Annotated in this window: 81 protein-coding genes, 1 rRNA gene and 1 pseudogene (1 of these 83 cut by a window edge); 55 read left to right on the top strand and 28 right to left on the bottom strand. The window is 36.6% G+C overall.

What is annotated here, in order from left to right; all coding sequences use genetic code 11:
- A 5S ribosomal RNA gene (rrf, locus tag ACQKMV_RS15775) occupies positions 1-95 on the top strand; the annotation flags it as partial.
- A 218-nt stretch (positions 96-313) separates the two neighbouring features.
- On the opposite strand, the gene ACQKMV_RS15770 is transcribed toward rrf, so the two are convergent.
- Positions 314-985: a LytTR family DNA-binding domain-containing protein gene (locus ACQKMV_RS15770; protein WP_427505093.1), complete on the bottom strand. Its 672-nt coding sequence runs from the start codon at positions 983-985 to the stop codon at positions 314-316.
- Between the two features lie 214 nt (positions 986-1,199).
- Between ACQKMV_RS15770 and aceA the strand changes: the two genes are divergently transcribed.
- The 3 genes from aceA (at position 1,200) to ACQKMV_RS15755 (ending at position 5,683) form a co-directional block, all read left to right on the top strand.
- Positions 1,200-2,483, top strand: a complete 1,284-nt coding sequence (gene aceA / locus ACQKMV_RS15765) for an isocitrate lyase (RefSeq protein ID WP_427505092.1) — start codon at positions 1,200-1,202, stop codon at positions 2,481-2,483.
- A gap of 109 nt (positions 2,484-2,592) precedes the next feature.
- Entirely contained in the window at positions 2,593-4,191 is a 1,599-nt protein-coding gene (gene aceB, locus ACQKMV_RS15760) for a malate synthase A (protein WP_427505091.1), read from the top strand.
- 322 nt (positions 4,192-4,513) lie between these two features.
- Complete coding sequence (locus ACQKMV_RS15755; protein WP_427505089.1) at positions 4,514-5,683, top strand: pyridoxal-phosphate-dependent aminotransferase family protein; 1,170 nt, start codon at positions 4,514-4,516, stop codon at positions 5,681-5,683.
- A gap of 52 nt (positions 5,684-5,735) precedes the next feature.
- On the opposite strand, the gene ACQKMV_RS15750 is transcribed toward ACQKMV_RS15755, so the two are convergent.
- Positions 5,736-6,401 (bottom strand): O-methyltransferase, encoded by a 666-nt coding sequence (locus ACQKMV_RS15750; RefSeq protein ID WP_427505088.1) that lies wholly within the window; start codon positions 6,399-6,401, stop codon positions 5,736-5,738.
- Positions 6,402-6,528: 127 nt separating this feature from the next.
- Here ACQKMV_RS15750 and ACQKMV_RS15745 point away from each other — a divergent pair, with 127 nt between their 5' ends.
- The 6 genes from ACQKMV_RS15745 (at position 6,529) to ACQKMV_RS15720 (ending at position 11,584) form a co-directional block, all read left to right on the top strand.
- Positions 6,529-7,416 carry a LysR family transcriptional regulator gene (locus tag ACQKMV_RS15745; protein ID WP_427505086.1) on the top strand — a complete coding sequence of 296 codons (888 nt, stop codon included), beginning with the start codon at positions 6,529-6,531 and terminating at the stop codon, positions 7,414-7,416.
- A gap of 78 nt (positions 7,417-7,494) precedes the next feature.
- Positions 7,495-7,890 carry a GntR family transcriptional regulator gene (locus ACQKMV_RS15740; protein ID WP_427505085.1) on the top strand — a complete coding sequence of 132 codons (396 nt, stop codon included), beginning with the start codon at positions 7,495-7,497 and terminating at the stop codon, positions 7,888-7,890.
- A gap of 3 nt (positions 7,891-7,893) precedes the next feature.
- A complete protein-coding gene (locus ACQKMV_RS15735; protein ID WP_427505084.1) occupies positions 7,894-8,991 on the top strand; it encodes a DUF1648 domain-containing protein in 1,098 nt (365 codons plus the stop codon).
- A gap of 70 nt (positions 8,992-9,061) precedes the next feature.
- Complete coding sequence (locus ACQKMV_RS15730) at positions 9,062-9,733, top strand: response regulator transcription factor (RefSeq protein ID WP_427505083.1); 672 nt, start codon at positions 9,062-9,064, stop codon at positions 9,731-9,733.
- Positions 9,733-11,103, top strand: a complete 1,371-nt coding sequence (locus ACQKMV_RS15725) for an ATP-binding protein (protein ID WP_427505099.1) — start codon at positions 9,733-9,735, stop codon at positions 11,101-11,103. The genes ACQKMV_RS15730 and ACQKMV_RS15725 overlap by 1 nt, the downstream gene beginning before the upstream one ends.
- Positions 11,104-11,179: 76 nt before the next feature.
- Complete coding sequence (locus tag ACQKMV_RS15720) at positions 11,180-11,584, top strand: hypothetical protein (RefSeq protein WP_427505082.1); 405 nt, start codon at positions 11,180-11,182, stop codon at positions 11,582-11,584.
- Between the two features lie 411 nt (positions 11,585-11,995).
- On the opposite strand, the gene ACQKMV_RS15715 is transcribed toward ACQKMV_RS15720, so the two are convergent.
- Complete coding sequence (locus ACQKMV_RS15715; protein ID WP_427505081.1) at positions 11,996-13,933, bottom strand: SEL1-like repeat protein; 1,938 nt, start codon at positions 13,931-13,933, stop codon at positions 11,996-11,998.
- Between the two features lie 227 nt (positions 13,934-14,160).
- Here ACQKMV_RS15715 and ACQKMV_RS15710 point away from each other — a divergent pair, with 227 nt between their 5' ends.
- From ACQKMV_RS15710 to ACQKMV_RS15695, 4 genes are all read left to right on the top strand, one after another.
- A complete protein-coding gene (locus ACQKMV_RS15710; RefSeq protein ID WP_427505080.1) occupies positions 14,161-14,877 on the top strand; it encodes a glycosyltransferase family 2 protein in 717 nt (238 codons plus the stop codon).
- A gap of 115 nt (positions 14,878-14,992) precedes the next feature.
- Positions 14,993-15,253 carry a metal-sensitive transcriptional regulator gene (locus ACQKMV_RS15705; RefSeq protein ID WP_427426228.1) on the top strand — a complete coding sequence of 87 codons (261 nt, stop codon included), beginning with the start codon at positions 14,993-14,995 and terminating at the stop codon, positions 15,251-15,253.
- Between the two features lie 255 nt (positions 15,254-15,508).
- A complete protein-coding gene (locus ACQKMV_RS15700; RefSeq protein ID WP_427505079.1) occupies positions 15,509-16,663 on the top strand; it encodes a transglutaminase domain-containing protein in 1,155 nt (384 codons plus the stop codon).
- Between the two features lie 114 nt (positions 16,664-16,777).
- Positions 16,778-18,073, top strand: coding sequence for a transglutaminase domain-containing protein (locus ACQKMV_RS15695; protein WP_427505077.1), 1,296 nt, complete (start codon positions 16,778-16,780; stop codon positions 18,071-18,073).
- Positions 18,074-18,528: 455 nt separating this feature from the next.
- Here ACQKMV_RS15695 and ACQKMV_RS15690 read toward each other — a convergent pair whose 3' ends face one another.
- From ACQKMV_RS15690 to ACQKMV_RS15670, 5 genes are all read right to left on the bottom strand, one after another.
- Positions 18,529-19,476 (bottom strand): N-acetylglucosamine kinase, encoded by a 948-nt coding sequence (locus ACQKMV_RS15690; protein WP_427505076.1) that lies wholly within the window; start codon positions 19,474-19,476, stop codon positions 18,529-18,531.
- On the bottom strand, positions 19,473-20,987 hold the full coding sequence (gene argH / locus ACQKMV_RS15685) for an argininosuccinate lyase (RefSeq protein WP_427505075.1): 1,515 nt from the start codon (positions 20,985-20,987) through the stop codon (positions 19,473-19,475). Before argH ends, ACQKMV_RS15690 begins: the two co-directional genes overlap by 4 nt.
- 27 nt (positions 20,988-21,014) lie before the next feature.
- Entirely contained in the window at positions 21,015-22,736 is a 1,722-nt protein-coding gene (locus ACQKMV_RS15680) for an ABC transporter permease (RefSeq protein WP_427505073.1), read from the bottom strand.
- Positions 22,737-22,748: 12 nt separating this feature from the next.
- Entirely contained in the window at positions 22,749-23,819 is a 1,071-nt protein-coding gene (locus tag ACQKMV_RS15675; RefSeq protein ID WP_427505071.1) for an ABC transporter ATP-binding protein, read from the bottom strand.
- 407 nt (positions 23,820-24,226) lie between these two features.
- Positions 24,227-25,330 carry an extracellular solute-binding protein gene (locus ACQKMV_RS15670; RefSeq protein WP_427505070.1) on the bottom strand — a complete coding sequence of 368 codons (1,104 nt, stop codon included), beginning with the start codon at positions 25,328-25,330 and terminating at the stop codon, positions 24,227-24,229.
- A 327-nt stretch (positions 25,331-25,657) separates the two neighbouring features.
- Here ACQKMV_RS15670 and ACQKMV_RS15665 point away from each other — a divergent pair, with 327 nt between their 5' ends.
- The 5 genes and pseudogenes from ACQKMV_RS15665 (at position 25,658) to ACQKMV_RS15645 (ending at position 30,415) form a co-directional block, all read left to right on the top strand.
- Positions 25,658-26,059: a lactococcin 972 family bacteriocin gene (locus tag ACQKMV_RS15665; RefSeq protein ID WP_427505069.1), complete on the top strand. Its 402-nt coding sequence runs from the start codon at positions 25,658-25,660 to the stop codon at positions 26,057-26,059.
- 65 nt (positions 26,060-26,124) lie between these two features.
- Entirely contained in the window at positions 26,125-28,305 is a 2,181-nt protein-coding gene (locus ACQKMV_RS15660) for a DUF1430 domain-containing protein (RefSeq protein WP_427505068.1), read from the top strand.
- 7 nt (positions 28,306-28,312) lie between these two features.
- Positions 28,313-28,946 (top strand): annotated as a pseudogene (locus ACQKMV_RS15655) (putative bacteriocin export ABC transporter).
- Positions 28,947-29,024: 78 nt separating this feature from the next.
- Positions 29,025-29,138: a bacteriocin-like WGxF protein gene (locus ACQKMV_RS15650; protein ID WP_427505067.1), complete on the top strand. Its 114-nt coding sequence runs from the start codon at positions 29,025-29,027 to the stop codon at positions 29,136-29,138.
- 1,022 nt (positions 29,139-30,160) lie between these two features.
- On the top strand, positions 30,161-30,415 hold the full coding sequence (locus tag ACQKMV_RS15645) for an S-layer homology domain-containing protein (RefSeq protein WP_427505097.1): 255 nt from the start codon (positions 30,161-30,163) through the stop codon (positions 30,413-30,415).
- A 343-nt stretch (positions 30,416-30,758) separates the two neighbouring features.
- Here ACQKMV_RS15645 and ACQKMV_RS15640 read toward each other — a convergent pair whose 3' ends face one another.
- The 3 genes from ACQKMV_RS15640 to ACQKMV_RS15630 all read right to left on the bottom strand — a co-directional run bounded on the left by ACQKMV_RS15640 (position 30,759) and on the right by ACQKMV_RS15630 (position 31,738).
- Entirely contained in the window at positions 30,759-30,995 is a 237-nt protein-coding gene (locus tag ACQKMV_RS15640) for a hypothetical protein (RefSeq protein ID WP_427505066.1), read from the bottom strand.
- A complete protein-coding gene (locus tag ACQKMV_RS15635; protein WP_427505064.1) occupies positions 30,985-31,167 on the bottom strand; it encodes a hypothetical protein in 183 nt (60 codons plus the stop codon). Before ACQKMV_RS15635 ends, ACQKMV_RS15640 begins: the two co-directional genes overlap by 11 nt.
- A gap of 106 nt (positions 31,168-31,273) precedes the next feature.
- Complete coding sequence (locus ACQKMV_RS15630) at positions 31,274-31,738, bottom strand: hypothetical protein (protein WP_427505063.1); 465 nt, start codon at positions 31,736-31,738, stop codon at positions 31,274-31,276.
- Positions 31,739-32,434: 696 nt separating this feature from the next.
- On the opposite strand from ACQKMV_RS15630, the gene ACQKMV_RS15625 reads away from it, so the two are divergent.
- The 3 genes from ACQKMV_RS15625 (at position 32,435) to ACQKMV_RS15615 (ending at position 33,905) form a co-directional block, all read left to right on the top strand.
- Entirely contained in the window at positions 32,435-32,983 is a 549-nt protein-coding gene (locus tag ACQKMV_RS15625; RefSeq protein WP_427505062.1) for a hypothetical protein, read from the top strand.
- Between the two features lie 373 nt (positions 32,984-33,356).
- Positions 33,357-33,554 carry a helix-turn-helix transcriptional regulator gene (locus ACQKMV_RS15620; RefSeq protein ID WP_427505060.1) on the top strand — a complete coding sequence of 66 codons (198 nt, stop codon included), beginning with the start codon at positions 33,357-33,359 and terminating at the stop codon, positions 33,552-33,554.
- 3 nt (positions 33,555-33,557) lie between these two features.
- Entirely contained in the window at positions 33,558-33,905 is a 348-nt protein-coding gene (locus ACQKMV_RS15615; RefSeq protein WP_427505059.1) for a hypothetical protein, read from the top strand.
- 146 nt (positions 33,906-34,051) lie between these two features.
- Here the strand turns inward: ACQKMV_RS15615 and ACQKMV_RS15610 are convergent, their stop codons facing one another.
- The 4 genes from ACQKMV_RS15610 to ACQKMV_RS15595 form a co-directional block, all read right to left on the bottom strand.
- The gene (locus ACQKMV_RS15610) at positions 34,052-34,330 is read right to left on the bottom strand and encodes a hypothetical protein (protein WP_427505058.1); all 279 of its coding nucleotides are present in this window, start codon (positions 34,328-34,330) and stop codon (positions 34,052-34,054) included.
- Between the two features lie 415 nt (positions 34,331-34,745).
- Positions 34,746-36,197, bottom strand: a complete 1,452-nt coding sequence (locus tag ACQKMV_RS15605) for a hypothetical protein (RefSeq protein ID WP_427505056.1) — start codon at positions 36,195-36,197, stop codon at positions 34,746-34,748.
- Complete coding sequence (locus ACQKMV_RS15600) at positions 36,175-36,942, bottom strand: ATP-binding cassette domain-containing protein (protein ID WP_427505055.1); 768 nt, start codon at positions 36,940-36,942, stop codon at positions 36,175-36,177. Before ACQKMV_RS15600 ends, ACQKMV_RS15605 begins: the two co-directional genes overlap by 23 nt.
- Positions 36,943-37,011: 69 nt before the next feature.
- Entirely contained in the window at positions 37,012-37,245 is a 234-nt protein-coding gene (locus ACQKMV_RS15595; protein WP_427505054.1) for a hypothetical protein, read from the bottom strand.
- Between the two features lie 729 nt (positions 37,246-37,974).
- Here ACQKMV_RS15595 and ACQKMV_RS15590 point away from each other — a divergent pair.
- Positions 37,975-38,100: a hypothetical protein gene (locus tag ACQKMV_RS15590; RefSeq protein WP_427505053.1), complete on the top strand. Its 126-nt coding sequence runs from the start codon at positions 37,975-37,977 to the stop codon at positions 38,098-38,100.
- 136 nt (positions 38,101-38,236) lie between these two features.
- Here the strand turns inward: ACQKMV_RS15590 and ACQKMV_RS15585 are convergent, their stop codons facing one another.
- The gene (locus ACQKMV_RS15585) at positions 38,237-39,136 is read right to left on the bottom strand and encodes an EamA family transporter (protein WP_427505052.1); all 900 of its coding nucleotides are present in this window, start codon (positions 39,134-39,136) and stop codon (positions 38,237-38,239) included.
- A gap of 18 nt (positions 39,137-39,154) precedes the next feature.
- Positions 39,155-39,718 (bottom strand): GNAT family N-acetyltransferase, encoded by a 564-nt coding sequence (locus ACQKMV_RS15580; protein ID WP_427505050.1) that lies wholly within the window; start codon positions 39,716-39,718, stop codon positions 39,155-39,157.
- A 385-nt stretch (positions 39,719-40,103) separates the two neighbouring features.
- On the opposite strand from ACQKMV_RS15580, the gene ACQKMV_RS15575 reads away from it, so the two are divergent.
- The 6 genes from ACQKMV_RS15575 to ACQKMV_RS15550 all read left to right on the top strand — a co-directional run bounded on the left by ACQKMV_RS15575 (position 40,104) and on the right by ACQKMV_RS15550 (position 44,841).
- Positions 40,104-41,051 (top strand): carbohydrate kinase family protein, encoded by a 948-nt coding sequence (locus tag ACQKMV_RS15575; protein WP_427505049.1) that lies wholly within the window; start codon positions 40,104-40,106, stop codon positions 41,049-41,051.
- Between the two features lie 20 nt (positions 41,052-41,071).
- Complete coding sequence (locus tag ACQKMV_RS15570) at positions 41,072-41,503, top strand: protein-tyrosine phosphatase family protein (RefSeq protein WP_427505048.1); 432 nt, start codon at positions 41,072-41,074, stop codon at positions 41,501-41,503.
- A 395-nt stretch (positions 41,504-41,898) separates the two neighbouring features.
- Positions 41,899-42,102, top strand: coding sequence for a PLDc N-terminal domain-containing protein (locus tag ACQKMV_RS15565; RefSeq protein ID WP_049663636.1), 204 nt, complete (start codon positions 41,899-41,901; stop codon positions 42,100-42,102).
- Entirely contained in the window at positions 42,099-42,992 is an 894-nt protein-coding gene (locus ACQKMV_RS15560; RefSeq protein ID WP_427505046.1) for an ATP-binding cassette domain-containing protein, read from the top strand. Before ACQKMV_RS15565 ends, ACQKMV_RS15560 begins: the two co-directional genes overlap by 4 nt.
- Positions 42,989-43,771: an ABC transporter permease gene (locus ACQKMV_RS15555; RefSeq protein WP_427505045.1), complete on the top strand. Its 783-nt coding sequence runs from the start codon at positions 42,989-42,991 to the stop codon at positions 43,769-43,771. Before ACQKMV_RS15560 ends, ACQKMV_RS15555 begins: the two co-directional genes overlap by 4 nt.
- A gap of 365 nt (positions 43,772-44,136) precedes the next feature.
- Positions 44,137-44,841: a CBS domain-containing protein gene (locus tag ACQKMV_RS15550; protein WP_427505043.1), complete on the top strand. Its 705-nt coding sequence runs from the start codon at positions 44,137-44,139 to the stop codon at positions 44,839-44,841.
- Positions 44,842-44,859: 18 nt separating this feature from the next.
- On the opposite strand, the gene ACQKMV_RS15545 is transcribed toward ACQKMV_RS15550, so the two are convergent.
- Positions 44,860-45,585: a DUF421 domain-containing protein gene (locus ACQKMV_RS15545; protein WP_427426195.1), complete on the bottom strand. Its 726-nt coding sequence runs from the start codon at positions 45,583-45,585 to the stop codon at positions 44,860-44,862.
- 164 nt (positions 45,586-45,749) lie between these two features.
- Between ACQKMV_RS15545 and ACQKMV_RS15540 the strand changes: the two genes are divergently transcribed.
- Positions 45,750-46,910, top strand: a complete 1,161-nt coding sequence (locus tag ACQKMV_RS15540; RefSeq protein ID WP_427505042.1) for an MFS transporter — start codon at positions 45,750-45,752, stop codon at positions 46,908-46,910.
- Between the two features lie 308 nt (positions 46,911-47,218).
- Here the strand turns inward: ACQKMV_RS15540 and ACQKMV_RS15535 are convergent, their stop codons facing one another.
- On the bottom strand, positions 47,219-47,905 hold the full coding sequence (locus ACQKMV_RS15535) for a histidine kinase (protein ID WP_427505096.1): 687 nt from the start codon (positions 47,903-47,905) through the stop codon (positions 47,219-47,221).
- Between the two features lie 794 nt (positions 47,906-48,699).
- Between ACQKMV_RS15535 and ACQKMV_RS15530 the strand changes: the two genes are divergently transcribed.
- From ACQKMV_RS15530 to ACQKMV_RS15480, 11 genes are all read left to right on the top strand, one after another.
- Positions 48,700-51,114 (top strand): Na+/H+ antiporter subunit A, encoded by a 2,415-nt coding sequence (locus ACQKMV_RS15530; RefSeq protein ID WP_427505040.1) that lies wholly within the window; start codon positions 48,700-48,702, stop codon positions 51,112-51,114.
- Positions 51,101-51,523, top strand: a complete 423-nt coding sequence (locus ACQKMV_RS15525; RefSeq protein WP_049663623.1) for a Na(+)/H(+) antiporter subunit B — start codon at positions 51,101-51,103, stop codon at positions 51,521-51,523. The genes ACQKMV_RS15530 and ACQKMV_RS15525 overlap by 14 nt, the downstream gene beginning before the upstream one ends.
- 3 nt (positions 51,524-51,526) lie before the next feature.
- Entirely contained in the window at positions 51,527-51,865 is a 339-nt protein-coding gene (locus tag ACQKMV_RS15520; protein ID WP_427505038.1) for a Na(+)/H(+) antiporter subunit C, read from the top strand.
- Complete coding sequence (locus ACQKMV_RS15515) at positions 51,858-53,363, top strand: Na+/H+ antiporter subunit D (RefSeq protein WP_427505036.1); 1,506 nt, start codon at positions 51,858-51,860, stop codon at positions 53,361-53,363. The genes ACQKMV_RS15520 and ACQKMV_RS15515 overlap by 8 nt, the downstream gene beginning before the upstream one ends.
- A complete protein-coding gene (locus tag ACQKMV_RS15510) occupies positions 53,363-53,845 on the top strand; it encodes a Na+/H+ antiporter subunit E (RefSeq protein ID WP_427426189.1) in 483 nt (160 codons plus the stop codon). The genes ACQKMV_RS15515 and ACQKMV_RS15510 overlap by 1 nt, the downstream gene beginning before the upstream one ends.
- Positions 53,845-54,129 (top strand): Na(+)/H(+) antiporter subunit F1, encoded by a 285-nt coding sequence (locus tag ACQKMV_RS15505; RefSeq protein WP_249076134.1) that lies wholly within the window; start codon positions 53,845-53,847, stop codon positions 54,127-54,129. Before ACQKMV_RS15510 ends, ACQKMV_RS15505 begins: the two co-directional genes overlap by 1 nt.
- Complete coding sequence (locus ACQKMV_RS15500; protein WP_370045418.1) at positions 54,107-54,466, top strand: Na+/H+ antiporter subunit G; 360 nt, start codon at positions 54,107-54,109, stop codon at positions 54,464-54,466. Before ACQKMV_RS15505 ends, ACQKMV_RS15500 begins: the two co-directional genes overlap by 23 nt.
- Positions 54,467-54,922: 456 nt before the next feature.
- On the top strand, positions 54,923-55,717 hold the full coding sequence (locus tag ACQKMV_RS15495; RefSeq protein WP_427505035.1) for a transporter substrate-binding domain-containing protein: 795 nt from the start codon (positions 54,923-54,925) through the stop codon (positions 55,715-55,717).
- An 85-nt stretch (positions 55,718-55,802) separates the two neighbouring features.
- On the top strand, positions 55,803-56,462 hold the full coding sequence (locus ACQKMV_RS15490; RefSeq protein ID WP_427505033.1) for an amino acid ABC transporter permease: 660 nt from the start codon (positions 55,803-55,805) through the stop codon (positions 56,460-56,462).
- Positions 56,455-57,177, top strand: a complete 723-nt coding sequence (locus tag ACQKMV_RS15485) for an amino acid ABC transporter ATP-binding protein (RefSeq protein ID WP_427505032.1) — start codon at positions 56,455-56,457, stop codon at positions 57,175-57,177. The genes ACQKMV_RS15490 and ACQKMV_RS15485 overlap by 8 nt, the downstream gene beginning before the upstream one ends.
- 286 nt (positions 57,178-57,463) lie before the next feature.
- Positions 57,464-58,279 carry a metallophosphoesterase gene (locus tag ACQKMV_RS15480; RefSeq protein WP_427505030.1) on the top strand — a complete coding sequence of 272 codons (816 nt, stop codon included), beginning with the start codon at positions 57,464-57,466 and terminating at the stop codon, positions 58,277-58,279.
- A 14-nt stretch (positions 58,280-58,293) separates the two neighbouring features.
- Here the strand turns inward: ACQKMV_RS15480 and tatC are convergent, their stop codons facing one another.
- From tatC to ACQKMV_RS15455, 5 genes are all read right to left on the bottom strand, one after another.
- Entirely contained in the window at positions 58,294-59,139 is an 846-nt protein-coding gene (tatC, locus tag ACQKMV_RS15475) for a twin-arginine translocase subunit TatC (RefSeq protein WP_427505029.1), read from the bottom strand.
- Positions 59,140-59,150: 11 nt separating this feature from the next.
- On the bottom strand, positions 59,151-59,354 hold the full coding sequence (gene tatA / locus ACQKMV_RS15470; RefSeq protein WP_427426182.1) for a twin-arginine translocase TatA/TatE family subunit: 204 nt from the start codon (positions 59,352-59,354) through the stop codon (positions 59,151-59,153).
- 35 nt (positions 59,355-59,389) lie between these two features.
- Positions 59,390-61,102, bottom strand: coding sequence for a GMC family oxidoreductase (locus ACQKMV_RS15465; RefSeq protein ID WP_427505028.1), 1,713 nt, complete (start codon positions 61,100-61,102; stop codon positions 59,390-59,392).
- A 17-nt stretch (positions 61,103-61,119) separates the two neighbouring features.
- A complete protein-coding gene (locus ACQKMV_RS15460; RefSeq protein ID WP_427505027.1) occupies positions 61,120-61,866 on the bottom strand; it encodes a gluconate 2-dehydrogenase subunit 3 family protein in 747 nt (248 codons plus the stop codon).
- A 355-nt stretch (positions 61,867-62,221) separates the two neighbouring features.
- Entirely contained in the window at positions 62,222-63,406 is a 1,185-nt protein-coding gene (locus ACQKMV_RS15455) for an alanyl-tRNA editing protein (RefSeq protein WP_427505026.1), read from the bottom strand.
- 169 nt (positions 63,407-63,575) lie between these two features.
- Between ACQKMV_RS15455 and ACQKMV_RS15450 the strand changes: the two genes are divergently transcribed.
- The 8 genes from ACQKMV_RS15450 to ACQKMV_RS15415 all read left to right on the top strand — a co-directional run bounded on the left by ACQKMV_RS15450 (position 63,576) and on the right by ACQKMV_RS15415 (position 71,373).
- Positions 63,576-63,863, top strand: coding sequence for a DUF6509 family protein (locus tag ACQKMV_RS15450; protein WP_427505025.1), 288 nt, complete (start codon positions 63,576-63,578; stop codon positions 63,861-63,863).
- 751 nt (positions 63,864-64,614) lie between these two features.
- Positions 64,615-65,184 carry a VanZ family protein gene (locus ACQKMV_RS15445; protein ID WP_427505024.1) on the top strand — a complete coding sequence of 190 codons (570 nt, stop codon included), beginning with the start codon at positions 64,615-64,617 and terminating at the stop codon, positions 65,182-65,184.
- Between the two features lie 199 nt (positions 65,185-65,383).
- Complete coding sequence (locus tag ACQKMV_RS15440; protein ID WP_427505022.1) at positions 65,384-65,893, top strand: hypothetical protein; 510 nt, start codon at positions 65,384-65,386, stop codon at positions 65,891-65,893.
- Between the two features lie 13 nt (positions 65,894-65,906).
- A complete protein-coding gene (locus ACQKMV_RS15435; RefSeq protein ID WP_427505021.1) occupies positions 65,907-67,241 on the top strand; it encodes an FAD-dependent oxidoreductase in 1,335 nt (444 codons plus the stop codon).
- Positions 67,242-67,258: 17 nt separating this feature from the next.
- The gene (locus ACQKMV_RS15430) at positions 67,259-67,732 is read left to right on the top strand and encodes a glutathione peroxidase (protein ID WP_427505019.1); all 474 of its coding nucleotides are present in this window, start codon (positions 67,259-67,261) and stop codon (positions 67,730-67,732) included.
- A gap of 654 nt (positions 67,733-68,386) precedes the next feature.
- Positions 68,387-69,154 (top strand): ABC transporter ATP-binding protein, encoded by a 768-nt coding sequence (locus ACQKMV_RS15425; protein WP_376074376.1) that lies wholly within the window; start codon positions 68,387-68,389, stop codon positions 69,152-69,154.
- The gene (locus ACQKMV_RS15420; protein ID WP_427505018.1) at positions 69,141-71,009 is read left to right on the top strand and encodes an FtsX-like permease family protein; all 1,869 of its coding nucleotides are present in this window, start codon (positions 69,141-69,143) and stop codon (positions 71,007-71,009) included. Before ACQKMV_RS15425 ends, ACQKMV_RS15420 begins: the two co-directional genes overlap by 14 nt.
- Before the next feature lies 1 nt (position 71,010).
- On the top strand, positions 71,011-71,373 hold the full coding sequence (locus ACQKMV_RS15415) for a YxeA family protein (RefSeq protein WP_427505017.1): 363 nt from the start codon (positions 71,011-71,013) through the stop codon (positions 71,371-71,373).
- 16 nt (positions 71,374-71,389) lie between these two features.
- Here ACQKMV_RS15415 and ACQKMV_RS15410 read toward each other — a convergent pair whose 3' ends face one another.
- Both ACQKMV_RS15410 and ACQKMV_RS15405 read right to left on the bottom strand, forming a co-directional pair.
- Entirely contained in the window at positions 71,390-72,793 is a 1,404-nt protein-coding gene (locus tag ACQKMV_RS15410; RefSeq protein WP_427505016.1) for a sensor histidine kinase, read from the bottom strand.
- Complete coding sequence (locus ACQKMV_RS15405) at positions 72,790-73,512, bottom strand: response regulator transcription factor (RefSeq protein WP_427505014.1); 723 nt, start codon at positions 73,510-73,512, stop codon at positions 72,790-72,792. The genes ACQKMV_RS15410 and ACQKMV_RS15405 overlap by 4 nt, the downstream gene beginning before the upstream one ends.
- A 364-nt stretch (positions 73,513-73,876) precedes the next feature.
- On the opposite strand from ACQKMV_RS15405, the gene ACQKMV_RS15400 reads away from it, so the two are divergent.
- From ACQKMV_RS15400 to ACQKMV_RS15385, 4 genes are all read left to right on the top strand, one after another.
- Entirely contained in the window at positions 73,877-74,200 is a 324-nt protein-coding gene (locus ACQKMV_RS15400) for a helix-turn-helix domain-containing protein (RefSeq protein WP_427505013.1), read from the top strand.
- Between the two features lie 647 nt (positions 74,201-74,847).
- On the top strand, positions 74,848-76,203 hold the full coding sequence (locus ACQKMV_RS15395) for an acetamidase/formamidase family protein (protein WP_427505011.1): 1,356 nt from the start codon (positions 74,848-74,850) through the stop codon (positions 76,201-76,203).
- A gap of 246 nt (positions 76,204-76,449) precedes the next feature.
- A complete protein-coding gene (locus tag ACQKMV_RS15390) occupies positions 76,450-77,004 on the top strand; it encodes an HPP family protein (protein ID WP_427505009.1) in 555 nt (184 codons plus the stop codon).
- A gap of 739 nt (positions 77,005-77,743) precedes the next feature.
- Complete coding sequence (locus ACQKMV_RS15385; protein WP_427505008.1) at positions 77,744-79,219, top strand: hypothetical protein; 1,476 nt, start codon at positions 77,744-77,746, stop codon at positions 79,217-79,219.
- 125 nt (positions 79,220-79,344) lie between these two features.
- Here the strand turns inward: ACQKMV_RS15385 and ACQKMV_RS15380 are convergent, their stop codons facing one another.
- Positions 79,345-80,529 carry a CaiB/BaiF CoA transferase family protein gene (locus ACQKMV_RS15380; RefSeq protein ID WP_427505007.1) on the bottom strand — a complete coding sequence of 395 codons (1,185 nt, stop codon included), beginning with the start codon at positions 80,527-80,529 and terminating at the stop codon, positions 79,345-79,347.
- Between the two features lie 463 nt (positions 80,530-80,992).
- A complete protein-coding gene (locus ACQKMV_RS15375) occupies positions 80,993-81,901 on the bottom strand; it encodes a CAP-associated domain-containing protein (protein WP_427505006.1) in 909 nt (302 codons plus the stop codon).
- 550 nt (positions 81,902-82,451) lie between these two features.
- Between ACQKMV_RS15375 and ACQKMV_RS15370 the strand changes: the two genes are divergently transcribed.
- Together ACQKMV_RS15370 and ACQKMV_RS15365 are read left to right on the top strand one after the other, a co-directional pair.
- A complete protein-coding gene (locus tag ACQKMV_RS15370; protein WP_427505005.1) occupies positions 82,452-84,020 on the top strand; it encodes a sensor domain-containing diguanylate cyclase in 1,569 nt (522 codons plus the stop codon).
- A gap of 582 nt (positions 84,021-84,602) precedes the next feature.
- On the top strand, positions 84,603-86,340 hold the 5' portion of the coding sequence (locus ACQKMV_RS15365) for an S-layer homology domain-containing protein (RefSeq protein WP_427505004.1). The gene runs 2,621 nt beyond the window's last position; the window shows 1,738 of its 4,359 coding nt (coding positions 1-1,738); the start codon lies at positions 84,603-84,605; the stop codon falls past the right edge of the window.

Below are 86,340 nucleotides of genomic sequence, written 5' to 3'. Positions count from 1 at the left end.
GTCACACCCGTTCCCATACCGAACACGGAAGTTAAGCTCTTTAGCGCCGATGGTAGTTGGGGGCTTCCCCCTGTGAGAGTAGGACGTCGCTAGGCAATCTAAAGTCTGAGAATTTTTTCTCAGGCTTTTTTATTTTTTAGGCTGTCTTATACAATCGATGTATAGGACAGCCTTTTATCTTCAATGAGTAAATGTTTTTGTAGCGAAAGCATAGCGACAGCAACAAATATTTTCTGTGCGAAAGCGAAGCGACAGCAACAAATGTTTTCTGTGCGAAAGCGAAGCGACAGCAACAAGTACGCCAAGGTGAAATCTAAAATTCAAGGGCGTTTCGAAGATTATTTAAATAAGACTGACTAACCGGTAGCTCACTTCCATCCTTTAGAGTGACAATAAAATTGGAAGTAAGATCGCGAGCCATTTTTTTTATGAAATGAATATTAACAATATAAGATCTATGGATGCGAATAAAAGATGAAGGTAGACGCATTTGAAGTTCTTTAAGTGTAATGCTTGTTTTAAATTGTTCTCCCTCCACATAAAACCACGTTTTTTTCTGCAGACTTTCAATATGAGAGATTTTTTCAATCGCAACAGGATTCCATTCCTCTTCTTGTTTTCCAGTTAAAAATTGAAAGGGCTCTAATTTCTTTTCGGTAAAGGTTGAAGGTAATACTACAACAAGTGCTGCAGGCACATCTAAAATGTTTATAGGATAACCTATCCCATAATAGGGCGTTCCGAATAAGGAATTATCTAAAATGGCGTCTGTCCGTTTCCTTGTGCGTAGTACTTGCTCTGCAATGCTGCCAGATTGTACTTGCTGGCCTACTTCTAAATTAATGTTTTGATGTTCAGAATGAAAATAAATATAGGAGTTTTCTGCAGCAATTGCAATGGATGAATTGGCTGGAACCCAGTCTTTTAACATTGAAATAAACTGTTGTGAAATATCTTTTGGCAAAGAATTAAACTCATTATTCATTGTGAATATCCCCCTTGTTTGTAAACAGTTTACCAAATTTCGTCGCCAAAAAAAGCAGTTTCATCATTAAAATTTGGCATTTTATCTAAAAATAATGAAAATTCAGATGTTCTGTTATATATTAATTTACAACAAATAATCCTGTTATGGAACAGCAAACTAAAAGTTTTTTAACAGAGTATATTGTATACAAAGGGGAAGGTGGAATTTCAATATGTCAACACGTCAAGAAAAAATCCAAGCATTAGAAAAACAATGGGTAGAGAACCCTCGATGGGCAGGTATTGAACGCGGATATTCAGCTGAAGAGGTTATTAAGTTACAGGGCTCTGTTGTACTTGAACAAACTTTAGCAACTAAAGGTGCGGCTCGACTTTGGAAGTCTTTAAAAGAAGAACCATTCATTAATGCATTAGGTGCATTAACTGGTAATCAAGCTGTACAACAAGTAAAAGCGGGATTAAAAGCAATCTACTTATCAGGCTGGCAAGTTGCTGCTGATGCTAACCTTTCTGGTCAAATGTACCCTGACCAATCCTTATATCCAGCAAACTCTGTACCAGCAGTAGTTAAGCGTATCAACCAAGCTTTACAACGTGCAGACCAAATCGATCATGCTGAAGGACGTGTAGATCAATTTGATTGGTTCGCTCCAATCGTAGCGGATGCTGAGGCTGGCTTCGGTGGTCCTCTAAACGTATTTGAGCTTGTAAAAGGAATGATTGAAGCTGGAGCTGCTGGTGTTCATTTAGAAGACCAATTAGCTTCTGAGAAAAAGTGTGGTCACTTAGGTGGTAAAGTTTTACTTCCAACACAAAATGCTGTTCGTAACTTAATTGCTGCTCGTCTTGCAACAGATGTAATGGGTGTTGATACAATTTTAATTGCTCGTACAGATGCTGATGCTGCTGATATGGTAACATCTGATATCGACCCGCGTGATGCAGAGTTTATTACTGGTGAACGTACTCCAGAAGGCTTCTTCCGTACAAAACCGGGCATCAAACAAGCGATTGCTCGTGGTTTAGCTTATGCGCCATATGCAGATTTAATTTGGTGTGAAACTTCTAAGCCATCTCTTGAGGAAGCTCGTGAATTTGCTACAGCTATTCATGCTGAATTCCCAGGTAAATTGCTAGCATACAACTGTTCACCTTCATTCAACTGGAAAGCAAATTTATCAGAAGAAGAAATTGCAGAATATCAACGTGAGCTAGGTAAATTAGGATATAAATTCCAATTTGTAACATTAGCTGGTTTCCACGCATTAAACCACTCTATGTTTGAGCTTGCGCATGATTATAAAGATAATGGTATGGCTGCATACTCTAAGCTACAACAAGCTGAGTTTGCATCAGAATCAAAAGGTTACACAGCTACGCGCCATCAACGTGAAGTAGGTACTGGTTACTTTGATGAAGTATCTCAAGTTATCTCTGGTGGTACTTCTTCTACAACAGCAATGGCTGGCTCTACAGAAACAGAACAATTCGTATAAGTTTCATAAAGTACGCGTATTCCTAAATTCATAATCATAGATTAGTATCCTCCGCTCCTCCTAAAGTGGGGGATACTACTTAAAATCGCAAAGGTGGGGGAAACAACTGATGGAACAAGCAACAACAGGTAAGCTTAAAATTGTTGGGGAGCAAAACGAGCAAACAAAAGAAATTTTAACACCAGAAGCCCTTGAGTTTGTTCTTGCCCTGCACGAAAAATTTGATGCTCGTCGAAAAGAGCTATTAGAGGCTCGTCAAGAACGTCAAAAGCGTCTTGATGCAGGTGAGAAACTCGACTTCTTACCAGAAACAAAGCAAATCCGTGAGGGAGATTGGACAATTGCACCTCTTCCAGCAGATTTGCAAGACCGTCGAGTAGAAATTACAGGACCTGTTGACCGTAAAATGGTAATTAATGCTTTAAACTCTGGTGCAAGAATGTTTATGGCTTGCTTTGAGGATGCCTCTGCTCCGACATGGGAAAACATGATTGGCGGTCAAATTAATATGCGTGATGCTATTAATAAGACAATTGAATTTACACAAGCATCTAATGGTAAAACATATAAATTAAACGAAGAAACAGCTGTATTATTAGTTCGTCCACGTGGTCTGCATTTACTTGAAAAGCATGTACTAGTGGATGGTCAACCGATCTCTGGAAGTTTCTTTGATTTCGGGCTGTATTTATTCCACAATGCTAAAAACGCATTGGCACAAGGTACAGGACCTTATTTCTACCTACCGAAGCTTGAAAGCCATTTAGAGGCTCGCTTATGGAATGATGTCTTTGTGTTTGCACAAGATTATATCGGAATTCCTCAAGGGACAATTAAAGCTACTGTATTAATCGAAACAATTTTAGCAGCATTTGAAATGGATGAAATTTTATATGAACTACGTGAACATTCAGCTGGTCTGAATTGTGGACGTTGGGATTACATTTTCAGCTATATCAAACGTCTGCGCAATCAACCTGATGTAATTTTACCGGACCGTGGACAAGTAACAATGACTGTACCATTCATGAAGGCATATACGTCTCTATGTATTCAAACATGTCATAAACGTAATGCTCCTGCGATGGGCGGTATGGCAGCACAAATCCCTGTAAAAGGGGATGACGAGGCGAATGCTGTAGCGTTTGCAAAGGTTGCAGAAGATAAACGTCGTGAGGCAACAGATGGCCACGATGGAACTTGGGTAGCGCATCCAGGTATGGTTGCAACGGCAATGGAACAGTTTGATGCGATTATGACGACACCAAATCAAATCCATAAAAAGCGTGAGGATGTAAATGTTAAAGCAGAAGATTTAGTAGCTGTTCCAGAGGGGACAATTACATTAGAGGGTCTTCGTATTAACTGTAGTGTAGGGCTTCAGTACATTGCTTCTTGGCTACGAGGCAACGGAGCTGCACCGATTAACAACTTAATGGAGGATGCTGCAACAGCAGAAATCTCTCGTACACAAGTATGGCAATGGATTCGTCATCCAAAAGGTATCTTGGATGATGGTCGTGGGATTACATTGGCCTTTGTACTAGATATCTTGGATGAAGAGCTTGTGAAAATTAAAGAGGCTGTTGGGGAACAAGTCTATAACGGTGGCCGCTATGATGAAGCTGCAGAGCTGTTTAAATCTTTAATTGAACAAGATGAATTTGCGGAATTCTTGACGCTTCCAGGTTACGAAAAATTAGCTTAACTTACTTTCAGCAATCGCTGGAAGAAGTAAAACCTCCAGCCGATTCCGGACGGTTATAATTGATTTGAGATACGAATCTACTAAACGAACATATCCAAACTTTCCTAAATTGTTGTGGACTAAACTCGAATGGCGTCCACCTTATTCCACTATTGTAACGAATGGGGTCTGTTCCCCCGTTCCTTACTGAAAATTGAACACGGTTACAAAAAAGGGGTCTATATTAAGAGATTTAAAAGGGGTGAAGGATGTCTTACGAGCTTAGATGGGGGCTTGTAAGGCATTTTTTTTATCTTCTATAACATTGTAAGGGGGACATGAAATGCGAAATAACGAAATATTATTGGTTCCTGGACCGACACCGGTAGTTGATGAAATTTATGATGCATTAGCCAGTGAAACGAGGGGGCATACAGATCCACGTTTTGTTTCAATCTATAGAAATGCCATAGAACAAACAAAGAAATTATTTCAAACAGACGGCGAAGTTTTTGTAATAGCCGGATCTGGCACACTTGCTATGGAAATGGCTATTGTCAATACAGTTGGCAAAGGAGAAAAGATCCTCGTTATAAGTCATGGTTATTTTGGTGACCGATTTATACCATTAGCGAAAGCTTATGATATTAATGTAGAGGTACTACAGGCTGAATGGGGTAAACAAGTTGAAATATCTGCGGTTGAAGAAAAATTGGCAGAGGGGAATTTTAAAGCTGTAACTATTACACATGCAGATACATCTACAGGTGTAGTATCCAATTTGGATGCATTAGTACCAATCGTTAAGAAAGCTGGGGCACTTGTTATTTTAGATGGAGTTGTAGCGACAGCTGCTCTTGATGAAAATATGAGCAAGGAATATGGCCGTCCTGACTATAAATTGGATATTGTTTTAACAGGGTCACAGAAGGCAATTGGTGTACCACCAGGTTTAGCAATTATCGCCTTCAATCAATCTGCTTTAAAGGCACGTGAGGCATTAGGTTCGATTCCGGCCTATTATAGCGATATTAAAAATTGGATTCCGGTAATGAATGATCCAGGGAAATACTTTGCAACTCCTCCTGTAAATTTAATTTATGCATATGATGTAGCGATGAACATTGTACTAGAAGAAGGAATTCTAACACGAGAGGCACGGCATGTTGCATATGGTTGTGCAATAAGAGCTGCCTTATCTACATATGGTATGGTAGCATTGGCAAAAGAAGAAGTTGCTGCACCGACACTTAGCTGTTTACTTTATCCTGAAGGGGTAGAGGATGCAAAGTTCCGTACAAAACTAGCAGGAAAAGGTGTGATAGTAGCTGGTGCACTAGCGCATTTAGCAGGAAAAGCCTTCCGTATAGGGCATATGGGCAATACAACTCCTACAATGCTTGAAGAGGCAGTAAGATTAATAGGGGAATCATTAAATGATTTAGGATGTACAGTTGATATAGAACAAGCTGTTGCATGTTTACAAGAAAAATTAGCAATTGTTGCGAAATAGCTACTGTTGAAAAGAGATGTCTCACGATGTAATTGAGACATCTCTTTGTCGATTAATTAACTACAGCGAGCACAAAGCCGTCATAGCCTTTATTGCCAACGGTTTGTATAGCTGTTGATTCAATTCGAGATTCTTCTTGCAATAAGTCTATAAACTGTCGCACACCTTGTACTCGTTCGTCTTCACTTTTTTCATCAACAACAGCGCCATCGCGCACTACATTATCAGCAATGATTACAGCCCCTGAATTAGCCAATTCTAATGCCCACTTCAAATAGTGTGGATTATTAGGTTTATCCGCATCAATAAATATTAAATCGAAAGGTGGAGCTATTTTTTTTAAGGTAGGTAACGTTTCTAATGCGTCTCCAACTATAATTTCAACTTTATTTTCACAGCCAGCATTTTTAATATTTTGCTTAGCTACAGAGGCATACTCTGAATCAATTTCAAGTGTGTATATTTTACCTTCGTTAGGGAGAGCACGTGCCATCCAAATACTACTATAACCACCAAGTGTTCCGATTTCTAAAATGTTTTTTGCACCTTTTATTTTCGCTAGTAAATGTAATAGCCTGCCTTGAGTTGGTGATACATCAATCTCCGGAATGCCTGCTGCTTTATTAGCTTGTAATACTGCTTCAAGTTCTGTGTCCGCCGGTATTAGTTTTTCCATAAAGTACTCATCTACATTATTCCAAACATTAAAATTAGTCATCAAACAGTCCCCGTTTCCGTATTTTTTCGTGCAAGCTTGTATGTAAAGCGTATGATAGAATGAATCATAATAAAAATATATTATTATTATTAATTCATAACTATAGGTTATGGTATGAGGTGGAATCGTGAATATTCATGGATTAAAATTGTTTTATCAAGTTGCTACAACAGGTAGTTTCACGAAAGCGGCAGAATTACTTCATATTAGTCAGCCGGCAGTTTCAAGCCAAATAAAAAAATTTGAGCATGAGATTGGCGTTCAATTATTCAAGCCGCAAGGACGGGGCGTAGTATTAACTGAATTCGGAGAGGCTTTAGCAGAAAAAGCAAAAAAACTTGTTATGCTTGAAGAACATATTGAATCATTCATTGAAGATTATCGTCTTGCTAAAGCAGGAACAATACATATAGTTGCTACATACTTACCAGCTAACTTTCTAATTCCTAAGTGGGCCGCTGCTTTTAAAGGGGCAAATGAAGATGTTAATTTAGTCATTACGACAACTAATACCCAAGATGCCTTCAAGCAGTTAATACAGTATAAAGCTGATATTGCTATTTATGGTGGTGGTATCTTAGAAAGACCGGAAGAAGTAGCCTGGGAGGAGCTTTTTGAGGATGAATTATGGTTTGTAGTCGCACCTGATCATCCTTATGCAAATCTATCCATTTCACTTGCTGACATGATGAGAGAGCCTTTTATTATGCGAGAGGAAGGAAGTTCAATGAGAGAGCATCTTTTTTCTTTATGTCAAACGTATCAAGTCAAGCCACCTAAAATCGCACTACAATTTAATGGAATCAATGAAACGATTCGTTCAGTAATGGCGGGCTATGGTGCAAATTTTATTTCGTCACTAGCTGTGCGAGAGTATGTTGATAGTGGGCAATTGGCAAGGGTTTATGTAAAGGATGCTCACATTAAACATAAAATTGCAATTTGTACAAGAAAGAATGAAAGGCATAGCTTACTTGTGCAAAAGTTTATAGAAACTGTTAAGAACTCTCTATAATTGTAATATCCCTTTCTTTATGCACAAAAAATGATTATTTGTTATATTAATTATATAACAAATATGGAGATGATATTAATGTTTATTCAAATAGAACCACAATCTGATGTACCAATTTATGAACAGGTAACTCGGCAAATTATTGAGGGAATTGTAAGAGGGGATATGAAACCCGGAGATACTCTGCCATCTGTCCGTAATTTAGCGGCTGATCTGGGTGTGAATATGCACACAGTAAATAAAAGCTATCATGAGCTAGAGGAAAAGGGCATCATTACAATTAGAGCCAAATCGGGTGCTATTATTCGTTCAACAGAGGAGCGAGCGTTAACTCCTGAACAATTACAAAAAATAGAAAAAAACTTAAAGCCTGTTGTGGTAGAAGGAATGGTGCTCGGCGCAACAGTTGAGCAAATAGAGCACATGATAAAAAAAGTATTTGCTGATTTGGAAATGCCAGCAGAAGGAGTGTAGCAAATGCTACTTGCCATTTTTTCAACTATCTACATCATAACATTAGTTCTACAAGTGTTTGTTCCGTTTATAGTACGAGAGACAATCGTTTTTGGCGTTACTGTACCTGAACAAAATGTAAAACATCCCACGTTACGTAATATGAAAAAGCATTATGCTCAAATCGTTGGAATTTCTGGTGTCATGTTTTTAATGTTGATGATTGTCAGCTATTATTACTTTGCATCATCTGAGTTCATGCAAAGTATTTTACTGCTCGGATGTTTATTTGCAATGCTTGCAGTCAGTATGACATTATATTGGATAAACCATCAAAAAGTTATAAAGCTTAAAAAGGAAGAGCACTGGGGCTTGAACATCAAACAAGTTCGTGCTGTTGATTTAACGGCACGCAGTCGAGATGAAATGCTACCGTGGCCATTTTATATAGTGCCATTTGGTATTACGGTGTTTTTAATTATTTTCACATTCCTCCATTATGACCAAATACCGGATCATATTGCTGTTCACTGGGGACCAAGCGGTGAAGCGGATTCTTGGAGAAGCAAAACATATTTTACTGCGCTTTCACTGCCGCTTGTTATGCTGATGTTGCAATGTATGATGTGGGGAATTGTAGATTCCATAAAGCGTTCAGCAATCAAGTTGGCTGTTAATCGTAAAGAAGAATCATTGGAAGATCAGCTAAAAAGTCGAAAGTATATGAGTTGGAACATTATGTTATTAAGCTATGCCTTTACAATATTATTTACAGTATTACAGCTCAGCAATATCTATCCTTCGATGACTACAGGAAGTAGACTATTACCGGTATTTATGTTGTTCTTATTGCTTGTTCTTGGCTCAGTCCTTGTTTATGCATGGAAAAAACGTAAGCTTAGGGTGAACTACGGGGACAATGTCGTTTCAGAAGTAATGGATGTTGATGAGGATCGGTACTGGAAGGGCGGATTAATTTATGTGAATCGCCAAGATTCTTCCGTTTTTGTAGAGAAACGCTTTGGGGTCGGTTGGACGATGAATTTTGCAAATCCACGTGGTTATATCGTAATAGGTTTGCCGTTATTTATATTGCTGTTGATTTCTTTCTTTTCGTTATAATATAAAAAAATGGAGCGGATTTTTTGTTAGAATAATGTACCGGAAACAAGTTGGATGGAGGTAGACATGAGTGAAAATTCTCGTTGTAGATGATGATGTACATATTTTACAGCTAGTGAATATTTATCTGACAAGAGAGGGCTATCAGGTGATACAGGCGGAAAACGGACAACAGGCACTTAAATTACTTGAAGGAAACTTGCCTGATTTGGCTATTGTAGATGTTATGATGCCGGGAATGGATGGTTTTACATTAACCGAGACATTGAGCCAAGATTACGATATCCCTGTATTGTTATTAACAGCAAAAGGTGAGCTTGAGGACAAGGAACGCGGGTTTTCGGCAGGCTCAGATGACTATGTTGTAAAGCCTTTTGAACCTAAAGAATTGCTGTTTCGCATAGCCGCGATATTGCGTAGATTAGATAAGAAAAATGAGGTAACCATCCATGTGGGCAGGCTAGTTATTGATCGTCGAAGCTTTGAGGTTGTCATTGGGGAAGATACACTTGTTCTGCCTTTAAAGGAATTTGAATTATTGGCATTACTAGCTTCTCGCCCGAATCAGGTGTTTACACGTAGTTTTATTATGGAGCAAGTGTGGGGCTATGACTACGATGGAGATGAGCAAACTTTAAATACGCATGTGAAGCGGATTCGTGAGCGTCTGCATCGTTATGAAACAGGTGTTGAGATTACTACAGTACGTGGTGTTGGCTATAAGCTTGAGGTTATTGCATGATGAAAACGTTATATAGTAAATTTGTTGTCACGACTATGCTTGTTATGGTCGGCAGCTTGTGTATCGGCTTTTTAGCGACAAATACTTTTTATCATCAAGTTGTGAAGGAAAAAAACGATGCTAAAAATGTGAAAATTGCGCAGGATATTGCGAAATACATTGAGTCGTCAAAGCCTAACGATTTAGATAATTATTTAACGACTCTTGGTGAAATAGGTTATCAAATCTATGCAACAACCGGTGAAGAAGGACATTTCTTCGGCGGTAAGTACCGTGATAAAACACTACCATCTAATACAGTCGAGCGTGTTTTAAACGGAGAAGTTTATCATGGTATGCGTGATTTTCCAAAAGAGACTTTTGTGACAGGCTTTTTTGCGAATGAGTTAATTAATACGATAGGTGTGCCATTTACTTATGAAAATAAGAAGTATGCACTGTTCGTTAGACCTGATATTCGCTTGTTGTTCTCTGAGGTGCATACGATACTTGGTGGACTTATTCTTACGATGACAGTACTTAGTCTATTGGCAATGCTACTTTTTGCTAAGGCACTAATTCGCCCTATTACACAATTAACAGAGGCAACACATCAGCTTGCACATGAAAAATTCGATACGCTCCTGGATATAGATCGAGCAGATGAGATTGGACAATTAGCAGATAGCTTTAATGTCATGACCGGAAAATTACAAGAAAATGATCGAATACGTAAAGAGTTTATCAGTAATGTGTCCCATGATTTTCAGTCACCATTGTTGAATATTCAAGGCTATGTAGATTTACTAAAGAATCCCTTGCTGACCGACCAGGAAAGACAGGAATATACAACGATTATTGAGCTAGAGACGAAACGCCTATCGACATTAACTAAGCAGTTACTTTTACTAACATCACTCGATCAATCTACAAGGATGCTAAAGCGTGAAACTTATCGTTTAGATGAGCAATTAAAGGAAACAGTAAGAAAATATCGCTGGAAGCTTGAAGAAGCAAATGTACAATTATCGTATCAGCTTGAACCAATAACATATGATGGTGATGCTGGACTATTACAAAATGTTTGGGATAATTTATTGACGAATGCTATTAAATATAATGTCGAAGGTGGAGAAATTCATATTCACTTGCAAGAATCCCTAACTTCAGTTGAAGTAATCGTCGAGGATAGTGGTATAGGGATGACTGCTGATCAATTACAAAAGGTATATGATCGCTTTTATCGCGCGGATGCTTCCAGAACAAAGCAAGGTACTGGGCTTGGACTAGCTATCGTGAAGCAAATTGCTGAGCTACATGGAGGAACGGTTCATATGGAAAGTGTTATGAACTCTGGCACAAAGGTCCATGTTCACTTACCAAAATTGTAATGATGAGTTCATGTAAAGTTCATGTTCACGAGATAAACTGCTACTAAGTTAAAAAAAGCTTAGGGGGAGTTATCGTATGGAACAAAAATGGAGTATACGCCTTATTCGTCTTGCTGCGATTTTTGCCTTATTGGGAACGTATCTAGGCTCACATATGTCCGGTTCAGGTAGTTATCAATATAGACCAATACATGCACATATTCTGCTTGTAGGTTGGTTAAGTATGTTTGCATGGGGTATTTTCTATCGTGCCTTCAAAGTGAAATCACAAAAGTTAGTGACAGCACATGGTTGGACAGCTATTCTCGGCGTTTTTGGTTTAACACTGGGTATGTGGTTCTACAATATAAATCCATTTAATTTTAGCAGTACATTTACATTGATTTTCTTTATCGTAGGTGGGACAACACTATTAATTAGCTTTGCGTTATTCATCGTTGTAACATTTATGATAAATCAAAAAGAAGAAATGAAAAACTAGAAAATACCGTGTCACTGTCTTAGTTAGGCAGTGACACGGTATTCTTTATGAAGAACAGCTTTATTCGGTTCATTACTAAAAGTTAGGGATGATTTTTGTTAAAACATATGTCATACATATAAGTTGATTGGAGTGGAGGCTGGGCGACTCCTTGGGGATCACAGCGTCGCAGATGAGACCCTGGAGCGAGCAGACAGAGGAACGAAGGCTAAAAGCATCACGTCCTGTGATAACGCCTTCGTGATCAACATCGTGTTGCCCCAAGCGGCTCATCGGACGCCCCCAGGAAGCTCTGCTCTGCGCGAAAGCGAAGCGTCAGCGGCAAATGTTTTATCTGTGCGAAAGCGAAGCGTCAGCGGCAAAGCGCCCAGCCGGAACGGAAATCAACCTCACGTTATGCTTATAATCCCTTTATTTCATATTTTCGAGAGACTTCTTAAGCCATTTTGTTGCTTCGGTATAATCCTGTGCAACACCATGTCCTTTTTTGTAAAGCATACCAAGCTGGAATTGTGCTTTTTGATGCCCTTGATTGGCAGCTAGTCGATACAGTTGGGCTGCTTTCGCAAAATCCTTCGGTACCCCTTGTCCATGACTGTGCATTTGAGCTAATTGAAATTGTGCTTTGGCATGTCCCTTATCGGCAGCTTGTTCAATCCATTTCGCGGCCTCTGTATAATCCTGTTCGACACCTTTTCCCTTATCAAATAAATTACCGAGCTGATACTGGGCACCTGAATGTCCTTGAATGGCCGCTAGCCGATAGCAGCGTCGTGCTTCTTCTAAGTCCTGTTCAATCCCCAATCCGTGCTCAAATAATACCCCTAATTGATATTCAGCCTGAATATGGGACTGATCAGTAGCAGCTCTCCACCATTTTACTGCTTCAACATAATTCAATTCGGCTTCATATAATAATCCAAGCTCGTACTGAGCATCAGCATATCCCTTTTCAGCAGCCGCTTTGAAGTAAGGGAGAGCTTTCTCTGGTTGCTGAAGTTGGTAAACATAAATACGTCCTAGCTCAAAGCCTGCACTTATATGTCCATTATTAGCGGCTAACTGTAACCATTTTTCAGCTAAAGTTATATCGTTTTCTTTGACATAGAGCACACCGAGACAGAATTGAGCATTTAAGTGTCCTTTATGTGCTGCGAGCTTAAACCATTTTATAGCCTCTATGCGATTCTGAGGAATACCTTGACCAGTGTTATATAGCATTGCCAATTGAAATTCTGCATTTGTATGGTCTTGAAGTGCAGCTAAATGGAACCATCTCGCAGCTTCTTCAAAATTTTGCGAGATGCCACGACCTTTAAGATACATATAGCCAAGATTATACTGAGCACTTGCATCACCAGCTAATGCAGCCATTTCAAAATAGGCTATGGCTTCCTCATAGCTTTGCTCGACACCAGTTCCATTGTGATAGAGGAATCCAAGGTTATTTTGAGCACTTGTATTCCCTTGATTAGCTGCTAGCATGTACCATTTTGCTGCCTCGGCAAAGTTTAGCGGCATACCAAGTCCTTGATTGTATAAAACACCCAGATTGTACTGTGCATCTGCGTTCTCTAAATCTGCAGCAGCTTTATAATAGTGAGTGGCTTCTTCATAATTTTGTTCAACGCCATGACCTAAATGATAGATCACGCCTAAGCTATAAAGCGCGTTTGCATCATCTTGCGCAGCAGCACGTTCATACCACATTTTTGCAACTGCATAATCTTTCTTAACACCTCGTCCTTGATTATAAAGCACGCCTAGATTATATTGAGCACTTGCATTCCCTTGTTTTGCGGCAAGCTCAAACCAGTCCGCAGCACTTTTGTAGGCCTCGGTAGATTGGTCATTTTGAAGTAGAGTATTTAAATCAAAAACTGAAGTTATATCTTCAAAGCTGGAGCCTTTGCGAATCAATTTTGCCTGTAAGCTACGGTCATAGCGTTCGATAAACCATTCTACAATATCACTTATATAATCAAGAACAATTTTTGCCGCTTTTACCTCCACAACTTCACAACTATTACTAGAAGTCATTTTGCTTACAAGATTCATTAATAAATAAATACGACGTGGATGAATTTTTGCAACAAAGCTACGATTATTGAGTAATGATCGAATATTTTTTAGCTTCGGCTCTGAATGCATTTCCAGCTTATAAAACTCATATAAAATTTCCTCCAGTACAAGGAGTGATTTTTGTAGAGAGAACGCTGGCTTTGAAATGGCGAGCGAGCTAGCATCTTGTAAATTTTTAGCTAATTTAATGAGGGATAAAGCTTTTAATTTCTTACATTGATCTTGGAGAGTTTCATATTGAATGACGATAGTACTCACCTCTTTCATAAAATTCTTCTTTGTATGCTCATCACTGAAATCTGGATATTTAATTTGTTAAAACGTATACCATACGCTACGATGATATCCTCTTTTTTCATATATCGGGAAAATACCGTTATTGTTGAATTGTCCTCGATACATGATACTATTTGTTATAAGGAGATTCGTTGAAATTCAGTAACATTTACTTGAGAGTGCATCTGCCAAAGTTTCATGTTATCCGGGGGATAGAAATGATGAAAAATATAGCAGCAATTATACCAGCCTATAATCCACAACAGTCACTCGTAACCTATGTGCATCAATTATTAGCCACTACCATTAGCCAAATTATTATTGTCAATGATGGCAGCGATCAAAAATATGCAGGTGTATTTGAAGAGTTGAAAAAGATTGACTGCTGTCGTGTGTTAGAACATGAACAAAATATTGGTAAGGGAGGCGCACTAAAAACAGCCTTTGCCTATGTAACGGCGCAAAGAGGCGTGTTTCAAGGTATCATTACAATAGGTGCACATAGCCAACATACTTTACAAGATGTAAAGCTAGTTTTAACGATGACAAAGGTATTTTCTGAAGGAATTGTGTTAGGAGTGCGTAACTTCCATTCTTCGGACAGCACGTTTTTATCATATTGGGGTAATCGTGCAACAAGTTTGTTTTTTGAGGCCCTTTATCATAGAAAATTAATGGATACACAAACAGGTTTACGGTTTATTTCTATAAAAGAGTTACCATGGCTGATAAATGTAAAAGGTGAACGATATGACTACGATACAAATATGCTAGTTGCCGCACTTAAAAGACAGTGCCCAATTTTTGAAGTAGAGATAGGACAGTTACGAATAAAGAAAAATACAGTTATACAGTATGATGAAATAACAAATGCAGGGTCAATTATTGCTAAAATGCTTATGAATTATTTAAAACCAGGGAAAAATAACGGATAACTTAAGCCTCTGGACGCAATTATGCAAGGAGTAATTGATTTTGAAATAATGTGCTAGGATAAAGAATAATAATTACTCAAGAACGTAGCGAGTATGGAAAGAGGGAGCAATGATGATGGAATATTCTGATCAAGTGAAAAATCGTGTGAAACGGATGGAAGGTCAGCTACGTGGAATTTTAAAGATGATGGAAGACGAAAAGGACTGTAAGGCAGTCATTACTCAATTATCGGCAGTACGTTCAGCAGTAGATCGTACAGTAGGTGTAATTGTTAGTACGAATCTTTTAGAATGTGTACAAAATGCTGAAGGTGATGGCGAGAAAATGAATGAAGCTATTCAAGAGGCGGTCAATTTAGTTGTAAAAAGTCGTTGAAACAAAGAGAAGCCCACCTGATAGAAATGACCATTAATATATAAAAAACTCACTAAAAAAACAGGGTGAGTTTTTAATTTTTTACAAAAATATAGTTTAATTCGATACTTATATTTTATTTATGGTAGTTTGTACCTATTTGTTGTATTTTGATTACATGGTTAAAAGTCATTGTTAGTGAACTTGTCCGATAGTTTCGTAGTTACTTTCTCTGTTATTCTAATTATAAGAATAAAACAGGGAAGGTGATTTATTATGAAAAAATGGTTGATAAGCGGAGCTGCATTACTGATGTTAAGTCCAACGGCAGCCTATGCTCAAAGTGCAGACGCTCGTACAGTAAATACTTCCCCAGTGATTGCTTATAATGTAGTAGCTAATACCAAAGTAACAACTTGGGATCAATTCACAACAGAAATCGTAAAGCAACTAAATAATTTCGCTACCGAAATTAAAATTACATATAGTGGACCAATGAATGATTTTAAAAAGAAATTTATGGAGTCCTTTGAAAAAGCGCAGGAGCAAGCAGTCTATGCGAGTGGTAATATGGAAAGTACCACTATTTCTGCAGACTCAACGGGCAATGTCACGTTTAATGTGAAATATTTGACAAACCAAACACAAGAAGCGGCCGTTCAAAAAAAGGTCGATCAAATATTAAAAACAATCATTAAGCCTTCGATGACAGAATTCGAAAAAGTAAAAGCGATTAATGATTATATTGTGTCAAATACAACATATGGTACTAAAACAAAGGCGAGTCCTCATAGTGCTTATGCATTGTTAATGGAAGGTCAAGCTGTATGTCAGGGCTACGCGTTAACAGCCTATAAAATGTTGGAACAAGCAGGATTCGACACAAAGTATGTTGTAGGCTATGTTAATGGTAACGAGGCACATGCATGGAATTTAGTAAAGGTTGATGGGAATTGGTATCATTTAGATACAACATGGAATGATCCATTACCAAATCGTTTCGGCGCTTCTTCGTACGATTATTTCTTAGTAACGGATGCACAGCTTAAGAAAGATCATAAGTGGATAGCTTCAGATTATCCTGCTGCAACGAGTACAAAATATAGCTATATGCTAAATGTTCATTTCGCATATCAGGTTAATAATACACTTTACTTTAGTAATACAGCAGATAACGATAAATTGTATAAACTTGATTTAACAAGTGGTAAAAAAACAAAGGTTATTGATAAACGTGCATTGTATGTTACAGGTGCGGATAACTTTTTATATTTCAGTGATTATAGCAACAGTGGCTACTTAACAAAATTAAATCTTAATACATTAAAAACTGAGGTGCTCGCGAAGCAAGTAGTTTCTGATTTAAGAATTAATGATAGCTATTTAGTTTATAATGTTAATGGCAAAGAACAGCAGCTTAAAATAAAATAAACTTTAAATATTCGTATCTATTGATAAAATGAAAGCACAAAAGGACTTCCAAGTGAGTCCTTTGTGCTTTTTTTGTATATAATGAAAACAGGAAAACGGTTGGAGGTGAGGATTTTGTGGAAAAAATTAGCTATTATCGTCATAATCATTGTTTTTATTGACCCCATCTATACAGCTGGTAAAGCAGTTGTACAACAAGTTATTACTTGGGCAAATAATGATGAAATAGAAACGATGCTTCTTTCAACAAAGGAAAAAATCATAGATGTTACTGCTAAACTTTCAGAGAACACCTCCATTGAAACGGCCACGCCTATAGAAGAAAAACCAGAAGAAGGAGTAGCTGTTACAGCGCCTACTTCCAAAAAACCTGAAGCAAAGTTAGTTGTAACAAATGCAAAGGAAATGGCTGATGCAATGTATGCGTACTACAGTAGTTTTTCACCTACGTTTGAGATTCAATATAAAGGCGATACACAACGAATTGAACAGCTAGTGGAAGAAGCCTATGAAAATGCTATAAAACGAGATGATTATGTATATGGGCATATTAGTAAACATTCTATTCGTTTTGAATATGGAAGAAAAACGGCCAAAATCTTTGGAGAACAAAGTTATTTAATGACGCCAGAGCAGGCAGCATTTGTTGAAATGAATGTTCAAGAGATTGTAACCTCTATCAATAAAAAATCATTAAGTGATGTAGAGAAGGTTAGGGCGGTCAATGATTATATCGTTGCTAATACTGCCTATACGGATCAAACGAAATCAAGTCCACATAGCGCATATACAGTGCTTGCAGAACATGGTGGTGTTTGTCAGGGCTATGCATTGCTGGCTCATTCGATGTTACAAAAGTTAGGTATAGAAACAAAATATATAGTAGGCTATGTGGGCCAGGAAGGACATGCGTGGAATTTAGTAAAGCTGAATGGTCAATGGTATCACCTCGATACTACATGGAATGATCCGGTACCTGACCGTAAAGGGGCGGTACGCTATCAATATTTCTTAGTGGATGATCGAACGATGGCAAAAGATCATACGTGGATTGCTAAAGACTACCCGAAAGCCACGAGTACAATGTATAACTACTTTCACAATGTAGATTTCGCCGCACAGGTAGGGCAACAAATATTTTATAGCAATGTTTCTGATGATAATAAATTGTACGTGCTCGATTTAAAAACAGGTAAATCGAAGCGCGTCTCCAGTTCACGCGCACAGTACCTCGTTTATGCAGATGGCTGGCTATATTTTAGTAATTATTCACACGGAGCGTATTTAACGAAGATTCGCCCGGATGGAAGTGGAGAACAAATATTAAATAGGGAAGAAACGAAGGATTTATTTGTGAAGGACAGCTATTTATATTTCACGACAAATGAGCTTAAAAAAATGGCACTTTAACGTTATTTGCAAAATAAAGAGTCTATGATCAGATTGTCATAAGCTCTATATAGAGTTATGGCGAGATTGTAATCTGTGGTTATTTCAATTTTGTTTTATCACAATATATTAGTAACATGCCAGAAGATTCATGCTTTATGAAGTGGTTGATTGGAGTGGAGACTGAGCGACTCCTCGGGAATCACAGCGTCACAGATGAGACCTTGGAGCGAGCAAATAGAGGAACGAAGGCTAAGAACATCACATCCTGTGATAACGCCTTCGTGACCAACATCGTGTTGGCTTAAGCGGCTCATCGGACGCCCTCAGGAAGCTCTGCTCTGCGCGAAAGCGAAGCGGCAGCGATAAAAGCGCTCAGTTGGAACGGAAATCAACCCTCGTTTTGCAAAAGAGAAATGGATACCTTTAGTTCATTGAACATAATAGTTTTTCAACAACATGAAAGGCCTATGACATTACAAACTGTCATAGGCCATTTTTGTTCGCTCTATAAGATAATGGATTGGTTGATGCTCACAAAGAGAAACTTCAATTTGCGGAGACATCGATTTCATTTCCAGTGAAAAAGTTTTAAAAATGAATGGATTATGCTTAATGGCACCACCATTACAATAAAGGCTAAATGCTTCGCCTCGATAGTCAACTTTTTTCAACACGGCGCGTGCAAGGAGCACTAATTCCTGGGCAGCACGAATGGATATTTGAATAGCGCATGAATCTTTTTTGGTCACGGCATCTGCCAAAAATGCACTCATTTTTGCAAGCTTCGCATTCGTATAGGATGGATGGAACAGCCATGCGGCTAGCTCTGTAACATCTTGGATCTGTAAGTAATCATAGACGGCATTTTTTAATATGGTAGGCTCACCACGTCCGTCTTCCATGCGGAAAATAGCACGAATAATCTCTTGCCCTAACCAATAGCCACTGCCTTCATCTCCCGCACGATGCCCCCAACCACCTGCACGTACTACTTGTGTACCATCAAATGCGTATGCAATGGCTCCTGTTCCAGCAATGAGTAAAGCACTTGCCTGTCCAGCAGTAACACCAAGTAACGTGGCTTGTGCATCATTTTCTATAATAAGTGTATCTATTTTTAATGGTAATGCCGATACTGCGCTATGAACGATTGCTAATACGATTTCATGATCTTTGGGGGAATCAATCCCTGCCATAGCAAAGGTAGCTACTGCAATATTTAAGCAATCTTGCTTTTGCAAAAAGTCCTGCACTTTTGCTAATAACGCTTGTAATATTTTAGTAGCTGATTCAACACCAATTGCTTGATGATTCGAGCCACTTGTTGAATTTGTATATTTTATTTCACCAGACTCAGCATGTACGAGCGCACATGCCGTTTTTGTAGCACCACCGTCAATAATAAGTAGCCATTCCATCATTGATTCCATTCCTCTAAAAATACTGTTAATTGCTTTTCTGCCTCAACGATCATAGACTCCTTCAAACGAATCCACTCATAAAGGTTATGAGCATTTGCCTTGGAACGTTCAAGAGATGCTTTCATCGTTACGGGCGCTGGGCCACCAGTTAATGTACGGACACCAACGAAAGTCTCTGGTTTTAATGTGTTATAAAAATCCTCCTCAGAAATTTTTAACGGTTTACCAGTAATTAATTTGGCTTGTGTATTTGCAAGCCCCCATGTAAGACTTGCTAGAGACTCCTCACCATGAGAGAGCAATACTTTAATACACTTACTTACAATACTATGTGCTTGGCGGAAGGAAATCCCTTCAGAGCGCACAAACGTATCGGCAAGCTCTGTGACATTGGCAAAGCTATTTTCTGCTCGATTTCTTAGTTTATTCTTGTTTACATCCATCGTGACAACAAGCGAACCAAATAGTTTGTATATACCTATTAAACGGTCGATTGCGCGCCATAAATATGGTTGCATATCATCTTCTGTGTCTACGATATCTCCAAACGGTGTATTATGTACCATTTGTAATACTGTACTAGCATCACCAACAACCGCTGATAGCAATGAACGTGTATGCTCTATCGAAACAGGGTTGCGCTTTTGTGGCATGATAGAGCTAATTTGTACGTACGGGCTTGCCAGCGTAAATGCATTGAATTCCTGTGTAGCCCATAGTAAAAAATCCTGGGATGTGCGACCCAGATTAAGTGCCGCAAGCTGAACAATACTGGCTGCCTCTGCAATATAATCTGCACCAGCAACAGCATCCCACGCATTTTCGATAATATCATCGAATGCCAATAACTCACGCATGCGCTCTCGATTAATATTGAAGCCTGTTGTCGTTAATGCCGCTGCCCCCATACTACTGCGATTTACCGTTTTATAGACATGCTGTAAACGTTCAAAATCTCGTTCAAGTTGATCGATGACAGCTTTCAAATAATGCGCAAAGGTTGTTGGCTGTGCCTGCTGCGTATGTGTATAGCCAATCATAATCGTATCAACGTGTTCCTCAGCAGCTGCGATTAAATCATCCCGTAATGTCAGTAATTCTCGCATAAGCAATAACAATTTTTTTCTTAAAGTCATTCGATAGATGGCAATGCCCATATCATTACGACTTCTACCAATGTGAAGATTCCCAGCAACATCGCCAGCAAGCTCTATTAATTTATTTTCTATACGGAAAAACAAATCCTCATATCGTGGGCTGTAATCCTCTATACGGTAATAGTTCAAGTCTAGTTTTTTTAGGGCAATTCCAATTTCTTTAGCTTCTTCTTTTTTTACTAGCCCCTGTTCTTCTAACATTTTTAAGTGTGCAATATCGATTTGTAGCATAATTATTAAAAAGTTTTTCTTAGCTTCATCGTAAGCCGGCTGTAAAACAATTTTACGATAAATATTAGAAGGGAAGATCATCCCATCTTCTTGCTGGGTTTTGTTGCGGAAATCTTCAAACATATTAATTGCCTCCTAGTAGATTAGCAGTTATATGGCCGAACCAGCACTGCCTTTAGATAACTTCTCAGAAATAATAAGTACAATTAAAATTAAACAAATTTGTAAGACACCATATGCACATGCAGTTCCAAATTTAAAGGAATACAATTTTTGGAATATCGCCACAGATAATGGGATTGTTGACGTACTGTAAATAAGAATTGACGCTACGAATTCGCCAAAGCTTTGAACAAGGGCTAGTAACGTCCCTGCCAAAATGCCCGTAAATGTAAGTGGTAAGACAATACGTCTAAATGAATACCACCATGTTGCACCTAAACTTCGTGATGCTTCTTCGATCGATTGATCTAATTGCACAAGTGATGCTGATGTCGATCGGAAAACAAGCGGTAAATGTCTAATAAAATAAGCTAACGGCAAAATCCAGAACGTCCCGATAAGAACCTGATTAAAGGAGAAGATATTTTCCGTACTAAAGGCTGCGATCAAATTGACAGCTACAACCGTTCCCGGCAATGCCCAAGGAACCATGATTAAAATATCGAGTAATGTTTTACCTTTAAAATTTAACCGTACCATCGCATAGGCTGCCGCAACACCGAAAATGATATTGCCGAGTGTTGCAATGACCCCCATTTGAATGGAATTCCAAATCGGTCGCCACGTCCGTTCATCTGTAAAAAGAGCGTGGTAATGATCCAATGTATAGTCTGTTGGAAGAATTTGTGTTTTCCATGCACCATCCACGGAAAATGAAATTAATATAAGCACTAAAATCGGCAAAATTAAAATTAATGTACCTATGAAAGAAGCAATAGTCGCCATGATTTTCATGCTTCTTGAAGACACTTCAGATCGATGAACACTAATGCCTTTGCTGAGATTTTGATAATTTCGACGGTTTTGATACCAGCGCATAATAATTAAAAAAGTAATGGACACAAAGGATAAAATCATAGATTGTGTTGCTGCCATATCTAAATTCCCATTCGTACGTGATAAATAGATTTGCATTGTCATCGTACGTTCAACACCGAACATTAAAGGTGCAGTGTAGGATGCCATAGATATCATAAATACTAGTAAGGATGAGGCAACAATCGAGGGTGTTAACATAGGCAAAATAACCTTTGTCCATACTCGAACACGCCCGGCGCCTAAGCTAGTTGCGGCTTCTTCTAAAGCTGGATCAAGACCTTTTATAGCTGCTGAGGCGGTTAAGTAGAAGTAAGTGTACATAGTGAATGTATGTACTACTATAACCCCCCATATGCCCTTTAATGAAAAAGGAACTTGCCCTAAACCGAATAAGTGCTGAAACGCACGTGGGAAAATACCACTTTCTCCATATAAAAATGTAAAGGACAGTACACCTACTAACGGCGGAAGAGCCATAGGTACCAATACTAAAACAGAGAGTATCCGTCTGCCTGGGAAATTATAGCGTTCCAGTAGAAATGCCATGGTGACACCGACGATGGCACAGCAAATAACACTGATAACGGATATATATATACTAGTCCACAATGCCTCTATATTTGCTGGGCTAGCTATATTAAAAAAATTTTTATAATTCGATAGCGCATCATCACCAGAAAAGCTTTCTATAAAAGTTTGATAGAACGGGTATACTACATAGGCAAACAACACTAAAAATAAAGGTGCAACTAAAATATAGACAAACCAATTTGAACTAGTTAGTCGTGTCCATGCATTTCCTTTAGAAGGATTGAGGTGTGTTTTATCCATGTTGGTGCCCTCCTATTCCCCTAAAAAATACAGTGAATCGTGGGCTATGTTTAAGGTAATTTCTTCACCAATTTTTTTTAATTGATCATTCATATTAATAATCATTACTTTTAGTGAAAAATCTAGAAATTCCACAATGTAGTTCACACTAATTCCTGTAAATTCAACAAAAGTGATCTTACCTGTTAATGTGTTTTCACCGGTTCCTTGATTGATAGATTCAGGACGAATAGAAATAAATACTTTGTTTCCAATCATATGCGTTAAGGTGGGGGAGCTTTGTTGCTTTCGCCCAGTGAGAACAAGTCCATTCGCTGTTTTTACTTGTATATCGTTACCATTAACAGCATCGATTGTTGCCTCAATTAAATTTGTCTCACCAATAAAATCTGCTACGAAGCGGTTTGAAGGCCGATTATAAATCTCTTGCGGAGTACCAATTTGTCTGACGTTCCCATTTTCCATGACCATTATACGATCTGACATAGACATAGCTTCCATTTGATCATGTGTAACATAAATGGTTGTGACACCAAGCTCGGACTGAATTCTTTTTATTTCAATCCGCGTTTCTTCACGTAATTTCGCATCTAAATTTGATAATGGCTCGTCTAGTAATAAAATATCAGGTTCAATCACCAGAGCTCTTGCCAATGCAACCCGTTGTTGCTGTCCGCCAGATAATTCATTAATTTTCCGATTCCCATATTGCGATAAATGTACAAGCCCCCTGATACGGTCAACCTTTTGTTTAATCTCCGCCTTTGAGAATTTCCGTACTTGTAATCCAAAGGCGATATTTTCATCTACTGTCATATGTGGAAAGAGGGCATAATTTTGAAACACCATACCGATGTTCCGTTTATTAGGTTGGAGCCTTGTCACATCAAGATCATCAAAAAGAATTTTCCCTTCCGTTGGGTAATAAAAGCCTGCTATCATCCTTAGTGTCGTCGTTTTTCCACAACCACTGGGACCAAGGAAAGTGAAAAATTCACCAGCTTTAATATGAAGATCTAAATCTTTTACGCCATGAATTTGACCGAATTTCTTAGAGACATTTTCTATTTTGACACTTTTCAACTGAAATGCTCCTTTCTCGTTAGAAAATTAGGTGCATGAAGCCTCGAGCAAAATATACTCGAGGCTTATAGACATGAACAATATTCGTAGATATTTGTTTTATGATATTAAAAGGCTTCACCATAACGTAGGGTTGATTTCCGTTCCGACTGGGCGCTTTGTTGCTGCCGCTACGTTAACACTACGCTTTCGCACAGAGCAAAGCTTCCTGGGGGCGTCCGATGAGCCGCTTCACTCGCGTTGCTCGCTCCAGGGTCTCATCTGTGACGCTGATCCCCAAGGAGTCTCCCAGTCTCCACTCCAATCAACTTATATGCATGACATACGTTTTAACAAATATCATTCCTGATTTTTTGTGAGTAACCTGTCAGCAACATAGGACAGGTTCACAACTTTTTAATCCTCGGTCACTTTTTCCCGCGCCCTTTAATATTGTTATCCCAATACTCCATCCATTCTGCCTCTTTTTCAGTCATTAGCTTCCAATCTATATCAATAGTTTTTAAATCTAATTCTTTATACCACTCAGGCATTGCAGCTTTATCGATATCTGAGCGAGTAGGAATTTGATAGTAATCGTTGGCTAGTTGAGTCACCATACCTTTTTCAAATATGAATTCTGTGAAGAGCTTTGCATTTTCTAAGTTTTTAGCATTGTTGACAACAGCAACGCCATCAACTAATATCGGTGCACCACTTTTCGGATAAATGTAATCAAACGGATAGTCAGTCGTATATTTCTTTAATAGAATATCTTGCAAATTCCATAAAGAAACACTGCCCTCTTGTCGTGTCATCTTTAAATAAAGTGCATTTGGATCTTGTGTATATTCCTTCGTGTTGGCATCTAATTTTAATAACCAATCGTAGCCCTTCTCAGGCGAATCTGCACCTTGACGTAAAATCATAGATGAATAAATAGTACGCATTGTCCCAGATGCTAACACACCACGAATTAAAATTTTATCCTTCCACTTTGGATCTAATAAATCATCCCAATCTTGTGGACCCGTTTCTTTCGTTAAAACATCCTTGTTAATCATAATGACTTCAGGCAGTAACATTTCACCAAACCAACGACCATCTGCATCTTTATGAGCTGCATCAATGGAGTCGTTAAAGCTAGGTTTCCAAGCGTGAAGCAAACCTTCGTTGGCGCCGACAGTTAGTGCAGATTGCGTACCGCCCCACCAAAAATCAGCCTGAGGATTTGCTTTTTCACCACGTAGGCGTTCTAAAATTTGCTGTGCGCCCATCGTTAAAAATTCCACTTTAATGTCCGGGTACTTTTCATTAAACTGATCGATTACCTTTTGCACCATTTCTTCATCGCGCCCTGTATAGATCACAAGCTTTCCAGATGGTGTAGCCGCCGCCACATCGGTCTTTTCAGAGTTAGACGTTTTGTCGCTATCTTTTGCATCTTTTGTAGAAGCCTTGTCACTACTACAAGCAGCCAAGACAATAACCATCAGCACAAGTAAAAAACCGAAAATACGTTTTTTCTGCATAATCTTCCCCCTCCCTAATAGTGAAAAACTTACATACTATCAGTATAATCCGTGGACTTGGTATTAATGTTAGAATTATAAAAAAATTATAATTAGATTCATCATAGCTAACAAAATACTAGATAGCAATGGTGCTTCACTAAAGTTGGAAACCCTTTAAAGTAGCGAGAATTAAAGCTTTTCAGAACAGATTATCAACTTTTGTTCAAAAGTGAACAAAAGTTGATTTTGATGATTTTGAAATGAATGCTAAGATTTGAAACAAGGACATCTATAAAATTTGAATTTTATCTATATTCTAAATATTTAGGTAAAGGAGTTTTTATAATGATTAAAAAATCGTTTCATAGGATTTTAGCAGGATTAGCAGTTTGTGCATGTTTAAGTGTATCAGTAGGAGAAGGTTCTGCAGCAGAATTACCTACAAATGAGGGCGGTATTGACTTAGATGCATTGATAGCCCAAGAAGAAACTGGTTCTTTCCTAATTGATGATACTAAAAATAATTTCGCTAGAGCAGCTGTATCAGCTGGAGGCGGTACATTTAACGTATTCTGGGGATGGGATCGTCATACCTCAGAGTACAACCATCCCTCAAAAGTTCATAGATCAAGCGCAGGTAATTGGAGTCTCAATCGTCAGAGTGAATGGGAAGCACCAGGTAACTTAGCAGCTATATGGGTTAAAACTACACTTTGGGGTAATACAGCAAATTGGAATGTTAAATAAATATTAAACAAACACAAAGTGTAGGGATTATTCCTATACTTTGTATTTATTGAAAGGATATATTCATGAAAAAAATAATATATCTATTTTTAACTATCGTGATAATCACATCAAATTTATTCAGTTATTCGTTATTTTCGAATCATAAAGTAGTTGATTTTTTATATAAAGGAAATCAAATTGTTATGATTGACTATAGTTATGCCAAAATAAACTTCAACGATAATGAATTTACTGAACATTTAGTTGAATTTTCAAAGAAAAATAATATTAATATTTCTCAATATAATTTTATAAGCGACAATTCTTTAAATATTTACTCTACGAACGTTTTAAAAGATTCATATATAAACTTACAATCAGGAGAATTTCCGATTGGAAAGTATTTTATCGCTAATCATTTGAAAGAAGATGAAAAAAACCAATCAGGTATTTTTTACTTTCCACTATCTAATTGGGAATTTCATATATATGACTTTAAACAAATAAAAAATGTAGGATTTAAAAATGAGTTTTATTTGAGTAGTGTAGATAAAGAAATCCTCCATTCTTTTACTAAAGAATTCTCCCCATACGGAAAGGTACTAACCAAACAAGAAAATATAAATAGTTTAGTATTAACAAATATTTCTTTATTAATGATTGTTATTTTTTCTTTTGTTATTTATATAATAGGAATATTTTATTTTTTAATCCAAAAACGAAACAAATTACTATTTTTGTATTATCTATGGGGGTACTCGAAAGCGAAAATTGTATGTTCTTTTTTCAGTCCCTTTTTACGGTTCATGTTCATTATATTCACATTGTTCTCAATAGGAATAATTATTTTTTCCGTAACTTTTAAACAAGTGTACTTTTTAAAAGATTTTTTTCCACTGTTCATACTAGTGAATATTTCAATTTTAATGATTCTTCTATTTGTTACATTGCTAGGTATTTTACTAATTTTTAAATTTAATAAGTATCATCATAGTGTTAAAGGCGCTTTACCATTTCGAAAAATTCAGTGGATGTCGATCATTTTAAAGACGTTAGTATCTATTGTTCTTTTTAGTATGATTAGTTTTTCATTTATGAAATATAATAATTTAACCAATAAATTAAATAGTTTAAGCTACTGGGATGACACTCAAAATGTTTTTCGTATTCAAGTGGGTGTGCTAAACAAAAATATTTCGGATAATTTAAAACTCGATAGAGATTTAAATGATAGATTAAGTCTCTTTTATGAAAAAATCAAAAAAAACAATCAGGCCTTTCTCATAGAAGCCGAAAAATTTAGTGTTATTGATTATAAAGATGGAAAGCCTATATATAGCTATATGTCAGGTATTAAAAATACAAATGATATTTATACCCCTCATGGAAGACGTATTATTATAGATGAAAATTATCTCAAAGTTAACCCGATTCAAAGTAGTAATGGTGTGCCGATTATTAAGCAGTTACCTAAGGATAAAAACACCTTGAATGTGTTAGTACCTGAACATTTAAAGGTTATCGAAGAGCATATTGCGAATTCGTATAGAGAATGGTTTTATTTCCAAAGCGTTGAAATTGTCAATATGTATAATAAAGAACTCGCTCAACCATTAATTGAAAAGAAAATAGACGATTTGAAAATTAATATAATCTATACTAAAAAAGGACAAGAATATTTTACATACAGTAATTATAGAGGAAACCAAAAAAATAGAGTTATAGACCCTGTCGCTATGTTATACACTGATAGCTTAGATACTTCTACCATAGGTGCGTATGTGACACATTCATTATTTTTCTTAGATAATTCGAATGGAAATGCCTATGAAAATATTTCTTCATCGTTGGGAGAAGCAAACGTTAAAGAAATAAATAACGTAGTATCTGTTTATGACGAAGTAAGTGATGGAATAATTGAACTTAAGTGGGAATTGTTTCAACAACTAATTGGTTTAACTATTGTTATTATATTTTCATTTATACTTTTTATTGCATATATTTGGTCTTACTATAATGCACATCTTTATCAATTAACCCTTAAATATTTGTTCGGTTATTCTTATTGGAAACGAAATAAAACTATTATTCTTATAGCTAGTCTCTCTAATATTTTCGCAGCTGCATTGGTGTTTTATTTCTTCAAAAGTGCTAATGTTACATTACTGCTTTTAGGACCTTTGTTTTTAGAACTTCTATTTTTAAATATATTTGTCAAGTTTTCAAACGAGAAAAATACAAACAAAGTAGTAAAAGGGGATTGAGTATCTAATGATTGAACTCAAACATATAAGTAAAAGTTTTTCGGGGAAAACTATACTTGCAAATCTTTCATTGAGCATCAATAAAGGAGAATTTGTATCTATTATAGGCGAAAGTGGTGCAGGTAAAACGACAGTTTTAAATATGATTGGCCTATTAGATAAGCCGGAAAAAGGTACTGTTTCTATAGACGGTCATTTAAATCCAAATAGTAAAGATACTATGTATTTGCGAAGGTATAAATTCGGATATATATTTCAAAATTATGTGTTAATGAATAATGAAACAGTTAAAGATAACTTACTAATTTCAAAGGCATATAGTAACAATTTTAGTAATGAAATAATGATAAATAATTTAGAAAAAGTCGGCTTGGATGCTACATATTTAGAAAAGAAAGTTTACCAGTTAAGTGGTGGTGAACAACAGAGGATTGCTATAGCAAGAGTGATGCTAAAACCTTGCGAAATAATATTAGCAGATGAGCCAACAGGAAATCTTGATGATTTAAATAAAGAAGTTATTTTAAATTTATTTAAGCAATTAAAAGATTCAGGAAAAACTATTATTTGTGTAACTCATGATAAGGAAGTAGCTGAACGGTCAGATAGAATAATTAATATTGAGCGGAGAGATTAGATGATAAAAATCATAGCATTATCTGTAATCAAATGTGTATTAATACTATTAACTGTAGTTATACATAAAATTATATAGGGTAATGTTGTTGGGATATGATAATCTATTTACATATTGGGGTCTATTTATACTAGTTTTTTTAGTATTAAACTTGCTTGTAAATATATTGTTTTATAAAGAAAAAAATATTTTATAGATGTGGTAGACTCTACACACAAAAAAGCAAGTAATTTATCGTCTGCCCTAAGTTATGAAAGTTTTTGAAATTGAAAAAAAACACACTAAGGTCATACCCTTTTTAGCAAGGTATATGATAATTCAGCAAGGATAATTTAAAATGAAAAGGGCCGAAATAGATCTTAATCGACTCGAAATTCAATTAAATGCAGAATCCTCTTACTCTCATGATTCAAAACAAAAAGGTTACATTATTTTTAGTGATTTTTTATTGATAATGACTTTATCACTTTTAGCAACTTTAGATTAAGGATGAAAAGGAGCTAGCTTTAAATTGAAGCGTATAATTGTTGTTATGATGACTGGTGTTCGTTTTGCCTAATATAAAAATCATACTGGGAGCAAGGCAACAATAGAAGGTATAAAATTTACTGAACTATATCCAAGATTGAAAGAGTAAATAATTTAACAGGGGTTGTTCTAAAATATTTATTTTTAGAACAACCCCTGGTGGTCTTGCAGGAAAACCAGTAGAAGTATCCTATACAAAAACTTTTAGATACCTATAGACATTATTGGTAGGTGATTTTTTGAATAAAAAAATCTTTTCGTTTTGCATAGTTTGTATAGCTATGATTTCGCTATTTAGTCCGACAATTGTTTCTTCTTTAATGCTAACTGACAACAAAATGCTAAATACTAATTATTATATTCAATATAATGCTAATTTGATGAGTTTCCATTTAAGTCTATTCTTCCTTGCTTTGTTAGCAATACTTCTATTTGTCAAAAAAGATCGATGACTAATAGACAAAACCTACCTAAAATCGATGTGAATAGAGATTGTAGGTGGGTTTTTAAATGTTCTTTAAACGACGACATTAACTTTCTCCTAAGTTTTTTGATGATTATCCTAATCACTATTTTTCTTAGGAGTCTTTGGGTACGGTAGGACTTCATATTTGATGCATTAACCTATTTTCGGATGTACCTAAAAATCATGTGTATTATGAACAAATCACACGACTACAATGAGCAGGTATCATGGATGGTTCAAATGGAGCTTTCCGTCCTAATGCTTATATTACTCGTGCACAAATGGCGAAAATACTAGTGCTTGCCTTTGATTTAACGCCAGAGGGCAATAGCTCGTTTAAAGATGTTGACCCATCAAACTGGGCGAGTGGATATATTGCGACTTTAGCAGACCATAACATTGCACTAGGCGATGAAAACGGTAATTTTAAACTAAATGAAAACTTAACACGCGCACAGTTTACGGCATTTATGTACTGAACGCTTGGTTTATAAAAGTTTGTGGTTTATCTAGGAATGTCTGTATTTGGAATACAACTTAAAACATTGTTCGATTTTTTCTGCTGAGAGTAGCATTTTGCTACTCTTTTTTCGTGGCTTAAGGGTAGGGCAAGCAACGGGAATGTGCGCCCACTCCCCAAAAACACTGTTTTTGACTTGGTAGGATATTCCTACGACCTTTACAAATTTTCAGCTGTTATTTTTGCAAAATAAGCAGCTATATTTGTTGTCGCTTTGCTCGAAGATATGTTGTTTGTTCAGTGCCAAGAGAATTCTCTCCAGCAAACAAAAAGAGCAGCAAAATGCTACTCTTCTTGCTAATTTAAATTGATGTATCAATCATATTCTTAGTTACATTTTTATCAGATACGTAAGAAGCTTTTTTCGCTTCAGCTTTTAAGGCGTTCCATGTATTGATATATAACGTATTAAACTCACTACTACGTGCACTTTCTGCCGAAGTAGCAACGGACGTCCACCCTTTGTTTGGTGAAAAGCTAGCAATTTCATTTCCACGACCATCTTTTACTTGCATATAATTAATTTTATTACGCTGCATAAAATGGCAAACGTTGCATTGCTTGAGTAATAGAACCGTTTCGATTAGGAGATACAACCGAAACAAAACTCTTTTTCAATTCCATAAAACCTGGTCCCATCGTTGTTTTTCCACGTTTAAAATCTTTTTTCGCCTGTTCAATAATGGCATCTTTATATTTTTCTTCTTTCATGGCTGGCAGGTTTCCTAAGAAAAAATGAAAAGATTGAAGAAAGAAGTAATTAATTATACAGACATTGATTGGAACTGAATAATGATACAAAGAAGCACCCATTCAACTAAATAGGTGCTTTTTTCATAAATTTTAAATTGATATCATGTGATTTTATTGATGTTTCTTTACTTTCTAAAGGGTGGTGTACGCTACTTCCAAACTCTGCATGGGAATTATTTACTTGTGAAGCATTTTGGTTTTGAAATGTTTGGTTGCTGTTACCAGTTATAAATATTGGCACAATACATAACGGACAACTACCATCATCTTCAATCATAGAACCACATAGCGAGCAATACTTGTCTTCAAGCTCAACTGTTTGATTAACTTTGTCCTCCAAAAGATGTAATTCCAATGAAGACTTCAAATCGTTAGGATTAGTTATTGCTAATGATTTTTCTTTCAAAAAATCATTAAATACTGTTGCAAATAAAGAGGTCTTTATTGGAACAGTAACTACAACATTATTCATTTTGTTATTTGTAAAAATATTAAATGTATTGAGATTATTAATGTTTATAAAATCCACCTCACATTCCGCACCCTTGAAGAAAATTTTATGTATTTTTAAACCATGGTATCATTTTTGGTAAAAAACTAGTTTTTCAGAAAACATCAATCCAATAACTTACATTCTCATCTACACGTAATGAGAGTCTGTTAAGGACATAGACATAAGGTTTTTTTAAATTTACCACATGGCTTACAATATACCTTGTATAAAGGACCCCCACATGTGCTATGAAAACCAACATATTTTGTTTCTTTTAGAGTACCAACATGGTTACACATAGCAAAAACAGTAATTTGTTCATCTCCAGTTATACTTTCATGTACAAAAGCATCATGTTCGTGTTCTTCAATTGAAGTTTCTATGAACAAAATGGGAGAAAATTCCTAATCTAGTTCTTGATCTAACTCAGATGCTGGTGCTTTCCCCATAATCCCAAATACAATAAATACGGCAAATAATGCTGTCAAGATGGTTGTTATCTTCTTCATAATCCTAGCTCCTTTTTGTTTTTTTAGGAATTGTACAAAACCTTAGTTATATATAGCATATTTTGTCATATAAATAAATGGTAAAATAGTTATTGTTTGGTTATTAACTGTTTTATAGGTAAACGTTTCGCGCCCTCATATTGTTCAGTGAATATTTCTAATAATTGACGATAATATTCATAGAAGAAGATATGAATATCTCGAGAAAGGAAGCGTGATAACATTGAATGTAAAATTTCCATCTACAGAAAATATACTTTTCACACAAAAACTCCTTCAAGAATTGTCTGAAAACAAAAAATTAAATTTATCAGAAGATCAAAAAACTGCTTTCAAAAATGTATTAACAGATACTCTTCTTAATAGTTCAAATATAAAGAATTTATCTGATATACAAAGAAAGTCGTTATTAAAAGATCCTAAAGTATCAAATATATTAGACTTGTACAGTGAGAATGGTTTTCTAGATCTACTTGAAACTAAATTAGATAAGGATAGTAATTTATCCACTGTACAGAAGCAACTATTAAATAGCATTGGTTTAACAAGTGAAGGTTCTATCTCGTCCTCAGCTAACATTTCTATTGATGACATAGTAAATTCTACGTTGAAACAAAATAAAGTAACGGAGAAGGTACAAGCTGGAAACAACAACGCTGTTAAAGCAAAGGCAAGATCTTTATATCAGCAACAAATCCCGGTAAGTATAAGCACAAATATGGGAGATATGACTTCTAGAATCGAAGAAATTAGATCTAATTTCTTTGCATAGGACACATCTTTTTTTTCTTTAAAGAATCAGAGATTTAACTATCTTCTTCTGCTTAATCTTCCCACTCCCTAATAGTGAAAAACTTACATACTATCAGTATAATCTTTAAGTTTGGCATTAATGTTAGAATAATTAAAAAATTATAACAATCTTTGGTTCTAAAGGGATTCGAATTACGAAAATAAATTCTATTTTTGGATTTTCTAATCACCATAGAGTAGTAGCATCTTTTCATGCGCGATTTAAGATGTGGAGCAATAATGGACGTTGAGTACCAGAAAAAGCTAGCTGTTATGTGTCTAAGTATTGACTTAGTTCAAATATGTAAAGTTTACTTAACGTAAAGTTAACTTTACTAATAGATGGTGAAAAGTTGAAAAATAATATTAAGAATTTACGTGCTAAATACGATTTAACGCAAGATAAATTAGCTGAACTATTACATGTATCAAGACAAACGATTATTTCACTTGAAAATGAACGCTATAACCCCTCTATCAAATTAGCATTTAAAATTTCTCGTGTATTTCATTGTAAAATTGAAGATGTCTTTATTTATGAGGGGGACTGAAATATGACTAATAATCAAAAAACCTATTTATTTTCAAGCATCATTGGAATTGGATTTGGTCTTTATTTTATTTATGAGGAAATAGCCAATGGTAGATTTCCCAATTCTCTTATGCTAATAGCATTAGGCTTAAATCAGTTGATGCTAGCATATCTTTCACCACATATTTTCCCTAAGGACGAACGCTCGAAAGAAATTATGGGAAAAGCAATGACCATTAATTATTTCGTTTTATTCGGCACAATACTGGTCCTTTTTTTACTGACAGCTTCATTTGGGCCTTTAACACTTGACTCGTCACAAGTACTCATTGTTCTGTCTTGCATCATGCCGGTGCTATATGAATTATGAGAAGCAAGCAACACGTACTGAGACAAACAGTGGTGCTCGCTCTTGGAGAATTAACACATAGAGGAATCATAAATAATAATGTTGAACATATGCTTTGTACGGCTTTCTCATAGGATTTATGAATGAAATCTGGATATTTTGATTAATCAATACGCCTGTTTGTCTGACTTACTAAATTTATTAATAAGAAGTTGAATAATCCCTCCTAAAAGACCAAATATAAGTACACCTGTCGATGTTACATTAGCATTAAATATACTATCTTGAATATGGATATAAACTATATCTTGACCAAAAAACTTAGGTTGAAAATCAAAAGATTCTACTTTAGATAATACAATAGAAAGTGTTGCCAAAAATGTAATTAAACTGTAAGTGATAATACTTAATAGAACAGCAACAACGATTTTATAAGATTTTCTCATCTCTTCCTCCTAATTTCTTCTAATTTCTTTAAATTGTAATTTATAATATTTCCATCAGGGGCGAATGGTAATATATTACAAATACTTATTATAGATAAAAACATTGTAAATCCCCAAAAATTATTAGAATATAAACTATAAAAAACAAAACTAAATAATATTGAATTGACTGTCCCAAAACAGGCTATTAAAATATTTGCCCATGGATTCGGAAAGGGTTTATTAATAACTTCAATATTAGTCAATGTTAATTTTAACTTGAGATTAAAAATCCCTCTTCTATATACAATATTGAAAAATATAATCATCAATATATGTCCTAATTCATGTGATAATATAACAGTGGTTATAGATCCAATCAGAAATATAAAAAACTGGAAAATTACTAAAATAGAAGGGCTAAATGTTAATACATTCATTTTGTTATGGGTCCTTTTAAAAATTTCTTTTTCAAAACAAATACACAAACAAATGGAATTAGTATTCCAAATAAAAAATTAATTAGTGAGAAAGGAATATTGAAATTTAAAATAATTAGTTCGATAATACCGTAACAAAGTATAAATACTAAAATTAAAAACAATTTATTAAATTCTTGAATAGGCCATATAAATCCAATAGTTATAGCTAATATAGTAATAGAAACTATTCTTATATATTGAAATAATGTTAATAAATCAACACTAATATCGGATACAATAGTTGTAACTCCTAAAATAAATAATAAATAAATACAAATATTGGAGATGATATATATAAGAAATCTACCAAATAAATAAATAAATCCGTTCCAATTCATTGAATATATTAGAAATTTAGTTTTCAAAAATTCAGATCCTAAAGATATAAGTACAATTATCATAGCTTCAATCATTCCAAATTGGAAAACTAAATTATATATTGAAGTAAAAACCTCGAAATTTAACATTTTATATGCAACAACTATTATTAAACCTAAGAAGATAACTATAAAAATTGGTTCCATATACAAGTTTGTACGATACAATCTTAATAATTCAAGATTAATTTGTCTTAATAATGGAGAATCATTTCGCCACTTTGAAATATTTACGACTTTATATTTGATAAAGCCATCTTCTAATTTTTCTTTAAATAAATTACCTAAATAAATTGAAGATAATTTATTTAACCCCCAAATGTTTAAAGATATATATATTATAATTAGTGATAACGAAACTAAATAATTAACAAAACCCGAATTTAAATATAAATTCAGTAAACTAAAGCGATTCCCTGAAATCAAATTTATAACAATCAAAACAAAAGAAAAAATAATAAATAAAATTGTTAGCAGTGAATTTCTAAAATTATTATTTAGTCTCATAGCTAAAAGATAAGAAATAATCCACACATTTAAAATGAGAAAAAACAAAAGAGGTAATGACAACAACATTAAAAACATACTAAACAACATGAAGAAGGTTATTTCATAAAAGAAAATAATAACTAAAAATACAGGTAACATAACAAAACAATAGAAAAACAATGTGAAAATAAAAACATAATAATAATTAGCTAAAATTATTTCTAATGTGGACATAGACACAGAACTAAAAAAATGTTTATATTCAGGGGTAAGAAGTTTGTTTCTGGTAAAATATATAAATATAATTGTTATGAAACTAAAAACGCCTATACTCATAATTCCAGCTCTATAAAGTACATCGATAATAGATTGATTAGAAGGGTTAACACCTTGTATAGTTAATAAAATATATAAAGCATAAATAGAAATTACGCTTAATAGCACTAATAACCCAATCATTTTATTATGAATAAAAGTAGAAATTAAATTTTCTCTAAGCTGTTTTCCATCTAGTTTCCTAGCTATGCTTAACCATTTCATTCTCTATAAGCACCTCAATATAATTATAATAATCATTATTGATTTTTTTATAAATATCCTCCAAATTACAAGTTCCATATTCTCCTAATAAATTATCGCTTTTATCCTGAAGTATAATTTTCCCATCTCTTATAATACTCACGCTATTCATCAAATTTTCAGCGAATCGTAAATCATGTGTTGAGATAAGAATTCCCGTACCTAGATCTCTTAACTTTAAAATAATCTGTTTTAAAATTATAATCATATCTGGATCCAAACCATTGGTAGGCTCATCAATTATTAAATACTTTGGTTTACACAAAATTTGGCCTATAATTTGAACTTTTTTTCTGTTTCCATGAGATAATGTACTTATCAATTGTTTAGTATATTTACTAATATTGAAAACTTTTATTAAAAAATTCAAAAAATCAGACGAATCAATATTTTTACTAATTATAACTAACTGAAAATATTCATCTGGAGTTAGATAATCAAATAAAACATCTTCATCTGGTATAAACCCAACTTCAGATTTGAATTTTTTATAACTATTATAATGTTGAAAATCAATCTCAGTATTATCCAATTTTATGCTCCCTGAATCCAAATGAACTAATCCCAATAAAGAACGAATTATTGTTGTTTTACCAGAACCATTATGACCTAACAATAATGTAATTTCCCTTGGGAAAATAGAAAGAGAAACATCCTCTATAGAAAAATCAGGATATATTTTTTGTTTTATATTAATTTCAATCATATTAAGTCACCCTCTAAAAGAGTAAAAGTAGAATAGAATTCGAATTCTATTCTACTTTTACTTGAATTTTTACTTCTTACATTCAACTTCAAATCCAATTCCTAAAAAATTGAAATTTCCAGTAAAATTAGCGCCATAAAAGTAACAAGCAGCATAAAAAGCTGCAATTACTATTATAAGTATAGCAACCCAGACCCAAAAACCATTACGCTGTTCAGTTTTTGAATCCATCATTACATTTGTAAATGGCTGTACAAAAAAATTAATTAATGCAGTTAAAAACATATTTTTCATTACTGTCATTTTATCCCTCCATCATTTCTTTGTTTTTTCCCCGGGGATGTTAATACCGTAACACTAGATATTAAAAATTCAAAATCAGTTTTTGTTATTATTTACACAAAAATTGATAAAAACTAGAAAAATTATATTTTCCTATCCAAAAAAAGGTGGGGATTTTTTCAACTATAGTAGGGAGTACATAAATATGTATGTTTTATCAATAATTGATGTGAATTGGCGACTTAAGTCCTGTGTTTTGTTGGATTTAAGCTGTTTAATCATTCTTAGATAATAGATTTTTATCTGTCTTTCTAACGTTAGAATAGATGTGAATCTGTAACACCTTATTTTAAAAATTCAGAATTATCATTTTTTGTTTCGGAACCAGCAAAAATTGATTTCGTTGTTTTTGAAATAAATGTTATATTTTTAGATTATTAACAAATGCCCTTTTAGGCAGAATGAACACTTAACGCGCGCACATTTTACGCCGTTTATGTACCGAGTGCTTCATTTATAAGACTATGAAGGGGAACGTATCATCATTGGATAGATCAATTTTCTATTTTCTATGCATAATGAGCATGCTGTTTCTTCTGCTATTCAAGCAGTAGATTGGATATTTCTGTGAGTTTTATAGATATTCTTACAACTTCGGAAAATCGGGGGATTATTTATGATGTTTTTGCGACTTATAATATTACTCGATAGAAGATGTGAACCTGTTATAATCATTTAGAGTTACCGGATTTGGATGGTGAAAAAATAAAAATAAAATTATCATCTTTATTTGAAAATGAATGGGATATTTTATTAGAAAAAATTATGAAAGAGTTTGAAAAAACGGCATATTTCCAGAGATTGTTAAACATTTAAATGAAGGAAGATAAATGTTTATATAAAAAAGCGCGAGAAATCAACGTTTCTAAATTGATTTCTCGCGCTTTTTAAAGTTTTGTACCAGCCTCAATGATGTTAAGTATTTCACCAACAGTTATTTATGGATAGGCCATTACGTGATCTTTTTTTGTCGTCGTTGCGAAAGTATTGTCGGTAGCATCATACCTAAAATAACCAAAATAATACCCGCTATTTGTAAAGAAGTTAAAGGTTCATGTAGAACAATAACTGAAACGGTTACGGCAACAGGTAACTCCATAGCACTTAAAATAGAGGCAAGAGCTCCTCCCACTTTCGGAACAGCTATAGAGAATAAATAAATCGGCAAAATAATACCGAAGAGCCCTAGTGCTAGTCCGAATTTCCATAACCCTCCGGCGAATAATTTGCCGTTCCAAAGGACTTCAGGGTTAAGGAAAATACTAATTATGATAAGAGCGACAAAGGAAACGATTAACACGCGTGATGTAGTTGTAATACCTTCCACGTGACGAGAGTTAAATTGAATAAAGCAAGCAAAAGTAAAGGCAGCAGCAAACCCTAGTAGCCAGCCTTGAATAGGAATACCGCTTAAATCTACATTTAGTACACCGGCAGCTAAAATAGTTCCAGCAAATAATACAATGAGAGAAATTACTTCAGTCCGACTTGGTAAACGTTTATGAAGTACGCAATCTATTAATAAGCCTATCCATGTAAATTGGAAGAGCATTACTACTGCAAGAGATGCTGGTAGATACTTTAATGATTCTCCGTATATTATCCCTGTAGCCCCGGTAAATATCCCGGCGCACACTAAAATAAGCAGTCCCTTTTTAGAAAGCTTCGGTAATTGCCTTTGTGTCACTATAAAAATAGTTGCAATAAGCATAAAGCCAATAATATATTGACTCGATACGGCCTCTCCTGTTGTAAAGCCATGCTGCATAGCTACTTTGACAATTGTCGATAGTATTCCGTAGCTACTAGAAGCAATGACAATTAAAAGAGGATAAAATAAATTTTTCTTCATGTTTTTTTGTTTCACTTCCTAAAATTGCTTCACCATATGATGAAATGGTTCATCAATGATGGACCATGGCTCTGTAATGACAAAGCCCATGCGTTCATAAAGGCGACGAGCGTCTTCTTTTTGTGTTTCAACATTTAATGATAATTTTGTATAGCCTCGTTTTTGTGTTTCCTCTATGGCAAATTGCAGTAATAATGTTCCAATTCCTTTACCACGAGCTTCTGGTGCTACACAAATAGTATCAATATAATATTCATCTTCATGAGCTTCTTTATCGATGATAATGGATGGCGCATTTTTTTCTTCTAGCCATTTTACGAGGTTTTCATCCATGTGAATGGCTTCGACACCATTATAGTAAACAAGAATTGCTAATACTTGCTCATTCTCAACAGCAACAAAAGTATTTAAAAAGGAATGTCGATTATCCTCACGCTTGAATAGTACAGTAAGTTCTTGTTCAACTGCTTTAGCTGTCTGTTCTCCTGTTAAACGGTTGGCAATATCACCAATCGCATCAATAATTAATGGTACAACGGCATGGGCATCCTGTGGTTGCGCTTGTCGAATTGTGATACTCATTGTCAAAATCCCTACCTTTCTATAGGCAAGTATAACAAAGATAGAGGATGACTCAAGCTTTTGAGAAAATAGTGATATTCTGGTGGCATCTTGACCTTCTTTCAGCGGGTGTCATGAAATCAGAAAGGAGTTAATAACGGCAAACTGACCTACAACGGTAAAAACGCCACGTCCTGTGGCATTACCGAAATGACCGACATCGTGTCGGCCCTCGTGCAGGCCTAAGCGCAAAGCCGATTCCAGACGCATTGTTTATCTGTGAGAAAGCGAAGCGACAGCAACAACTAGGCCAAGTCATAATTATTATTTTTCCGAAAGTTTAAAACTTTATGCGACATCAAATTTCGTGTTAATCTATAATGACTAGAGTTTCAGGAGGATAACAATGACAAAGGAAGATAAGGATTTTATATTAGTTTACGGAGATGCTTTTATTGACTATATCGCTGATGATGTAACAAACACATCTTTTACTAAATATATGGGTGGTGCAACGGTAAATGTTGCCGCGGGAATTAGCCGTATTGGTGCTCCATCTGCATTAATTACGATCACAGGAGATGACGAAGGTTCTCAGTTTGTTCGAGATGGCCTTGCACAAGAAGGGGTAAGCCTGGATTATGCAGTATTTAACCCTGCGAAGCGTGTTAGCGGTGTCTATGTACATTTAACAGAGGCATGTGAACGAATTTTTAAAGATTATGTCGATGAGACGCCAGATTTACAAGTAGAAGCAACACAATTAAATGAAGCAGCTTTTAAACATGCATCTGCTTTAACAGTGTGCTCGGGTACAATGTTCCATCCCACAGCACTTGATACAACACGTGCTGCCGTAGAGATGGCAAAGGAAAAAGGCGCAATTATCGCAATGGATGCGAATATTCGCCCGCTACGTTGGAGCAGTGAGCAAATTTGCCGTGAAACCATCACGTCATTTTTCGAGAACGTAGATATTTTAAAGGTTACTGATGAAGAATTATTTTTCCTGACAGAAACAACTAGCTTGGAAGATGGAATTGAGCAATTAAATAGTTATTTAGTGCCCGTTATTTTAGTAACAGTAGGTGAAGATGGCACTTATGCGGTATTGAATGGTGAGGTTATCCATGTACCGACAGAAAAGGTAGTGCCAGTAGATACTACGGGTGCCGGAGATGCATTTATGGCTGGTGTATTGCGAGATGTTCATTACAATGGTTTACCTACAACGGAGGAGGAACTTGTTCGTTGCGTAAGCTTTGGTAATAAGCTAGGTGCTTTAGCAGCTACTAAAGCAGGGGCATTAACAGCTCTTCCGTATTATGATGATATTAAGCATTTACTTAAATAGTCATTTGGAGCGTGCATACTATGGAGAAAAATTACGATGTATTAGTAAAGGATCGATTATTCTTTGGCGGTGCAAAAGATGCAGATTTAGCTTTTGAACAAGAAACGGTGGATATCGTGATTGATGTTCGAGTAAATGGCTTATCCAATGAGGAGCAGGAAGCGACTTCATATGTGTACAAGCATATGCCAATTGCTGATGAGGACATAGAAGTAGCGCCATCTATTCAAAAAGTTGCGAAAGAAATTGTTTCTGCCTATGACAATGGGCAGAAAGTGTACTTCCATTGCGGAAGCGGGGGAGGTCGCGCAGGAGTTGCTGCCACTGCTGTATTAATGGAGCTTGGCATGGCCAATTCTCTAGAGGCAGCGGAAGAGGTAGTCAAGAATGCCCGTCCACAAGTAACAATTCGTCCTAAAATGGAAGATGCTTTGCAGAAGCTATATAAATAAATGAGAAGATGTACCAAAAGTTTTTTTAACTTTGGTACATCTTCTTTTTTAGTAGTGAATTATCCTTTTTGCCCCCTTTTGAAGGGTGGACGTCGATAAAAATTAAAAGTTGGATGACATTATGTTAAAACGTCTGTCATGCGGATAGATTGATTGGAACCAGCCACTAGGGGGAACGAAGGCTAAAACCATCACGTCCTGTGATGACGCCTTCATGACCAACATCGTGTTAGCCCAAGTGGATCATCAGACAAATCCAACGTTATTTTAAATAGTCCTCATAACCATTATCAAAAAAAGTAAACAATTTTACATATTCTAAATATATATTAAATTGTGCTATACATATTAGAACAGTTTTTGTTATAGTAGTAATATAACAAAGATGAGGTGATCTGATGGAGGAGTTAGCGAAAGTTCCGTGGGCAGTCATAGCACCACTAATTGTGGTTCAATTTATTTTAATGATTGTTGCTTTAGTTGATTTACGTAAAATCCATGCCACAAATGGGCCTAAAATTTTATGGGTGTTTCTTATAATTTTTACTAGTTATCTTGGATCGATTGCGTACTTTATAGTTGGGAGAAAACAATCATGACGATATTACTTCAGGTAACGGGACTCACAAAGCAATTTGCAGAGAAAGTAGTTGTGGATGGAATAGAGTTCACATTAGAGAAAAATACATCGACAGCATTAATTGGACCCAATGGCGCGGGTAAAACAACGACATTATCGATGCTAACAGGTTTATTAAAACCAACCTCTGGCAGTGTAAAAATGCTGGATGGTGATGTAAGAGCCAATATTGGTTTCTTGCCACAATATCCGCAATTCCATCCTTGGTTAAGTGCATTAGAGTTTACTGAAATGGCTGCAAAGTTAAATGGTGTGCCTACAAAAAAAGCAACATTAGAAGCGCAAAAAACACTTGAGTTTGTAGGTCTAGGTAATGATTTAAATAAGAAGATTGCTACATTTTCTGGTGGCATGAAGCAACGGCTTGGAATATCCCAGGCAATTGTGCATAAGCCTAAATTACTATTATTGGATGAACCTGTGTCTGCATTGGATCCGGTAGGTCGTAGGGAAGTTCTTGATTTATTAAAGGGCCTACAACAAGAAACAACTATTTTATATTCGACACATATTTTAAATGATGCCGAAGAGATGACAGATCAATTATTGTTTTTACGTGATGGAAAGCTAGTAGAACAGGGGACATTACGTGAAGTCCGACAACGTTTTGATGAACCAAATTATGTTGTCGAATTTAGCACCGAAAAAGAAGCAGACCTTTTTGCTAGCCAATCTGAACTTATAGGAGAAGCAAAGGGCCGTAATGTGTATATAGAAATTAATGATGAAAAACCGAGTATGCAGGAACTGCTTCAATTTTTAAGTAGTTGTCCTTATAAAATACGAAAAGTAGAGAGACAAACAGCATCACTTGAAGAGATTTTCATGAAGGTGGCGAGAAAAATATGAGAGGATTTAATGTACTTCTGCAAAAGGAATTCAGAGAAGCTTGGAGAAGCTGGAAGTTTTTATGGATACCTCTTGTATTTGCGTTGCTCGGTATGACTGATCCTCTGACAAACTATTATATGAAGGATATTTTAAATGCTGTTGGTAACTTACCAGAAGGCTTTGAAATGTTGATGCCAGAACTAATGCCAGTTGACCTATTACAAGCTTCCGTTGGACAATTTCAAACAATAGGTTTACTCGTATTGATGGCTACTTTTGTAGGAGTCGTTAGTAAAGAAAGAACAAATGGGACGGGTACTTTATTGTACGTCCGTCCTATATCGTTCGGCGCTTATTTTATGAGTAAATTTATCGTTATGAGTACTGTTGGTTTTGTTAGTATTTTAGCTGGTTTTACTGCGAGCGTATACTATACGGTCGTGCTTTATGGGACATTTGAGATAGGACCTCTTGTGGCAAGCTTTTTCACGTACTTTTCTTGGTTACTCTTTGTGCTAGCAGTGACATTAATGATGAGTGCGGCCTTTAAAACAGTGGTAGCAGCAACATGTGCATTCGCTTTCATATTTATCGGGCAAATATTGGATGCTATAGTTGGAGCATTTTGGACAATATCACCGTGGAAATTACCGGTATATGGCGTTCAATTAATTAGGGGCACAATGGAGATGCCAGATTATTGGTGGAGTCTATCCATTACATTAGTTATCACGATAATTTTTATGAGTATCGGAATTTTGACAATGAAGAAAAACGCATCAATGACGAAAATATAGAGATAATATTAAGGTGAAAATCAGCGTAATCGCTAGTGGCGAGGTAAGAAACGGTATGTTGATTGAATCTTGTTTAACTTCTTACAGCCGATCCCGGACGCAATTATGCCGAGGCATAATTGATAGCATCGACTTGGTAGATCCCTACCTCGTTGATGCTTTCTTTTTTGATTTAAACATTCATTGGACAGTACCAAATAAAAATAGGAATAAACAAGGAAGTGAGCGGTCTAAAAGAAGGTAGAGCTAAGAATAATAAGAGCTGTTCTTGGAATATCCATAACTTAGGAATATAATGTAGCTATAACTCAGAATTTGTCAAATACTCGGAAAATATGAAAAATAAGTTGGAGGGTGTGGATAAATTGGCTACAGAAAATTCCGATCGCTTTCTCACAGCGTTTAATCGGATAGATCACAGGTTAAGAGATATTGCCGGTGCAAAGGACTTTATGCCCTTTTATCGTCTTATCGATCAATCTAAGAAGAAGGATGTACTAGTTCGTAAATATGAAGACGATTTGCGCTCTTATGCAGATTTACGAAATGCAATTGTTCATCACCATACGTCCTTAGAATATGTCATTGCTGAACCACATCTAGACGTGGTTGAAAGAATTGAATATATCGATACTACACTTGCTAAGCCAACGCTCGTTGGACAAATGTTTCGCAAAAAGGTGCTAGCTTTTCAAGAAAGAGATTCATTAAAACATGTGTTAAAAGTCATACGTCATCGTAAATTTACACAGTTTCCTGTATACCATAAAGATCAATTTAAAGGGCTTGTGACGACAGTTGGAATTACAAACTGGTTAGCTACCATGATGGAAGGCGATCAAATACCTAAGAAGATTCCGACCATACATGATATTTTAATGCATGAAAAAAATAGAGTGAATTACAAATTTGTGAGTAGATACATAACGATTTACGAGGCAGAAGAAATCTTTAAACAAGGTGTGGAACGGGGACGCCGTTTTGAAGCTTTATTAATAACGGAGCATGGAAAACCACATCAAAAGCTAATTGGCATCGTAACACCATTGGATATTGTGAAAATAGATTAAGCAAGACGAGACAAGCTGTTAAGGGCTTGATCGTCTTGCTTTATCTTTCATGCTTATATATAGGGAGCCGTTTGTTTGAACCTGAGCAAAATAAACATCTTCAACGGCTTGGACATTTTGCTTTTTCAGCTTTTTCAAAAGCCAATCTTCAGTCAATTCAAGTTCAACTAAATTTTCATAAATAACCTTGCCGTCAGAAAGCACTTCTGTTGGAATATAGGTTGGTGGTGTAACATCAGCCTTTACATCTTGTTTTGTAGCGGGTTGCTCAGCGGGTTTTGGTAACACACTTAGTTTACCTGTAGTTTCAAGTAATGCATATTGTACATCTTGTATAGAGAATACGGCTTGTTCTCGTAGCATCATCGCTAATTCATCCATATGCAAACGATTTTTCTTTAAGGCCGATTCTAAAATAATGCCATTTTGAATTAGGATTGTTGGCTTGTCATCAACAATTACACGCGCTTTTTTAGATTTGATGGTAATGATGGTCATGATATATGTTAAGATACTCCACCAAATGAGAGCGATAAGTCCATCTAAAAAAGGTGTCTCAGCCTGTGCTGCTATTTCTGACGCAATAGACCCAAACGTGATACCTGTTGTATAGTGGAAGAATGTAAGTTGTCCAAGCTGTTTTTTCCCTAATAATCGGGTTACGATGAGTAATGCAAAGAAGGAAAGTGTTGCCCTAAGTATCATTTCCCAAAAATCAGCTTTAAAAAATTCGTCTATATTCATACATAAATCAACTCCCTTAAAACTGCTATTTTCAATGAATAGCTTGTGCAAAAAGGTCAATAGTATGCGACGATCTCTTATAAATGAAAGTTTACAAAAATTAGAAAGAGGGTGGCAGCATAAATAAGCAAATAGAGAATTTTAATAATCCGATCTATCCAATAATGATTGCAATAGCTGTTGCTCATCTTATCAATGATACGATGCAAGCTGTTATTCCAGCGATGTTCCCAATTTTGAAGAGTGATTTAGGGCTAACTTTCACACAAATAGGTCTTATTTCGTTTGTGTTAAATATGTTTGCTTCTGCTTTGCAGCCTATTGTTGGGTTTGCTAGCGATAAAAAGCCAATACCATATGCTTTACCAATTGGTATGATAAGTTCATTCATAGGCATTGCCATTATAGCGTTCACATCACAATATTGGATAATTATTATTGCAGTATTATTTTTAGGGTTTGGATCAGCTATTTTTCATCCTGAAGGTTCACGTGTTTCATTTATGGCAGCAGGATCAAAAAGAGGACTTGCCCAATCGGTTTATCAAGTTGGAGGTAACTCTGGGCAAGCACTGGCACCACTAATTAGTGCTTATATTTTTGATATTTTTGGGCAACGTGGTGCAGCAATTGTCTTAGTAGTGGCAGCAATAGGTATTCTTATATTGAGTAAAATTGCAGGTTGGTATAAAAAGCAGTTGGAGCAAGAACGTTTGGCAAAGAAAAAACGTGTATTAGTTTCCAACTTACCTCCGTTAACAAAGAAACAAGTAGGTATTGCGTTAACGTTACTATTTACTATTATTTTTGCGAGATCATTTTATACAACCAATATTACAAGTTTTTATGTGTTTTATTTAATGGATCATTATGGTGTTAGCCTTCGCCTTGGACAAATTTTAATTTTTACCTTTATGGCATTTGGTGTTGTTGGCACATTTTTCGGAGGTTCGTTATCAGATCGCATTGGTAGAAAAAATGTTATTTTACTGTCCGTTGTTGTACCGATGCCATTTTGTTTAGCGTTGCCTTATGTACCGTTATGGGCAGCAATGATATTTTTAGTGATTATCGGTACATTAATTATGATTAGCTTCTCGGTAACTGTTGTCTACGCGCAGGAGCTTGTTCCGTCAAAAATTGGTACAATGGCTGGTTTAACAACTGGCTTTGCTTTCGGAATGGGGGCAATAGGTGCGATGGTCATTGGTGTATTAATGGATCATAGAGGTATTGATTTTACGATGATGGTCGTTTCTTTGCTACCATTACTATTACTCGTAGCATTTTTCTTACCTAAGGATAAGCCAGCTTCGGCGGTGTAAGGCTCAGGTAAGAATGAAAGATAAAAACGACGCGTTCTCAATCTTGAGGAACGCGTTTCAGACTGTAGACAAACGCTATTCATACCAATGGTGAGGAACTGTTGATTTTTCACGGAGAGTGGCGACTCCTGCGGGATGAGCTTCCGCTGAAAGCCCCGCAGGAACGTAGTGACGAGGAGATTGAAGGCAAGCCCGCGGAAAGCGCCAACTCGGAGTGAAAATCAACTTTTGATTAATGCTACACTTTAATTTATATTATTTTATAGACAAGCTAAAACGCGTTCTCAAGTTAGAGGAACGCGTTTTTATTATTGACGTAATGGTGTTAAAAATTCAGCTGGAAGTTTATCCTTATCTAATACATAACCCTCTGAAATGTGAACTTCATGCATTTTATCATTGTAAGTGAATTTAAAAATACCATTATCAAAGTCAGTGCCAATCTCTTTGAAAAATATACCTTCAATTGATACATATTTAGGACATGTAAATGCTACTTTAAAGTCTTCATGTTCTTGAATTAAATAAGCACGTACACCTTTTTCATATGTATCGTTTGCATCATCGTCAGTTGGACGCTGGACAGCCACGATATGAAAATCAACAAAAGGAACTTCTTTTAATAAGACGTTAAGGAAGGAACCCTTTGTAATCTCTTCCCAGCGACTTTGTGCACTTTGGCCTACGATGATTTGAGAAATCCCGTAATTTTTTGCCACTTCTGCAATAACCTTTTGTATTGGTCGCTTTTCATTATCTTGTAATATGAACTTTTCAATTTCAAGCTCATCAGATAACTTTTTCCATTGCTCGATGTAACTAGATTTCTCTGCATCAAATGCATCAAGGGGTTGCGAATCGACCGAAAGAATATATAGTGGACAATCTAACATTGTAGCCATTTTATGACCACGTCGTATTAATCGCTCACCGTTAAGTCCGTAGTAGACACAAACTAATATACTTTCGTCTAAACGCCCTTTTACATGCTTCATCAAAATTAACACCTCTTATCTTGTTGTTATTTTGTTATTTATTCTGTCGATTTTGAAAAAATATCCTAAAACAGCTAAAGTCGATACTGATACAGTGCATTATGCTCATTTATAATGTATACTAAAAATGTATAAAAGTTAATGACAATATATCGGGAAAACCTTGAAAAAACTGGGTTATCTCTATACTTTACAGTTATTTGATTTATGCATTTCGTGCATTTAAACCAATTGCTTCTATATGCCACACTATTATGCAGTTAGTTAAATAGAATAGTCAAGTGACTTGATACACCAATGTGACATGACATTTTCTCAAGGCTTTAAGGCAATATTGGTTATTCAGGCTTCTCAAAATAGGAAGCTCATAGCCTGAAAAGTTCCCCCCTGATTTTATGCAGTGCTATCACCAAAAGCTTCTCCCTGCATAAAATATGTGCTGAATGTTGAATGAACTAGATTTTATCTATTATTGTTTATTACTTCAACACAAACCACTTACTTTCCATTTCAAAGAGTACATACTTTAGTACTTGATAAATAATCAAATTTCAAGAGAATTTCTGATATGTTAGTTAGCTTTCATTAAAAAGGCTTTAGTATTTAAACGCTAGCTGAATACAGTTAGAGCCTTCAGCAATTGTTATTGATATTTTGTGCGCGGAGCAAAATTTAATCAGTAGTAACTTCAGTAGATTTGGGAATACTTTATTATCGATTATTGTCTCATATCTGTTTTCGCACCATATCAAACAGCAAGTTGCTGAACGAAAATAATAGTAGGAGGTTTTCACTTGGTTACTGTTTTCATTGCGATACTTTTACCATTTGTTTGTGCTGCGCTTATTCCACTACTTTATAGGCGACTAAGGCGTGTTGCACATCTTGGCTGGTTTGTTTTATCCGTTCCATTCATCTTGTTTCTTTTACTCGCGCGCTATACTCCTCAAATTGCCGAGGGTAAAACGTTTATTCATACATATGAGTGGATTCCCTCTTTTAATATAAATTTCACAACATACCTCGACGGACTCAGTATGATTTTTGGTTTGCTGATTACGGGTGTAGGTAGTTTAGTCATTTTATATTCTATTTTTTATTTATCAACGAAAGAATCTCTTCACCATTTTTACTGCTATTTATTACTATTCATGGGCGCTATGCTTGGCGTCGTCTTTTCAGATAATTTAATGGTATTATACACATTTTGGGAGTTAACGAGTGTGTCATCCTTCCTGTTAATTGCATTTTGGCATCATCGAAAAGCATCGCGTGCAGGTGCAAGAAAAGCCATGACAATTACCGTTTTCGGTGGCCTTTCAATGCTTGCGGGGTTTCTAATGCTTTATGTAGCATCAGGTACATTTAGTATTCGTGAGATCGTAGCCAATGTAGGGGTTATACGAGAGCAGACACTGTTTATCCCAGCGTTAATCCTTATTCTAATAGGTGCATTTACAAAATCTGCACAGTTCCCCTTCCATATTTGGTTGCCAGATGCGATGGAGGCGCCAACACCTGTCAGTGCTTACTTACACTCGGCAACAATGGTAAAGGCTGGTATATATTTAGTTGCACGATTTTCCCCAATATTTGGAGGAGAGGCTGTTTGGTTCTGGCTAGTAAGTGTGATTGGCCTTGTAACTTTGTTCTGGGGTTCATTTACTGCTGTGCGTCAAACAGATTTAAAGGCATTACTGGCTTTTTCGACGATTAGCCAGCTCGGTTTGATAATGAGTTTATTTGGGCTAGGGTCAGTTGGCCATTATTACGGTTATGCTGAAAATACCGTTCTTTATACGCAGGCAAGCTTTGCAGCGTTGTTTCATCTTATTAATCACTCCACGTTCAAAGGTGCATTATTCATGATGGTTGGTATTGTCGATCATGAGGCGGGCACACGCGATATTCGCCGTCTCGGAGGATTACTGGCCTTAATGCCTGTAACTTTCACAATTGCGGTCATTGGCGGATTTTCTATGGCCGGCTTACCTCCATTTAATGGCTTCTTAAGTAAAGAAATGTTTTTCGCTGCGGTACTAGCTATTCGCAATGTAGAGGCATTTTCAATTTCTGATTTGGGACTGCTATTTCCAATAGTGGCATGGGTAGCAAGTATCTTTACATTTGTTTACTGTATGATTTTAATCAGTCGAACGTTTGTCGGAAAACTACAGCTTGATAAGTTGGATAAAAAACCGCATGAAGCTCCGTTAGGTATGCTACTTTCGCCAATCATTCTGTGCGTCTTTGTAGTTGGCATTTTCTTCTTCCCAAATGTGCTAGGGCATTATATTTTAGAGCCTGCTATGGCAAGTATTTATCCAACATTCCCATCGACTAGCGAATTAACACCACATATTCATGCTTGGCATGGCATTAATGCAGAATTATTAATGACTCTTGGTGTCATTATTATTGGGATCATCTTATTTAAAACGTTAAAAAGCTGGAAGCCTTTGTATCGGTTATTCCCGCAAAGATATACGTTCAATACGTATTACAATCGTCTGATTGAGTTTAGTGAAAATATTTCTGCGAAGCTTACTAATCGTTATATGACAGGTAATTTAACGCATTATTTTGTCTATATCTATGTATTTTTTGTTGCTCTTATTGCAGGATATTTTATTTGGTCGGATGCTACTGCATTTAATTTTTCGAAGGATTCCATGATTGAGTCCTATGAGCTCATTTTAGTGTTTGTCATGATGTTCGCCGCAGTATGGATGATTTTCGCTAAGGGCCGCGTAACAGCAATGTTATTGAACGGCGTACTTGGTTATTCAATCGCATTTTTCTTCGTGATTTTCCGTGCTCCTGATTTAGCGTTAACCCAATTAGTTGTTGAATCTGTGACAACTGCTTTATTCCTTTTATGCTTTAAATATTTACCTGATTTAATGCCTGAAGCCTCCCGTAAAAAAATGCAATGGTCTAAGGTGATTATATCCATTTTCGTTGGCGCCACAGTTACACTAGTAGGCTTAGCGGTTGTCCATTTCGATCGCTTTGAGCCAGTGGCTACTTACTTCAATGATTCCTACGAACTAGCGGGTGGTTCAAATATTGTCAACACAATATTAGGCGATTTCCGTGCATTTGATACGATGCTAGAAGTTGTCGTTCTTCTGATTGCTGGCTTAGGAGTGTATGCATTAACGAAGCTAAAGCCACGAAAGGAGGATGCGGATCATGAAAATCAATGACGTCATTTTGCGTACTATAACAAAGACGGTCGTATTCATTATTTTAACCCTTGGTATTTATCTATTCTTTGCAGGGCATCATGCTCCTGGTGGAGGTTTTATTGGTGGTCTCGTGCTGGCTTCTGGCATTGTTCTATTGTATCTAGCGTATGACATTGAAACAGTGCATAAAGGGATGCCATTTGATTTTAAAAAAGTTGCAGCGCTTGGCGTATTACTAGCGACAGGCACAGCAATCGGCTCACTATTTTTTGATGTTCCATTTTTAACGCAAACACATAGTTATATAAATGTACCGATATTCGGGAAAATGGGCTTTTCGACGGTAACAATTTTCGAGGCTGGTGTGGCTTTAACTGTAGTAGGTGTTGTGGTCACAATTATTTTAAGTATAAGTGAGGATGAGTAGCCAATGGAGTCTTTAATACTAGTTTTAGTTGGTGTATTAGTAGCTGTTGCGACGTACTTAATCCTCTCGAAACAGTTATTACGTGTGATTTTAGGAACTGCGGTCTTATCGCATGCGGCACATCTACTGATTTTAACGATGGGTGGACTGAAAAAGGGGGATGTACCACTTTTAGAGGAATCACAAGGTCCTTACACAGATGCTTTGCCGCAAGCATTAATTTTAACCGCGATCGTAATTAGCTTTGCGGTAACGGCGTTCGTGCTTGTTCTCGGTTACAGAGCCTATAAAACGAACGGTTCGGCGAATTTTGATGAATTGAGAGGTACGCCGGATGAGTAATATGATTGTTTTACCATTAATTGTGCCGGTTATAACGGCGATTTTACTTGTGTTTTTACGTGAAAATGTTATTTTGCAGCGCATCATTAGTTTATTGACATTAAGCTTCGTTGTCCTTATTAGTGTCATTTTATTGCAAGAGATTCAGAAACAAGGTGTAATGCGTATTGATTTTAGTGGCTGGGCACCACCATTCGGCATTTTATTTGTTGCTGATTCATTCGCAATGCTCCTTGTATTAGTAGCAAATACTGTTGCAGCCATTTGTCTGCTATATGCTATTTTTACAATCGGTAAGAGTTTTGAAAAGATGTATTTTTACCCGTTTGTCCTTCTTATGATAGCGGGAGTTAACGGTTCTTTTCTAACAGGGGATATTTTTAACTTGTTTGTGTGCTTTGAGGTTATGTTGCTTGCTTCTTATGCACTCATTAGTTTGGGTGGCGAGAAAGTTCAGCTGCGCGAGGCGTTAAAATATGTGCTGATCAATATTGTTGCATCTTGGATTTTCCTAGTGGCTTTAGCTTTTTTATATGGAACCGTTGGAACGTTGAATATGGCTCATATTTCTGTCCGTGTTATGGAAGCTGGAGCTGATCCACTTATAACGACTGTGGCTCTTATTTTCTTAATTGTCTTTAGTTTGAAGGCTGGTCTATTATTATTCTTCTGGCTTCCAGGCTCGTACAGTGTCCCTCCAACAGCTATAGCCGCACTTTTTGCAGCATTATTAACAAAGGTTGGAATATATGCACTCGTTCGCACCTTTACATTACTTTTCCCAAATAATACTGAAGTGACGCATATGGTGCTAGGAATTATGGCAGGACTTACGATTATTGCTGGTTGTATAGGAGCACTAGCAGGACGAGATGTAAGAACAATTGCCGCCTATAACGTTCTTATTGGTGTTGGTTTTATAGTAGCTGGTCTAGCCATCAGTACAGAGTCTGCCTTACAGGGCGTAACATACTATTTAATGCATGATATGGTAGCTAAGGCCATGCTGTTTTTAGCAGTTGGAATGATGATATATGTTACTGGCGAAACGGTTATTGATAAAATGAGTGGGCTTATTCGAAATTATCCTCTTTTCGGCTGGTTATTCTTTATTGTCATGTGTTCCCTTGCTGGGATACCACCATTAAGTGGCTTTTTAGGTAAGGTTTTAATTGGGCAAGGCGCTATTGAGGGCGGAAATTTTGTTCTATTAGGATTAGGATTTTTATCTAGTTTAATTGTTTTATATTCGCTATTACGAATATTTCTCTCCTCATTCTTTGGGGAAACTATTATTAGTCTAGAGGATGAAAAGCCGTTACCAAAGCGTATGGTCTTGCCACTAACATTGTTGGCAGCTTGTACAATTGGTTTAGGGATTGGAGCGGAATGGATGGCTCCGTATGTAACAGATGCGGCAAAAACGCTCTACACGCCATCAATCTATATTGATGCAGTGCTGGATGGCGCAATATGGCAAGGTGAGGTGAATAAATAATGGCGATGCAATTTATCTTAAATTTATTTATCGCAACACTTTGGCTATTGTTACAGGATGAAGTTATACCGCAGTTTTCGACATTTTTAATGGGGTTTATCGTCGGAATAGGGATTTTATATGTAATGCATCGCTTTTACGGCACACAATTTTATTTACGACGTGTGTTTTCGATCATTAAATTGTTATGGCTCTTTAATTGGGAGCTACTATTATCGAGTTACAGCGTATTAAGACAAATTACTACTCCAAAGCTCAATATTACTCCTGGAATATTTACGTATAAAACTGCGCTTAAAGGAGATTGGGAAATAACAGCTCTTGCATTGTTGCTCACTCTTACTCCAGGTTCAGTAGTGATGGAAGTTTCTGAAGAGGGAGATATGTTTTATATTCATGCAATGGATATTGAACAATCGAAAGAAGCTGTCATTCGTTCAATAGGGAAATTTGAACAAGCAATCATGGAGGTGACACGTTAATGATTGAAAAAATTTTACTATTGGCTCTTGCATTATTCAGTGTATCGATTGCGTTATCGCTGTTTCGTGTAATTCGAGGTCCATCGTTGCCCGACCGTGCCATAGCACTTGATACAATAGGCGTTAATTTACTTTCAGCAATCGCTATCGTCTCCATTATATTGAAAACAAAGGCGTATTTAGAAGCCATTTTAATATTAGGGATATTAGCTTTTATCGGCACAATTGCGTTTACGAAATATATTGAAAGAGGTGTGATTGTTGAACGTAAATCAAATGATTGAGTGGGCGGCAGTTATACTTATATTGATTGGCTCCATTGTAAGTGTTATTAGTGCATTTGGGATGATTCGTTTACCTGACGTATACACACGCTCACATGCTGCAACGAAAAGTTCGACATTGTCGGTTTTAACATGTCTGTTAGGCGCATTTATTTACTTTTGGGTACACGATGGATATGTTAGCGTACGTTTAATTTTAGGAATTCTCTTCGTTTTTGTAACGGCTCCTGTAGCAGGGCATTTAATATGTCGGGCTGCATATCGCTCTCGCGTACCTTTAGCGGAAGGGTCGGGAGAGGATGAGTTGAAGGAAAAGCTATTTGCAGATGAGAAATAAGAGTAGTGTGGAGACCTCCATTTTTGGAGGTCTCCTTTATTGAATAAAACTGCTCATTATCACCTTTTAGTAAAGGAATATATAAACCGAAAGTTGGGGACTATATTTGTTAAAACGTACGCCATGTATAAGTTAATTGTAGTGGAGGCTGGGCGACTCCTTGGTGCTCAGCGGACGTCCCCAGGGAAGCGCCTAGTTGTAACGGAAAACACCCCCACGTTAGGGCGATAAGCCTCTCCTCTATAGGGAAATCTGAATAGATTGATTTGTCAGAAAATTATGTGTATAATGTTTTGTCGGAAAATTTTTAGTTTAGCTTGATTATTGCTTCAAAAGAGTATATCTTATTAGCAGATAGATTTTTTATTCTCTAAAGTGAATAAATATCCATTCTGATATTTTCTATAACTGGATATTCATAGACAATAAAACATAGGTAAAAGGAGATCGTTAAATATGAAAAACAAATTTTTCATGCTAATGCTCGTTCTAGTAATTGGTGTACTAGCAGCATGTGGCGCAAAAGATAAAGCAAGTGATAAAAATTCAAATGCTAACGAAGGCACAGAACAAAAGCAAGTATTAAAAGTAGGTACTTCATCTGACTATGCACCATTCGAGTATGTTGATGCAGCAAAAAGTGAAGATATTATTGGATTTGATATTGATTTAATTAAATTAGTTGGTGACAAGATTGGTGCAGAAATGCAAGTTCAAGATATTGACTTCAATAGTCTAGTGCCAGCTCTACAAGCAGGTAAAGTTGATGTTGTTATTTCTGGTATGTCACCTAATGAAGAACGTGAAAAAGTTGTAGATTTCTCTGATAAATATAATCAAACAGAGCAAGTGTTTATCGTGAAAAAGGATAGTGGAATTAAAAAAGAGGCTGATTTAGCTGGTAAAAAAATTGGTGTTCAAAACGCTTCTATCCAAGAAACTTTAGGTAATAAAATTGCAAAAGAAGTAGATGCCACAGTTGAAGGACGTACGCGAATTCCTGAAATTGTCCAAGACATGATGTCTAAGCGTTTAGATGCTGGGATTGTAGAAAGTGGTGTAGCAAAAGGTTATCTTGATACGAACGATAAACTAGAAGCGTTCCCTGTTAAAGAGCAACCTGAAGACTTTAAAGCAATCGCTGTTCAAAAAGGTAGCGATCTTAAAGATAAAATTAACAAAGCATTAAAAGAATTAGCTGCTGAAGGTAAAATTCAAGAGCTAGAAGAAAAATGGTTAAAAGTTAAATAAGCAAGTTGAACTGCGATAGCTCTATTTCGAGCTATCGCTTATACTTTTCATTTCCTTAAAAAAGAACAAGAAAGGAGGGGGCACTGTGAATTTAGATTTTACAGCTATCGTTCCCTCTATTCCTTATATATTAAAAGGGATAGGTGTCACACTTCAAATTGCAATCGGTGCATCCATCATCGGTTTTATAGTTGGTATATTACTAGCATTATGTAAAATTGGTAAAGTGAATGTTTTACGTTGGTTTGCAGATTTTTATACATCAATTTTCCGTGGTACGCCGCTCGTACTACAATTAATGATTATTTACTATGCAGTGCCACAGTTATTAGATATTCAAATTGAACCAGTTCCAACGGCTATTATTGCATTCGGGTTAAACTCAGGTGCTTATATTTCTGAAATCATTCGCGCTGGTATTAATGCAGTTGATAAAGGACAGATGGAAGCGGCACAAGCGCTAGGTATTCCATATGCAAAAATGATGAAAGATATTATTATCCCACAAGCCGTAAAAAATATTTTACCATCTTTAGTAAATGAATTTATTACATTAAATAAAGAAACAGCCGTTGTCACAGTTATTAGTGCACTTGATATTATGCGCCGTGCTTACATTGTAGGTGGTTCAACATATCGCTATCTTGAGCCTTTACTATTTGCGGGTGTGATCTACTACATTATGACGCTTGTATTAACGTTCCTTGGTAAACGAATCGAGAAAGGAATGAGAAAAAGTGATTAAAATTGAAGATTTACACAAATCATATGGACAAAACGAAGTACTAAAGGGTATTTCAACAGAAGTTAAAGAAAAAGAAGTAATTGCTATTATTGGACCATCGGGATCTGGTAAATCAACATTCCTGCGCTGTTTAAATTTATTAGAAGAGCCAACGAGCGGAAAGATTACAATTGCTGGCGACGTCCTGACGGACAAAGGGACAAACATTATGAAAATCCGTGAAGAAGTCGGTATGGTATTTCAGCATTTTCATCTTTTCCCTCATAAAACGGTACTTGAAAATTTAACATACGCACCGATTAATGTGAAGGGCATGGATAAGGCAGCTGCTATCAAAAAAGCTGAAGATTTATTAACGAAGGTTGGCCTTTTTGAAAAACGCAATGAATATCCAAACCGTCTATCAGGAGGGCAGAAGCAACGTGTTGCCATTGCCCGAGCACTCGCAATGGATCCAAAAGTAATTTTATTTGACGAGCCAACTTCAGCACTTGACCCTGAAATGGTAAAAGAGGTATTAGCTGTTATGAAAAATCTTGCTGATACTGGGATGACCATGTTAATCGTAACGCATGAGATGGGCTTTGCACGTGAAGTGGCCGATCGTATACTATTCCTTGATGGCGGAAAGTTGATAGAGGATGCATCACCAGAACAGTTTTTCTCTTCACCATCTACACAGCGCGCGAAAGATTTCTTAGAAAAAGTATTATAAGCGAGAAAACGGATTTAGATCTTCTTAAAGGAGGTGTCTAAATCCGTTTTTTTTTACATTGCTTCATTTGAGGTATTCATATTTGTTGAACGTGGAGGTGCCCCTACAGAAAAACCGGCTAGTCAAGACTCTTAGTGTTTGTATCAACAAACTATACGTTTAAGGTTACTCTTTTTGTGTGCAATCTATGGATTTTAAGTGTATGTGCTTACAATTACTTAGTTTTATGCTTATAATAGGAGGGTCAGAATTTTTTCTGAAAAAGCCACAAAGTGAGCGATTGCGATTGAAAAAATTATTATATGTAGGTTTTTTTCTTGTTTTTATAGTCATTTTTTTGTACGTAAACAATCACTGGCTGGTTGTAAGCAAGTATGAATTCGAATCAGAAAAAGTGCCTGCCAGCTTTGATGGGCTACGCATTACGCAAATATCAGATTTACAGGATGCTCTCTTTGGTGAACAGCAAGAGAAACTCATAGCAAAGGTGAAAACAACAAATCCTGACCTGATTTTTATTACAGGTGACTTAGTCGATAGTAATCGTTATAATTTGGAGCGAAGCTTGCAGGCTGTTAGAGGATTAGTTAAATTAGCGGATGTTTATTATGTACTAGGAAACCATGAAGTAGCGACGAATAAAGTGAATGAAATTTATGAGGAGCTATCATCGTTAGGTGTACATGTGTTGTCCAATGAATCGACCATTATAGAGCGCGACGGGGAGCGCTTGGCGATTGTTGGCATAGAAGATCCGTTATCGGGTAGAACAACGAAAGAAATGCTAGAGATAGCAACAAGAAATGTTCAACCAAATGTACTAAAGATTTTACTAGCACATCGACCAGAAGTGTTTGATACGTATGTGGAATTTGGAATTGATTTAGTATTTGCAGGACATGCACATGGTGGACAAGTTCGAATTCCTGGTATTGGTGGTCTTTTCGCACGAGGACAGGGAATATTCCCAAAATATACGGCAGGTCTATATAAAGAAGGAACAACAACTATGGCCGTTAGTCGAGGATTAGGTAATAGTACAGTACCTATGCGGATTTTTAATCTACCAGAGATTCTTGTAATGGAATTAAAGAAAAAATAAGCACGGCGTCTTTGTTACGCAGTGCTTTCTATTTGTTTACGCTCTATACGTTTAACAAGATAAATGCTTATTTCATATAAAATAATCATTGGAATTAATACGAGTAGCTGACTTATAAAATCGGGTGGTGTAATCAAAGCAGAACCAACGCCCATCCCGATATAAGACCAGCCTCGTATTTTTTTCATGGATTCAGCCGTTAGTACACCAATGGATGATAAAAAGAGGGCTACGATTGGTAATTCAAAGAGTAGTCCGAGTGGTACAGTTGTCATCACTAAAAAATGCATGTATTCATTTGCTGATACCATGACATCAAAATTAGTTGCCCCTATACTCACTAAAAACGAGTAGCTGAGTGGATTAACAATAAAGTAACCGAAAGCTACGCCTAATAAGAAGAGTACTAGCATGACAGGTGCATAAAGACCGAGGAAACGGCTTTCTTCTTCTTTTAAACCTGGCTTTACGAAACTCCACAAAAAATGAACTAAAAATGGCATAGATAACCCGAAAGCTAGTGTTGTGGATATCGTCATGTAAAATTTGACAACCTCTAACGGTCCTAAAATAATTAGTGAATGTCCTCGAGTTACATAAGGAAACCAAATATTAATAGTTGAGAACACGATAATAAAAAATAGAATAAATACGATAAGCCCCTTAATAATTTGTTTTCGCAGTTCAGTAAGATGTTCAAGTAATGATGCCATTGGAAAAAGTGGTTCATCAACTACCATATCCTGCTCAATTGTTTCTACTGGAATTTCAATAAAAGCCTCCACAGGTGTGAGAGGCTCAGCTTCTTTCTTATCAAGTGGACTTAAATATTTTCTTTTTCCGTCTTCATATGGATCCATAGGAAACCCTCCTACGAAACGTCAGATTTTTTTTCTTCTTTTTTCGCTGGATCATCTTCATCATCGATAAGCCCCTTCGTGGACTTTTTAAACTCAGCAAATGTTTTACCGACTGCCCCGCCGATTTCTGGCAATTTTTTCGGACCAAACACAATTAAAACAATTACCAAAATGATGATTAACCCAGGTACTCCGATTGCTCCAAGACCTCCCATAAGTCTTGCCTCCTTATAAAAAATTTGATTGTTATTTAGACTAAGGAGCCACCTGATTTGCTATATTTCACAACACCCTCTGCACAGCGGTAGGCTAGTGCCCCTAAAGTACCTGTAGGGTTATAACCGCTATTGTGCGCAAAGTTTCCGGCGCTCACAGCAAAAAGATTTTCAACATTCCAATGTTGCAGGTAGTTATTCACAACGCCATTCTCTGGCTTTAAGCTCATAACTGTTCCGCCTGTATTATGGGTTGTTTGATAAGGTACGATATTGTAATCAGTGATTTCAGCATTTGGGACAACGGTTTTGGCGCCCATTTCTTTCATAATGTCAGCTGCACGTGCTGAAATATATTTATGAAGCGCGCGATCCTGATCCGTAAAATTGTACGTTAACTGTATAAGAGGTAAGCCGTAAGCATCCTTATACGTAGAATCAAGAGACAAATAATTTTCTTTATGTGGCATCGAAGCACCTTGTGCACCAATCCCGAATGAGCGTGTATAGTAATGAATAGATTGTTTTTTAAAATCTGCACCCCATGTTGGCGTATCAGGAGGTGTTGGGTTCGAGCCGATAGGGCGTGCACCAGTTTGTGTTAGAGCTATATTTCCACCGTGAATAAAGTCTAAGTCACTATGATCGAAATTATCGCCATTATAGTCATCAATACTCATACCGAGTGAACCTGCACCCATAAATGTGTTATATTGCTCATCAAAAAATCCTACTGCTCCAGGTAGTATTTGATAGCAATAGTTTCTTCCAAGTGTCCCTTTTCCAGTAGCTGGATCATAGAGTTCCCCAATGTTAGAGACCATTAATAGCTTGGCATTATTAAAGACATAGCTAGTAAGTACAACAGCGTTTGCTGGTTGAATAAATTCTTCACCAGATATCGTATCGATATATCGGACACCAGTTACTTTATTGCCTTTTTTTAAGATTTCAACAACATTGGAATTATAGCGTAAGTCAAAATTATTTGTTTTTAATGCAGTAGGAACAACAGTAACCTCTGCAGATGATTTGGCGCCATATTCACAGCCGAAGCGTTCACAGAAGCCACAATATTGGCAAGCATTAATCGTTTCACCGTCAGGGTTCTTATAAACTTCTGATAAGTTTGCAGAAGGTACCATGTAAGGTGATAATTTTAATTTTTTTGTAGCTTTTTCAAATTGCGAAAGCATCGGGGTCATTTTCATAGGCCCCGTAGGATAAGGATTTGAACGTTTTCCGCTAAATGGATTTTTATCATCCCCGGAAATACCTGCTGTTTTTTCGAACTTATCGAAATAGGGCTCAAGTTCATCGTATGTTAATCCCCAATCCTGTAATAAATAATCAGGTCCAAGCTTTTTCGGACCATAACGTTTGTCTGTTAATGTTTTAATTTGAAAATCGTATGGTAAGAAGCGATACGTCATACCGTTCCAGTGTGTACCAGAGCCACCAAGCCCTTCACCAAGTAAAAAGGAACCGAGCTGACGCATGGGCAATGCCTTCATATTGCGATTATTACGAAAGCTTACGGTTTCTTTCGAAAGATTTTGCATTAAATCATAGCGGATTGCATAACGATACTCGTCATGGATAGTCAGATAATCTTCTGTGCCGCGCTTTTGTCCGCGCTCTAAACCAACTACTTTTAAGCCTGCCTTCGAGCACTCTGCAGCGACAATGCCGCCGGTCCAACCTACCCCGACTGTAACAACGTCTACACTTGGTAATGTTGTTGCCATTCCCTTACCCCCTTATATTAGTGACTGCCTAATGAATTAGGCTCAATTTTTTGGAATTTCGGATCTTCGATTTGAGTAATATACGCCATTTGATGACCAGGGAAGCTCTTCATACGCCATCCATCCATGTTACGATTCCCGCCATATATAGGGTCGGAGTAAGCACCTTCTAATGTTGCTGCACGTAATAAAGTAAAGAAGAAAGCAGATGTGACACCACTCATTTGCACGTCACCTTTCTGGAAGGCAGTTAAAATTTCATCCATTTGCTTACCATCAATATCATTAAAGCTCTTTTTATAGCGATTCTGTGCTTCCGACTCTAACTTTTGAACACCTTGCTTAAAAATTTCCGCACGGGTTAAACGACTCTGATAACCCTGTGTTGGGGCACCCTCACCAAAAGGTCCATGCATATATTCTTTAGAATTACTTCCATATTGCCCTGCTAGCTGATGATCGATAAAGTAAGGCACATCTAAGCCTTTTGCCCCCGGGCCTAAATCATCCTCAGGGAAAATACGTTCAGTAGCATTCACTAAAATATTGAAATCTCTTTGATTCATAAAAAACATTTTAGCTTTTGGCGAACCAGTCTCTTCGGTAGCGGTTCCATGCTGGCCATGCTCTAGCGTAGTAGTCCCTTTACTAGGCATGTTATAGCCAACAAGCCCTCCTATTAATCCACCGCCGACTAATGTACCTGCTGCGATCCCTGTTGTTTTTAAAAAATCACGACGTGAAACATCCTTTTCTGAACTCATAGAAATCCTCCCCTCAAAATGTATAGAAACCATTCTATTTTTTATAATCAGCAAAAAAAGTAAATTATAATCAGGTATATCTGGGAAAATTTTTAATATCATCCAACTGGTGAATCGAATTGATGTAATCGAGATAAATTGTGGACAAGTTATACATTAACTGTGGATAATTTGTGGATAAAAATAAGGTGCTGAGGGATCTATTACTTCAGCTGGGCAAATGTCTTGTGGTTAACAATCGATGGGGAACATAGCATCAATAGAACGTGCAGCAAGTGATGATAAGCATGAATGAATAAAGGAGCCGCCCCAGTGATGGAACGGCTCCTATTTTTGTAATTTATTATCGAAAAGGTTAGTTTAGTACTTCTTGCATAGCTTCAAATAGTTCCTCGGTAGAGATAATACGCTCGCCACCGCCTTGTACCATCTGATCGCTACCACCGCCTTTTCCATTAACGAGTGGAAGTGCTTTTGCAGCAATGCCCTTCATACTTTTCTCAACTTTTGCACCACGTGCTGCGACAAACTGAAGCTTGTCTTCATTTTCTGAAACGAGTAATACGACAGCGTCTGCCTGTTCAGCGACAACAGTCCGAGCTAATTTTTGAAGCTCTTGCATAGAACGCTGAGTAAAGGCTGCAGTAATAATACGTTCTTTACTAGAAACTAACGCTTTTGCTTCATAATTTAGTAGTTCCTCTTTTGCTGCTACAAGTGCTTTTTCTGTATTTTTCTGCGTTGTTAAGACTTTTGCAAGTGCTGTAGCCGCTTCCTCTTCAGGTACACTTAGTTGTCTGGCAACGTCAGCTAGCACTTTCTTTCGCATTGCAAGCTCCGCTAAAACTCGGTGGCCACAGACAAAGGAGACGCGAATATTGCCTTTCATTTTTTCCGTGCCAAGAATTTTTATTGCGCTGACTTGTCCTGTTGAAGTTGGATGGGTACCACCACAACCGTTGTAATCAAAATCAGGAATAATAACGAGTCGAATATCTCCTGTGACCGCTACTTCTTTACGTAGGCTATAGTTCTCAAGTTCTTTTTCTGTAATCCATTTCGTTTCAATGGGACGATTTTCTAGAATTATTTCATTAGCACGGGCTTCCGCAGCCACAAGCTGTTCTTCCGTTAAGGTGTCCACGGCAATATCAATTGTGACCTGCTCACTACCCAAATGGAAGCTCACAGTTGGTGCATCAAAAAGCTCGACAAAAGCAGCTGTTAAAATATGTTGACCTGCATGCTGCTGCATATGATCAAATCGTCGTTGCCAATTCAATTGTCCATGCACTTCCCCAGTCAAAAGCGAAGAGTCGTCTTGAATATAATGACGAATTTCATCATCAATTTTCTCAACATTAATGACTTCGATATCATTTAAAGTACCTGTGTCATGAGGTTGTCCGCCTCCTGTTGGATAGAATGCAGTATTTGATAGCACCACGTAGTTACGGCCATCTATATCAGTTCCTTTATCGACAATTGTTGCATCAAATTCACGTAGCATGACATCTTGATAATATAGTAGCTCTTTCAAGAAAAAAGCCTCCTTTATGTAGAGTATCCTTAAGAGAATCGCGTCTCTCAATTATTTTAATTTCATTGTGGCATATTTACTTTCAAGTGTATACGAGTTTTCTAGTTGACCCATGCTGAATTTGATTTAATATATAAAAAGAACAGGTTAACTTAAAGGAGATCGTACAATGGAAATTACACAATTCTCAATGGAAGAAATTTTAGATCCAACAAACATTATTGAAGGTAAGCGTTACGAGTTTATTTTAGATGTAGATATTGATGAAGAAGATGAGCTTTATCATGAAGCAGGAATTGAGATTCGAGTACTGGTTGCTGAAAAAGGTGAAGAGCCATTTATTTTAAATTACTTCATCATGGAAAAAGCTAAAGGTGAGTATTTAGATTTCGCATTAGAGGATGATGAGCTAAAAGAGATTTTAGCATTTTGCAAAGAGGAAATCGCAAAAGCATAGTATAATCGCGTAAAAGCCTTTCCAACAAAAATTAATATTTTCTTATTTGATAAAATTCCGCTTTTCTTTCCGTGAGCAGGCACGAGCTACATTGGTGTACTCTTGTTTGTCTCCTGGGAGTCAACGCGGAATTTTAACTTTTTTCAGCAGATGTCCAAACATTCGCTGAAATAGAGGAACTCAGTCTAAGAACGCCACGTCCTGTGGCAATTAATCTGTGCGAAAGCGCAGCGACAGCAACACACGACTGAGTGACCAACATCGTTTTGGCCTAAAGCCTCCGGCGGATGTCACAGAATCGGAAAGGAGTTAGTAAAGGATGTTAGCCTAAAATCATCGCATCCTTGCGATAACGGCTAACTGACCTGCATCCTGCAGGCCTAAGCACAAAGCCGATTCCGGACGCAATTATACCGAGGCATAATTGATCGTTACATCACTAATTAAGAATTATTTAAGATTGGTGAAATATTCGTGTTGTGTTGAAGTGTTAGACTAAGCTTAAGACTTAAATAAAATGGGGATTTTTAAATTTATCATTAAAAGTTAGGGATAATATTTTTTAAAACGTATGCTTGTATATAGTTGATTGGAGTGGAGGCTGGGCGACTCCTTGGGGATTAGCGTCACAGATGAGACCCTGCAGCGAAGCGAAGCGGCTCATCGGACGCCCCCAGGAAAGCGCCCATCCGGAACGGAAATCAATCCCACGTTATGGTGAAGAGCCGATTTTTAAACGAAGAGGTGTTTTATGTCAGTTTATACACATTCCATTATGGTTGCTTTTTTAATAACAATTTTCTCATCCTTTGTACTATTTGTACCGTGGCTTATTTATACGTATCGGAAATATGGCTACTTATCTGTATCCAAAACGATTATTATGTTCTCATTTATTTTTTACTTTTTATCGGCACTATGCTTAGTTTTACTGCCTTTCCCGGAAACACGTGATACTTGCTCTCTACAAGCCCCGGATACAGTACATTATAATTTACATCCTTTTCAATTTGTCGCTGATATTTTAAAGGATAGTGGGATCGTTCTGACGAATCCATCGACATGGATTTATATACCGAAGCAACCCGCTTTTTACCAGGCATTCTATAATTTCTTACTGCTCATGCCATTTGGCGTATACTTGCGTTATTTTCTTAAAAAAAGAGAGTACTGGAAGCGTGCATTTCTATTTAGCTTTTTGCTAACATTGTTTTATGAGGTAACCCAATTTACAGGGATTTATGGCATCTTTAATTGTGCGTATCGAATTTTTGATGTGGATGATTTAACTTCTTTCAGCGGGTGTCCAAACACCTGCTGAAAGAAGTTAAAGCCTCCGGCGGATGTCACGAAATCGGAAAGGAGTTCTTTGTGCAAGCACAAAGCCGATTCTGGACGCAATTATGCCGAGGCATAATTGATTACTTAACAGTGTTGGGGCACTATTAGGGTTCTTTTTAGCCCCTGTTGTGTGGGCGCTGTTTCCTTCTCATGAAGAGGTGGCGGCTAAAGCAGCAGAAATGGTCAAAAAAGATATCGTCAAGCCATTATCTATTTTGTTAGCACTAGCAATAGATTTATTTATCGCACATATCATTTTGTTCAGTATTGGTGCCGTAACAGGCTATAGTGGTATTTTCGAATTTTTAGTAAAAATAGCTTTGTATATGTTGTTGTTTGGCGTTGTGCCAAGCTTTACAAATGGAGCAACGTTAGGGATGAAGATGATGCGATTTACAATGGTAAGTGAAAACGGCAAAAGTATTGTAAGTCAATCTTGGCGCCGGTGTATTGCCATTATCGTGGTAGTATGTACTTCGGAGATTATAACAACAATAGGCCATATTAAATTAAATATGGATTCACCATTTTATGTACTACAAATTGTCATTACATTGCTAGCTTTTGTAGCGAATCTTGTTCTAACGATGGTTATTGCTATTCATGTATTACGTGTCATCGTAAGTGGAGGAAGACACCGTTTTTATATGGACCATTATGCATGCTTAATAGCAACAAGAAAAAAATAAGGGGGATGGTTGGATGAAATACGTAATCATCGGGGGAGATGCTGCCGGAATGTCAGCAGCAATGGAAATATATCGAAATGTACCAGGAGCAGAGATTACATCTGTAGAACGTGGATTTATTTATTCATATGGGCAGTGTGGGCTGCCCTATGTTGTAGATGGACGTATTTCATCGACAAAGCGTCTCATAGCGAGAGATGTAGAAACGTTTCGTGATAAGTATGGTATTGATGCTCGTGTTGGCCATGAGGTTAACGGAATTGATGTAGACAAGAATCTTGTTTTGGGAACACAATCATCTGGGGAATCATTTGAAATTCCCTATGATAAGCTACTTATTGCAACAGGCGCGGACCCTATTATGCCGGTGGAGAAGGGTTCAGATTTAACGGGTATACACACTGTGAAAACAATACCTCAGCTAGAGGATTTACTAGCTGATTTAACGCCAGATATAGAAAATGTAACAATAATAGGTGCAGGCTATATTGGGCTAGAGATGGCCGAGACGATACATGCTTGCGGCAAAAAAGTAAGATTGATTCAACGCGGTAGCTATGTTGCAAGAATTTTAGATGAAGAGCTTGCTCAACATGTTCATGAGGAAGCAAAAAAGAACGATATCGAGCTTGTGTTAAATACAAAAGTAGAGGCATTCGAGGGGAATCACCGTGTTGAACGTGTTATTACAGACAATGGCTCGTTTGATACAGATTTAGTCATTATGGCTGTAGGGATTAAACCGAATACGCAATTTTTAGAGGGAACAGGCATAGCACTGGCTAAAAATGGGGCAGTCATCGTCAATCGACATTTAGAGACATCTGTTGAAAATATTTATGCTGCGGGAGATTGTGCAACGCATTTTAATATTGTGAAAGAACGCTTAGATTATATACCTCTCGGCACGACAGCTAATAAACAAGGCCGTTTAGCGGGACTCAATATGTCTGGCAAGTCTGCGCCGTTTAGTGGTATTGTAGGTACTTCAATCTTAAAGTTTTTCAATTTAACGATTGCCACGACAGGTATTAATGAGCGTAATGCTAAAGAGCTAGGCTTTGAATATGAGGCATTTAAATTATCTGCACGACATATTGCAGGTTATTATCCAGGTGCTCAACGGATGTTTATTAAAATTGTTGTTCGTAAACGAGATCAACAGCTCTTAGGAGCACAAATTGTTGGCCCTGCAGGTGTTGATAAGCGTATCGATGTGTTTGCGACAGCCTTATACAATAAAATGACATTACCAGATTTACTAGATTTAGATTTAGCCTACGCGCCTCCATTTAATGGTGTTTGGGATCCTCTACAGCAGATTGCCAGAAAAAATGCGCGTTTATAACATAGGGGGAATTAGCAATGAGCATTTACGACATTCAGGTTGCTCTAGAAGATGGTACTGAATATAGCTTGGATCGTTATAAGGGTAAGGCAATGTTAATTGTTAATACGGCCTCAAAATGTGGTTTTACACCGCAGTTTGAAGAATTAGAAGGTCTATTTAACAAATATCAGGATGAGGGCCTTGTTGTTCTTGGCTTCCCATCAAATCAGTTTAAGCAAGAGGTAGCAACTGCTGAGGAAGCGGCGTCACAATGTCGTTTGACATATGGAGTGACGTTCCCTATGCATGAAATGGTGAAGGTCAATGGTAAGGATGCACACCCTATTTTTGAACATTTGACATCACATTCAAAAGGCTTTCTTGGCAACAGTGTAAAGTGGAATTTCACAAAATTCCTTGTGAATCGTAATGGTGAAGTTGTTGGGCGTTACGGATCAGCTGATAAGCCAAGTAGCTTTGAGGATGATATTAAAAAAATATTATCATAATAAAGTTAGAGGATTCACGCACAGTTTTGTGTGTGAATCTTTTTTTTGCTCTTTGGCAGGTAGATGTCGATAAAATTCAGAAGTTGGGTGATAAAACGTGAAAGTTAGTCGATAAAATTCAAAAGTTGGGTGTAAAACGTGAAAGTTAGTCGATAAAGATTTAAAGTTAGGCGATAATTCATGAAAGTGTCCCGATAACTAAAAAGTTGGATGACATTTTGTTAAAACGAATGTCATGAGGATAGGTTGATCTTCGTTCCGACTGGGCGACATAATAAAGTAAAAGGATTCACGCACAGTTTTGTGTGTGAATCTTTTTTTTGCTCTTTGTCAGGCAGATGTCGATGAAATTCAGAAGTTGAGCGATAAAACGTAAAAGTTGGGTGGCATTGCTAAAACGTATGTCATGTTGATAGGTTGATTGGAGTGGAGACTGGGCGACTCCTTGGGGATTAGCGTCACAGATGAGACCCTGGAGCGAGCAACGCGAGTGAAGCGGCTCATCGGACGCCCCCAGGAAAGCGCCCAGTCGGAACGGAAATCAACCACTCGTTATGGTGAAGTGCCTACGATTTAAGGTTGTTGTAAGCTTGCGTCAAATTTGCTGTAAGTTTGGGGTCGTATACTAAAGTCAGAAAGAAGAGGTGAGCGTTTATGACGCCATTATTAAAGGTACAAAATGTAGAAAAGACTTACGGCAAAGGCGCAAATACATTTACAGCGCTATCGAATATATCATTTGAAGTAGAAAAAGGAGAGTTTGTTGGTGTAATGGGGCCTTCAGGGGCAGGAAAATCAACGCTATTAAATGTGTTAGCGACAATCGATACACCAACGACTGGTGAAATCATTATTGGTGATACAAACTTAGCGCGCATGAAGGATGCAGAGTTAGCAGATTTTCGTCGCGACAATCTAGGTTTCATCTTCCAAGACTATAACTTACTCGATTCTTTAACAGTTCGTGAAAATATTGTACTGCCGCTCGCAATTGCAAAGGTGCCAACAAAGGCAATTAACGCAAGGGTAGAACGTATAGCTACATTGTTTGGTATAAAGGAGTTACTCGATAAATATCCATATCAAATTTCAGGTGGGCAAAAGCAACGTACAGCATCATCACGTGCGTTAGTAACCGAGCCGAAATTAATCTTTGCGGATGAGCCAACAGGTGCTCTTGATTCAAAATCAGCGACAGACTTACTTGAAAGTTTAAGTGATTTAAATAATTCTCAAGCTGCCACTATTATGATGGTTACGCATGATGCATTTGCTGCAAGCTTCTGTCAGCGCATATTATTCATTCAGGACGGACAGCTTTCTAAGGAAATTCATCGTGGTACTCAAACAAGAAAGCAGTTCTTCCAAGAGATTTTACAGGTGCTTGCTGGCATCGGAGGTGGAGTAAATGACGTTATTTAGTTTAGCGCGTAAAAATATTCAGCGCAATTTGTCGAACTACTTTTTATATATCGCTTCGATGGTCTTTAGTATCGTCATTTACTTTACATTTGTGACATTGAAATATAATGATGATCTCTCGTCGTTAAAGGAATTTTCACAGCAAATTAAAGGGTTGATGAGTGCATCATCCGTTGTGTTATTATTCTTTATCATCATCTTTATAGCGTATTCCAATTCGTTTTTTATGAAAAAACGAAAAAAGGAAGTAGCACTTTATTCACTATTAGGTGTGCGTAAACAAAAAATTGGCTTAATGCTCTTTTTCGAGAATTTAGTGATTGGGCTTGTCTCTCTAGTACTAGGAATTGTTCTTGGATTCTTTATGTCACAAGGGTTATTAATGATTTTAGTCCGTTTGATGGGCTACGAGATTGTAGGAAGTTTAACATTTTCATCTGAGGCTCTAGTAAATACAACAGGGATTTTTGCTCTATTATTTTTATTCACATCTTTACAGGGCTATCGTGTCATCTATCAATTTAAGTTGATTGACCTGTTTCATGCAGAGAAGCAAGGAGAGAAAATTCCACGTGCATCGATTTTAACAGCTATTCTTGGGACAGCGTTACTTGCATTTGGTTATTATACAGCGTCTTCAGATATCTTTACGAGTAATATTTGGAGATTATTTACTGTACTAGGTACTCCACTAATGGTTATAGGTGTGACGATTGCAGGGACATATCTGTTATTCCATAGTGTTAGCGTATTTGTGCTAACGGCGTTGAAAAAAGCAACTTCTTGGTCATGGAAAGGCTTGAATTTAATTGGTGTATCACAATTATTGTACCGTATTCGAGCAAACGCTAAATCGCTTTCGATCATCGCTATATTAAGTGCGACTACGATCACAGCAGGTGGCGGCGTTTTCGGTATGTATTACAATGCGGAAGCCAGCGTACGTCAAGCGCTGCCTAATACATTTATGTGGAAGGGCGATACGGTAAAATTTTCTCAAGAAGACGTCTTATACAACGAATCGCTTTCTGTGAAAAATTTACGCGTGGATAATGAACTTTCGTTTTTTGAATATACATTATTAAAGGAATCTGACTATAATCGTCTAGCAAAATTGCAGGGGAAAGATGAAGAACTGCACATTGCCAATGGTTCAACAGTTTTACTTGATGCAAGCTTCGATGAACGTTTTTCACATGATTTTACGGGTGAAAAGTTTAAATTGGAGAACGGGGAATCATTCCATGTTGATAAAATGTACACAGAGAGTGTATTAAACTTTATGCCAGCTGGGACAGTACTCGTTGTTAATGATAAAGTGTTCGCTGCAACAAATGCAGAAGATGTTAACATGCAGGTAGTGGGTATGGATAATGACTTGAAGCAACAAGCCATTTCAAAGGAGATTTACAGTCAACTATCTACTGAACAGCAGGAAGGGTTTTCAAGTGTTCCGCAAAGTTATGAGGATAGTTTAGCTACTGTAGGATCACTATTGTTTGTAGGAAGCTTTTTAGGATTAGTATTTTTAGCAGCGACAGGAAGTATTATTTACTTCAAAGTTTTAACAGAGGCAGAGGAAGATCAGTCTAAATACGCGATATTAAATAAAATCGGTGTTAACAAAAAACAAATATTAAAAACGGTTGCAGGGCAGGTTGCCGTTATCTTTAGCGCACCACTCGTTGTTGGCATTGTCCATAGTGTATTTGCGCTACTAGCCTTTTCACAGCTATTTAGTATGGATATAACTAAACCAGTAATACTGTGGATGATTGCTTATTCGGCAATTTACGGCATATATTATATCTTTACAGTTCGTTCATTCTATAAAATTGTTAGACAGGAGAATTAATATGAAAAAGGTTTTCTTAGGTATAGGAGCACTGTTCTTATTGTTCGTAGCAGGTCTTGTTGTTCTGATGACCGTAGATTTTAACCGTTTAAATAAAGAGGCATACTATGTTCATATCACTACTGATGGTGATATAGAAGAATATAAGCTAGATAGTGGAAAAATTATGAAAATGTATTGGTACGAGATACTTGCTTATGACGAAAACGGTAAAGAGCAAACATTAAAGTTTTCAGCTCAGAAAAATTTACGCCATGATGCATACATGAAGCTTTATGTAAAAAAAGAAACGGAAGTTACATCATATGATGAAGTAAAATTCCATGAGCTACCTACAAAAGTACAGGAGATAATGAAGAAATAAGAAGAAGGAGTAGTCCCTAGTGTCGGGCTACTCCTTTTTTTCCTTCTTGTAATTGAATGCTGACAGTTGTACCTTGTTGTTCTTCAGAGGTAATCGTTACAGTTCCTCCGTGCGCTTCGATAATATCTCTAGCAATAGCAGTACCTAACCCAGTACCATGCGTTTGCTCAGTATTTGTACCTCGATAATAGCGCTCAAAAATATGTTCAAGGTCTTCTGCGGAAATGCCGTTACCATTATCAGAAATCGTAATAGAATGATCATCAACAAGAACTTTGACTGAAACATCAGAAGCATTATGAAGCAACGCATTGTGTAAAAAATTCATTACTGCACGGCGCATAAAGTGCACGTCAATGTGATGTTTGATGACTTCTTTAGTTGCAGTAAATTCTATATTGGCCTGCTCATATTGTGGTGTATTGAGTGTATCAATAACGATTTCGCGAATAAATTGCACCATATTTACTTCGCTTAAGCTGAGTGGAAGCTGCTGATGTCTTAATCGCATAGTTAAGTTTAAATCATCCAGTAAATCTTGCATATGCAATGATTGTTTTTCGATAATCTGAGCGTATTCTGTTTGTTCATGAGGAGTTAATTTTCCATCATTCAGTAGCTCCGAATAACCACGAATCGAGGCAAGAGGTGTTTTCATATCATGTGAGACATTGCTAATCCATTCCTCGCGCATCATCTCTAATCTTTTACGTTCCTGTTCATGTGCAGCAAGCTCTCTCGATACTTCATTTAAATTCTCAAAAACTGGTTTGTACACACCACGTGGCATTTTACTAGGCATATGATCATGATTCTTTAAATGGCGAATACGTTCAATCATTGCATGCAGAGGCTTGGTCAACGTTCGACCGAAAAGCCATCCAACTAGTGTAGCGACTAATAAGTCAGCAATAACAATGAATAACCCAAACTTGCCAATAAACTGTAATACTGATGAGCCAGAAAAATGCATGACTAATCTTGTAGTACCACTACCTTTAATACCAATGAGATAACTAACATCATCTTTACTGCCTACATATACCGTAGTGTCAGCATCAAATTCTTTATATTTATATATTTGAATTAAATCGATGGGTGCATAATGCGACTGAGCCTTATCTGGTGCAAAATGAGATTCAAGGACCTGGCCATTTACATCAAGCAATTGAATCCAAGCATTTCGCTGATGTAAGTGTTGAAGCCCCTCTTCACTTACTGATGGCGTACCATTACTGATTTCAATATACTTCTGGAAGTCCCGGACAAAGTTTTCTTCTGTATTAGCAATTCCTCGATCATAATCATTTGTTAGCTGATAAGTGAGAAGTCCGATTAGAATGACCGTATTGACGAAAATAACAATAATAACAATAGACAGCACAGAAAGAAGGAATCTAGCTGTTAATTTCCATTTCATACATGCTCCTCTTTGGGAATAACAAATTTATAGCCAAGACCCTTTACAGTTATAATATACACAGGTTTTGATGCATCTTTTTCAACCTTTTCACGCAGACGTCGAATATGCACCATGACGGTATTGTCTGAGCCGAAAAAGTCCTCTCCCCATACACGCTCAAACAGAGTTTCTTTACTTAAAATTCGATTAGGATTGTTCATAAAGCAAGCCATCAAGCCAATTTCCTTCGCCGTTAGCTCCAATAAAACGTCGTCCTTATGTACCTCCGTTTCATCCCCATTAAGCAAGAATGGACCAACTTGAATCGACTTCACGGAAGTTATTGGCGCTGCTTCCTGCGTTTGATAGCCAGCTCTGCGAAGCTGTGCCTTCACACGATAGGCAACCTCTTTAGGACTAAAAGGTTTCGTAATATAATCGTCTCCTCCGATAGCAAGTCCTAAAATTTTATCAATTTCCTCATTTTTCGCAGACATGAAAAGCACTGGCACATGCGACACTTCTCGAATACGTCGGCATAAATCGTAACCCTCGCCATCAGGAAGCATCACATCAAGAAGTACTATATCGGGTTGTGTCTGTTGAAAGCTCGTCCATGCTTCTTGAATGGAGCCAGCTGTATGAATTTGCTTATAACCTTCTTTTTGTAGGCTGACTTTTAGAAGGTTTGCTAAATCTGCCTCATCATCCACCACTAGAATAGTTGGTTCTTGCATTGTTCACACGTCCTTTCTTCTTTATTATTGTAAATCGTCATTAGCATTTTAAAAATAATGTATAAACAGTAGCACGATAAACATTTCTTTATTATCTCAAAAAGGGTTCTTCATTATAACGCGGAAGAGTAGTGCTAACGTACTTGAAATCTTCCCACCGATTGAAGTTCACTTTATGTGACTCATTATAAATGAAATTTGCTTAAAAAAGGAATTGAGACATTACTTGAAATTTTAATATGAAAAAAGCCTTTAAAATCAACGATGCAACTTTAGGTTGCGGAAAAAGTAACCAATGAGTTCTCGATTATTTTATGGGTTTTCAGTAAAGTTAAGGTATCAAAAATGATAGGCGGAATGATTTATGAATTTATCTCAGAACTTAAAAAATAAGAGAGAAGAACACAATTTTTCACAAGAAGATATTGCTCAAAAATTAAATGTTTCTAGACAATCTGTTTCAAAATGGGAAAACGGTAATTGTTATCCGGATTTAGATAATCTCATTTTGTTAAGTGAGCTATATAATATTTCGTTAGATGAATTGGTTAAAGGCGACAAAGATTTTCAAAAAAAAATTATAATCCAGAATACAGATAATAAACTTCAAACAACAAGATGGTGGGTTCTTATACCGATTATTGGAATGCTATACGGATTGATTTCAATGATTTTAAACCATTTTTAAACAGTATATTGAAAAAATAAATGCAGCTCTTTTAAAGCACTGTCTAGCTCCAACGTTCGGTTACTAATTGTTGGAGCTTTTTTAATTACACCGAGAAATACATGTATTACCAACTACACTTATTTTCATAGTACTAAAACTACCTACACCAAAAGAGATTTGAAGATGCTTGTGTTTACAAAATAATAGTGCAGACTTTTACAATGCATTTGTATGAGTTTGTGCTTTTTTTGTATAAATGGTTGAAAATATATATAATAGAAGGCATAATTTTCCATGTAATCAATGGCACATCCAATTCTATTGAACGGAAATCATTCATTTATTCATATGGAACGTGTAAGAAGGATTTCAACGCTACTATGATTATTCAATACATACGATTAGTGACATTTTCCTCGAAATGGCAGGAACTTTCAAACTTGATGTCGAAATAAAGCTTTATAATCGACAATTCACTACAAAAATTTATATAAAGCGTTGACAGTAATTTGCTATGCAAAATAACAAAATGAATCCAAGTTAGAGGGTCACGAAAGCGAAGCAGATTTTTGTAGCAAATTTTTGTTAGGGAACTTTTTAGACACATAAGGTTTTTAACAAAAGTATATATACATAACATAATAACTAGGAGCGTGACGAAAAAAATGACAAGCGAATTGCATGTGCTAGAAGAAGGAATGCAAAGTGAAGACTTTATACAGCAGCCCTTAGGCGTTGAAACATTATTCGTAAATGAATTCATAGATGGTATTTTAGATCCACAACAGAAAATGCTTGGACCTGTCAAAGACGGCGGAACAATTATTGCTAATACGACGCCAGGATGTTGGGGCCCGATGCTAACACCAACGATTCGTGGTGGGCATGAAGTAACAAAGCCTGTATTTGTAGAAGGGGCAGAGGTAGGAGACGCCATTGTTATCAAGATTAAATCAATCCAGGTAACATCATTAGCAACAGCATCTGGGCACGATGAGGTAATTACAGATCGATTCATTGGGGATCCATTCGTATCAGTAAAATGTCCAGGCTGCGGTAAGCTTCATCCAAGTACAGTTGTCAAAGGGATAGGTCGACAATCCATTCGCTGTTCGACATGTGATACAGAAACATCACCTTTTAACATGACGAATGGCTATACGATGGCACTAGATCATAAAGGTAATTTTGGTGTCACTGTTGGGCGAGAAGGGGCTCGACGTATTGCTCTTGATGCAAAAAATTATATGCGTACACCTGAAAATTCTGTGCAAAATCCTGTAGTTGCATTAGCACCAAGTGATTTGATTGGTGTTATGGCAAGAATGCGACCATTTTTAGGGCAACTTGGAACGACGCCTTCAAAGGCGATGCCAGACTCCCATAATGCTGGTGATTTTGGATCGCTTTTAATCGGTGCACCACATGAATATGCATTTACTCAAAATGAATTAGACACACACCGTACAGATGGACATATGGATATAAGCCGTGTTCGTGAGGGTGCAACGATTATTTGTCCAGTAAAGGTTCCGGGTGGCGGTGTGTATATAGGTGATATGCACGCAATGCAAGGGGACGGTGAAATTGCAGGACATACAACGGATGTTGCCGGTATTGTTCAACTTCAGGTAAGTGTATTGAAAAAAGTAGCTTTGGATGGCCCTATTTTATTGCCAAATACAGAGGATTTACCTTATACGGCAAAACCTTTTACAAAGGAAGAAAAACGACGTGCACGTGAGCTTGCTGAGGAATTCGGCGTTAAACAAGTGGAGGAAGTATTCCCTGTATCAATTGTTGGCTCTGGAACATCATTAAATGAAGCAACAACTAATGCTATAAGCCGTGCTGCAAGGCTTTTTGAAATGAGCGAGCCAGAGGTTATGAATCGAGCGACGATTACAGGATCGATTGAAATTGGCCGTCATCCAGGAGTTGTAACAGCAACTTTCCAAGTACCTAAAACAGCACTGAAAAAAGCACGAATTTATAAACCAGTGAAAAAGCAATATGATTAAATGCTGAGAAGCCCGAAAAGAAAGCAAACTAGAAAATTTCATAGTTTGCTTTTTTTGTTATAGGGAGAAAAATAACTGAATTTTGTATGGTGAAAGTTGGACGCAATTATGCCGAGGCATAATTGATAGTTATGTCTAAAATTTTACATTTTGAAATGGAATTCTAGTTGCTATAATAGAACAAGCTTAGAATATACAAAAACTCGATACAGTTTTATAGTATTTTGGATAGAAAAAAGGTGACTTATGGCAGATTTCGTACGTTTGCAAGACAAGAGAGAAAAAACAAACCCTATTAAAACATACATATTCAAGATGAAAGGTGGGGGACATGCTCCTTCACGAACAAATTTTGCTGATGCTATAACAGGTGCAATCGGTGGATTAATATGTATTTTCGTATTGCTTTGGTTGGCGAACTATACAGGGGCGCCTTGGTTAATGGCGTCACTTGGTGGAAGCTGTGTACTCGTATTTGTCGTTTGGAATGCGCCATTGTCCCAACCTCGAAATATTATTGGAGGTCATTTGATTTCAGCTTTTATCGGCTTGACCATGTATTCGTTGTTAGGGACGAGCATTGTCTCAATTAGCCTTGGCGTAGGTTTAACCATTTTTTTAATGTCCCTATTAGGAATCATTCATCCGCCAGCAGGAGCAAATCCGATTATTATTATTTTAGGGGGCTATGGATGGAACTATCTAGTAACGCCCGTTCTTATAGGCGCTCTCATTATCGTATTCTTTGGTCTTGTGATAAATAATCTACGAGAAACGCGGAAATACCCTTCGTTTTGGTGAAGAATAAATTGAAGTAAGTGGCGGAAAAAAGTTGCCCTTTCGGGGCAGAAAAAAATCCATCAAAAATTTGATGAATTTGAAAACCTTTTTTGCATCTGCCGCTACGCTTTCGATACAGAAAAAAATTCGTCAAACTTGACGAATTTGAAAACCATTTGCCCCTGCCGCTACGCTTTCGGGGCAGAAAAAAATCCATCAAAAATTTGATGGATTTGAAAACCTTTTTTGCATCTGCCGCTACGCTTTCGATGCAGAAAAAAATTCGTCAAACTTGACGAATTTTTTTTGTAACTATTTTGTTGGTCGCTCGTCTACTGTTTTGAGAATGTTTTTTCTCTGTTGTATTGGTGAATAATGCATAGCTTTCTTTAGTTGTGCGTAATATGGAGCTAGCTTTGACTAGCGAAGGCAATGAGCTATTGGTGACAATACGAATGGGCTACCAACTTATGAGTGATTGTCCAATGAGCTCATTTGCCATTTTTTAAACCGAAACTTAATCTTATAAGCCGTCTATGAAGTATCTGCCCTTTATAGATGGCTTTTTTTATGCTGCTGTAGCTGAAGTTGTCGATTTTGACGAATACTTTTGTTGTCATTTCTTTTATGCATATCACGATTTTTTAGCATATGTTGGATAAGATTTGTTATATTGAAGAAAGAGTAATCAATTAGACAAGTATTTTACATGATAGGGGAAGATCTTTGTTGGTTGAATTTGATGGGGGGCTCCAGTTGCATGCTGTTGGATTGTGATGAGCAGTTATTCATGACATATAAACAAAGTGGTGAAAAGGGTGCTGAAAAATTACTTTCAAAATGGTTAGAGGCAGAGAGTGACTCACAGGCAGACCCGAAAATACTAGGTACTGCACTTTCACCGAATTTATTTTTAGTGAATGAGGAAACAGCGATGAATATTGCGTTTTCAACTGCACGAAAATATTGGGGCCGTGTAACGACAGATATGCAAACTTTTTTTAACAAGCATGGTTTAGATACTAAATTTGTTAATGAACGTCTCAATGCTTTTTTTTATACGCAAAAAGGCAAGGAGACCTTTTTTGAGCAGCTTTTTGCACAGCATACAATGGACTTAGAGCGATTAATCTGGCTAATTTTCGGGAAGCGAATGCAAATTACAATGCCAGTCAATGAACTACAAACTATATTTTTATATAAATTTGAAAATGAATATTTAGTGCATATGATTTATAAAGAAGATGCCCAATTTTGGCATTGGCTTTTCATGAAAAAAGTGTATTCACTATTTATCCACAAACCATTAGAACAATTCACATTTATCCATGAAATGATGGGTCATATTGAGCATTCTACAAGAGAAACTTATGCACATGTGAATAACTTTGTGAATAATCACAGAAAAATCCTGGATAAGTGTATAACTTATGTGGATAACCATAATTCTACTTGTTTAGCAAAAAAGCAGTTACATCTCTACCAAATTGTAACGCACTATCGTTTATCAGAAGGGGATTATCAATGCGTAAAAGCTCTAATTACTTCTTTTGAAGCGGATTGGCGTTATTCGATGTATGCATTGACAGAGAAAGAAAAAGCTCTGATTGCATATCTTCTATTTCATATAGCACATAAGGAAAAAAATCATGAAACTGTTATTCACTACGGAGAGTATTTATTAGAAGATGAACGACTTAATAACTACGCGATAGAGATTTTATTGGAGTATAAGGAGTTATTGCCGAATCGTAAGCCAACACCTCCTGCCATCATTAAAAATTATGAACTTAATTTTTTAGAAAACTTGTATGCAGTACTGCTTGATCATTATGTAAAAATGGGACGTTATCAAGAGGGGCTCCTCCTTTTAAAGGAACATGTACTAGCATCTAATAAAAAAATACATGCCACTTTAGTACAGGGTAACTATAGTAATGAGCAATTTATTGCGATTGAGGCGTTTGTTCAGCAGGATATTGCTCTACATGTTAATAATTCATTACAGCAAGTCGGCTTGTCTGTGGAAGAATGGCGTCGACATTACCGTCAGCCAGAAACTCCTTACAGTTTGGTAGCACAGAGCGCATCCTTGCATATGCTCAATATTTTAAAGGTATTATTTGTAACAGAGCAGTATGAGCTTTTTGAAAAATTAATGGAAATTTATAAAAAATATTTACTCATTGACGATCATTTCGAAAAGCTACGAGTTTTTATTAGTGCATATGTTTAACTCCTTTCCGATTCCGAACGCAATTGTGCCGAGGCTTAATTGATTAGAAATACAAAAAAAGTGTCTAATGTGATAAATGCAGCATTAGACACTCTTTTTATTTCGTGCAGTTGGCGCTTATGATATTATTCTAAAACCCCTTTGTCCTTTAAGCCTGCAATCTGCTCGACGCTATAGCCAAGTGAAGATAACACTTCTTCATTATGCTCTCCAAGCTTAGCACCTACATGCTTGTACTGCGGCTTAACACCGTCAAACTTAAAAGCAGATGCAATTTGTTTTTGCGTAGTACCGTCGCTTTTGGGAATATCAACAATCATGTCACGAGCCTTGAGCTGAGGATGTTCGCATGCTTCAGGAAAAGTTAATACGGGTTCGACGCATCCCTCGAAATTCTCGTTAAATACTTCAAGCCATTCTTCGTAAGTCTTTGATAAGAACGCATCATGGACAGCCTCTTTAAAACGAATTTGTGTATAGTATGAATCATTAAAAGTATTATCAATGAGCTCAGGAATATCAAGCGCTTCACAAAGTAATCTGCGGAATTGAGGCTCAAGACTTCCTACTGAGAAAAATCTGCCATCTTTTGTTTTGTAAAAGTCATAGTAGCTGCCACCATTTAAAATTTCTTGCTCGGGCTGAGGCACACGATCACCACCAATATAGGCTGACCCATACATAGCATTGAGCGAAAATACAGCATCGGTCATACTTATATCAATATATTGCCCTTCACCTGTTTTTTCACGATGTAAAGCAGCAGCAAGTACTCCAATCGCTGCATGCATTGTGCCCCCAGCAATATCAGCTAGCTGAATACCCATTGAGACAGGTTTTTTATCTTTATGACGTGAATAATCAAGTATACCAGCTAATGATAAATAGTTATTGTCATGTCCAGGCCGATTGCTATATGGTCCAGTTTGTCCATAGCCTGTAACAGCACAATAAATAACTTTAGGATTTATTTCTTTTAAAGCCTCATAGCCGATGCCAAGTCGTTGCATGACACCAGGTCGAAATCCTTCGATAATTATGTCGTACTCTTTAACGAGTGACTTAACAATTTCTATAGCTTCAGGCAATTTTAAATTTAATGTTAATGACTTTTTAGAGCGATTCAAATGTTGATGAATATACGCCTCATGATCATCGTCGTAAGGTGGCATAATACGCGTTAAATCTACGCGCTTTGATGATTCAACGTGAATAACCTCTGCGCCTAAATCAGCAAATATCATTGTCGCCATTGGTCCCGGTAGTAATGCAGAAAAATCGAGAATTTTTAACCCCTTTAAAATACCCAAATCTCCCAACCCCTTTTTGTGTAGGCTACAACGTCTTCTATTTAAGAAGGTATTGTAGCGCTTTTCTCATAATCCCCATTTTGTGAAAAGCGTGCATCACTCTGTATTAATACAGAGTGATTGTAAATTATCAGTATTATAACAGAAGAATTGATGGCTTGACTATGTTAAATTTTATTATAGAATATTTAGTTGAAAAATTATATGTCAGAATAACGATAAAAGTAAAAATATTCAGAATGTGGGATTATCCTCATAACGTGTGGGTGGTTTTGTTCCGTTTGGTCCAATCAATCAACTTATAAAAAGGGCATACGTTTTAACTTCTTTCAGCTACATCTGCTGAAAGAAGTTAAAGAATCCTTACAGATTACGATAAGGTTAAAAAATCTCTATGCAATAGATTTCTGCATAGAGATTATTTGTACTATTGGTCAGCGCTGATAAACTTCAACCATTCAAATTACTTAGAATAAAAGTTAACTGTATAATAGGGCGCACCGTTATCTTTAAAGCAGACACCAACAAATATATGTGTAAATTCTTTTCTTAAAATATTTATACGGTGGCCTTTTGAGTTCATCAGTGCTTCATGGGCAAATATACTATTGTGCTGACCATGGGCTATATTTTCGCCATACCAATAGTAATTAACTCCACCAGCAGTGAGGCGGTCATTGGAATGATTACCATTATGATCTTCATGACTAAAAAATTGATGTGTGATCATATTGCTACTATGCAGCTGAGCAATAGGATTATACCCTTTGTCATAAATGAGTGGCTGTAATCCTTCTATAACTCGCTCATGGTTAATTAGGTCAACCATTAAATCTTCAAGTCCTGTTCGTAGTTCTTTGGAAGGCTTACCATAATAACCATACTTACTTAATTCTGTTTTGGCATTAATCCAAATAATAGAACGAACAATATTGTTTTTGTGTAAATCATAGAAAAAAGTAACATAATGATGATCAATCAAATAGGTCCCGTGTGTAGTATTGCCTTCACTATTTTTGTAATCGAGCAAATAGCTTGTGTTTTGATAGTGAATGGCTCTAAGTGGAAGACCGTATTTTTTATTCACATCTGTTCGATTAGCACCGATACGAATACCAAATACGCTATACCCAGTGCGTGTTTCATATCCTCCGACCTCATTGGAATTATGTTTGCCTACGAGGAAAAATTGGGAGTAGTCTGTCTCTACTCGATGCCATTTCATCTTATATTCACTTTGAAAGTTAGATATTGACAAAGATTTTTGTGTATTTGTTACAATTGAACGAGCTGACTTCTTTGGATTGAGAGAAGTATTCCATAGAGCCATACTAAAACCAACCATTATCGGAGCTACTTTACGTAACAACATATTTAAACCCTCTTCTAATAATAAATTTATAATTAAAATCTATCGAAATAATAAAAGTTTCATAGATATAAATTACTATATTTTTGTTCCATTAACGATGCTAAAATTTTGGAACTTCCTCTACTATATGGCTCATTAAAAGCTGAAGATGATATTTGTTTAAAATGTATGCCTTTTATATTAGTTGATCTTCGTTTCGACTTGGCAACTCCTTGGGGATTAGCGTTAGAGGAACGAAGGCTAAAGCCATCACATCCTATGATAACGCCTTCGTGACCAACCTCGGTGCTGTTGCCGCTGCCACTTCGCTTTCGCGCAAAAAACATCTGTTGGCCCGACGCCCCTAGGAAAGCGCTTAGTCGGAACGGAAATCAACCACACGTTTTATGATGGTGAGTCTACTATATTACTTTTGCTATAAGAGGGTCTTGAAAAGCTCACTATTTTGACAAATACTCTTCTCTGGAAATAATAAATTTTCTTAATAAGTGATTTTTTGTGCTTTAATAGAATAATAGAGTAAATAAAAAATAGGGGTAAAACGTAGAAAATGAAATCAAAACAGTTAAAGTTAAAGCATTTAATCATGGGAGTTGCATTAGCTGCTTTTTTCTTAACAGGCATTGGTAGCATTTGGAGCGGTTACCGAATGAATGTTGCCTCGATTAAAGAAAATACGCTTGAAACGAATCGAGTATATGCACAAAAATTAGCAACAACCGCAAGTTCCTATCTTGAAGAATCTTTTCAGATTTTAGGGTATAGCGTCAGTACGATAAAGACGAAAATGCATGATAACAATGCATTGATTCAGGAAACTGAGCGTTTAAAAAGGCAAAATAATATGTTTAACTCTGTTCTTATTACAAATGCAGAAGGTCGTGTATTATCTATTTCACCACCATCTATAGAGGTACAAGGTGAAGTATTAACATCTGTTGGAGCAAAAGAGGCTTTATCTAAAAGGGAACCTCTTGTCTCAAAGCCTTATAAAGGAATGACAGGTCATCTCCTTATTTTTATATCGTATCCTATATTTTCAGACACAAATGAATATTTAGGGATGGTAGGCGGGACAATTTATTTAAAGGAACGAAATGTTTTTAATGATTTACTCGGAGAGCATTATTATCATGATGGTTCATATGTGTATGTAGTTGATTCAGATGGGCGTGTTATCTATCATCAGGACCCAAGTCGCGTCAATGATATCGCTATTGATAATAAAGTTGTCCAAGCAGTGGTTTCAGGAAAAAGTGGGGCTCAGCAAGTAATGAATACTAGAGGAGTAGAAATGCTTGCTGGTTATAGTAACGTACCTTTAACAGGCTGGGGAGTAATTGCTCAAAGACCGTTAGATGTAGCATTAGACCCTTCATTTGATAGAGTACAAGATGTAGCTATAAAATCTATTCCGCTTATGCTAATTTCAATTTTAATTGTTCTTTGGGCTGCGGCACGTATTGCAAATCCCTTACAGCAATTAGCTACATTAACAGAGGAGAGCATGGAATCGAAAAATGTAGAAGGCTTAAAATCTGTACGCAGTTGGTATTATGAAGTGTACTATCTAAAAAGTGCTCTTATTCGGAGTTTAACATTTTTACAGGGTCAGGTATCCTATTTTAAAGATCAATCTACAACAGATCCGTTAACAGGTGTAACCAATCGTCGAACAATGGATGCGATGCTAGCTGAGTGGCTTGAGAACGATTTGCCACATGCCCTCATTTTGCTTGATTTAGATCATTTTAAAAGTGTTAATGATACGTATGGTCATGCAGTAGGTGATAAGGTTTTACAATTTTTAGCTAAAAATATGAAAACAGTTGCTCGTAAGGGCGATGTTTGCTGTCGCTACGGTGGTGAGGAATTTGTGATGTTATTGCCAGCTACTACAGTTGAGGAAGCGGCACAGGTAGCCGAGCAACTGCGTGATATTTTGGCACATACTATAAGTCCTTGTGGTCGCCCAGTTACATTATCTGCCGGTGTTGCAGTGTATCCGCAAATGGCCGACACAACAGAAAAATTAATTGAAGTTGCGGATGGTGCGCTGTATCTTGCAAAACAAGCAGGACGGAACCGAGTCATGGTAGCAGAGCAAAAAAATAAATAAAAAAATGTATTGAAATATGCATACATTTCTAATTTTGGGGTACATGATTAATGCAACGATCATTTGGGCAAGCTACTTTTAAGTCATTCCCCTATGACTTGTAAATCATGTTCAAATGATACGTAACTCGGGACACATCTCTTGATCGACTTGACAAGATGTAAGGTTATCCCCCTTTCCCTTATGACATCACAAGTATGACCAGATGTATGCCTATATATCGTTAAAGCCAAGTGAGCACCGATGCTCCTTGGCTTTTTTTATGTGGGGCTAAGGAAAAGGTGTTTCGGAAATGTAGAATGATGCATTTAGACTTAGTTTCTTTATTCGCTTCGCTCCAGTGTCTCATCTGTGACGCTAATCCCCAAGGAGTTGCCCAGTCGGAACGAAGATCAACTTATTTACATGGCATACGGTTAAATGATAATGAACTTTTTTTGTTTGTTTCCGATTTTTGTTAACGATTTTCTTCCAGTATTTTAGAATTATCTATGAAGGTTTACTACCTACCTGTCGATATAAAGGGTATGATGAAAATGATATTTTGAACGTATCAAATACATAGATGAAAGGAAGAGTGGGATGGATAAAACAAAAGTCCAAAAAGTCCAAAAAGTGAACAAAGCACTTATAGCAACTGTTTTTGCTACTAGTGGGATTGCTGTTGTAGTGCCACCACCACAAAAGGCAGCTGCAGCTACTTCACCATTTACGGATATTGACCAATATTCAAGTCATTATGACAATATTTTAAAATTATACTCTCAAGGTGCAATCAGTGGGTATGCAGATAAAACCTTTCGACCAAATCAAAGTGTAACACGTGGTCAGGCAGCAAAAATGCTGGCTACTGTTTTAAAATTAGATTTAAAAAATGTGCAAGATCCATATTTTAAAGATGTCCCAAAAAGCAGCGAATATTACAAGTATATAGCTGCATTACAAAATGCAGGGATCATGTCTGGGTATTCAAACGGAACATTTATGCCTAATGAAGTGATTACACGTGGACAATTAGCGAAAATTTTAGTGCTTGGCTTTAAATTTGAGGTAGCGTCTAATTACAACCATAGTTTCAAAGATGTAACTAGCCAAACAAGCAACGCAATCTATATTCAAACTTTAGTAGATTTAAAGATTACAGAAGGAACAACACCTGTCACATTCTCACCATATAATGTGGTAACACGTGGACAAATAGCATCTTTTATTGTGCGTTCACAAGAGAAAAAAGGCAATGCCACATCATTTAAAATTACTGGTGTAGAAGACGACACTGTCTACATAAATGCTGAGCCATACTCAGTACCAGAAAGTCTCTCGCATATTTTTAACGAAGATAATGCACCGGTATTAAAAGGAGCACTTATTGAAGGGGATCTTTCGGGCAAAACCATTCATTCTGTATCAAAGCTAATATTGAATGCAAGCGGGACAAGCTCGAGATTTCTAGAGTTTAATGGCAATCATGGGTCCTTCGGTGCGACAATCGTTGTCAATGGGAACTATATTGAATTTGCAGATGTGACATTGACTGGCACAATGCTTGTCAACGAAACGGTACGTCCACCTTTACAATTAGGCGTTTCCAACTATAAGCCATTATCGCTTGGCCGTATAGCAAGCACCAATACGGCATTTATCAACTGGTCTAATCCAGATAATCCAAATGATGAAGGCTCGTCCAATAAAGGTCCGACAACAGATTTTCAAAATTGGACAGATCAAAACTCCGACAAGAATCCGGAAAAAAACAAGCCATTTGAAAACTGGTCTAAAGATAAAGTGACGATGAAAAATGTTGAAAAACATATTGAATTTTATAACAGCACTGTATCACGCTTAGTTGTCTCTCAAAATGGTACAAAAATTGAAACGAATACTAAGCTACCACGTGTAGACATCATCGGGAATGTCCGTGAATTTGAGATTCAAGGAAATATCGGCACACTAAACCTTGATACAGAAACGAAGCTGACAATTTATGGAGATGGCAACATCGACTGGATTAACTACAATAGCTATACAGATTTAGAGCTGTATATAGACGGTCGTGTAGGAACTCTGTATGTTGATAATGCATATGGTTGGATTGATCTTGGAGATTACACGTATGTTGACAAAGTTATTTTACCGAAGGGCGAGGGACCGAATAATATCTTCGACGACTTCCTAGAGGATAAAGATAATGTTGGTATTATTACAGATCCAGACGGTAAACCAATCGATAAAGACGATATTGATAATCAAAAACCAGCTGATAAAACAAAACCATTAATCGACATTACGAATGTAAATGTTCTAAGTGGTAGTGAGGTAC

This window comes from Lysinibacillus sp. NPDC094403, assembly GCF_050278745.1.
In the GTDB taxonomy this organism is placed as follows: Bacteria; Bacillota; Bacilli; order Bacillales_A; family Planococcaceae; genus Lysinibacillus.
Note: the sequence above shows the minus strand (reverse complement) of the source record. Positions and strands in the feature narration are given on the sequence as shown.

Excerpts from the sequence above, each read along its gene's own strand:
- ACQKMV_RS15535 (WP_427505096.1), bottom strand. The coding sequence starts at position 47,905 with ATGAAGCATGTAAAAGGGCGTTTAGACGAAAGTATATTAGTTTGTGTC.
- ACQKMV_RS15610 (WP_427505058.1), bottom strand. The coding sequence starts at position 34,330 with ATGAGAAAATCTTATAAAATCGTTGTTGCTGTTCTATTAAGTATTATC.
- ACQKMV_RS15755 (WP_427505089.1), top strand. The coding sequence starts at position 4,514 with ATGCGAAATAACGAAATATTATTGGTTCCTGGACCGACACCGGTAGTT.
- ACQKMV_RS15705 (WP_427426228.1), top strand. The coding sequence starts at position 14,993 with ATGGAATATTCTGATCAAGTGAAAAATCGTGTGAAACGGATGGAAGGT.
- ACQKMV_RS15770 (WP_427505093.1), bottom strand. The coding sequence starts at position 985 with ATGAATAATGAGTTTAATTCTTTGCCAAAAGATATTTCACAACAGTTT.
- aceA (WP_427505092.1), top strand. The coding sequence starts at position 1,200 with ATGTCAACACGTCAAGAAAAAATCCAAGCATTAGAAAAACAATGGGTA.
- ACQKMV_RS15680 (WP_427505073.1), bottom strand. The coding sequence starts at position 22,736 with ATGGATAAAACACACCTCAATCCTTCTAAAGGAAATGCATGGACACGA.
- ACQKMV_RS15600 (WP_427505055.1), bottom strand. The coding sequence starts at position 36,942 with ATGATTGAAATTAATATAAAACAAAAAATATATCCTGATTTTTCTATA.
- ACQKMV_RS15395 (WP_427505011.1), top strand. The coding sequence starts at position 74,848 with ATGACAAGCGAATTGCATGTGCTAGAAGAAGGAATGCAAAGTGAAGAC.
- ACQKMV_RS15595 (WP_427505054.1), bottom strand. The coding sequence starts at position 37,245 with ATGACAGTAATGAAAAATATGTTTTTAACTGCATTAATTAATTTTTTT.
- argH (WP_427505075.1), bottom strand. The coding sequence starts at position 20,987 with ATGTTTGAAGATTTCCGCAACAAAACCCAGCAAGAAGATGGGATGATC.
- ACQKMV_RS15555 (WP_427505045.1), top strand. The coding sequence starts at position 42,989 with ATGAGAGGATTTAATGTACTTCTGCAAAAGGAATTCAGAGAAGCTTGG.
- ACQKMV_RS15605 (WP_427505056.1), bottom strand. The coding sequence starts at position 36,197 with ATGAAATGGTTAAGCATAGCTAGGAAACTAGATGGAAAACAGCTTAGA.
- ACQKMV_RS15560 (WP_427505046.1), top strand. The coding sequence starts at position 42,099 with ATGACGATATTACTTCAGGTAACGGGACTCACAAAGCAATTTGCAGAG.
- ACQKMV_RS15375 (WP_427505006.1), bottom strand. The coding sequence starts at position 81,901 with ATGTTGTTACGTAAAGTAGCTCCGATAATGGTTGGTTTTAGTATGGCT.
- ACQKMV_RS15415 (WP_427505017.1), top strand. The coding sequence starts at position 71,011 with ATGAAAAAGGTTTTCTTAGGTATAGGAGCACTGTTCTTATTGTTCGTA.
- tatC (WP_427505029.1), bottom strand. The coding sequence starts at position 59,139 with ATGGATCCATATGAAGACGGAAAAAGAAAATATTTAAGTCCACTTGAT.
- ACQKMV_RS15495 (WP_427505035.1), top strand. The coding sequence starts at position 54,923 with ATGAAAAACAAATTTTTCATGCTAATGCTCGTTCTAGTAATTGGTGTA.
- ACQKMV_RS15420 (WP_427505018.1), top strand. The coding sequence starts at position 69,141 with ATGACGTTATTTAGTTTAGCGCGTAAAAATATTCAGCGCAATTTGTCG.
- ACQKMV_RS15580 (WP_427505050.1), bottom strand. The coding sequence starts at position 39,718 with ATGAGTATCACAATTCGACAAGCGCAACCACAGGATGCCCATGCCGTT.
- ACQKMV_RS15440 (WP_427505022.1), top strand. The coding sequence starts at position 65,384 with ATGGTCAAAAAAGATATCGTCAAGCCATTATCTATTTTGTTAGCACTA.
- ACQKMV_RS15690 (WP_427505076.1), bottom strand. The coding sequence starts at position 19,476 with ATGATGGAATGGCTACTTATTATTGACGGTGGTGCTACAAAAACGGCA.
- ACQKMV_RS15715 (WP_427505081.1), bottom strand. The coding sequence starts at position 13,933 with ATGAAAGAGGTGAGTACTATCGTCATTCAATATGAAACTCTCCAAGAT.
- ACQKMV_RS15750 (WP_427505088.1), bottom strand. The coding sequence starts at position 6,401 with ATGACTAATTTTAATGTTTGGAATAATGTAGATGAGTACTTTATGGAA.
- ACQKMV_RS15435 (WP_427505021.1), top strand. The coding sequence starts at position 65,907 with ATGAAATACGTAATCATCGGGGGAGATGCTGCCGGAATGTCAGCAGCA.
- ACQKMV_RS15670 (WP_427505070.1), bottom strand. The coding sequence starts at position 25,330 with ATGCAGAAAAAACGTATTTTCGGTTTTTTACTTGTGCTGATGGTTATT.
- ACQKMV_RS15570 (WP_427505048.1), top strand. The coding sequence starts at position 41,072 with ATGGAGAAAAATTACGATGTATTAGTAAAGGATCGATTATTCTTTGGC.
- ACQKMV_RS15425 (WP_376074376.1), top strand. The coding sequence starts at position 68,387 with ATGACGCCATTATTAAAGGTACAAAATGTAGAAAAGACTTACGGCAAA.
- ACQKMV_RS15710 (WP_427505080.1), top strand. The coding sequence starts at position 14,161 with ATGATGAAAAATATAGCAGCAATTATACCAGCCTATAATCCACAACAG.
- tatA (WP_427426182.1), bottom strand. The coding sequence starts at position 59,354 with ATGGGAGGTCTTGGAGCAATCGGAGTACCTGGGTTAATCATCATTTTG.
- ACQKMV_RS15640 (WP_427505066.1), bottom strand. The coding sequence starts at position 30,995 with ATGCAGCGTAATAAAATTAATTATATGCAAGTAAAAGATGGTCGTGGA.
- ACQKMV_RS15430 (WP_427505019.1), top strand. The coding sequence starts at position 67,259 with ATGAGCATTTACGACATTCAGGTTGCTCTAGAAGATGGTACTGAATAT.
- ACQKMV_RS15660 (WP_427505068.1), top strand. The coding sequence starts at position 26,125 with ATGAAAAAAATAATATATCTATTTTTAACTATCGTGATAATCACATCA.
- ACQKMV_RS15505 (WP_249076134.1), top strand. The coding sequence starts at position 53,845 with ATGATTGAAAAAATTTTACTATTGGCTCTTGCATTATTCAGTGTATCG.
- ACQKMV_RS15520 (WP_427505038.1), top strand. The coding sequence starts at position 51,527 with ATGGAGTCTTTAATACTAGTTTTAGTTGGTGTATTAGTAGCTGTTGCG.
- ACQKMV_RS15450 (WP_427505025.1), top strand. The coding sequence starts at position 63,576 with ATGGAAATTACACAATTCTCAATGGAAGAAATTTTAGATCCAACAAAC.
- ACQKMV_RS15370 (WP_427505005.1), top strand. The coding sequence starts at position 82,452 with ATGAAATCAAAACAGTTAAAGTTAAAGCATTTAATCATGGGAGTTGCA.
- ACQKMV_RS15740 (WP_427505085.1), top strand. The coding sequence starts at position 7,495 with ATGTTTATTCAAATAGAACCACAATCTGATGTACCAATTTATGAACAG.
- ACQKMV_RS15585 (WP_427505052.1), bottom strand. The coding sequence starts at position 39,136 with ATGAAGAAAAATTTATTTTATCCTCTTTTAATTGTCATTGCTTCTAGT.
- ACQKMV_RS15465 (WP_427505028.1), bottom strand. The coding sequence starts at position 61,102 with ATGGCAACAACATTACCAAGTGTAGACGTTGTTACAGTCGGGGTAGGT.
- ACQKMV_RS15385 (WP_427505008.1), top strand. The coding sequence starts at position 77,744 with ATGCTGTTGGATTGTGATGAGCAGTTATTCATGACATATAAACAAAGT.
- ACQKMV_RS15725 (WP_427505099.1), top strand. The coding sequence starts at position 9,733 with ATGAAAACGTTATATAGTAAATTTGTTGTCACGACTATGCTTGTTATG.
- aceB (WP_427505091.1), top strand. The coding sequence starts at position 2,593 with ATGGAACAAGCAACAACAGGTAAGCTTAAAATTGTTGGGGAGCAAAAC.
- ACQKMV_RS15615 (WP_427505059.1), top strand. The coding sequence starts at position 33,558 with ATGACTAATAATCAAAAAACCTATTTATTTTCAAGCATCATTGGAATT.
- ACQKMV_RS15460 (WP_427505027.1), bottom strand. The coding sequence starts at position 61,866 with ATGAGTTCAGAAAAGGATGTTTCACGTCGTGATTTTTTAAAAACAACA.
- ACQKMV_RS15665 (WP_427505069.1), top strand. The coding sequence starts at position 25,658 with ATGATTAAAAAATCGTTTCATAGGATTTTAGCAGGATTAGCAGTTTGT.
- ACQKMV_RS15405 (WP_427505014.1), bottom strand. The coding sequence starts at position 73,512 with ATGCAAGAACCAACTATTCTAGTGGTGGATGATGAGGCAGATTTAGCA.
- ACQKMV_RS15635 (WP_427505064.1), bottom strand. The coding sequence starts at position 31,167 with ATGAAAGAAGAAAAATATAAAGATGCCATTATTGAACAGGCGAAAAAA.
- ACQKMV_RS15445 (WP_427505024.1), top strand. The coding sequence starts at position 64,615 with ATGTCAGTTTATACACATTCCATTATGGTTGCTTTTTTAATAACAATT.
- ACQKMV_RS15650 (WP_427505067.1), top strand. The coding sequence starts at position 29,025 with ATGTTGTTGGGATATGATAATCTATTTACATATTGGGGTCTATTTATA.
- ACQKMV_RS15720 (WP_427505082.1), top strand. The coding sequence starts at position 11,180 with ATGGAACAAAAATGGAGTATACGCCTTATTCGTCTTGCTGCGATTTTT.
- ACQKMV_RS15540 (WP_427505042.1), top strand. The coding sequence starts at position 45,750 with ATGATTGCAATAGCTGTTGCTCATCTTATCAATGATACGATGCAAGCT.
- ACQKMV_RS15700 (WP_427505079.1), top strand. The coding sequence starts at position 15,509 with ATGAAAAAATGGTTGATAAGCGGAGCTGCATTACTGATGTTAAGTCCA.
- ACQKMV_RS15410 (WP_427505016.1), bottom strand. The coding sequence starts at position 72,793 with ATGAAATGGAAATTAACAGCTAGATTCCTTCTTTCTGTGCTGTCTATT.
- ACQKMV_RS15545 (WP_427426195.1), bottom strand. The coding sequence starts at position 45,585 with ATGAATATAGACGAATTTTTTAAAGCTGATTTTTGGGAAATGATACTT.
- ACQKMV_RS15735 (WP_427505084.1), top strand. The coding sequence starts at position 7,894 with ATGCTACTTGCCATTTTTTCAACTATCTACATCATAACATTAGTTCTA.
- ACQKMV_RS15400 (WP_427505013.1), top strand. The coding sequence starts at position 73,877 with ATGAATTTATCTCAGAACTTAAAAAATAAGAGAGAAGAACACAATTTT.
- ACQKMV_RS15515 (WP_427505036.1), top strand. The coding sequence starts at position 51,858 with ATGAGTAATATGATTGTTTTACCATTAATTGTGCCGGTTATAACGGCG.
- ACQKMV_RS15390 (WP_427505009.1), top strand. The coding sequence starts at position 76,450 with ATGGCAGATTTCGTACGTTTGCAAGACAAGAGAGAAAAAACAAACCCT.
- ACQKMV_RS15525 (WP_049663623.1), top strand. The coding sequence starts at position 51,101 with ATGAAAATCAATGACGTCATTTTGCGTACTATAACAAAGACGGTCGTA.
- ACQKMV_RS15510 (WP_427426189.1), top strand. The coding sequence starts at position 53,363 with ATGGCGATGCAATTTATCTTAAATTTATTTATCGCAACACTTTGGCTA.
- ACQKMV_RS15575 (WP_427505049.1), top strand. The coding sequence starts at position 40,104 with ATGACAAAGGAAGATAAGGATTTTATATTAGTTTACGGAGATGCTTTT.